Annotated in this window: 91 protein-coding genes and 3 pseudogenes (1 of these 94 cut by a window edge); 47 read left to right on the top strand and 47 right to left on the bottom strand. The window is 71.5% G+C overall.

Annotated elements, in window-relative coordinates; translation table 11 throughout:
• Nucleotides 1–138 precede the first annotated feature (138 nt).
• Together ACFY0K_RS23285 and ACFY0K_RS23290 are read right to left on the bottom strand one after the other, a co-directional pair.
• Nucleotides 139–1,848: a carbohydrate binding domain-containing protein gene (locus tag ACFY0K_RS23285; protein ID WP_390641462.1), complete on the bottom strand. Its 1,710-nt coding sequence runs from the start codon at nt 1,846–1,848 to the stop codon at nt 139–141.
• Between the two features lie 232 nt (nt 1,849–2,080).
• Nucleotides 2,081–2,272, bottom strand: a complete 192-nt coding sequence (locus ACFY0K_RS23290; RefSeq protein WP_390641463.1) for a hypothetical protein — start codon at nt 2,270–2,272, stop codon at nt 2,081–2,083.
• Nucleotides 2,273–2,903: 631 nt separating this feature from the next.
• Here ACFY0K_RS23290 and fusA point away from each other — a divergent pair.
• From fusA to ACFY0K_RS23325, 7 genes are all read left to right on the top strand, one after another.
• A complete protein-coding gene (gene fusA, locus ACFY0K_RS23295) occupies nt 2,904–4,973 on the top strand; it encodes an elongation factor G (protein ID WP_390641464.1) in 2,070 nt (689 codons plus the stop codon).
• A gap of 575 nt (nt 4,974–5,548) precedes the next feature.
• Nucleotides 5,549–6,865: an ABC transporter substrate-binding protein gene (locus ACFY0K_RS23300; RefSeq protein ID WP_390641465.1), complete on the top strand. Its 1,317-nt coding sequence runs from the start codon at nt 5,549–5,551 to the stop codon at nt 6,863–6,865.
• 5 nt (nt 6,866–6,870) lie between these two features.
• A complete protein-coding gene (locus ACFY0K_RS23305) occupies nt 6,871–7,863 on the top strand; it encodes a carbohydrate ABC transporter permease (protein ID WP_390641466.1) in 993 nt (330 codons plus the stop codon).
• Between the two features lie 7 nt (nt 7,864–7,870).
• Complete coding sequence (locus ACFY0K_RS23310) at nt 7,871–8,710, top strand: carbohydrate ABC transporter permease (protein ID WP_351959383.1); 840 nt, start codon at nt 7,871–7,873, stop codon at nt 8,708–8,710.
• Nucleotides 8,711–8,748: 38 nt separating this feature from the next.
• Nucleotides 8,749–10,107 carry a GH1 family beta-glucosidase gene (locus tag ACFY0K_RS23315; protein ID WP_390641467.1) on the top strand — a complete coding sequence of 453 codons (1,359 nt, stop codon included), beginning with the start codon at nt 8,749–8,751 and terminating at the stop codon, nt 10,105–10,107.
• 175 nt (nt 10,108–10,282) lie between these two features.
• Nucleotides 10,283–12,163 (top strand): discoidin domain-containing protein, encoded by a 1,881-nt coding sequence (locus tag ACFY0K_RS23320; RefSeq protein WP_390641468.1) that lies wholly within the window; start codon nt 10,283–10,285, stop codon nt 12,161–12,163.
• 537 nt (nt 12,164–12,700) lie between these two features.
• Nucleotides 12,701–14,506: an adenylyl cyclase gene (locus tag ACFY0K_RS23325; protein ID WP_390641469.1), complete on the top strand. Its 1,806-nt coding sequence runs from the start codon at nt 12,701–12,703 to the stop codon at nt 14,504–14,506.
• Here ACFY0K_RS23325 and ACFY0K_RS23330 read toward each other — a convergent pair.
• Nucleotides 14,479–14,670 (bottom strand): hypothetical protein, encoded by a 192-nt coding sequence (locus ACFY0K_RS23330; protein ID WP_390641470.1) that lies wholly within the window; start codon nt 14,668–14,670, stop codon nt 14,479–14,481. The genes ACFY0K_RS23325 and ACFY0K_RS23330 overlap by 28 nt on opposite strands.
• Nucleotides 14,671–14,727: 57 nt before the next feature.
• On the opposite strand from ACFY0K_RS23330, the gene ACFY0K_RS23335 reads away from it, so the two are divergent.
• Together ACFY0K_RS23335 and ACFY0K_RS23340 are read left to right on the top strand one after the other, a co-directional pair.
• Complete coding sequence (locus ACFY0K_RS23335; protein WP_390641471.1) at nt 14,728–15,399, top strand: hypothetical protein; 672 nt, start codon at nt 14,728–14,730, stop codon at nt 15,397–15,399.
• 51 nt (nt 15,400–15,450) lie between these two features.
• Nucleotides 15,451–16,191 carry a YcnI family protein gene (locus ACFY0K_RS23340; protein ID WP_390641472.1) on the top strand — a complete coding sequence of 247 codons (741 nt, stop codon included), beginning with the start codon at nt 15,451–15,453 and terminating at the stop codon, nt 16,189–16,191.
• Between the two features lie 73 nt (nt 16,192–16,264).
• Here the strand turns inward: ACFY0K_RS23340 and ACFY0K_RS23345 are convergent, their stop codons facing one another.
• Nucleotides 16,265–17,068 (bottom strand): CDP-alcohol phosphatidyltransferase family protein, encoded by an 804-nt coding sequence (locus ACFY0K_RS23345; RefSeq protein ID WP_390641473.1) that lies wholly within the window; start codon nt 17,066–17,068, stop codon nt 16,265–16,267.
• Nucleotides 17,069–17,189: 121 nt separating this feature from the next.
• Between ACFY0K_RS23345 and ACFY0K_RS23350 the strand changes: the two genes are divergently transcribed.
• The 5 genes and pseudogenes from ACFY0K_RS23350 to ACFY0K_RS23370 form a co-directional block, all read left to right on the top strand.
• Nucleotides 17,190–18,173, top strand: coding sequence for a dehydrogenase (locus tag ACFY0K_RS23350; RefSeq protein WP_390641474.1), 984 nt, complete (start codon nt 17,190–17,192; stop codon nt 18,171–18,173).
• A gap of 160 nt (nt 18,174–18,333) precedes the next feature.
• Nucleotides 18,334–18,732 carry a 6-carboxytetrahydropterin synthase gene (locus ACFY0K_RS23355; RefSeq protein WP_093497951.1) on the top strand — a complete coding sequence of 133 codons (399 nt, stop codon included), beginning with the start codon at nt 18,334–18,336 and terminating at the stop codon, nt 18,730–18,732.
• Between the two features lie 5 nt (nt 18,733–18,737).
• A complete protein-coding gene (locus tag ACFY0K_RS23360; protein WP_390641742.1) occupies nt 18,738–19,931 on the top strand; it encodes a glycosyltransferase family 4 protein in 1,194 nt (397 codons plus the stop codon).
• A complete protein-coding gene (locus ACFY0K_RS23365; RefSeq protein WP_390641475.1) occupies nt 19,928–20,950 on the top strand; it encodes a trans-aconitate methyltransferase in 1,023 nt (340 codons plus the stop codon). Before ACFY0K_RS23360 ends, ACFY0K_RS23365 begins: the two co-directional genes overlap by 4 nt.
• A pseudogene (locus ACFY0K_RS23370) lies at nt 20,947–21,876 on the top strand (YbhN family protein); the annotation flags it as partial. The gene ACFY0K_RS23365 and the pseudogene ACFY0K_RS23370, both read left to right, overlap by 4 nt.
• Nucleotides 21,877–21,926: 50 nt before the next feature.
• Here ACFY0K_RS23370 and ACFY0K_RS23375 read toward each other — a convergent pair.
• The gene (locus ACFY0K_RS23375) at nt 21,927–22,685 is read right to left on the bottom strand and encodes a creatininase family protein (RefSeq protein ID WP_390641476.1); all 759 of its coding nucleotides are present in this window, start codon (nt 22,683–22,685) and stop codon (nt 21,927–21,929) included.
• Between the two features lie 38 nt (nt 22,686–22,723).
• On the opposite strand from ACFY0K_RS23375, the gene ribA reads away from it, so the two are divergent.
• Nucleotides 22,724–23,380: a GTP cyclohydrolase II gene (gene ribA / locus ACFY0K_RS23380; protein ID WP_388598353.1), complete on the top strand. Its 657-nt coding sequence runs from the start codon at nt 22,724–22,726 to the stop codon at nt 23,378–23,380.
• 55 nt (nt 23,381–23,435) lie between these two features.
• The gene (locus tag ACFY0K_RS23385) at nt 23,436–24,581 is read left to right on the top strand and encodes an NAD(P)/FAD-dependent oxidoreductase (RefSeq protein WP_390641477.1); all 1,146 of its coding nucleotides are present in this window, start codon (nt 23,436–23,438) and stop codon (nt 24,579–24,581) included.
• 7 nt (nt 24,582–24,588) lie between these two features.
• Here the strand turns inward: ACFY0K_RS23385 and ACFY0K_RS23390 are convergent, their stop codons facing one another.
• The gene (locus ACFY0K_RS23390) at nt 24,589–25,812 is read right to left on the bottom strand and encodes a serine hydrolase domain-containing protein (protein WP_390641478.1); all 1,224 of its coding nucleotides are present in this window, start codon (nt 25,810–25,812) and stop codon (nt 24,589–24,591) included.
• A gap of 379 nt (nt 25,813–26,191) precedes the next feature.
• Here ACFY0K_RS23390 and ACFY0K_RS23395 point away from each other — a divergent pair, with 379 nt between their 5' ends.
• Nucleotides 26,192–26,617 carry a PPOX class F420-dependent oxidoreductase gene (locus ACFY0K_RS23395; protein WP_382719905.1) on the top strand — a complete coding sequence of 142 codons (426 nt, stop codon included), beginning with the start codon at nt 26,192–26,194 and terminating at the stop codon, nt 26,615–26,617.
• Between the two features lie 208 nt (nt 26,618–26,825).
• Nucleotides 26,826–27,167 carry a VOC family protein gene (locus ACFY0K_RS23400; RefSeq protein ID WP_390641479.1) on the top strand — a complete coding sequence of 114 codons (342 nt, stop codon included), beginning with the start codon at nt 26,826–26,828 and terminating at the stop codon, nt 27,165–27,167.
• Here the strand turns inward: ACFY0K_RS23400 and ACFY0K_RS23405 are convergent.
• The 3 genes from ACFY0K_RS23405 to ACFY0K_RS23415 all read right to left on the bottom strand — a co-directional run bounded on the left by ACFY0K_RS23405 (nt 27,064) and on the right by ACFY0K_RS23415 (nt 31,241).
• Nucleotides 27,064–28,278 carry a glycosyltransferase gene (locus ACFY0K_RS23405; protein WP_390641480.1) on the bottom strand — a complete coding sequence of 405 codons (1,215 nt, stop codon included), beginning with the start codon at nt 28,276–28,278 and terminating at the stop codon, nt 27,064–27,066. The genes ACFY0K_RS23400 and ACFY0K_RS23405 overlap by 104 nt on opposite strands.
• 75 nt (nt 28,279–28,353) lie before the next feature.
• Nucleotides 28,354–29,676 (bottom strand): nucleotide sugar dehydrogenase, encoded by a 1,323-nt coding sequence (locus tag ACFY0K_RS23410; RefSeq protein WP_390641481.1) that lies wholly within the window; start codon nt 29,674–29,676, stop codon nt 28,354–28,356.
• A gap of 89 nt (nt 29,677–29,765) precedes the next feature.
• Nucleotides 29,766–31,241: a glycosyltransferase family 4 protein gene (locus ACFY0K_RS23415; RefSeq protein WP_390641482.1), complete on the bottom strand. Its 1,476-nt coding sequence runs from the start codon at nt 31,239–31,241 to the stop codon at nt 29,766–29,768.
• 38 nt (nt 31,242–31,279) lie between these two features.
• On the opposite strand from ACFY0K_RS23415, the gene wecB reads away from it, so the two are divergent.
• The 4 genes from wecB to ACFY0K_RS23435 are packed head-to-tail and all read left to right on the top strand — an operon-like array spanning nt 31,280 to nt 37,071.
• Nucleotides 31,280–32,389: a non-hydrolyzing UDP-N-acetylglucosamine 2-epimerase gene (gene wecB / locus ACFY0K_RS23420; RefSeq protein ID WP_390641483.1), complete on the top strand. Its 1,110-nt coding sequence runs from the start codon at nt 31,280–31,282 to the stop codon at nt 32,387–32,389.
• Nucleotides 32,386–33,036: a class I SAM-dependent methyltransferase gene (locus ACFY0K_RS23425; RefSeq protein ID WP_390641484.1), complete on the top strand. Its 651-nt coding sequence runs from the start codon at nt 32,386–32,388 to the stop codon at nt 33,034–33,036. Before wecB ends, ACFY0K_RS23425 begins: the two co-directional genes overlap by 4 nt.
• A gap of 34 nt (nt 33,037–33,070) precedes the next feature.
• Entirely contained in the window at nt 33,071–34,888 is a 1,818-nt protein-coding gene (locus ACFY0K_RS23430) for a hypothetical protein (RefSeq protein WP_390641485.1), read from the top strand.
• Nucleotides 34,885–37,071: a glycosyltransferase family 1 protein gene (locus ACFY0K_RS23435; RefSeq protein ID WP_390641486.1), complete on the top strand. Its 2,187-nt coding sequence runs from the start codon at nt 34,885–34,887 to the stop codon at nt 37,069–37,071. The genes ACFY0K_RS23430 and ACFY0K_RS23435 overlap by 4 nt, the downstream gene beginning before the upstream one ends.
• A gap of 22 nt (nt 37,072–37,093) precedes the next feature.
• Here ACFY0K_RS23435 and ACFY0K_RS23440 read toward each other — a convergent pair whose 3' ends face one another.
• The 3 genes from ACFY0K_RS23440 to ACFY0K_RS23450 all read right to left on the bottom strand — a co-directional run bounded on the left by ACFY0K_RS23440 (nt 37,094) and on the right by ACFY0K_RS23450 (nt 40,554).
• Nucleotides 37,094–38,095 (bottom strand): acyl-CoA desaturase, encoded by a 1,002-nt coding sequence (locus tag ACFY0K_RS23440; protein ID WP_390641487.1) that lies wholly within the window; start codon nt 38,093–38,095, stop codon nt 37,094–37,096.
• A 199-nt stretch (nt 38,096–38,294) separates the two neighbouring features.
• Entirely contained in the window at nt 38,295–39,656 is a 1,362-nt protein-coding gene (locus ACFY0K_RS23445; protein WP_390641488.1) for an MFS transporter, read from the bottom strand.
• A gap of 232 nt (nt 39,657–39,888) precedes the next feature.
• Complete coding sequence (locus ACFY0K_RS23450; protein ID WP_390641489.1) at nt 39,889–40,554, bottom strand: TetR family transcriptional regulator; 666 nt, start codon at nt 40,552–40,554, stop codon at nt 39,889–39,891.
• Nucleotides 40,555–40,728: 174 nt separating this feature from the next.
• Here ACFY0K_RS23450 and ACFY0K_RS23455 point away from each other — a divergent pair, with 174 nt between their 5' ends.
• The 3 genes from ACFY0K_RS23455 (at nt 40,729) to ACFY0K_RS23465 (ending at nt 45,556) form a co-directional block, all read left to right on the top strand.
• Entirely contained in the window at nt 40,729–41,610 is an 882-nt protein-coding gene (locus ACFY0K_RS23455; RefSeq protein ID WP_390641490.1) for a shikimate dehydrogenase, read from the top strand.
• 81 nt (nt 41,611–41,691) lie between these two features.
• On the top strand, nt 41,692–43,509 hold the full coding sequence (locus ACFY0K_RS23460; RefSeq protein ID WP_390641491.1) for a bifunctional sugar phosphate isomerase/epimerase/4-hydroxyphenylpyruvate dioxygenase family protein: 1,818 nt from the start codon (nt 41,692–41,694) through the stop codon (nt 43,507–43,509).
• 175 nt (nt 43,510–43,684) lie between these two features.
• Complete coding sequence (locus tag ACFY0K_RS23465) at nt 43,685–45,556, top strand: ArnT family glycosyltransferase (protein WP_390641492.1); 1,872 nt, start codon at nt 43,685–43,687, stop codon at nt 45,554–45,556.
• Between the two features lie 12 nt (nt 45,557–45,568).
• Here the strand turns inward: ACFY0K_RS23465 and ACFY0K_RS23470 are convergent, their stop codons facing one another.
• The 13 genes from ACFY0K_RS23470 to tkt form a co-directional block, all read right to left on the bottom strand.
• Nucleotides 45,569–48,460, bottom strand: a complete 2,892-nt coding sequence (locus ACFY0K_RS23470; protein ID WP_390641493.1) for a glycoside hydrolase family 2 TIM barrel-domain containing protein — start codon at nt 48,458–48,460, stop codon at nt 45,569–45,571.
• 61 nt (nt 48,461–48,521) lie between these two features.
• The gene (locus tag ACFY0K_RS23475) at nt 48,522–49,388 is read right to left on the bottom strand and encodes a carbohydrate ABC transporter permease (protein ID WP_390641495.1); all 867 of its coding nucleotides are present in this window, start codon (nt 49,386–49,388) and stop codon (nt 48,522–48,524) included.
• Nucleotides 49,385–50,353 carry a carbohydrate ABC transporter permease gene (locus ACFY0K_RS23480; protein ID WP_390641496.1) on the bottom strand — a complete coding sequence of 323 codons (969 nt, stop codon included), beginning with the start codon at nt 50,351–50,353 and terminating at the stop codon, nt 49,385–49,387. Before ACFY0K_RS23480 ends, ACFY0K_RS23475 begins: the two co-directional genes overlap by 4 nt.
• Nucleotides 50,354–50,373: 20 nt before the next feature.
• Nucleotides 50,374–51,639 (bottom strand): ABC transporter substrate-binding protein, encoded by a 1,266-nt coding sequence (locus ACFY0K_RS23485; RefSeq protein WP_390641497.1) that lies wholly within the window; start codon nt 51,637–51,639, stop codon nt 50,374–50,376.
• A 250-nt stretch (nt 51,640–51,889) separates the two neighbouring features.
• Nucleotides 51,890–53,746, bottom strand: coding sequence for a glycoside hydrolase (locus ACFY0K_RS23490; RefSeq protein ID WP_390641498.1), 1,857 nt, complete (start codon nt 53,744–53,746; stop codon nt 51,890–51,892).
• 11 nt (nt 53,747–53,757) lie between these two features.
• A complete protein-coding gene (locus ACFY0K_RS23495; protein WP_390641499.1) occupies nt 53,758–55,005 on the bottom strand; it encodes an ROK family protein in 1,248 nt (415 codons plus the stop codon).
• A gap of 196 nt (nt 55,006–55,201) precedes the next feature.
• Nucleotides 55,202–55,795, bottom strand: a complete 594-nt coding sequence (locus ACFY0K_RS23500; protein ID WP_390641501.1) for a histidine phosphatase family protein — start codon at nt 55,793–55,795, stop codon at nt 55,202–55,204.
• A 7-nt stretch (nt 55,796–55,802) separates the two neighbouring features.
• Nucleotides 55,803–56,678, bottom strand: a complete 876-nt coding sequence (gnd, locus tag ACFY0K_RS23505; RefSeq protein WP_351959367.1) for a phosphogluconate dehydrogenase (NAD(+)-dependent, decarboxylating) — start codon at nt 56,676–56,678, stop codon at nt 55,803–55,805.
• A gap of 5 nt (nt 56,679–56,683) precedes the next feature.
• Nucleotides 56,684–58,324 (bottom strand): glucose-6-phosphate isomerase, encoded by a 1,641-nt coding sequence (gene pgi / locus ACFY0K_RS23510; protein ID WP_390641502.1) that lies wholly within the window; start codon nt 58,322–58,324, stop codon nt 56,684–56,686.
• On the bottom strand, nt 58,317–59,252 hold the full coding sequence (gene opcA / locus ACFY0K_RS23515; protein ID WP_390641503.1) for a glucose-6-phosphate dehydrogenase assembly protein OpcA: 936 nt from the start codon (nt 59,250–59,252) through the stop codon (nt 58,317–58,319). Before opcA ends, pgi begins: the two co-directional genes overlap by 8 nt.
• Nucleotides 59,249–60,817: a glucose-6-phosphate dehydrogenase gene (gene zwf / locus ACFY0K_RS23520; RefSeq protein WP_390641505.1), complete on the bottom strand. Its 1,569-nt coding sequence runs from the start codon at nt 60,815–60,817 to the stop codon at nt 59,249–59,251. Before zwf ends, opcA begins: the two co-directional genes overlap by 4 nt.
• Nucleotides 60,817–61,959, bottom strand: a complete 1,143-nt coding sequence (gene tal / locus ACFY0K_RS23525) for a transaldolase (RefSeq protein ID WP_390641506.1) — start codon at nt 61,957–61,959, stop codon at nt 60,817–60,819. Before tal ends, zwf begins: the two co-directional genes overlap by 1 nt.
• Nucleotides 61,960–61,991: 32 nt before the next feature.
• On the bottom strand, nt 61,992–64,085 hold the full coding sequence (gene tkt, locus ACFY0K_RS23530) for a transketolase (RefSeq protein WP_390641508.1): 2,094 nt from the start codon (nt 64,083–64,085) through the stop codon (nt 61,992–61,994).
• A 145-nt stretch (nt 64,086–64,230) separates the two neighbouring features.
• On the opposite strand from tkt, the gene ACFY0K_RS23535 reads away from it, so the two are divergent.
• Nucleotides 64,231–65,127, top strand: a complete 897-nt coding sequence (locus ACFY0K_RS23535) for an AraC family transcriptional regulator (protein ID WP_351959373.1) — start codon at nt 64,231–64,233, stop codon at nt 65,125–65,127.
• A 54-nt stretch (nt 65,128–65,181) separates the two neighbouring features.
• Here ACFY0K_RS23535 and ACFY0K_RS23540 read toward each other — a convergent pair whose 3' ends face one another.
• Nucleotides 65,182–66,591 (bottom strand): glycoside hydrolase family 16 protein, encoded by a 1,410-nt coding sequence (locus ACFY0K_RS23540; protein WP_390641509.1) that lies wholly within the window; start codon nt 66,589–66,591, stop codon nt 65,182–65,184.
• A gap of 188 nt (nt 66,592–66,779) precedes the next feature.
• Entirely contained in the window at nt 66,780–68,027 is a 1,248-nt protein-coding gene (locus ACFY0K_RS23545) for an Ig-like domain-containing protein (RefSeq protein ID WP_351959375.1), read from the bottom strand.
• A 319-nt stretch (nt 68,028–68,346) separates the two neighbouring features.
• On the opposite strand from ACFY0K_RS23545, the gene ACFY0K_RS23550 reads away from it, so the two are divergent.
• The 5 genes from ACFY0K_RS23550 to ACFY0K_RS23570 all read left to right on the top strand — a co-directional run bounded on the left by ACFY0K_RS23550 (nt 68,347) and on the right by ACFY0K_RS23570 (nt 74,559).
• Nucleotides 68,347–71,010, top strand: a complete 2,664-nt coding sequence (locus ACFY0K_RS23550; RefSeq protein WP_390641510.1) for an FAD/NAD(P)-binding protein — start codon at nt 68,347–68,349, stop codon at nt 71,008–71,010.
• 403 nt (nt 71,011–71,413) lie between these two features.
• Nucleotides 71,414–72,388: a zinc-dependent alcohol dehydrogenase family protein gene (locus tag ACFY0K_RS23555; RefSeq protein WP_390641511.1), complete on the top strand. Its 975-nt coding sequence runs from the start codon at nt 71,414–71,416 to the stop codon at nt 72,386–72,388.
• 12 nt (nt 72,389–72,400) lie between these two features.
• Nucleotides 72,401–73,126 (top strand): NADPH-dependent F420 reductase, encoded by a 726-nt coding sequence (locus ACFY0K_RS23560; protein ID WP_390641743.1) that lies wholly within the window; start codon nt 72,401–72,403, stop codon nt 73,124–73,126.
• Nucleotides 73,127–73,171: 45 nt separating this feature from the next.
• Nucleotides 73,172–74,176, top strand: a complete 1,005-nt coding sequence (locus ACFY0K_RS23565) for a zinc-binding dehydrogenase (RefSeq protein ID WP_390641512.1) — start codon at nt 73,172–73,174, stop codon at nt 74,174–74,176.
• Nucleotides 74,177–74,232: 56 nt separating this feature from the next.
• Nucleotides 74,233–74,559, top strand: a complete 327-nt coding sequence (locus tag ACFY0K_RS23570; RefSeq protein WP_390641513.1) for an MmcQ/YjbR family DNA-binding protein — start codon at nt 74,233–74,235, stop codon at nt 74,557–74,559.
• A gap of 209 nt (nt 74,560–74,768) precedes the next feature.
• Here the strand turns inward: ACFY0K_RS23570 and ACFY0K_RS23575 are convergent.
• From ACFY0K_RS23575 to ACFY0K_RS23585, 3 genes and pseudogenes are all read right to left on the bottom strand, one after another.
• Nucleotides 74,769–74,951: pseudogene (locus ACFY0K_RS23575) on the bottom strand (TetR family transcriptional regulator C-terminal domain-containing protein); the annotation flags it as partial.
• A gap of 300 nt (nt 74,952–75,251) precedes the next feature.
• Nucleotides 75,252–76,934: an FAD-dependent oxidoreductase gene (locus tag ACFY0K_RS23580; RefSeq protein WP_390641514.1), complete on the bottom strand. Its 1,683-nt coding sequence runs from the start codon at nt 76,932–76,934 to the stop codon at nt 75,252–75,254.
• A 100-nt stretch (nt 76,935–77,034) separates the two neighbouring features.
• A complete protein-coding gene (locus tag ACFY0K_RS23585; protein ID WP_390641515.1) occupies nt 77,035–77,637 on the bottom strand; it encodes an SDR family NAD(P)-dependent oxidoreductase in 603 nt (200 codons plus the stop codon).
• 787 nt (nt 77,638–78,424) lie between these two features.
• Between ACFY0K_RS23585 and ACFY0K_RS23590 the strand changes: the two are divergent.
• Nucleotides 78,425–78,772, top strand: a pseudogene (locus tag ACFY0K_RS23590) (sulfatase-like hydrolase/transferase); the annotation flags it as partial.
• 72 nt (nt 78,773–78,844) lie between these two features.
• On the opposite strand, the gene ACFY0K_RS23595 reads toward ACFY0K_RS23590, so the two are convergent.
• Both ACFY0K_RS23595 and ACFY0K_RS23600 read right to left on the bottom strand, forming a co-directional pair.
• Entirely contained in the window at nt 78,845–79,618 is a 774-nt protein-coding gene (locus ACFY0K_RS23595; protein ID WP_390641517.1) for an IclR family transcriptional regulator, read from the bottom strand.
• On the bottom strand, nt 79,615–80,034 hold the full coding sequence (locus ACFY0K_RS23600; protein ID WP_390641518.1) for a MarR family winged helix-turn-helix transcriptional regulator: 420 nt from the start codon (nt 80,032–80,034) through the stop codon (nt 79,615–79,617). The genes ACFY0K_RS23595 and ACFY0K_RS23600 overlap by 4 nt, the downstream gene beginning before the upstream one ends.
• A gap of 230 nt (nt 80,035–80,264) precedes the next feature.
• Here ACFY0K_RS23600 and ACFY0K_RS23605 point away from each other — a divergent pair, with 230 nt between their 5' ends.
• From ACFY0K_RS23605 to ACFY0K_RS23620, 4 genes are read left to right on the top strand one after another with little or no spacing between them, the layout of a single operon-like run.
• Nucleotides 80,265–81,182, top strand: coding sequence for an SDR family NAD(P)-dependent oxidoreductase (locus ACFY0K_RS23605; RefSeq protein WP_390641520.1), 918 nt, complete (start codon nt 80,265–80,267; stop codon nt 81,180–81,182).
• A complete protein-coding gene (locus tag ACFY0K_RS23610; RefSeq protein WP_390641521.1) occupies nt 81,182–82,057 on the top strand; it encodes an amidohydrolase family protein in 876 nt (291 codons plus the stop codon). The genes ACFY0K_RS23605 and ACFY0K_RS23610 overlap by 1 nt, the downstream gene beginning before the upstream one ends.
• A 10-nt stretch (nt 82,058–82,067) precedes the next feature.
• Nucleotides 82,068–83,594: a long-chain fatty acid--CoA ligase gene (locus ACFY0K_RS23615; protein WP_390641522.1), complete on the top strand. Its 1,527-nt coding sequence runs from the start codon at nt 82,068–82,070 to the stop codon at nt 83,592–83,594.
• Nucleotides 83,591–84,046 (top strand): MaoC family dehydratase, encoded by a 456-nt coding sequence (locus tag ACFY0K_RS23620; protein WP_390641523.1) that lies wholly within the window; start codon nt 83,591–83,593, stop codon nt 84,044–84,046. The genes ACFY0K_RS23615 and ACFY0K_RS23620 overlap by 4 nt, the downstream gene beginning before the upstream one ends.
• 107 nt (nt 84,047–84,153) lie before the next feature.
• On the opposite strand, the gene ACFY0K_RS23625 is transcribed toward ACFY0K_RS23620, so the two are convergent.
• The 8 genes from ACFY0K_RS23625 to ACFY0K_RS23660 form a co-directional block, all read right to left on the bottom strand.
• Entirely contained in the window at nt 84,154–85,830 is a 1,677-nt protein-coding gene (locus ACFY0K_RS23625; RefSeq protein ID WP_390641524.1) for a PHP domain-containing protein, read from the bottom strand.
• A 22-nt stretch (nt 85,831–85,852) separates the two neighbouring features.
• On the bottom strand, nt 85,853–87,688 hold the full coding sequence (locus ACFY0K_RS23630) for a LamG-like jellyroll fold domain-containing protein (RefSeq protein ID WP_390641525.1): 1,836 nt from the start codon (nt 87,686–87,688) through the stop codon (nt 85,853–85,855).
• Between the two features lie 93 nt (nt 87,689–87,781).
• Nucleotides 87,782–90,739, bottom strand: a complete 2,958-nt coding sequence (locus ACFY0K_RS23635; protein ID WP_390641526.1) for a glycoside hydrolase family 2 TIM barrel-domain containing protein — start codon at nt 90,737–90,739, stop codon at nt 87,782–87,784.
• Between the two features lie 11 nt (nt 90,740–90,750).
• Nucleotides 90,751–91,620, bottom strand: a complete 870-nt coding sequence (locus ACFY0K_RS23640) for an alkaline phosphatase family protein (RefSeq protein WP_390641744.1) — start codon at nt 91,618–91,620, stop codon at nt 90,751–90,753.
• Nucleotides 91,621–91,716: 96 nt separating this feature from the next.
• On the bottom strand, nt 91,717–92,502 hold the full coding sequence (locus ACFY0K_RS23645; RefSeq protein ID WP_256216188.1) for a carbohydrate ABC transporter permease: 786 nt from the start codon (nt 92,500–92,502) through the stop codon (nt 91,717–91,719).
• 104 nt (nt 92,503–92,606) lie between these two features.
• A complete protein-coding gene (locus ACFY0K_RS23650) occupies nt 92,607–93,584 on the bottom strand; it encodes a carbohydrate ABC transporter permease (RefSeq protein ID WP_390641745.1) in 978 nt (325 codons plus the stop codon).
• A 34-nt stretch (nt 93,585–93,618) separates the two neighbouring features.
• Nucleotides 93,619–94,896 (bottom strand): ABC transporter substrate-binding protein, encoded by a 1,278-nt coding sequence (locus ACFY0K_RS23655; protein WP_390641527.1) that lies wholly within the window; start codon nt 94,894–94,896, stop codon nt 93,619–93,621.
• A 114-nt stretch (nt 94,897–95,010) separates the two neighbouring features.
• A complete protein-coding gene (locus ACFY0K_RS23660) occupies nt 95,011–96,030 on the bottom strand; it encodes a carbohydrate kinase family protein (protein ID WP_390641528.1) in 1,020 nt (339 codons plus the stop codon).
• 128 nt (nt 96,031–96,158) lie between these two features.
• Between ACFY0K_RS23660 and ACFY0K_RS23665 the strand changes: the two genes are divergently transcribed.
• The 5 genes from ACFY0K_RS23665 to ACFY0K_RS23685 all read left to right on the top strand — a co-directional run bounded on the left by ACFY0K_RS23665 (nt 96,159) and on the right by ACFY0K_RS23685 (nt 103,663).
• The gene (locus tag ACFY0K_RS23665) at nt 96,159–96,923 is read left to right on the top strand and encodes a DeoR/GlpR family DNA-binding transcription regulator (protein ID WP_390641529.1); all 765 of its coding nucleotides are present in this window, start codon (nt 96,159–96,161) and stop codon (nt 96,921–96,923) included.
• A complete protein-coding gene (locus ACFY0K_RS23670; RefSeq protein WP_390641530.1) occupies nt 96,920–98,257 on the top strand; it encodes a 6-phospho-beta-glucosidase in 1,338 nt (445 codons plus the stop codon). The genes ACFY0K_RS23665 and ACFY0K_RS23670 overlap by 4 nt, the downstream gene beginning before the upstream one ends.
• 45 nt (nt 98,258–98,302) lie before the next feature.
• Nucleotides 98,303–101,347 carry an alpha-mannosidase gene (locus ACFY0K_RS23675; protein ID WP_390641531.1) on the top strand — a complete coding sequence of 1,015 codons (3,045 nt, stop codon included), beginning with the start codon at nt 98,303–98,305 and terminating at the stop codon, nt 101,345–101,347.
• Between the two features lie 4 nt (nt 101,348–101,351).
• On the top strand, nt 101,352–102,602 hold the full coding sequence (locus ACFY0K_RS23680; protein ID WP_390641532.1) for an alpha-L-fucosidase: 1,251 nt from the start codon (nt 101,352–101,354) through the stop codon (nt 102,600–102,602).
• A gap of 191 nt (nt 102,603–102,793) precedes the next feature.
• Entirely contained in the window at nt 102,794–103,663 is an 870-nt protein-coding gene (locus tag ACFY0K_RS23685; protein ID WP_390641533.1) for a sulfotransferase family protein, read from the top strand.
• A 28-nt stretch (nt 103,664–103,691) separates the two neighbouring features.
• Here ACFY0K_RS23685 and ACFY0K_RS23690 read toward each other — a convergent pair whose 3' ends face one another.
• Nucleotides 103,692–105,371, bottom strand: a complete 1,680-nt coding sequence (locus tag ACFY0K_RS23690; RefSeq protein ID WP_390641534.1) for a carbohydrate binding domain-containing protein — start codon at nt 105,369–105,371, stop codon at nt 103,692–103,694.
• Between the two features lie 197 nt (nt 105,372–105,568).
• On the bottom strand, nt 105,569–106,690 hold the full coding sequence (locus tag ACFY0K_RS23695) for an ATP-grasp domain-containing protein (RefSeq protein WP_390641535.1): 1,122 nt from the start codon (nt 106,688–106,690) through the stop codon (nt 105,569–105,571).
• Between the two features lie 333 nt (nt 106,691–107,023).
• On the opposite strand from ACFY0K_RS23695, the gene ACFY0K_RS23700 reads away from it, so the two are divergent.
• Nucleotides 107,024–107,929: a metallophosphoesterase family protein gene (locus ACFY0K_RS23700; RefSeq protein ID WP_390641536.1), complete on the top strand. Its 906-nt coding sequence runs from the start codon at nt 107,024–107,026 to the stop codon at nt 107,927–107,929.
• Nucleotides 107,877–108,557, top strand: a complete 681-nt coding sequence (locus tag ACFY0K_RS23705; RefSeq protein WP_390641537.1) for a 4'-phosphopantetheinyl transferase — start codon at nt 107,877–107,879, stop codon at nt 108,555–108,557. The genes ACFY0K_RS23700 and ACFY0K_RS23705 overlap by 53 nt, the downstream gene beginning before the upstream one ends.
• Before the next feature lie 12 nt (nt 108,558–108,569).
• Here the strand turns inward: ACFY0K_RS23705 and ACFY0K_RS23710 are convergent, their stop codons facing one another.
• The gene (locus ACFY0K_RS23710) at nt 108,570–108,797 is read right to left on the bottom strand and encodes a hypothetical protein (RefSeq protein ID WP_293995493.1); all 228 of its coding nucleotides are present in this window, start codon (nt 108,795–108,797) and stop codon (nt 108,570–108,572) included.
• A 243-nt stretch (nt 108,798–109,040) separates the two neighbouring features.
• Here ACFY0K_RS23710 and ACFY0K_RS23715 point away from each other — a divergent pair, with 243 nt between their 5' ends.
• Nucleotides 109,041–110,063 (top strand): alpha/beta fold hydrolase, encoded by a 1,023-nt coding sequence (locus ACFY0K_RS23715; RefSeq protein WP_390641538.1) that lies wholly within the window; start codon nt 109,041–109,043, stop codon nt 110,061–110,063.
• Between the two features lie 14 nt (nt 110,064–110,077).
• Here ACFY0K_RS23715 and ACFY0K_RS23720 read toward each other — a convergent pair whose 3' ends face one another.
• Nucleotides 110,078–110,641, bottom strand: a complete 564-nt coding sequence (locus ACFY0K_RS23720; protein ID WP_390641746.1) for a M48 family metalloprotease — start codon at nt 110,639–110,641, stop codon at nt 110,078–110,080.
• Nucleotides 110,642–110,715: 74 nt separating this feature from the next.
• Entirely contained in the window at nt 110,716–111,372 is a 657-nt protein-coding gene (locus ACFY0K_RS23725; protein WP_351955813.1) for a helix-turn-helix transcriptional regulator, read from the bottom strand.
• A 250-nt stretch (nt 111,373–111,622) separates the two neighbouring features.
• On the opposite strand from ACFY0K_RS23725, the gene ACFY0K_RS23730 reads away from it, so the two are divergent.
• Nucleotides 111,623–112,291: a hypothetical protein gene (locus ACFY0K_RS23730; protein WP_390641539.1), complete on the top strand. Its 669-nt coding sequence runs from the start codon at nt 111,623–111,625 to the stop codon at nt 112,289–112,291.
• 112 nt (nt 112,292–112,403) lie between these two features.
• On the opposite strand, the gene ACFY0K_RS23735 is transcribed toward ACFY0K_RS23730, so the two are convergent.
• Together ACFY0K_RS23735 and ACFY0K_RS23740 are read right to left on the bottom strand one after the other, a co-directional pair.
• Nucleotides 112,404–113,183, bottom strand: coding sequence for a cache domain-containing protein (locus ACFY0K_RS23735; RefSeq protein WP_390641540.1), 780 nt, complete (start codon nt 113,181–113,183; stop codon nt 112,404–112,406).
• Nucleotides 113,184–113,221: 38 nt separating this feature from the next.
• Nucleotides 113,222–113,962, bottom strand: coding sequence for a FadR/GntR family transcriptional regulator (locus tag ACFY0K_RS23740; RefSeq protein ID WP_390641541.1), 741 nt, complete (start codon nt 113,960–113,962; stop codon nt 113,222–113,224).
• 123 nt (nt 113,963–114,085) lie between these two features.
• Between ACFY0K_RS23740 and ACFY0K_RS23745 the strand changes: the two genes are divergently transcribed.
• Nucleotides 114,086–115,120 (top strand): ABC transporter ATP-binding protein, encoded by a 1,035-nt coding sequence (locus tag ACFY0K_RS23745; protein ID WP_390641542.1) that lies wholly within the window; start codon nt 114,086–114,088, stop codon nt 115,118–115,120.
• 51 nt (nt 115,121–115,171) lie between these two features.
• A protein-coding gene (locus ACFY0K_RS23750; protein WP_390641543.1) for an ABC transporter substrate-binding protein crosses the window boundary here: on the top strand, nt 115,172–115,343 show its start. Its footprint extends 1,019 nt past the window's final position; the window shows 172 of its 1,191 coding nt (coding positions 1–172); it begins with the start codon at nt 115,172–115,174; the stop codon falls past the right edge of the window.

Genomic DNA, 115,343 nt, shown 5'->3' on the forward strand with positions numbered 1-115,343 from the left:
GAGCCGGCCCCCCCCCCCCCCCCCCCTACTTTTCCTCCTTACCCTCTCCGCAGGGGGCCCCCCCCCCCCGCCCGCCGGCGGCCCCCGCCCCCCCCCCCCCCCCCGCGCCCCCCCCCCCCCCTCGTGGTGGTGCCGCGCTCAGCTCAGCGTGAAGTCGTCCGCGTCGACATTGGACTGGCCGTACCAGCCGTGCACGTAGACGGTGACCGCCCCGCTGCTGCCGGTGGTGAAGCTGACCGTGAGCTGGTTCCAGCTGCTGCTGTTGGACCAGGTGCTCGCGGTGGCGCCGCCGCTGACCCCGACGTAGGCGTACGGGCCCTGTACCCAGGCGGTCAGGGTGTAGGTGTGGTTGGCGGACAGGGTCACGCTCTGGTCGCACTCGCCGGTGCTGCTGGAGCTCGGCGTTACCTGCAGGCTGTGGCTGCCGCTGTGGACCGGGCTGGAGACCACCGCGCTGCCGGCCGTGCAGGTCCAGGGGCTCAGACTGCCGGATTCGAAGCCCGCGTTGGTCAGTGAGCCGCCACCGCCCCCGCCGCTGCCGGAGGAAGTGACCGTGAGCGAGTAGGTCGCGCTGTGGCTGCCGCTCGCGGCCGTGCCGGTGACGGTGATCGGGTAGGTGCCCGCGGCCACGGACGAGCCGACCGTCGCTGTCAGCGTCGAACTGCCGCCGGACGTCACGGAGGCGGGGCTGAAGGAGACGCTGACGCCGGACGGCGCGCCGGAGGCGGAGAGGCTGACGGACTCGGCACTGCCGGAGGTGACGGCCGTGCCGACGGTCGTGGTCGCCGAACCGCCCTGGGCGACCGAGGCCGAACCCGGCGACAGGGACAGCGAGAAGTCGGTGGTGGTGCCTCCGCCGCCACCGCCGGTGCTGCCCTCGTAGGGCACGAACGCGTCGGTGAAGGCGAGCGTGTTCTGGCTGATCTCGCTGCACGTGGAGAGCGAGTTGGCGGTGCCGCTGCACGGCTGGTCCCGGTTGGCCGACCAGAACGACAGCCGGCCGACGCCGTTCTGCGCGGCGAAGGACTCCACCGTCTGGGCGTCCGCGAGCGTGAAGGTGGAGCCGTCGTCGTTCTTGCCGATCATCGGCGTGATGCCGAGGTTGGCGTAGGTGTAACCGGAGTCGACGGACTGCATCTGCGCGAGCGTGGCCTTGGCCGCGGAGACCGCGCCCTGGCCCATCTCGGTGCCGGTGCCCGCGTAGTAGTCCATGGCCATGATGTTGACCACGTCGATCTTGATGCCCGCGGTCTTCGCGGCCTTGAGGATGTTGACGCCGTCGCCGGTCAGCCCGCTCGTCAGCACCGGCAGGGTCATGGAGAACTTCAGGTTCGGGTTGGACGCCTTGAGGTCCTTCATCGCCTGCATCTGGCGGGCCGCGGCCGCGGTGTCCGCGATGGCGGCGCCCTCGACGTCGAAGTCGAGCTGGGTGACGCCGTAGTCGTTGATGATGGCCTGGTACCCGGCGTCGATGCTGCTCTGGGTCGAGCACGTCCAGGCGAGCGGCTCACCGCTCGCCCCGCCGGAGGAGATGATGACGGAGGCGCCCTCGGACTTCGCCCTGGCGATCTCGGGGTCGGTGTAGGAGTCGTTGCCTATCGGGAGCGTGTCGCCCCAGATCTGGTTGCAGCCCTCGCCGAGGACGAAGGCCGCCGTGTAGGCCTTGAGCCCGTGTCCCGTGATGGCGGTGTCGAGCAGTCCTTCCTGACCGTTCGACATGTCGACATAGGGAGCCACGGAGTAGACGCTGCTCCCCGCGGCGCTGCCGGCCGGGGCCAGCGCGACGGTGACGCCGGTCGTCGCGAGTGCGAGCGCACAGGCGGAGGCCGCAAATCTTGCCAGGTGCATGACAGTGGCCCTTTCGGGATGCCCATCGAGGGCGGGGTGGTGGGGGGTGGGCCGGGATTTGGTACATACCAAACCGCCGCCGAGGCCCGTCAGTCAAGAGGACTAGACCAACTCCATACCATTCGCGAGCGGTATCGCCCCGACCCGCCTCCCCGTGCCGCCGCTCCGGCCGGGGGTGTCTCCCGCCTCCGGCGGACGGGCCGGAGACGGGAGACCCCGGCTCACCGCGCGGTCAGGAACTCGTCCGGGCCGGCGGGCGGTTCGCGATCCGGATGGCACCGACCCTGCCGTGGAACACCATGTCGACCGCGCCCGCGTACTCGTGACCGCCCGCCGGCCACGGCAGCCCGAGCGACGACGCCTCCTGCGGCGTCCGGTTGACGCTGTCCTGGCTGCCCCAGTGAAGGATCTGGGTGCCCGGCACGACCGCGAGGGTGAACAGGGGGCGTTCGGATCCGGTCTCCAGGCGCCGGTCTCGGCGCTGCCGGTGGCCTCCCCGGCGGACGTGGGCGTCGCGCCGAGCACGGCCGCGCCGGTTCCTCCGGCCGCCGCGCCCGCAGCGGCCGGCGCCGTGCTGCGGAGGAAACCACGCCGGCTCTGCCCGGCGCCCCCCTGTAAGCGGCTCCCGGGCGGCCGCGAGGTGACGGTCGAAGAGCAGGCGGCCGTCCGGGACTTGAAGGACCGGGACGGCCGGTCGAAAACCGGATGCCGCGCCCCGCACCCCCTGCCTACACTCATCCACTGTCACGCACCGTAGCCGCGACCCGCGTCCGCGGTGTCCTGCCGTGACGAGTCCGGACGAACGAGGGGAGAGGGCCATGCGGGACCGCACCGCCGTAACCCCCTCCCTTTCCCGGTACGACGTGATCCTGGTGTCCCCGTCCCTCCGGTGCCCGCCGCGCGGCCGGCACCGGACTCCGTGACGAGCGACAGCATCAGTCAACCACCGTCATATGCAGGTCTTCTGACATTCCGTCGCATGTGACGGGCGGGCTTCGCCGCACGGGAATTCGCGCTGCCCATTCCGGCAACCGTCATCCGAGAGGCACCGGGCCATGCGCACCGAACTCCGCACGAACTCCGCCAACCCCCTTGCCGCCGTCCGCAATCTGGGCATCCTCGCCCACGTCGACGCCGGCAAGACCACCGTCACCGAACGCATCCTCTTCGCCACCGGCACCATCCACAGACGCGGCGAGGTCCACGACGGCACCACCGTCACCGACTTCGACCCCCAGGAACGCGACCGCGGCATCACCATCTTCGCCGCGGCCGTCAGCTGCGCCTGGGACGGCCACCGCGTCAACCTCATCGACACCCCCGGCCACGTCGACTTCGCCGACGAGGTCGAACGCTCCCTGCGCGTCCTCGACGGCGCGATCGCCGTGTTCGACGCGGTCGCCGGCGTCGAGCCGCAGAGCGAGTCGGTGTGGCGGCAGGCCGACCGGCACGGCGTCCCCAGGATCGCCTTCGTCAACAAGCTGGACCGCGCCGGCGCCGACCTCGACCGGGCAGTCGAGTCGATCCGCACCCGCCTGCACCCGGCCCCGCTCGCCGTCCAGCTGCCCATCGGCACCGAGGACGGCTTCACCGGCGTCGTCGACCTCGTGCGCATGCGCGCGCTGGTCTGGGCGGACGACGGCGGTACGGCGACGGAGGGCCCCGTTCCGCGGGAACTGCGGGAGGCGGCGGACCGGCGCCGGCACGCGCTGGAGGAGGCGGTGGCCGCGCTGCACCCGGGCGCGCTGGACGAGTTCTGCGCGCCGCCCGGCCGGCTGTCCGACGCCACGCTGGCCGGCGCCCTGCGCGACCTCACCCTGAGCGGCGAGGGCGTCGTGGTGCTGTGCGGCTCCGCCTACCGCAACCGCGGCATCGAACCGCTCCTGGACGCGGCCGTGGCCTACCTGCCCGCGCCGTCCGACGTCCCCGCCGTGCGCGGTACCCACCAGGGCACCGAGCAGCGGCGGGCCGCCGACCCCGAGGGGCCGTTCGCGGCGCTCGCGTTCAAGGTGACCGCGACCGCCACCGGACGCCTCACCCACGTCCGGGTCTACTCCGGCACGATCGAGAAGGGAGACACCGTGTGGGACCCGGCGACGCGCCGCACCGAGCGCGTGGCGCGCATCCTCCGCGTCATGGCCGACCGGCACGAACCCCTCGACCGGGCGGTGGCCGGTGACATCGTCGCCGTCGTCGGGCTGCGGTCGACCCGCCCAGGCGCCACGCTGTGCGCTCCGGACGCCCCGCTGCTCCTGGAACCGCCGGCCGCCGCCGAACCGGTGGTCTCGGTCGCCGTCGAGGCCCGCCGCCGTACCGACACCGGCCGGCTGGCCCAGGCGCTGGCCCGGCTGGCCGAGGAGGACCCCTCCCTGGCGGTGCGCACCGACGCCGAGACCGGGCAGACCGTGCTGTCCGGGATGGGGGAACTGCACCTGGAGGTCGCGGTGGAGAAGATCCGCCGGGACGGCGGCCCCGAGGTGACGGTGGGCCGGCCGCGGGTCGCCCTGCGGGAGACCGTGACCCGCGGGGTGACCGGTTTCGTCCACCGGCACGTCCACCAGACCGGCGGGGCGGGCCAGTTCGCGCACGTCGTCCTGGACGTCGAAGCCCTCGGGCACGAAGGCGGGTACGGGGCGGGCTTCGAGTTCCGGTCGGCGGTCACCGGCGGCCGGGTGCCGCAGGAGTACGTCCGCGCGGTCGAGGCCGGCTGCCGGGACGCCCTCGCCGAGGGGCCGCTCGGCGGGCATCCGGTCACCGGGCTGCGGGTCACCCTGACCGACGGCTCGACGCACGTGAAGGACTCCTCCGACACGGCGTTCCGCACGGCGGGGCGGCTCGGCCTCCGGGAGGCCCTGCGGGCCTGCGCGATGACGCTCCTGGAGCCGGTCGCCGAGGTCACGGTCACCGTGCCCGAGGACGCGGTGGGCGGCGTCCTCGGGGACCTGGCCGCCCGGCGCGGCCGGGTCACCGGTTCCACGGCGCGGGGCGGCGCGGCGGTGCTCACCGCCACCGTGCCGCTGGCCGAACTCTTCGGCTACGCGACCCGGCTGCGCGGCCGCACCCAGGGCCGCGGCACCTTCACCGCCCGCCCGTCGGGCCACGCACCGGCCCCGCCGGCCCGGTGACACCGGGCGGGGACCGGGGAAGAACTCCCCGGCCCCCGCTCCCGGCGTCGTGCTCCGGCCCCGGCTCCCGGCGTCGTGCTCCGGCCCCGGCTCCCGGTGTCGTGCTCCGGCCCCGGCTCCCGGTGTCGTGCTCCGGCCCCGGCTCCCGGTGTCGTGCTCGCGCCTCCGCTCCCGGTGTCGTGCTCGGCCCCCGGCTCCCGGTGTCGTGCTCCGCCCTCCGCTCCCGGTGTCGTGCTCGGCCCCCGCCTCCGCCACCCGCAACCGCCGTCGAGACACAACCGTTGTGGAACGGCGTCCGGCCGCTCTCCGCGCAGGTCATCCGGCTTCGGCCCAGGTCACGCCGCCGGGGGTGGGCGTAGCATCGCTCCGGAACCGGCTGTTCCCCGGCCCGCCTGCACAGATGCCCGTGCCGGATGCCTTGACGAGCCAGCCTTCGGGGGATTAACTCACGTCCTAAATTAAGCCATGAGGGGCTTCGGAAGCCGAACGTCGGTCCAGGCGTCCGCACTAGCGGGCGCCGGCCTTCGCGAAGCCCTCTCGGGGTTCTCGTCTCCCGGAAAGGCACAGCTGGAGCCATGCGCAGCATCCGAGCCGCGGCCGTAGGCGCCGTCACCATGTCTCTCGCCCTCGCGGCCACGGCCTGCGGTGGCGGTTCGTCCACCGGCGGCGGGTCCAACGACTCCCCGAAGACGCTCACCTACTGGGCCTCCAACCAGGGTGCCAGCATCGAGGTCGACAAGAAGGTGCTCCAGCCGGAGCTCGACAAGTTCCAGAAGCAGACCGGCATCAAGGTCAAGCTGGAGGTCGTGCCCTGGTCGGACCTGCTCAACCGGATCCTGACCGCGACCACCTCGGGCCAGGGCCCCGACGTGCTGAACATCGGCAACACCTGGAGCGCCTCGCTGCAGGCGACCGGCGCGCTGCTGCCCTGGGACGCCAAGAACTTCGACAAGATCGGCGGCAAGGACCGCTTCGTCGACTCCGCGCTCGGCTCCACGGGCGCCGAGGGCAAGGACCCGGCGGCCGTACCGCTGTACTCGATGGCGTACGCGCTCTACTACAACAAGAAGATCTTCGCCGACGCCGGCATCGCCAAGCCTCCGGCCACCTGGGATGAGCTGATCGCCGACGGCAAGAAGATATCGGCGAAGGGCAAGTCGGTCCTCGGCGCCGAGGGCGGCAACGTCTCGGAGAACATCCACCACGTCTTCGTCTTCGCCAAGCAGCACGGCGCCGACTTCTTCACCTCCGACGGCAAGCCGGACTTCACGAACGACAACATCGTCGCCGCGGTCAAGCAGTACGTCGACCTGATGGCCAAGGACAAGGTCATCCCGACCGGTGACGCCGAGTACGCGCAGAACCAGTCGGTCAGCGACTTCGCCAAGGGCAAGCAGGCCATGCTGCTGTGGCAGTCGGCCTCCTCCAACCTCAAGTCGCAGGGCATGAGCGACAGCGACTACGGCATCGCCCCGGTGCCCGTCCAGTCCGGCACCCCCGGCACCGGCACCCAGGTCAACTCGATGGTCGCCGGCATCAACCTGGCGGTCTTCAAGAACACCAAGAACCTCGACGGCGCCACCAAGTTCGTGAAGTTCATGACCAGCGACGACGAGCAGAAGATCCTCAACACCGCCTACAGCTCCATCCCGCCGGTCAAGACGGCGCAGGAGGACGCGGCCTTCAACACCCCGGCCAACTCCGTCCTGAAGAACACCCTCGCCACCAGCGCCGCGGCGCTGCCCCAGGTGGCGGCGGAGTCGCAGTTCGAGACCACCGTCGGTACGGCCGTGAAGAACCTGTTCGCCGACGCCGCCGCCGGCCGCGCCATCACCACCGACTCCGTCAAGGCCGAGCTGGAGAAGGCCCAGCAGCAGATGCCGGCGGCCTGAGCACCATGACGACCACCACCACCGCCGTGCAAGAACCGGCGCGGGTGAACTCCCCCGGGGCGGCGGGCGGCTCGGGCCGCCGCCCCGGGCGGATCCGCCGCATCGGACTGCCCTACCTGCTGCTCCTGCCCGCCCTGCTCCTCGAACTCCTCGTCCACCTCGTCCCGATGGTCATCGGCGTCGTGATGAGCTTCAAGGAGCTCACCCAGTTCTACATCCGCGACTGGACCACCGCCCCCTGGGCCGGATTCGACAACTACAAGCTGTCGGTCGAGTTCAACGCCCCCATCGGCAAGGCCCTGCTGCACTCGTTCTTCGTCACCGTCGGCTTCACCCTGCTCTCCGTCGGCCTGTGCTGGCTGATCGGCACCGCGGCCGCGGTGTTCATGCAGGACACCTTCAGGGGCCGCGGCCTGCTGCGCGCCCTGTTCCTGGTGCCGTACGCGCTGCCCGTCTACGCGGCCGTCATCACCTGGGTGTTCATGTTCCAGCACGACAACGGCCTGGTGAACCACGTCCTGCACGACCAACTGCACCTCACCGACAAGCCGTCCTTCTGGCTGATCGGCGACAACAGCTTCTACGCCCTGCTGATCGTGTCGGTGTGGAAGGGCTGGCCGTTCGCCTTCCTGATCGTGATGGCCGGCCTCCAGAACATCCCCCGGGAGCTGTATGAGGCGGCCGCCCTGGACGGCGCCGGCATGTGGCAGCAGATCCGGCGCATCACCCTGCCGTCGCTGCGCCCGGTCAACCAGGTGCTGATCCTGGTCCTGTTCCTGTGGACGTTCAACGACTTCAACACGCCGTACGTGCTGTTCGGGAAGTCCGCACCGGAGGCCGCCGACCTCATCTCGGTCCACATCTACCAGGCCTCCTTCGTCACCTGGAACTTCGGCACCGGCTCGGCCATGTCCGTGCTCCTGCTGCTCTTCCTGCTGGTGGTGACCGGCGTGTACCTGGTGTTCACCTCGCGCGGACGGAGGACCTCGGATGTCTAGCTCGCCCATGGCCCCGCCGCGGTCCTTCCTCTGGTCCCGGCGGATCTTCCTCACGCTGCTCACCGGGTTCGTGCTGATCCCCGTGTACGTGATGATCTCCAGCTCGCTCAAGCCCCTCTCGGACGTCACCGGCAAGTTCCGCTGGCTGCCGAGCGGCCTCACGATCCGCCCGTACATCGACATCTGGTCGACGATCCCGCTCGCCCGGTACTTCGTGAACTCGCTGATCGTGTCGGTCGCGGCCACCGTCTGCTCGGTCGTCGTCGCGGTGTTCGCCGCCTACGCGGTGAGCCGCTACGAGTTCCGCGGCAAGCGCGTCTTCACGGTCACCGTGCTGTCCACGCAGATGTTCCCGGGCATCCTCTTCCTGCTGCCCCTGTTCCTCCTGTACGTCAACATCGGCAACGCCACCGGCATCGCCCTGTTCGGCTCCCGCGGCGGCCTGATCCTCACCTACCTGACGTTCTCGCTGCCGTTCTCGATCTGGATGCTGATCGGGTACTTCGACTCGGTCCCGCGGGACCTGGACGAGGCGGCGCTGGTGGACGGCTGCGGGCCGCTCGGCGCGCTGCTGCGGATCGTCGTACCCGCCGCGATCCCCGGCATCGTCGCGGTCGCCGTCTACGCCTTCATGACCGCCTGGGGCGAGGTGCTGTTCGCGTCGGTGATGACCAACGACACCACCCGCACCCTGGCCGTCGGCCTCCAGGGCTACTCCACGCTCAACAACGTGTACTGGAACCAGATCATGGCCGCCTCGCTCGTGGTCAGCGTTCCCGTCGTGGCCGGCTTCCTGCTCCTCCAGCGCTACCTCGTCGCCGGGCTGACCGCCGGCGCCGTCAAGTGAACCCGCTTCGCAACGAAGCCAGTTCCGAAGGGAATTTCGTGACCATCGACCTCGCCGCCCTCCCGCACGACTTCCTGTGGGGCACGGCAACCGCGGCGTACCAGATCGAGGGAGCCGTCGCCGAGGACGGCCGTGCACCCTCCATCTGGGACACCTTCTCGCACACCCCGGGGAAGATCGCAGGCGACGACAACGGCGACGTCGCGTGCGACCATTACCACCGCTGGCGCGAGGACATCGACCTGATGCGGCAACTGGGCGCCAACGCCTACCGGCTGTCGGTCGCCTGGCCGCGCGTGCGGCCCGGCGGGGACGGCCCGGTCAACGCCAAGGGGCTCGACTTCTACGACGAGCTGATCGACGCCCTGCTGGCGGCCGGCATCACCCCGTCGGTCACCCTCTACCACTGGGACCTGCCGCAGGCCCTCCAGGACCGTGGCGGCTGGCCCGAGCGGGCGACCGCCGAGCACTTCGGCGCGTACGCCTCCGTGGTCGCGGAGCGCCTCGGTGACCGGGTCAAGCACTGGACCACCCTCAACGAGCCGTCCTGCTCCGCCTGGATCGGCCACCTGGAGGGCAAGATGGCCCCCGGCTGGACCGACCTCACGGCCGCCGTCCGGGCCTCCTACCACCTGCTCCTCGGCCACGGCCTGGCCGCCCAGGCGATCCGCGCCGCCGCGCCCGGCGCCGAGGTCGGCATCGTCAACAACCTCTCCACCGTGTTCGCCGCCTCGGACCGCCCCGAGGACGCGGCCGCCGTCCGCCGCCACGACGGGCACGTCAACCGCTGGTGGCTGGACCCGGTGCACGGCCGCGGCTTCCCGGCCGACATGGTCGAGACCTACGGCGTCGAACTCCCCGAGCGCGCCGGCGACCTGGAGACCATCGCCACCCCGCTCGACTGGCTGGGCCTGAACTACTACTTCCCGGCCTACATCGAGAACGACCCGAGCGGCCCCGCGCCCTACGCCCGTTCGGTCTACCGCCCCGGCGTCCCGCGCACCGGCATGGACTGGGAGATCGACGCGAGCGGCATCGAGACGCTGCTGCTGCGCCTGACCGAGGAGTACGGCGCCCGCAAGATCTACGTCACCGAGAACGGCTCCGCCTACCCGGACGTGGTCCGCCCCGACGGCACCATCGACGACCCCGAGCGCCAGGAGTACCTGGTCAGCCACCTCGCGGCGTGCGCCTCGGCGGCCCGCAAGGGGGCCCCGCTGGCGGGTTACTTCGCCTGGTCGCTGCTGGACAACTTCGAGTGGGCGTACGGCTACGACAAGCGGTTCGGCCTGGTCCACGTCGACTACCGGACCCAGGTCCGCACGATCAAGGGCAGCGGCCACCGGTACGCGGACATCATCCGCGACCACCGGGGACAGGCCCGCCGGGCGGCCTGACACACACCGCGGTGGGCGCGGTCCAGGGGAGTACCGCGCCCACCGCACCTACGACCGTCCCGCGGCATCGCCGTACGTACGAGCACCAGGCACGGAGCTTGATCTGTCATGCCCACAACACAAACCGAACGGAACGCCAACGCTCAGACGGACCACTGAAGCTCAGGAGACCCGCATGCCATCCCCGTTCCGCATCCCCCGTACCGTCCTGGCCGCCGTGGCGGCGGCCGCCCTGCTGACCTCCGGCACCGTCCTGGCCGCCCCGGCATCCTCGGCCGCCACCGCCGCGACCTGGGACACCGACCGCGCGAACACCGCGTACGCGGCCAACCCGAACGCCGTCACCGCCTCCGGCTACGAGAACGCGGGCACCACCCCGGCCATGGCCTTCGACGGCAACGGCGCGACCCGCTGGTCCAGCAACTTCGCCGACAACGCGTGGATCGAGATCGACCTCGGCACCACGATCCGCATCGACAGCGTGGTCCTCGACTGGGAGGCCGCGTACGGCAAGAGGTACGTCCTGGAGGCCTCTAGGAACGGCACGGACTGGACGCCCTTCTACACCGAGACCGCGGGCACCGGCGGCTCGGTCACCGCGCACACCTACCCGCAGGAGGTCACCGGCCGCTACGTCCGGATGCGCGGCATCGAGCGCGCCACCCCCTACGGCTTTTCGCTCTGGAACTTCAAGGTCTACGGCGGCGAACCGGCCCCCGCCTCCTCGACCGTCACCAACCTCGCCCTGAACCACCCGGCGTACTCCAACTACTACCAGCACGCGGGCAACTCACCGGCGTTCGCCACCGACGGTGGCTGGCCGGCGGACCTCAAGGGCGACTCCACCCGCTGGTCGAGCGACTGGAACGCCGACCGCTGGATCTCGGTCGACCTCGGCGCCACCTCCACGATCTCCTCCGTGGACCTCTACTGGGAGTCGGCGTACGCCGTCGACTACCTGCTCCAGGTCTCCGACGACAACGTCAACTGGCGCACGGTGTACGAGCCGTCGGCCGCCGACATAGCCACCCGCCGCGCCAACGTCGTGTCCCCCTCGGACGCCTCAGGCCTGCACGACAAGGTCACCCTCTCCTCCCCGACGACCGGCCGCTACGTCCGCATGCTCGGCAAGGAGCGCCGCAGCTTCTACAACCCGGCCCCCGCCACCGCCCAGTTCGGCTACTCCCTCTACGAGTTCCAGGTCTGGGGCACCGGCGGCAGCGCCTCCGCCGCCTACCCCGCCCTCCCCGCCGACCAGTCCGGCACCTACCAGACGACGTTCTTCGACGACTTCACCGGCAGCTCGCTCGACCGCTCCAAGTGGCGGGTCGTGCGCACCGGCACCGAGATGGGCTCGGTCAACGGCGAGGCCCAGGCGTACGTCGACTCGCCCGACAACATCAAGACCCAGAACGGCGAGCTGATCCTCAAGGCGAAGTACTGCAAGGGCTGCACCCAGGCGGGCGGCGGCACCTACGACTTCACCTCGGGCCGCATCGACACCAACACCCACTTCGACTTCACCTACGGCAAGGTCAGCGCCCGCATGAAGCTCCCGGTGGGCGACGGCTTCTGGCCCGCCTTCTGGCTGCTCGGCAGCAACGTCGACGACCCGTCCGTCTCCTGGCCGGCCTCCGGCGAGACCGACATCATGGAGAACATCGGCTACCCGACCTGGACCAGCACCGCCCTGCACGGCCCCGGCTACTCCGCCGACGGCAACATCGGCGCCCGCCAGACCTTCCCCAACGGCGGCACCGCCGACCAGTGGCACACCTACGCGGTCGAGTGGACGCCGACGGCGATGCGCTTCTACGTCGACGACACCCTGGTCCAGGAGACGACCCGCAACGTCCTGGAGTCGACCCGCGGCCAGTGGGTCTACAACCACAACCAGTACGTCATCCTCAACCTCGCCCTCGGCGGCGCCTACCCCGCCGGCTGGAACCAGGCCACCACCCCCTACTGGGGCCTCCCGCAGTCCAGCGTGGACAAGATCGCGGCCGGGGGAGTGCAGGCGGAGGTGGACTGGGTGCGGGTGGAGCAGAAGAAATAGCCGGCCTTCAGGTGCGCTGCCGCCGAACCGTTGTCACCTGCGGCGCGGCGGCAGTCACCGGTTGTGGACATTGTGTGCGCGGGAGAACACCAGCAATTGGGGGACGGCATGGGCCTGTCGTCCAAGCCGCCAAGTGGGAGTACGAACCGAAGTCCAAGGCCGATGGGCGCCTCGTTGATCCGCGCTTCGACGTGCGTACGGAGGAGTCCGGCAATCCGAACTTCGGTGCATGGCCGCAGCGTCTGCCGCCAACCCCCGCGCGAGCAGCAGCATGCCGATGTCACGGCGCAGTTCGACGGCCTCCTCCCTCATGTCGCCGTCGGCGGACCGTACGACGTCGAGGACGCCGTGCGTCCGGCCAGCCCGGGGCACCGGCCTGCCGACGCGCCAACTCGTCACGCGGGACCCCTTGTTATTGGTGCAGACTTATTGACGCTGCTTACCGGCGATGATTCACTCCGTGGCTGAGAGCGCTCTCTCGCGGTTGGGGACCAGCCGCGTCCCGTTTGCCCACCACCTTCAGGGAGAGCCGTGTCCGTGATTCCCTCTCGCCGTGCCGTGCTCCGTGGGGCCGCGGCTGCTGCCGCAGCGGTGCCGCTGGCCGGTGCAACCCCAGGATCCGCCTTCGCGTCGTCCTCCGCCTCCGCCGGGGCGGCCGGCCACGGTACGGCCGGTCTGGGGCCCAACGTCCTGGTCTTCGACACATCGATGGGCGACGCGGCGATCCAGGCGCAGATCGACGCCGTGTTCGCCGTCCAGCAGTCCAACCAGTTCGGCACCGAGCGGTACGCCCTGGCGTTCCAGCCGGGCACGTACAACGTCGAGATCAACGTCGGCTTCTACACCCACGTACTGGGGCTCGGCGCCAGCCCCGAGGACGTCGTCATCAACGGCCATGTCACCGTCGACGCCCAGTGGTTCGGCGGCAACGGCACCCAGGACTTCTGGCGGGCCGCCGAGAACCTGACCGTCGTCCCGCCGGACGGGCTGGAGCGCTGGGCCGTCGCCCAGGCCGGCCCGATGCGCCGCGTCCACGTCAAGGGCAACATGATCCTCATGCCGAGCCCGCCCGGCAACGGCTGGTCCAGCGGCGGCTTCCTGGCCGACAGCGTGGTGGACGGGCAGATCAACTCCGGCTCGCAGCAGCAGTGGCTGTCCCGCAACGACACCATCGGCAGCTGGACCGGCGCCAACTGGAACATGGTCTTCGTCGGCGTCCAGGGCGCACCCGCCACGTCCTTCCCGACGCCGCCGTACACGACCGTCGACCGCACCCCGGTGGTCCGGGAGAAGCCGTTCCTGACCGTCGACCGACGCGGGGCCTACCACGTCTTCGTGCCCGCGCTGCGCCGCGACAGCACCGGCACCTCCTGGGCCGCCGGGCCGGCCGCCGGACACAGCATCCCGCTGACCGAGTTCCACGTCGCCCGGCCGGGAGACTCCGCCGCGAGCATCAACGCGGCGCTCGCCCACGGCAAGCACCTCCTGCTCACCCCGGGCATCTACCCGCTGTCCGCGCCGCTGCGGATCTCCCGGCCCGGCACCGTCGTGCTCGGCCTCGGCCTGCCCACCCTCCAGGCCGTCAAGGGCAACTCGCTCATCGAGGTCGCCGACATCGGTGACGTCTCCGTGGCCGGTGTGATCCTCGAGGCCGCCTCCGCCGATTCCCCCGTGCTGCTGCGCGTGGGCGACGGCCACAGCCGCAGGATCCACGCGCACCGCCCCACCGCCCTCTTCGACGTCTTCCCGCGCATCGGCGGCGCCGTCCCCGGCGGCACCCGGGTCAGCATCCAGATCGACAGCAACGACGTGATCGTCGACCACGTCTGGGCCTGGCGCGCCGACCACGGCCTCGACGGCACGGTCGGCTGGTCGGTCAACCCCGCGGGCGTCGGCTTCCTCGTCAACGGCGACCGGGTCACCACGTACGGCCTGTTCGTCGAGCACCACCAGAACTACGAGGTGCTCTGGAACGGCAACCACGGCCGCACCTACTTCTTCCAGAACGAGCACCCCTACGACGTCCCGACGCAGTCGGCCTGGAGACACGGCAACACCAACGGCTTCGCCGCCTACAAGGTCGGCGACCACGTCACCGAGCACCACGCCTGGGGCCTGGGCAGCTACGCCTACTTCGACCTCAACGCGAACATCTACACCGACCGCGCCTACGAGGTCCCGGACACCCCGGGCGTCGTCTTCACCTCGCTGATGACCGTCTGCCTCAACGGCGCGGGCGGCGGCGGCATCCTGCACTGCGTCAACAACGCCGGCGACCCCGTGGAGAACGGCTTCGGAACCTACAACATGAAGTCCTACTCGAACGGCGTCGGCATGGTCTGACCTGCCCCGAAGGCGGTGACGCTCACACGGCGCACGGCGTTGGCACACAGCTCGGCCGCGACGAGCGTGACGACGTCGTGCGCGTCGCTGCCGTACGGGATGCCCCAGGCGTCGAGCCCCCCGCACAGCAGGCCGCGGCCATCCCACAGCAAAATCCGGGCCACGAGTGAACGGGGCGTCCGTGCGCCCCGTACCACCCCACCGTGGGAGGATCGCTCACCATGAATGCGTCGCCGGCGGTACGGAGCCTGCGTGCCGCGGTGTTCGCCGCGGTGTGCGTGCTGCTGGCTGCCGCCGGGCACGGCCTGGCCATGGGCGACCTGCCGCCGCTGTGGGCGGACGCGGCCGCCTTCGTGGCCGTCTTCGCCCTCGGGCGGGCCCTCGCGGGGCGGGAGCGCGGACTGCCGGAGATCGGCGTCGGCATGCTGCTCACCCAGGCCGGTCTGCACTTCGGCTTCGACGCGGCCCGCGCGGTCACCCCGGCTGCTCCCGCGACCGCCACGGCCATGTCCCCCATGAGCATGCACGGTCACGCCATGGCAGGTATGGCCGGCATGGCGGGCATGACCGGTACGGCCGGTGCGCGCGGGATGGCGCAGCAGTATCCGCACGTCCACGTCCTGACCGCGCACGCCACCCTCGCCCACGTCGTCGCCGCGCTCATCGCCTCCTGGTGGCTGCGGCGCGGCGAGGCCGCGCTGTGGTCGCTGCCGCGGCGGACCGCCGCGCTCGTCCCCGGGCTGGCCGCCTGGTGGCTCGACGCCCCGCTGCCCGCCCCGGCCGGCGGCCCCCGCCTGGCCCCGGCCGCCCCGATACGGCCCCGCCCGCTGCTCGCGCTGCGGCACGCGGTGAGCCGGCGCGGGCCCCCGAACCCGATCCCGTACCCCGCCTGACACCCGCAGGACTCGCTCACAGACTTCACTCGTACGGAGATCGACTCACTCATGTCCACCACCCGACTCACCCTCCGCCGCGCCGCCACCGTCACCGCGCTGACCGCCGCGTCGGTCCTGGCCGCCGCCGGTATCGCCGCCGCGCACGTCATCGTCCACCCCGAGAGCTACGCCAAGGGCGCCACCGACGGCGTGCTGACCTTCCGCGTGCCCAACGAGGAGGACACCGCCGCCACCACCAAGGTCCAGGTCTACCTGCCCACCGACCACCCGGTCCTGGGCGTCCTCGTCACCCCGCACGACGGCTGGACCGCCAAGGTGACCACCACCAAGCTCAAGACGCCGGTGAAGACCGACGACGGCACCATCACCGAGGCCGCCTCCGAGATCACCTGGACCGGCGGCAAGATCGGCGCCGGCCAGTTCGAGGACTTCGACGTCGCCTTCGGGCAACTGCCCGAGGACACCGGCCAGCTGACCTTCAAGACCCTGCAGACCTACTCCGACGGCAAGGTCGTCCGCTGGATCGAGGAGGAGCAGAGCGGCGGCGACGAGCCGGAGAACCCGGCGCCGACGCTCAAGCTCACCGCGGCCGGCGACGACGCCGCGGGCGACGACTCCGCCGCGTCGGCCGCACCGGCCGCCAAGACCGGCGGCACGGCGACCACCACGGCCGCCGGCTCCAGCGACTCCACCGCCCGCGGCCTCGGCATCGCGGGCCTGATCGCCGGCGTCCTGGGCCTGGCGGCCGCCGCGTTCGCCGTCGTAAGGACCCGGGGCGCGAAGTCGTAGGCCGACGTCCGCAGGCGGACGCGGAAGGGGCCCGGACCGGTGAACGGTCCGGGCCCCTTCCGCGTGCCCGGGTTCAGCGCACCGCCAGTTCCAGGAGCTCCAGCTCCTCTGCGGAGTCCGGTACCCGCTCCGCCGAGGCCGCGGGCACCGCCGCCGGGGAAGCCGGCCGCGCGTTGCGCCACAGCCACCGCACGTCCCGGCCGAAGGACCACACCAGGGAGCCGAGCGCCAGCAGCACCACGCCCAGGTCGGCCAGGTAGGGCAGCAGGTCCGCGCCGGCCAGCAGCAGGCAGATGCCCTGCATCGCGGCGACCGTCTTGCGGGCCATGGAGTGCGGCAGCGGGGCGTTCAGCCAGGGCGCGATCTTCGCGGCCGCGACGAACGCGTAGCGCATCCCGCCGATCAGCAGCACCCAGGGCCCGAGCCGCGTGGACACGTACACGCTCAGCACCAGGATCAGGAACGCGTCGACCTCCATGTCGAAGCGGGCGCCCAGCGCGGTCGACGTACCCGTCTTCCGGGCCACCTTGCCGTCCACGCCGTCGAGGATCAGGGCCACGGCCGTCAGGCCGACCAGCAGGGTGACCGGCGGGGAGCTCTCGAAGGAGTCGGCGACCAGGGCCGTCACGCCGCCGACCAGGATCGCGCGGCCGAGGGTCACCCGGTTGGCGGGGCCGAAGGAGCGCGGCCGGGTGCGGTGCAGGGCCCGGGAGAGCACCGCCCAGGTGGCTATCGCGAACGCGAGACCCACAAGCCAGCCGGCCGGCCCCATGCCGATCGCCGTCCCGAGCAGGGCCAGCAACAGGATCTGTACGCCCGCTCCCACAGCGGTCTCCTGCTGTACCAGCCTGGCTTCGTAAGTGTTGTTCAGGGCCACCGCACGTCCTCCGGCCGAGTGACAGAGTCGATCAACGCCGCGTACTGTGCGCGGCCTGTGCACTTCTCGCTGTGCACAACTCCGTACGTGAACCACTTCCCGATCGTTCAGGAGGATGCCGATGAACTCCTCGGCCCGCGCGTTCTGGCTCCGCTCCCCGGGCCACGGAGAACTGCGTGACGTCGCCCTCGCGGAGCCCGGCGAGGGCGAGGTGCTGGTGCGCGCGCTGTACTCGGGGGTCAGCCGGGGCACGGAGACACTGGTGTTCCGGGGCGGGGTGCCGGAGAGCCAGCAGGACGTGATGCGGGCGCCGTTCCAGGAGGGCGACTTCCCCGGTCCGGTGAAGTACGGCTACCTCAGCGTCGGCGTCGTGGAGCAGGGCCCCGGGGAACTGGTCGGGCGTACGGTCTTCTGTCTGTATCCGCATCAGACGCGTTACGTCGTTCCGGTGAGTGCGGTGACGGTGGTACCGGAGCGGGTACCCCCGGCACGTGCGGTACTCGCGGGCACGGTCGAGACCGCCGTGAACGCCCTCTGGGACGCGGCGCCGCTGCTCGGTGACCGGATCGCGGTCATCGGCGGCGGCATGGTCGGCTGCTCGGTCGCCGCCCTGCTCGCCCGTTTCCCCGGCGTCCGGCTCCAGCTGGTCGACGCCGACCCGGCCCGGGCCAAGACCGCCGAGGCCCTCGGCGTGGACTTCGCGGCCCCCGGGGACGCCCTTGGGGAGTGCGACCTGGTCGTGCACGCCAGCGCCACCGAGCAGGGCCTCACCCGCGCGCTGGAACTCCTGGCGCCGGAGGGCACGGTCCTCGACCTGAGCTGGTACGGCGACCGGCGGATCGCCCTCCCGCTCGGCGAGGCCTTCCACTCCCGCCGGCTCACCGTGCGCAGCAGCCAGGTCGGCACCGTCTCCCCGGCCGCCCGGGCCGGCCGCACCTACGCCGACCGGCTCACCCTGGCCCTGGACCTGCTGGCCGATCCGGCGCTGGACGCCCTCATCACGGGGGAAAGCGCGTTCGAGGAGTTGCCGGAGGTGCTCCCGCGGCTCGCCTCCGGGGAGCTTCCGGCCCTCTGCCACCGGGTCCGCTACGGCGACAACGGCTGACGGAACGTCCAATGACGGCCGGTGCGAGCCGCCAAGAGGTCCTGACCTGAGAAAAGAGTGAGAGTGGACTGAACGCGGGGAAGCCGAGAACCGTATTAAGGGCATCCCCCGGCAGGGATCAGCCGGGGGACCAGACGCGCCGCACCTGGAGGGTCGTCCGTTGTTCAGCATCACCGTCCGCGATCACATCATGATCGCCCACAGCTTCCGCGGCGAGGTGTTCGGGCCCGCGCAGCGACTGCACGGCGCCACGTTCCTGGTGGACGCCACCTTCCGCCGTGAACAGCTGGACGACGACAACATCGTCGTCGACATCGGTCTTGCCACCCAGGAACTCGGCGCCGTGGTCAGCGAGCTGAACTACAGAAACCTGGACAACGAGCCCGACTTCGCCGGGATCAACACCTCCACGGAGTTCCTCGCGAAGGTCATCGCCGACCGGCTCGCCGAGCGCATCGAGAAGGGCGCGCTCGGCGAGGGCGCCCGGGGCCTCGCCGGACTGACCGTCACCCTCCACGAGTCCCACGTCGCCTGGGCGAGTTACGAGCGTGCCCTGTGACCGACATGGCCATCGGCCGCCCGTCGGCCCTCACCTACGTGCCCGCGCAGCGTGCGGCCACCACCGACAGCAAGGCTCCGGCGAGCATCGGGATCCTCCCCATGTCCCTGCGCAACGTGCACTTCGTCATGCCCGGCGGTGTCGACGACCCGGCAAGCCCGAGCGGCGGCAACGCCTACGACCGGCGGGTCTGCCTGGACCTGCCCGGCTTCGGCTGGCAGGTCACCAAGCACGCGATCGACGGCTCCTGGCCGCGCCCCGGCACCGCCGCCCGCGACGCCCTCGCCCGCACCCTGCGGGAACTGCCCGACGGCACGGTCGTCCTCCTCGACGGCCTGGTCGCCTGCGGGGTACCGGAGATCGTCGTACCGGAGACGGACCGACTGCGGCTCGCCGTCCTCGTGCACCTCCCGCTCGGCGCCGAGACCGGCCTCGACGCGGCCGTCGCCGCCGACCTGGACGCCCGCGAGCGGACGGTGCTGCGCGCCGTGCCGGCAGTGATCGCGACCAGCGACTGGGCGGTACGACGGCTGGTGTCGCATCACGGCCTGGCACCCGAACGGGTGCACGTGGCCGCGCCGGGTGCCGACATCGCCCCGCTGGCCGGCGGCACCGACGGCGTCTCGCACCTGCTGTGCGTCGCCGCCGTCACCCCGCGCAAGGGCCAGCACCGGCTCATCGAGGCGCTCGCCACCGTCCGGGACCTGCCGTGGACCTGCACCTGCGTCGGCGGTCTCGACACGGCTCCCGAGTACGTGGCCCACCTGCGGTCGCTGATCGCCGGGCACGGGCTGACGGACCGCCTGCACCTCGCGGGCCCGCGCGCCGGAGCCGACCTGGACGCCAGTTACGCGGCCGCCGACCTGATGGTGCTCACCTCGTACGCCGAGACCTACGGCATGGCCGTCACCGAGGCCCTCGCCCGTGGTATCCCGGTGCTCGCGACCGACGTCGGCGGCCTGCCGGAAGCGGTCGGCCGGGCCCCCGACGGCGGGGTACCCGGCATCCTCGTGCCGCCGGAGGACCCCGCCGCGCTCGCCGCCGAACTGCGCGGCTGGTTCGGCGAGGCGGACGTACGCCGCCGTCTCAAGGCCGCCGCACGCGGCCGCCGGGCGGCACTCGACGGCTGGGCGACCACCGCCCGCAGCCTCGCCGGAGTCCTGCTGCGGCTCCCTGACGAACCCCGGAGGGCGGCATGACCAGCGAGACCACGACCACTGCTCCGGTCGGCGCGATACCCGCGCAGCCGGGACCGACGGATGTTACGGATGCGGGTGTGGGACGAGAACACGAACAGGCACCCTCCGAGGTGATACCCGGGGCCGGTCCCGCCGTCCGGCCGGGCGAGCGGGCCACCGTACGGCTGCGCGAGACCGGGCCCGAGGAGCCGCCGCGGTACGCGCCCGAGTGGCTGGAGCTGCGGGAGAGCGCGGACGCGGCCGCCCGGGCGAACGACCTGCTGGACCCGCTGCGGATCCGGCTGGCGAACCTGCCCGGCAAGGCGGGCGGGATCGTCGTGCACGACCTGGGCTGCGGCACCGGCTCGATGGGCCGCTGGCTCGCCCCCCGCCTCGACGGCTCCCAGCACTGGATCCTGCACGACCGCGACCCCTACCTGCTGCACTTCGCCGCCGTCGCCTCGCCCCGCGCGGCCGCCGACGGCAGCCGGGTCACCGTGGAGACCCGGCGCGGCGACATCGCCCGGCTCACCCCCGACGCGCTGATCGGCGCCTCCCTGGTGACCGCGTCCGCGCTCCTCGACGTCCTCACCCGGGAGGAGGTCGACATCCTCGCCGAGGCCTGCACCGGGGCCGGCTGCCCCGCGCTGCTCACCCTCTCGGTCGCCGGGCGGGTCGAACTGACCCCCGCCCACCCGCTGGACGCCGAGCTCACCGACGCCTTCAACACCCACCAGCGGCGCGGCGGCCTGCTCGGCCCGGACGCGGTCACCGCCGCCTGCGAGGCGTTCTCCGACCGGGGCGCCACCGTGAAGCTGCACCCCAGCGCGTGGCGGCTCGGCCCCGACGAGAAGGCGCTCACCGAGCAGTGGCTGCGCGGCTGGGTCGGCGCCGCCGTCGAGGAACGCCCCGAACTGGCCGAGCGGGCCGACGCCTACCTGGCCGAGCGGCTCGCCGCCAACGCGGCCGGCGAACTGCGGGTCGTCGTGCACCACAGTGACCTGCTCGCGCTCGCCCGGCCGACCGGAGGCACCTCATGAGCACCCCGACCCTGGTCCGGGAGACCGCGCCGGTCGCCCCGCTCGCCGTGCCCAGGCGCCTCAACCTCCGCGCCGTCCGCACCCACCTGGGCACCGTCGCCGGAGCCGCCATCATCGCCGTGCTGCTGTGGCGGCTCGGCACCGGAGTCTTCCTCGACGGCCTGCGCCGGATCGACACCCCGACCCTGGTGGCCGGCCTGGTGATCGGCGCGGTCACGACCGTACTGAGCGCCTGGCGCTGGCAGTTGGTCGCCCGCAGCCTCGGCCTGAGGCTGCCGCTCGGGCCCGCCGTCGGCGACTACTACCGGGCCCTGTTCCTGAACGCGGCCCTGCCCGGCGGAGTCCTCGGCGACGTGCACCGGGCCGTCCGGCACGGGCAGAGCGAGGGCGACATCGGCCGCGGGGTCCGCGCCGTCGTCCTCGAACGCGCCGCCGGGCAGACAGCGTTGGCGGTGTTCGGGGCGGCCGCGCTGCTGATCCTGCCCTCGCCGGTCCGCGACGAGGTGCGCAGCTTCGCCCCGCTGGCGGCGGCCGGACTGGCCGGCGCGTGCGCGATCGTGGTCGCCGTCCGCATGAACAAGGCTCCGGGCAAGCGCGCCGGTGCCCTGCGCGCCACCCTCGGCGAGGCCCGCCGCGCGCTGCTGTCGCGGCGGAACGCGCCCGGTGTCGCGCTGTCCTCGGCGGTCATCCTCGCCGGGCACGTCGGGATGTTCGTGGTGGCCGCGCGGGTCGCGGGGTCGGCCGCGTCCGTGGCGGTCCTCGTCCCGATCTCCGTCCTCGCCCTGGTCGCGATGGGCCTGCCGCTGAACGTCGGCGGCTGGGGCCCCCGGGAGGGCGTCACCGCCTGGGCGTTCGCCGCGGCCGGCCTCGGCGCGGACAGCGGGCTCGCCACCGCCGTGGTCTACGGCGTCCTCAGCTTCGTGGCGGCCCTGCCCGGTCTGGTGGTCCTCGTCGTCCGCTGGTACGCCGGACTGCGCTACTCCCGCCCGGCGGTGAGCAGTTCGAAAAGCGCGCCGAAGGAATCCGCGAGGCTCGACAGGAGTTCCTTCCCCTTTTCCGCCGACCCCAGGGAAGGGCGGCCGATGACGCCCGACTCGGTATAGGCGGACATTCCCAGGGTGAGGAGATGACGACGGTCGTCAGCGGTGAAATCGGCAGACTCGTAACCAGGGCGGACCAATTCGGGATGAGCATGCAGCAGAATGGAGGTCTCGATTTCTCCGGCGTGCATGTCGGAGAGCGCCGAGGTCTCGACCCCCGCCCGCGTGAGCGCCGTCTCCCAGTCCTCCACGGCCGGGTACAGCGCCAGCCGCTCGCCCCGCGCGGACGCCTCCTGCACGACGTTGCCCAGCACGTAGTTGCCGCCGTGGCCGTTGACCACGACCAGCGCCTCGACACCCGAGCGGCGCAGCGAGCCGGCGATGTCGTTCACCACCGCGTGCAGGGTCACCGCGGAGATGCTGACGGTCCCCGGCCAGGCCGCGTGCTCGTGCGAGCAGGAGACCGTCACCGGAGGGAGCAGGTGCACCGGGTACGCGGCGGCGATCTCGCGGGCGACGGCACAGGCGACGAGGGTGTCGGTAGCGAGCGGAAGGTAGGGGCCGTGCTGTTCGAAGCTCCCCACGGGAAGGACGGCGACCTGTGTTGAAACGCCCGCCCCCCTGGTCCGTACCTCTTCCGTAGTGTCCGCCGGCAACAAGCCGTATGCCGCCGTACGCGCGCCCGAACCACTCATCTTTTCACGGCCTTTCGTCTCTGCTTAGGAATCAGATCATGACAGAAAACATCGGCGTACTCGGCAAGTCCCCACGGCGTTCGGGCGTGGAACGCGTCGTGAATGCACCGCTGCCCACCGTGTACGGCAAATTCCAGGCGATCGGCTACCTGGACCACGACCGCGGCGACGAGCAAGTCGCCCTGGTCTACGGGGACATCGACAGCGACCGGGTGCTGACCCGGCTGCACTCCGAGTGCCTGACCGGGGACGCGTTCGGCTCCCAGCACTGCGAGTGCGGCGACCAGCTGGCCGCCGCGCTGCGCGCGGTCGTCGCCGAAGGCAGCGGCATCGTCGTCTACCTGCGCGGCCACGAGGGCCGCGGCATCGGCCTGCTCGCCAAGCTCCGCGCGATGGCCCTGCAGGCGGAGGGCCTGGACACCGTCGAGGCCAACCTCGCGCTCGGCCTGCCCGTGGACGCCCGCGACTACGGGGTCGCCGCCGGCATCCTGAGCGACCTCGGGGTGCGCTCGGTACGTCTGATGTCCAACAACCCGCGCAAGCGCGAGTCCCTGGTACGGCACGGCATCGAGGTCGCCGAAACGGTCCCGCTGCTGATCGAGCCGTGCGAGAACAACATCACCTACCTGCGGACGAAGCGCGAGCGGCTCGACCACGTGCTGCCCCACCTGGACGCGGTGGCGCACTGGTCCTGAGGTACCGGGCGGCCTCCCGGGGAAGGATCGGGGGAGACCGACAGGAGGTACACGCGTGAATCTTCGGGCCCAGGTCGTGATCATCGGCGGCGGGGTGATGGGCACCAGCATCGCCTGCCATCTCGCGAGGGCGGGCGTCCGCGACGTCGTCCTCGTCGAACGCGACGAACTCGCCGCCGGATCCACCTCGAAGGCCGCGGGCGGGGTGCGCGCCCAGTTCTCCGACGAGCTCAACGTCCAGCTGGGCGCGCGCAGCTTAGAGGCCTTCGCCCGGTTCGGCGAGGAGACCGGGTACGACATCGGGCTGCGCCGCGTCGGCTACCTGTTCCTCCTCTCCACCCCCGAGGAGGTCGCCTCCTTCGAGGCAGGGGTCCGGCTGCAGAACCACCTCGGCGTGCCCAGCCGGATGCTGACCCCGAAGGAGGCGGCCCGGCTCTCCCCGCTGATCACCACCGACGGACTGCTGGCCGCCGCCTACTCCCCGGACGACGGCCACTGCACCCCCGAGTCCGTCGTGCACGGCTACGCGGCCGCCGCCCGCGCCCACGGCGCCCGCGTCCTGCGCCACACCGAGGTCACCGGCATCGAACGGGACGGCGCCTTTGTCACCGCCGTACACACCACCCTCGGCCGGATCGCCACCGACACGGTGATCTGCGCGGCCGGAGCCTGGTCGCGGGCGGTCGGCGCGATGGCCGGCGTCGACTTACCGGTGCAGCCGCTGCGCCGCCAGATCGCGGTCACCGAGCCGGTCCGGGGGCTGCCGCCCACGCTCCCCATGACGATCGACTTCACCACCAGCCTGTACTTCCACGCCGAGGGCCCGGGACTGCTGCTCGGCATGTCCGACCCCGACGAACGGCCGGGCTTCGCCACCGACACCCACGACCGCTGGATCCCGCGCCTGTACGCGGCGATGGAACGCCGGGCCCCGGCCCTGCTCGACCTGCGCCGCACCGGCGGCTGGGCGGGCCTGTACGAGAACACCCCGGACCACAACGCCCTGATCGGCGAGGCGCCCGCGGTCTCCCGGTTCCTGTACGCCACCGGGTTCTCCGGTCACGGCTTCCTCCAGGCACCGGCCGTCGGCGAGGTGGTCCGCGACCTGTACCTGGGCCGCGCGCCCTTCCTGGACGTCGGCCCGCTCGGCGCCGGCCGGTTCGCGGCCGACGCCCCGCGCCCGGAGTCGAACCTGGTGTGAGCGGCGCTCAGTCCTGGATCGCCTCGTGGACCAGCCGGCGCAGGTCCGGGAAGACCTTCAGCGTCTTCGGCCGGACCTGCGTGTGGAACTGCACGGTCAGGTCGTGGGCGGGGTCGACCCAGAACGCGGTGGTGGCCGCACCGGTCCAGCCGTAGGCGCCGGGGCTGCTCGGGGAGAGGGTGCGGTCCGGGTCGATCACCACGGAGACGCCGAGACCGAAGCCGAGCCCGTCGTTGCCGGGTTCCTGGTGGACCGGAGCCCCGTAGGCCCGCAGATCGGCCCCGCCCGGCAGGTGGTTGCGGGCGAGCAGCCCGACCGAGGCGGGGGAGAGCAGCCGGACGCCGTCCAGTTCGCCGCCCCGGCGCAGCATCTCCATGAAACGGTGGTAGTCGTACGCCGTCGCCGCGAGGCCGCCGCTGCCGGACAGGAAGCGGGGGCGGCCGCGCAACGGCAGTCCGGGGATCGCCTCGATGCCGCCGCCCTCGGTCTCGCCGTACAACTCCGAAAGCCGGTCGGCCTGTTCGGGCACGATGTGCAGGCCCGCGTCCGGCATGCCGAGCGGACGGAAGATCCGCTCCGCGAAGAAGTCGTCGAGCCGCTGTCCGGAGGCCACCTCGACGACCCTGCTGAGGACGTTGAAGCCGACGGAGTAGTTCCACTGGGTGCCCGGCTCGAACTGGAGCGGCATCCGGGCGTACACCGCCATCGCCTCGGCGAGGTCCGCGCCCGACGGCACCGAGAACTCCAGGCCCGCCTCGCGGTAGCAGGCGTCCACGGGGTGCGTGTGGTAGAAGGCGAAGGTCAACCCGGCGGTGTGGGTGAGCAGATGGCGGATCCGGATCGGCCCGTCGGCCGGCCGGGTCACCATGTCGTCGCCCGAACCCGAGACATGGACCCGCGGGGCGGCGAACTCCGGCAGGAAACGGTCGACCGGGTCGTCCAGCGAGAGCAGCCCGTCCTCCACAAGCAGCAGCACGGCGACCGCGGTGACCGGCTTGGTCATGGAGTAGATCCGCCAGATGGTGTCCGGCTCGACCGGCAGCCTGGCCGCGAGGTCGCGGTGGCCCTGGGTGGTGAGGTGGGCGACCCGGCCGCCGCGCGCCACGGCCACCAGGTAACCGGGCAGCCGCCCTTCGTCGACGTAGTGGGCGAAGTGCTGGTCGAGGCGGTCGAGCGCCTTCACGTCCAGCCCCACCTCACCGGGGTCGACTTCCTGTCGCAGCTGTGCCATCGCTCTCCTTGGGTCGTGTCGTCCGCGGTGCGGTCCGACCTCGGACCTCATCGTCGCGCAGGAAGAGGGGAACGGTCCCGCTCAAACGCGTGTGGTGTGACGGACGCTATAGAAGAGGCACCGGAAAACGGACGCGCCACCGCCACGCCCGACGTACGGCGGGTGATGACGGCTCGTCAGTTGGTACATGCCCGCGACGGCCCGATCCGACGCCGGGCGCACCCGGCCAGGCGCGGCGACTTGTACGCCCGGCGCGGCCGCACCGTGTCCGGGCGGCTACCCTCCGCGCACGCCCGGCCCGGCGAGCCCCGGCGCGCGACGGCCGGTGCGGAAGCAGCGGGCGGGAATGCGCGACGGACGCGGCGGGGTTCCCCCTGACATGACCCAGGACGCTCTTCTGAAGCTGCTCGCCGAAGGACACGACGGGGTGCTGGTCACCCTCAAGAGCGATGGACGTCCCCAGCTGTCCAACGTCAACCACGCCTACTACCCCGACGAGCGGACCGTGCGCGTGTCGATCACCGACGGCCGCGCCAAGACCCGCAACCTGCGCCGGGACCCTCGTGCCTCATACCACGTCACCAGCCCGGACCGCTGGGCCTACACGGTCGCCGAGGGCACCGCGGAGCTGTCGCCGGTGGCCGAGGACCCGTACGACGCGACCGTCGAGGAGCTGATCCGCCTCTACCGCGACGTCCGGGGCGAACACCCCGACTGGGACGACTACCGCGCCGCGATGGTCCGGGACAGGCGGCTGGTGCTGCGGCTGCGGGTGGAGCGGGCGTACGGCGTGCCGCGCGCCTGACGGGCCCAGGACCTGTGACGCAGCGCGATCGGCCGATGCCTGGAGGGCACAGCGGCCGGCGGGTGTCCTCGCCGAACCCGTACTGGAACCGGTGGGGGGCGGCGCCGAGGACCCGGACGGGTACCGGCTGGTGCTCTGCGAGCCGGAATGGTCCAACGCGTGACGGGAGGTCCTTGCCGCCCGGACCTCCCGGCGTTAGCCTCCGCGCGTGATCAATGGGGCACATGTGGTGATCTACACGCGGGACGCCGAGGCGGACCGGGCCTTCCTCCGGGACGTGCTGGGCTGGCCGCACGTCGACGCCGGCTACGGCTGGCTGCTCTTCCGGCTGCCGCCGGCCGAGGTGGCGTGCCATCCGGCCGACGGCGAACCGTCGCACGAACTGATGCTGATGTGCGACGACCTGGACGAGACGATCACCGAACTCACCGCCAAGGGTGTCGAGTTCAGCCGACCCGTCCAGGTCGCGGCCTGGGGCCGGGTGACGGGCTTCCGGTTGCCGGGCGGAGGCGAGGTCGCCTTGTACGAGCCGCGCCACCCGCGCGCCTAGCACCGGTCTCCTCCCGTACCCAGGTCTCCAGCCACTGCGTGAACTCGGCCGCCTTGTCGGGCCAGTTGAAGTGGGTGAGGGCCGCCTCGCGGCCACGCTGGGCCGCGGTGTGACGCAGGACCGCATCGGCGCCGAGCCGGTGGATCGCCTCCGCCGCCGCCCGCGGATCCTCGTACGGGACGACGATTCCGCAGCCGTGCCGCTCCACCATGTCCGCGGCCAGCGGGGTGGGCGTGGTGATGACGGGCACGCCGTGGGCCATGTACTCGACGATCTTGGTGGGCCGGGAATGGCGGTAGTTGGGCTGGTCGTGCAGGAGCGAGAGACCGGCCAGGGCGCCCGGGAACAGGGCGAGGGCGCGGTCGTTGGGCAGGAAGCCGTGCCAGCGCAGGACGCCGTCCCGGTCGGCGGCCGCGAGCGCGTCCCGGACGTCGGGGTCGGCCGCGCCGGCCACCTCGACGCGCAGGCCGGGGCCCAGGTGCCGGGCCGTGGCTATCAGGTCCAGCGCGCCGCGCGCCCGTGACAGGTGGCCGACGTAGACGACCCGTTCGGTGCCCGGCGGCTCCGGTGCCTCGACCGGGGCGGTGGTGAAGTTCGGCACCACCGGGTGGGTGCGGCGGAACCGCTCCTGGTAGGCGTCCTCGGCGAGCAGCAGCCGCAGATGACGCTCCGCCAGCCGTTCGGCCGCGCGGACGCCGAGCCGCAGCGGTGGCCGCAGCGCCCTCGGCACCCATCGTTTCATGGCGAGCGCGGCCGCGGTGTCCTCGTGCACGTCCCAGACGACCACCGGACCGGTGCCGGACCGCCGCCAGCGGCGCAGGGTGCCGGGGAGGGCCAGCAGCAGCTCCGGGTCGTGGAGCAGGATCAGGTCCGCCTCGTGGCCGCGCCGGGCCAGCAGGTTCCGCGCCGCGCCGACGGCCGTGCGGCGGCTGCGGCCCGCGGCCCGCGGCAGGTCGATGCCTTCGAGGTCCGGGCGGGGCCGTGCCTCGCGGGCCGAGAAGGGCGCCGCGTAGACGACATGGTGTCCGCGGTCCCGCAACGCGCTGATCTGCCGGTGCAGGATGCGCGCGTCCTCGGGGTGGTGGACGACGGTGACGACGAGTATCCGCATCTGAGCGCCTTTCGGCTCCGCGGCCCGGAGCCCTTCGACTCCGAGCCGCGGAAGGGGAGTTGCTACGCAGGTCGGCTACAGCACCTCGACACCGGGCCGGAAGATCCGCCCCCGGGTGTCGAAGAGCAGGCGGGCCTCGTCGCCGAGGGCCGGGAGGTCGTACGCGGAGTGGTCCTGGAGCAGGATCGTCAGGTCGTGCGAGCGCGCCGCGGCCATGACGTCGGCGACGCGCGGCACGGCCTCCCCGTCCACGAACCAGGCCGGTACGAACGGGTCGTGGAAGGCGATCTCGGCCTCCCGCTCCCGCAGCAGCCGGGCCACCGGCACCGCCGGCGCCTCGCGCTGGTCGGCCACGTCCGGCTTGTAGGTGACGCCGAGGAGCAGCACCCGGGAGCCGTGCAGGGCGCGGCCCTCGTGGTTGAGCAGGTCCTGGGCGCGCCGGACGACGTACTCCGGCATGCGCGCGTTGATCTCCCGGGCGAGTTCCACGAACCGGAACTCGTATCCGATGGAACGCACCTTGTAGGAAAGGTAGTTGGGGTCGATCGGAATGCAGTGGCCGCCCACCCCGGCGCTCGGCCGGAAGGGCTGGAAACCGAACGGCTTGGTGCCCGCGCAACGGATCGCGTCCCACACGTCGACATGCAACTCGCGGCAGAGCACGGCCAGTTCGTTGACCAGTGCGATGTTGACGTGCCGGTACGTGTTCTCGAGCAGCTTGGCCATCTCGGCCTCGCGGGTGCCCTTGGCCTGCACGACGGTGTCGACGAGCTTGCCGTAGAAGGCGGCGGCCTTCGCCGCGCACGCCGGGGTGCAGCCGCCGACCACCTTGGGTGTCTGGCGCAGCCCGTGGGTGGTGTTGCCGGGGTCGATGCGCTCCGGTGAGAAGGCCAGCGCGAAGTCCTCGCCGGCCCGCAGCCCGGACTCCTCCAGGAGCGGTTTGACGATCTCCTCGGTGGTGCCCGGATAGGTGGTCGACTCCAGGACGACGAGCCGCCCGCGGCGCAGCCGACCGGCCACCGCCCGTGCGGCGGAGGTCACCGCGCTCAGATCGGGGCCGCCGTCCTCGCTGAGCGGGGTCGGCACGCAGATCACCACGGTCTGCGCCCGGGCCAGGCACTTGTCGTCGGTGTACGCGGTGAACCCGGCCGCCCGCATCCGGGCGACGTCCTCGTCGGAGACGTCGTCCACATGGGAGTGGCCGGCGTTGAGGCCCTCCACGACCCGTGGGTCGAGGTCGAGCCCGGCCACTCGCAGGCCGACCAGCGACGCCTCCCGCGCGAGCGGGAGCCCGACGTAGCCGAGCCCGATGACGGCCAGTTCGAAACTGTCGGTCTGTTCCTCATCCCCGAGCGATGCGCTCGATTCCCCGAGCGGTACGGCCTTTTCGACCTGCATAGGGATTCACTCCGCCCTCGACGGCAGCAACGGCAGATGCCGTACGGATCCGAAGGGCCCGGACGGTGAGCGGTTCCGGGCGCGGGGCCTCAGACACATCCAAGAGCGCGATACGCCTCTCGGGTCGTGGCAGCGACCCTTTTCCAGGTGCGTTCACGCGCCACCAGCGCGCGGGCGGATGCTCCCCATTCATGCCGCCTTTTTCGACTGTAGAGCAATACTTCGAGAGCTTCTGCCCAAGCATGCGGAGATTCAGGTGGGATCAGCCGCCCGTTCACTCCGTCTTTCACCAGTTCTCGCAGGGCTGTGAGATCACTGGCCGCCACGGGAACACCGCTCGCCATCGCTTCGACCGGCTTGAGTGGGGTGACCAGATGGCAGACCCGTTCGTCGGTGCGCGGCACCGCGAAGACGTCCAGAACCGCGTGGTGGGCGCGCACTTGGCGGTGCGGCACGCGGCCGGTGAACAGGGCGGCGCCGTCGCCGAGACCGAGCCGTCCGGCCAGCGTCTCGAGCCTGCCGCGCTCCGGCCCGTCGCCGACGATCAGCAGCCGCAGCGGGACCCCCCGGCGGCGCAGTTCGGCACCCGCATGGAGCAATGTGCCGATTCCCTCGTGTGGAGTAAGGCTGCTCACGGTGCCCACCACGAAGTCGTCCGCCGCGATGCCGAGCCGGGCGCGCAGTTCCGCCCCGTCCGGCGGCGGGGCGAGGAAGGCGTCGTCCACCGCGTTGGGCACGATCAGGACCCGCTCCGCGGGCACCCCGCGGCCCACGATCTCGGCCTTCATCGCCGCGCCGAGGGTCAGCACCAGATCGGCCCCGCGCATGCAGTACGTCTCCAGGGCGCGCCGGGCCCGGTACGAGGGGTCGCCCGCACTGCGGCCGGGCGCCTGGGTGAGCCAGGTCTCCTCCAGGAAACCCCGCACCTCGTACACCACCGGCAGCCCGTAGGTCTCCCGCAGGGCCAGCGCCACCCGCCCGTTGCCGTGGTCGGTGGCCGCGTGCAGCACGGCGGGCCGCAGCCGCTCCACCAGCCGTCCGGCCAGCTCGGCGTTGCGGGTCAGCACCGCCCCCTGGCCGTAGGGCAGCCCGTAGGGCAGCAGCCGGTGCTGCGGCACCCCGTTCACGATCTGCAACGGACGGGCGTCCAGGACGCCCTGCGCCACCGGGAACCCGATCCGGGTCACCACGTGCGGGTCGAGTCCGGCGGCCCGCTGTGCCTCGGCGAGCGCCTGGGTGCGCACGGTGTAACCGGCGTGCTTGAACGGCAGCCCGTTGGTGACCAGATGGAGCACCCGGCCCGGCTCGGGCCGCACCGCCCGCCCGGCCGGCGCCGGCACCCGGGCGGCGGACGGGGCGGCGGTGGGCCCGGCCGTACGGGCCCGGCCGACGAGCCGCTTCTCGACCGGCCCGAGCCCGCGCCGCACCCGCCCCGGCAGCAGCCGCACACCGAGCAGCGCGGCCCGGACGGGGTCGTGCCGCAACTCGCCCCAGGCGACGGATGCGGCCAAGCTGAGTGCACGGGGGATACGACGCGGCTGGTGCCAGGACGGACGTCGGGCCATGTCGCCAAGGTAGGCCGACAGAGCGGAGAACGTACGACATGAACGGCCGCGTACTCCATGTCGTAGGGACCAGGCCGAACTTCGTGAAGGCCGCGCCCGTGGTCGCCGCCCTGCGCGCGACCGGGCACGACCAGGTCCTGGTGCACACCGGTCAGCACTACGACGAACGGATGTCGCACATCTTCTTCCGCGAGCTGGGCCTGCCCGCCCCGGACACCGACCTCGGCGTCGGCTCCGGCAGCCACGCCCGGCAGACCGCCGACCTGCTGGTGGCCCTGGAGGACGAGCTGCTGGCCCGCGCCCCGGCCCTGGTCGTCGTGTACGGCGACGTGAACTCCACCCTGGCCGCGGCCCTGGTCGCCGCCAAGCTGGGCATCCCGGTCGCCCATGTCGAGGCGGGGCTGCGCAGCTTCGACATGGCGATGCCGGAGGAGGTCAACCGGCGTCTGGTCGACCAGCTCGCCGAGCTGCTCTTCGTGACCAGCCCGGAGGCCGTCGGCCACCTCGCCCGCGAGGGCGTCGAACCGGGCCGGGTGCACTTCGTCGGGAACCCCATGATCGACACCCTGCTCACCCATCTGGAGCATTTCGACCCGGCCGCCGCCCGCGCCGCCCACGCGCTGCCCGAGCGGTACGGCGTGGTCACCCTGCACCGCCCGGCCAACGTCGACGACCCCGAGGCCGCCGCGGCCGCGGCCCGCGCCCTCACCGAGGCCGCCGGCCACCTCGACCTCGCCGTGCCCCTGCACCCGCGCGGCCGGGAGGCGCTGCGCAGGGCGGGCCTCGCCGACGCGCCCGGCATCCACCTCCTCGAACCGCTCGGCTACGTCGAGTTCATGGGCCTGGTCCGGGGTGCCGCCGTCGTGATCACCGACTCGGGCGGCGTCCAGGAGGAGACCACCGTGCTCGGCGTGCCCTGCCTGACGCTGCGCACCACGACCGAACGCCCGGTCACCGTCACCCACGGCACCAACCGCCTGGTCCGGCACGGCGAACTGGTGCCCGCCCTGCGCAAGGTCCTCGACGGGCAGACGGCGGCCGACCCCGAGGGACCACCGCTGTGGGACGGCAAGGCAGGACCCCGGATCGCCCGCGTGCTCACCGAATGGCTGGAACGCCATGACCACCGAGTGGCTGGAGCGCCATGAACGACGCCACCCGCACCTACACCGAAGCCCCCCTCACCTACTGGGACACCCGGCACCGCGAACGCGACGACCTCGCCTCCGGCGGCCACATCGGCCTCGACCGGCCCGGCAACGAGATCTTCTACGCGATCCGGCTCGGCCAGCTCCTCACCCTGATCGGCGACCTGTCCAGCCCCGCCTCCCCGCTGTTCGTCCTCGACGCGGGCTGCGGCAAGGGGCACTTCGCCCGCTCACTGGCCCGCTGCGGCCACCACGTAGACGCCTTCGACGCCAGCGAGGCGGCCGTCACCCACGCCCGGACCGAGGGCGGCGGCCCCCGCTACGCCGTGGCAGGCCTCGACGAGTGGCGCAGCCCCTGGCTCTACGACGTGGTGCTGTGCGTGGACGTCCTCTTCCACCTCCTGGACGACGCCCAGTGGGCGGCGAGCCTGCGCAACCTCGCCTCACTCGTCCGGATCACCGGCCGGCTGATCGTCACCGACGAGAACACCGACGAACCCGTCCCGCGCGGCGACTACATCCTGCACCGGCCGCTCGCCGCCTACCGCAAGGAACTCGAGCCCCTGGGCCTGAGCCACTCCCTCTTCCGGCCCTACGGCTTCCGCGAGAACCGGGTCGGCTTCCATGTCTTCACGAGGACCCGCTGATGCGCCCGACCGATGTCTTCCCAAGGACCCGCTGATGCGTCTGACCGATCTGCTCCACCCGCACCTGGACGACGTCACCTCGGTCGTGGACGCGACGAGCGGCGGCCTGCGTCTGGACCACTACCTGCACCTGCCGCCCGGCGTCGAGCTGCGGCGCCACCAGGAGCCCGTCGGCGAAGGGGAGCTGATGCTCCTCTGCTACGGCCCCGACCTCGCCCTGCACGGCGCCGAGGCGGACTGCCTCGCCGCACTGGAACGGATGCGGCCCGGCGGCCGCGGCCTGATCGTCTTCGGCCACCCCGGCACCGAGCTGCCCTACCACCGGCTCCTCGACTCCCTGGTGGCCCACCGCTGCCAGGTGCTGCACGCGGCCTCCCTCGGCTACACCCACCTGCACTCCGGTGCGGTGTTCGCCTGCACCGAGGAACTCCTGCCGCCGCACGACTGGTTCGGCCACCCGCTGCCGGCCGATGGCTTCGCCACCGCCCTCAGGATCGCCGACGAGTACGTCCTCGCCGACTTCGTCTCCCGCTCCCAGCGGGCCCGCCTGATCGACCTGGAGCGGGCCGCCGAGGAGACCGCCCGCGCCCTGGAGACCGCCCGCGCGGACGGCCTCGCCGAACGGCTCGCCGCCGCCCTCCGGGACAAGGACCAGCTCTCCACCGCGCTGCGCCGGGCCCGGGAGCGCACCGGCGTGCTGGAGGCGCGGGTGGCCATGCTGGAGGGCTCCACCTCGCTGCGGATCGGCAAGGCCCTGGTGTCGGCGGCCCGGTCGCCGAAGCGCCGTGCGGCCCGGCTGCCGGGCGAGCTGTACGGGCTCTGGCGGCAGCGGAAGGCCAAGGGCGGCCGCCCGGCCGGTCTCCGGACCTCGGCCACCGTTCCCGCGCCGGAGCCGCAGGCCGACGACCGCTTCCACCTCGCCCATCGCGCCCTGTCCGTGGCGCCCCGCGACCGGCTGGTGATCACCGGCGTGCTCACCGACGGCACCGCCCGGGACTTCGCGGCGGACGCCGTGGTCAGCAGGGTGCTGCCGCACGACGGACGGCTGCTGGTCGAGCGCACCGACCCGGACGTCTTCCTCGTCCAGCTGAGCGCCTGCGCGGCCCAGGAAGGGCCCTGGTCGCTCACCGGCACCGGACTCGCCCCCGACCTGGACCGGCGCCTCGCCGAACTGGTGTCCCAGGCAAGGGGGCTGGGCCGTACCGCGGTGCTGTGGCGGGACGGCCCGGCGTCCTCCGCCCCCGGCCTGACCCTGCTGCCCTGGGACACCGTCCTCGACGGCGACACCGGGACGGCGCTGTGCCGCCTCGACCCGGTCACCGACGGCCGCGACCGGCTCCGGGACGTCTTCCTCCAGGACAGCACCCGCGTCCGACTGGCCCGGCTCGCCGCCCTCACCGGCGGCCCCGACCCGCTCGCCGAACGCCGGATCGCCGTCCTCGCCGCGCCCCGGGACGCCACCGACGTGGCCCGGCTCGTCGCCCAGACGCTCGGCCAGCTGCACCGGCCGGCCGAGGTGATCGTCGCCGACCCGGCGGGCCTCGCCCTCGGCGAACTCACCGCCGCCTCGGTCGCCGTGCACGCCGGACCGCCCACCGCACCCTGGGTCGCGGACTGGACGGACCTGACCGAGGACCGCCCGGACACCCTCCTGCTCGACCTGCTCTGCGCCCAGGAGTTCTCGGGCGCCGACGCGGTGGGCCACACCCCCGCCGCCGACGACTACGCCTTCGTACCGGCCCTGAAACCGCTGCTCGTGCGCCGGTCCCTGCTGGACTCCGGCACCCCGCCGGACAGCTGGTCGCGCGCCGGGCACCGCCTGTTCGCCGTGCGTGGAAAGGAACCGTCATGACCCGCACCCCGAGGGCGCTCGTCTACGGCGACGTGGACCTCAACCTCATCGACGGCTCCGCCGTCTGGGCCCAGTCGACGGTCCAGGCGCTGTCCCGCGCGGGCTGCCGGACCCGCCTCGTCCTCAAGGCCCCGGTCGAGACGGGCCGGCTGACCGACCCCCTCGCGGGCCTGCCCGGGGTCACCGTGGTGCGGCCGTACGAGGAACACCTCGTCCCCGGCCAGGGCGCGCACCCGCTCTCGCCCTTCCAGGCATCGCAGCTGCTGGCCCGGCTGGACGCGGAGGAGCCCTGCGACCTGCTGGTGCTGCGCGGCCGCCGGCTGGTCAAGCAGATCGTCGGCGACGGCGCCTTCGACGGCCGGATCTGGGCCTACCTCACCGACATCCCGCAGTCCCCGGCCGACATGACCGAGGAGGCCCGCGCCGACCTCGCCCGCATCGCCGCCGCCTGCGCACAACTCCTATGCCAGACCGAGGAGTTGCGGTGCTTCCTGGAGGCCTGGGTGCCGGAGGCCTGCGGCCGGTCCGTGCTCTGCCCGCCCGCGGTCCCCGAGCCCGGCTTCCCGGTCCCGGCCCGGAGCAGCCTGCACGATCCCGTACGCCTCGTCTACACCGGCAAGTTCGCGCCCCGCTGGAACACCCTGCCCATGACGCGGCTGCCCGCGATGCTCGCCGAATGCGGCATCAGGACCGAACTGCACGCCGTCGGCGACAAGATCCACAAGGACGCGGCCCATCCCGGTTTCGACACCGCCATGGCCGAGGCCCTGCGCACCACCCCCGAGGTCGTCCACCACGGCGGCGTGCCGCGCGAGGAGGCCATGCGCCTGGCCGCCGACTGCGACCTCGGCCTCGGCTGGCGCGACGCCTCCCTCGACGCCAGCCTCGAACTCTCCACCAAGGTACTGGAGTTCGGCTCCCTCGGCCTGCCCGTCGTACTCAACCGCACCCCCGCCCACGAGGCCCTGCTCGGCGCCGACTACCCCCTGTTCGTACCGGGCACCGCCACCCTCGCGGACGCGGCGGACGCCGTCGGTCTCGCCGTACGCGACACCGCGGCCCGGCACCTCGCCGCCGACCGGTGCGCCGCGGCCGCCCGGGAGTACACCATGGAGGCCGCGGCGGCCCGCTGGCGCGGCCACCTCGACCGCGCCTTCCCCGCCGCACCCGCGGCCGTCGCCGGCCGGCCCCGCCCGCTGCGGGTCGGTGTCGCCGGCCACGACCTGAAGTTCCTCACCCGCCTCCTCGACCACCTCAACGCGCTGCCCGGCCTCGACGTGCGGATCGACGCCTGGCCCGCGCTCGCCCGGCACGACGCGGCCGCCAGCCGCGAACTCGCCGCCTGGGCCGACGTGGTGGTCGTCGAGTGGTGCGGCCCGGCGGCCATCTGGTACAGCCGCCACAAGCGGCGCGGCAGCCGGCTGATCGTGCGCCTGCACCGCTTCGAACTCGACGCCGGATACCCGCGCCAGGTCGACATCGACAACGTCGACCGGGTGGTGTGCGTCAGCCCCCACTACGCCCGCGCCACCCGGGAGCGCACCGGCTGGCCCGCCGCGAAGATCACCACGATCGGCAACTGGGTCGACGTCGACCAGCTCGACCGGCCCAAGGCGCCCGGCGCCCGCCACCGGCTCGGCATGATCGGCATCGCCCCCAGCCGCAAACGCCTCGACCTCGGCCTCGACGTCCTCGAAGCACTCCGCGCCCGCGACCGGCGCTGGCACCTCTCGGTCAAGTCCAAGCCGCCGTGGGAGTACTGGTGGATCTGGAACAAGCCCGAGGAACGCGCGCACTACGACGCGATCCTGCGCCGCATGCAGACCTCACCGCTCCTGGAAGGAGCCGTCGTCTTCGACCAGTTCGGCCCCGACGTCCCCAACTGGCTGCGCCGCGTCGGCCACGTCCTGTCCACCAGCGACGACGAGAGCTTCCACCTCTCACCGGCCGAGGGCATGGCCTCCGGCGCCGTACCCGCCCTGCTGCCGTGGCCGGGCGCGGACGAGATCTACGACCGCCGCTGGATCCACGACACCCCGCAGGCGATGGCCGACGCCATCGCGGCCCTCGCCAACCAGGACGACTGGCAGTCCGCCGGCGCGACGGCCCGCGAGCAGGTGCGCGAGGGTTTCTCACTGGAGCGGGTGGCGAAGGACTGGACGGAGCTGCTGGTGTCCGGGTGAGACACCCGCCGGCCGAGGGGCGTCAGGCCGCCGACCCCTGTCTGCCTGCCGGTTCGGGGAGGAGGCGGGCGGTGAGGCGGTCGGGGGCCGGCCAGCGGACGTCGTGGGCCCAGCCGAGCTTCTCGAAGATGCGGATCAGGCGTGCCGACGGGTCCAGCTGGCCCGGCAGCACACCGTGGCGTGCGCCGGTGGGGTCGGCGTGATGGGAGTTGTGCCAGCTCTCACCGAAGGACAGCAGGGCCAGCGGCCAGAAGTTGGTGGCCTTGTCCCGGGCGGCGAACGGGCGCTTGCCCGCGACGTGGCAGACCGAGTTCACCGACCAGGTGACGTGGTGCAGCAGGGCCATCCGCATCACACCGGCCCAGAAGAACCCGGTCAGCGCGCCGGTCCAGGTGCCGGTGACCAGCCCGCCGACCAGTGCGGGGGCCAGGAGCGAGACGACGGTCAGCGGGCCGAAGAGCCGCCCGATCAGGCGCAGGTCGCGGTCGGCGTCGATGTCGGGCGCGAACCTGGCCCGGTTGCTCAGCTCGCGCTTGAGCATCCAGCCGATGTGCGCGTGGAGCAGCCCCTTGAGCAGCGCGCGCGTGTCGGTTCCGAAGCGCCAGGGCGAGTGCGGGTCGCCCTCGCGGTCGGCGAAGGCGTGGTGACGGCGGTGGTTCGCCACCCACTGCACCGGCGAGCCCTCGACCCCCAGTGAACCCGCGACGGCCAGCGCGATGCGCAGCCCCCGCTTCGCCTTGAACGAGCGGTGCGTGAAGAGCCGGTGGTAGCCGACCGTGAGGCCGAAGCCGGACACCAGGTAGGCGGTCACGGCCATGGTGACGTCCAGCGCCGACAGGCCCCGCCCCCACAGCAGCGGCACCGCGACGACCAGGCAGATCAGCGGGCCGACCACGAAGATCCACATCGCGACGCCCGCCGCGGCGTTCTGCGGGGCGTCCAGGAGCGGCTTGACTCCGGCCGCGGTGTCGGCGTCGCCCTCGGCGACGGTCTGTTCGGGACGGTCAGCTGTGCTCGGGTTCATCGGTTCCCCGCCGTTGTTCAAGGATGTCGGACACGGTGCCGCCTACGCCCCACGGTCGCACCGAAGGGCATCCCCGCAGGTCATCGCTCATGTCCAGGGTGTGAACGGCATGGGACCAAATCTCCTTCGGGGGGACGGCGACGGTCCGCCCGGGCGCCGTCGGCCCGGGCGGACGCGTGCCGGCTGCCCGGCCGGGGGCTCAGGCCGTCACGGTCTCCGGCCGGGACGCCTCGCGGGGGGTGCGGGACCCGAGGTCCTCCGTGGCCACCCGGTGGGTCTCGCGGGCGGACAGCACGGCGATCACCGGCGGCACGCACAGTGCGGCCGTGAACAGCGCCACCGCCGACCAGTCGTCGCCGCCCGGACCCGCGATGCGCGCCGCGAAGGTCACCGCGAACCCGGCCACCGCGAACCCGATCTGGGTGCCGATCGCCATGCCCGACAGCCGTACCCGGGTCGAGAACATCTCGCCGTAGAAGGACGGCCAGACACCGTTCGCCGCGCTGTAGACGACACCGAAGGCGACGATCCCGAGGAGCATGATCAGCGGGTACGAGCCGGTGGAGACCGCCCACAGGTAGCCGAACATCGCCACCGCGCTGCCCACCGCGCCGACCAGGTACACGGGCCGCCGGCCGATCCGGTCCGACAGCGTCGCCCACGCCGGGATCGCGCCCAGCGCCACCAGGTTCGCCAGCGCACCCACCCACAGCATCGACGTCTTCGACATCCCGACCGAGTCGCCGGTCGCGTACGCCAGCGCCCACACCGTGAAGATCGTGCTCACCGAGGCGATCAGCGCGCCCCCGATGACCCGCAGCACGTCCGCCCAGTGGTACCGCATCAGCGTCACCAGCGGCAGCCGTACGACACCCTCGGTCGCCGCCTGCTCGGCGAAGGCCGGGGTCTCCTGGAGCCTGCGCCGGATGAACCAGCCGACCACGGCCACCAGGACACTCAGCCAGAACGGCACCCGCCAGCCCCACGACATCAGCTGGTCGTCGGGCAGCTGCGAGACCGCGATGAAGACCAGGGTGGCGATCAGCTGACCGCCCTGGGTGCCGCCGAGCGTGAAACTGGTGAAGAAGCCCCGCCGGTCCGGCGGCGCGTGCTCGAGGCTCATGGAACTGGCGCTGGCCTGCTCTCCGGCCGCCGATATGCCCTGCAGCACCCGGCACAGCACCAGCAGCACCGGTGCAAGCCCGCCCACCTGGGCGCGGGTCGGCAGGCAGCCGATCAGGAACGTCGACAGCCCCATCAGCAGCAGCGTGAAGACCATGACCTTCTTGCGGCCGATCCGGTCCCCGAAGTGCCCGAGGAACAGAGCGCCGACCGGGCGGGCCGCGTACGCCACCCCGAACGTGGCCAGCGACAGCAGGGTGGCGTTGGCCGGGTCGGACTCGTCGAAGAAGACCTTGGGGAAGATCAGCGCGGCCGCGCTGCCGTAGATGAAGAAGTCGTAGTACTCCAGGGCGCTGCCGATCCAGGCGGCCAGGGCGGCCTTCCTCGGCTGGCCACCGGGTGGAACGGCGGTGGCGGCGGTCTGGGCGGGGACGGACACGGCGGTGCTCCTTCGGGGAACTCCAACGTAGGCGGAGTGAGCGGCGGGGGAGAAGGCCGGTTCCCAGGGATGACGGGGTCGGCGAGCCAGGGGTCGGGTGCTAATTAACCCACTGGGTAGTTAGTCGCGATGGGTACGGATGTTGCGCTCGCGTTTCCCCGGTGTCAAGAGGTCGCGCCGGTCCCGTTCGCTCGTGCCCGGTCCCCGCAGGGTGTCCGCCGCCCGGGCGCGGTCAGTCCGCCGCGCGCTCCGCGGTGAGGTAGGCGATCACCATGTCGCCGAGCATGGTTCGGTAGTGCGCGCGCTGCGCCGGGTCCACCAGGTCGCGGCCGAAGAGGGCGCCGAAGGTCGCCCGGTTCGCCACCCGGAAGAAGCAGAACGAGCTGATCATCGCGTGCAGGTCGACGGCGTCCACGTCGGCCGTGAACAGGCCGGACTCCTGCCCGGCGGCCAGGATCCGGCGGATCACCTCCAGGGCCGGCGAGCCGATCCTGCCGAGCTTCTCGGAGGCCGCGATGTGCTCGGCACCGTGGATGTTCTCGATGCTGACCAGGCGGATGAAGTCCGGGTGCTGCTCGTGGTGGTCGAAGGTCAGCTCGGCGAGCCGGCGGATCGCCGCGACCGGGTCCAGGTGCTCGACGTCCAGTTGCTGCTCGGCCTCGCGGATCACGCCGTACGCGCGCTCCAGGACCGCCGTGAACAGCTGCTCCTTGCCGCCGAAGTAGTAGTAGATCATCCGCTTCGTGGTGCGGGTGCGGGCCGCGATCTCGTCGACGCGGGCCCCGTCGTAGCCGGCCCGGGCGAACTCCTGGGTGGCCACGTCGAGGATCTCGGCCCGGGTGCGGACGGCGTCACGGAGCCGCCCGTTGGTCTGTGCCGGTTCGTCGACGCTGGTCATCGGGTTCCTTCGGGTTCCTGTCGGGTTCCTTCGCGGGGGAGGCCGGTGCGGAGATTGTAGAAGCCCGGGACGGAGGTGTTGTCGGCCAGGTCTTCCCCCGCGGCGGCCTCTGGTGTTATAGCTAACGTACTAGTTCGTACATTAGCGTTTCGCGATGCCGCTCTGGAGGGCCACGTGGCCAAGGACTCGTATCTCGTCGGACTGATCGGTTCCGGCATCGGCCCGTCGCTCAGCCCCGCCCTGCACCAGCGCGAGGCGGACCGGCAGGGGCTGCGGTACCTGTACCGGCTGATCGACATCGACGTGGCCGGCGTTCCGCCGGAGGCCGTGGGACGGCTGGTGCGGGCGGCCCGTGATCTCGGCTTCGACGGGCTCAACATCACGCACCCGTGCAAGCAGCTGGTCATCGAGCACCTGGACGCGCTCGCCCCGCAGGCCGAGGCGCTCGGTGCCGTCAACACGGTGGTCTTCGAGGCCGGCGGGAGGGCCGTCGGCCACAACACGGACGTGACCGGGTTCGCGGCGTCGTTCGCGCGCGGCCTGCGGGACGCGCCGCTGGAGAGCGTCGTACAGCTCGGTGCCGGGGGCGCCGGGGCCGCCGTCGCGCATGCGACGCTCACGCTGGGGGCCGAGCGGGTGACCGTTGTGGACGCGCTGGGCGACCGGGCGGCCGGGTTGGCCGAGCAGCTGTGCGGGCAGTTCGGGGCGGGCCGCGCGGTGTCCGCGGGTCTGGAGCGGTTGCCGGAATTGCTGGCCGGTGCGGACGGGCTCGTCCATGCGACGCCCACCGGGATGGCCGCGCATCCGGGGATGCCGGTAGCCGCGGAGTTGCTGCATCCCGGGCTGTGGGTGGCTGAGGTGGTGTACCGGCCGTTGGAGACCGAACTGGTCCGTACCGCGCGGGCTTTGGGGTGTGCCGTGCTGGACGGGGGTGGGATGGCCGTGTTCCAGGCCGCGGATGCGTTCCGTTTGTTCACGGGGCGGGAGCCGGACAGCGGTCGGATGCTTGCCGACATCGCGGAGTTGGGTGAGAGGTCGGCGGGTCAGGTTGTGTGACGGGCGCCGGTCCGTTGTGGCTGGTCGCGCAGTTCCCCGCGCCCCCCACGGGGCGCTGCAGTGCACGTGAGGAAGAAGGTCATGCGTACTTCCATCGCCACCGTCTCGCTCAGCGGATCTCTCACCGAAAAGCTCACCGCCGCCTCCCGGGCCGGGTTCGACGGGGTCGAGATCTTTGAGAACGACCTGCTCGCCAGCCCGCTGGCTCCCGGCGAGATCCGCTCCCGCTGTGCCGATCTCGGGCTCAGTATCGATCTCTACCAGCCCATGCGGGACGTCGAAGCCGTTCCCGAGGACGAGTTCACCCGCAATCTGCGCCGCGCCCGGCACAAGTTCGAGCTGATGCAGGAACTGGGCGCCGACACCGTCCTGGTCTGTTCCTCCGTCTCCCCGCTCGCGCTGGACGACGATGACCTCGCCGCCTCTCAGCTGGCTCGACTTTCTTCCCTCGCCCAGGACTTCGGTATCCGCGTCGCCTACGAGGCGCTCGCCTGGGGGCGGCACGTCAGCACGTACGACCACGCCTGGCGGATCGTCGAGGCGGCCGGCCACCCCGCCCTGGGCACCTGTCTCGACAGCTTCCACATCCTCTCCCGGGGATCCGACCCCAAGGGCATCGAGGACATCCCCGCCGCGAAGATCTTCTTCCTGCAGCTGGCCGACGCCCCGATGCTCGCGATGGACGTGCTCCAGTGGAGCCGGCACTACCGGTGCTTCCCCGGGCAGGGCGGGTTCGACGTCGCCGGGCTCGTGCGGCACGTGCTGCGCGCCGGGTACGACGGGCCGCTCTCCCTCGAAGTCTTCAACGACGTCTTCCGGCAGGCCGAGGCCGGGCCGACCGCCGTCGACGCGCACCGTTCGCTGCTGGTGCTGCAAGAGGCCGTCGGGGTGCGGGAGTTGCCCGCGCCGGTCGTGCCGACGGGAGTCGCCTTCGCAGAACTCGTCACGCCGGACGCCGAACCCGTCTCGGCGCTGCTCGGGGCTCTCGGCTTCGCCCGGACCGCACGCCATCGGAGCAAGCCCGTCGACCTGTGGGAGCAGGGCGAGGCCCGGATCCTGGTCAACACCGGTCCCGCCGCCCTCCCCCACTCTCGGCTTCGCTCGAGCGGGGGGACCCCCATCGACGGCACCGGACTCGCCGCGATCGGCCTGGAGTCACCGGACCCGCGGGCGGCCGCCCGCCGGGCCGAGGCCCTGCTCGCCCCCGTGCTGCCCCGCCGCCGGGCTCCGCAGGACGCCCCGCTCGACGCGGTCGCCGCCCCCGACGGCACCGAACTGTTCTTCTGCGCCTCCGGCCGTGACCCGGAACTCCCCGACTGGCGCGCCGACTTCGCCGCGGTGCCGCACGAACCGGGCTCGGCCGGGGCGCGCATCGACCACCTCGCGCTCACCCAGCCCTGGCACCAGTACGACGAGGCGGCCCTCTTCCACCGCAGCGTCCTCGGCCTGCACCCCCAGGAGAGCGTCGACGTCGCCGGCCCCTACGGGCTGCTGCGCTCCCGCGCCGTCACCAACGGCGACGGCAGCGTCCGGATCGTCCTCGGGGTCGGCGCGGCCCCGGCCGACGACACCCTGCACGCCCAGCACATCGCCCTGGCCGTCCCGGACGTGGTCGCCGCCGCCCGTGCCTTCCGGGCGGCGGGCGGCGGTCTGCTGCCCATCCCCGCCAACTACCACGACGACCTCGCCGCCCGGCACGACCTCACCGACGGCGAGCTGGACACGTACCGCGACCTCGGCATCCTCTACGACCAGGACGCGGGCGGTGTCTTCCGGCACTGCTACACGCGGACGGTCGGCAGGGTGTTCTTCGAACTGGTCGAGCGGGATCCCGGATACCGCGGATACGGCGCCCAGAACGCCCCGGTGCGCCTCGCCGCCCAGCACGCCGGCCGGTGAGGCACAGGCGGGGTCCAGGACTCTTACAGGTTTCACGATCGGTACTCACGAACATCCTGAATGTTCCTTGACAACCGGGACGTGACGTTCGCCGGAATCCAGTCGTCCTACAGGCCGAAGCGCTCCGGGGCGCTCTGGAAGCCCCGGACACCGAGAGTCCTGGAGGCCGTCCGCGATGCCGAGCCCTGTCAGCGCCGAACCGCTCGTCCGTGCCGCGGGGCCGCCGCCCTCGCCGGCCCGGGCGCGGAGCCGCACCCGGCGCTACGAACGCCCGATCCTCGCCGGCATCGCCACCGTCGCCGCGCTGCTCGACTTCTGGGGCATCTGGCACAGCGCGTACCACACCTTCTACGCGAGCGCGGTCCGCAGCATGACCGACAACCCCGTCGCCTTCCTCTACGGCTCCTTCGACCCGGGCAACTCCATCACCCTGGACAAGCTGCCCGGCTTCCTGTGGCCGCAGGCCCTGTCGGCGCTGGTCCTCGGCTTCCATCCCTGGTCCCTGGTGGTCCCGCAGGCCCTGGAGGGCGTCGCCTCGGTGGTCCTGCTGCACGTCGTCGTACGGCGCTGGGCCGGCATACCTGCCGGGCTGCTGGCCGCCGCCTTCCTCACGCTCACCCCGGTGACCGTGGGCCTCGGCCGTTCGGTCACCGAGGACGCGCCGTTCGTCCTGCTGTTGCTGCTGGCCGCCGAGGCCACCCAGCGGGCCACCGCCCGCGCCCGGCTGCGCACCCTCGTCCTGGCCGGCTTCTGGGTAGGGGCCGCCTTCCAGTGCAAGATGCTGGAGGCGTGGGCGGTGCTGCCCGCGCTGGCCGTGACCTATCTGGTGGCCGCCCCGACCACGCTGCGCCGCCGGATCCGGGACCTCGCCGTGTCCGGGGCGGTCATGCTGGCGGTGTCCCTCTCCTGGATGCTGGCCGCCGGCCTCACCCCGGCCGCCGGCCGCCCCTACCTCGACGGCACCACCGACAACTCGCCGATCGCCCTGGTCGTCGGCTACAACTTCCTGACCCGCTTCCAGGCGCTGGGCGTCGACGCGGCCGGCACCGGGAGCATCGTCGTCGGCCGGGCGCACAGCAGGGCTTCCGTGGGGATGGGGGACAGCGTCTGGAAGATGTTCAGCCCCGGACTGGCCAGCCAGACGGGCTGGCTGTACCCGCTGGCGGCGCTGGGCCTGGCCGCCGGGCTGTACGGCCTGTGGCGCCGCCGCCCGCCGCGCACCGATCCCTTCCTGGCCGGGTTCCTGCTCTGGGGCATCTGGCTGGTGACGTTCTTCGTGATCTTCAGCTTCGGCAGCGTGACCGGTCACACCTACTACATGGGTGTGGTGGCGGTCGGCCTGTCGGCCCTGGCCGCCGTGGCCGTGACCCGGGTGCGGCGCCGGGGCATACTGTGCGCGGTCCTCGCAGTCAACGTCGGCTGGTGCGCGGCCCTCACCCTGCAGTACCCGCGCTTCTTCGCCTGGTCCGTCGGCGTCGCCGCGGTCCTCGCGCTGCCCGCGCTGGTCCTCTTCGCTCACGGCGGGTCACGTCCGCGCCGGACCGCCCTGGCCGTCGCCCTCGCCGCGGTCCTGGTCGTCCCCACGGTCTGGTCCGTGTCCGCGACCTCGCTGCGCTACAACCAGCCCGGCGGGTTCGGCCGGATCGGCCCCGGCAGCATCGCCACCCGCAACGGCGCCGCCGCCCTGAACCCGGCCCAGCGGCGCGTCCTCGCCTACCTCACCGCCCACCGCGACGGCGCCCGCTACCTGGCCGCGGTGCCCCGCTGGCAGATGGCGGCGCCGTACATCCTCTCGGACAACGCCGCCATCCTCCCGCTCGGCGGCTTCACCTCCCATGTGCCCTACCCCGCGCCCGGCACCTTCCACCACCTGATCGACACCGGACGGCTCCACTACGTCCTGCTCTCCGCGGCCGACCTCGGCCACCGCGCCCGGGGCGCGCGGACCCCGGGCCGGGCCCTGGTCCGCTGGGCCATCGGCCACTGCGCGCCGGTGCGCGTCGCGGCCTACACCCTGTACCGCTGCGGACCGGGCCACGGAGGGTGAGCTTGCGCCGGATCAGCCGATGTCCGAGAACACGAAGGAGAACTCGGCCGGTGCGGCATGGAGCTGGTACTGCGGCAGGACACCCGGCCCGCAGGACTGCGAGCCGATGCCGTGCTGGCCGTGGTCGAGGTTGACCCACACACCCGCGGCGGAGCCGCTGTCGGATGCAGTGCCGGGGGTGAGGTCGCTGCGGTGCGCGGCCGCGTCCAGCTGTTCGGTGGTCCAGCGGCGGGCCGTGAACCAGAACTCCGGGTCGCCCTCGATGCGCAGTCCGCCGAGCTCCGCCCAACGGACGTCCGCGCGGGCCCCGTTCTCCTGCGGACGGAGATACGGCGTCTGCATCTCGTCCACCGTCGACTGCCAACGGCCCACCAGCGAGGCCGCCCTGGTGTCCGGATACGCCTCGCCCGGCCCGCCGCCGAACCACTGCACCCGGTCCGCCGCCGCCAGTCCGAAGCGGACGCCGAGCCGGGGCAGCGGCACCGTCCAGTCGCCGTCCGGGGTCACGGAGACGGTGAGTCGGAGGCGGCTGCCGTCCGTGGTCCAGCGGTACTCGGTGGCCAGCCCGAACTCCCAGGCGGCGGGCGCCACCCGGGTGCGCACGGTCAGGGCGTCGGCGGACGGCTCCACCGCGTCCAGGCGGTGCCGCATCCGGTGCAGGCCGAACTTCCGCCACAGCGTGCCGTAGCGGATGTCGCTCTGCCAGGCGGCACCGTCGTCGTTGTCGGTCGTCGCCCGCCACACGTCCAGCCGCAGTCCGGTCACCGCCACCGATCCGATGCTCCGCAGCGCCCCGCTGCGGGCGTCGAATACGGCGGGGCCGAGGCTGATCGACCCGTCGCCGGACACCACGGGTCCCGCGGACGCGGCGAAGGACGGCAACTGCCGCCCCGAGACCGGGCACCGACCCCAGGCGACCACGTGTCCCCGCGGCCCCCAGCCGGTGTCCGCCGCCAGCACCGCCCGCACCGTCCACTGCGTCTCGCCGCCGCCGACGGCGACCGGCGGCTCCGGCAGCTTGACCTCCGCCGACTCACCGGCCGCCAGCGGCGGTACGGCCAACGACCCCGACGCCACACTCTCCCCGGCGACCTGGTACGACCACTCGAAGTCCAGCGCGGACAGATCGGCGAAGTCGTACCTGTTGGTGACGCGTAGGGTGCTGTCCGCGCCGTCGCCGTCGAGGCGGACGGGCTCGATCACCTTCTTGTACTCCACCAGCCCGGGAGAGGGCTCGCGGTCCGGGAAGACCAGTCCGTCGCAGACGAAGTTCCCGTCATGCAACTCCTCGCCGAAGTCACCGCCGTACGCGTAGCCGTACCGCTCGTCCTCGATGCCGTGGTCGATCCACTCCCAGATGAAGCCGCCCTGCAGCCGGTCGTGCGACTCGAAGATCCGCTGGTAGTCGGCGAGGCCACCGGGGCCGTTGCCCATCGCGTGCCCGTACTCGCAGAGGATGAAGGGCAGTTGACGACGCCGATGGGTGCCGCCGTCCAGCCTCCGGCCGATCCGCTCGACCTCGGCGTGGTCGGCGTACATCCGTGAGTAGACGTCCGTGTCACGGCAGTCGATGTCACCCTCGTAGTGCACGAGCCGCGACGCGTCCCGGCCGTGGATCCACTCGGCCATCGCGGTCAGGCCCCGCCCGGTGCCGGCCTCGTTGCCCAGGGACCAGATCACCACCGAGGGGTGGTTCTTGTCGCGCTCGACCATCCGGGCCGCCCGGTCCAGCAGTGCCGGGGTCCAGCGGTCGTCGTCGACGGGGTTGTCCCGCCAGGCCTGCTCGGTGAAGCCGTGGGTCTCCAGGTCGCACTCGTCGATCACCCACAGGCCGTACTCGTCGCACAGGCCGAGGAACGCGGGGTGCGGCGGGTAGTGGGAGGTGCGGACGGCGTTGATGTTGTGCCGCTTCATCAGCAGCACGTCCGCGCGCATGGTCTCCAGGTCGAGGGCGCGGCCCTTTCGGGGATGCCACTCGTGCCGGTTGACGCCCTTGAAGAGGACCGGCCTGCCGTTGACCTTGATCAGCCCGTCCGCGAGCTCGACCGTCCGGAACCCGATCCGCAGCGGCACCCGCTCGCCCTCGGTGGCCAGCACCCCGTCGTACAGCCGCGGGGTCTCCGCCGTCCACGCCTCGACCGGGACGGTGACCGGCTCGCCGGTGGCGACGTCGACGCCCAGCTCCGGGACGGTGACCCTGCCGGGCACGTCGGAGTCGACGCGCAGCGTGCCCACGCCGCCGACGTGGTCGTAGGAGGCGTGCACGAAGAAGTCACGGACGCTGCCGGGCGGGCGGTGCAGGAGGGTCACGTCCCGGAAGATGCCGGGCAGCCACCACTGGTCCTGGTCCTCCAGGTAGGAGCCCGCCGACCACTGGTGCACGCGGACGGCCAGCACGTTGCCGGCCGGCCTGAGCAGATGCCCGACCGCGAACTCGTGCGGCAGCCGCGAGCCCTTGAACTCGCCGACGTCCGTGCCGTTCACCCACACCCGGGCGCAGGACTCGACGCCGTCGAAGCGCAGCACGATCCCGCCGTCGGCCGGGTCCCACCCGTCCGGCAGGTCGAAGAACCGCAGGTGGTCACCGGTGGGGTTCTCGGTCGGGACCCTCGGCGGATCGACCGGGAACGGGTAGAGGTGGTTCGTGTAGATCGGCGCGCCGTGCCCCTGGAGCACCCAGTGACCCGGGACCGACACCTCCGCCCAGCCGCCGGCGTCGTACCCCGGCGCGGCGAACGAGTCGTCCTCCGCGTCCGCCGTCGGCGACAGCCGGAAACGCCAACCGCCGTTCAGGGAGAGGGACGCGGCGTCCGACGCGGGGTACCAGGCGCGGGGCGGCAGGGCCCCGGAGCCCGGCGAGACGTCCTCGACGTAGCCGACAGCCGTGGCAGAGCGGAAAGACATCGGTCTCCAGGTCTTTCGAGGGTGTGTGCGAGGTGTGGTTCCAGGGGTGGTTCGAGGCGGCTCAGCCCTTGATCCCGGTCTGCGCGATCCCCTGCACCAGCCAGCGCTGGAGGAAGAGGAACACGAACACCAGGGGGAGGATGGAGATGGCGGTGGCCATGAAGATCAGGTGGAAGTTGACGGTCTGGTTGGTCATGAAGGAGGAGAGCGCGATCTGTACGGTCCAGGAGCTCGGGTCCTGGCCGATGACCAGCGGCCACAGGAAGGAGTTCCACGCGCTGATGAACGTGATCGTGGCGATCGCCGCGAAGAAGTTCAGCGAGTTGGGTACGACGATCCGCCAGTACGCGCCCCAGTAGCCGAGCCCGTCCACGCGTGCCGCCTCCTCCAGCTCCTTCGGGAATCCGAGGAAGTACTGCCGGAAAAGGAAGCAGGTGAAACCACTGAACAGCCCCGGGATGATCAGACCGCGGTAGGTGTCCACCCAGCCGAGGGACGAGACCAGCACGAAGCTGGGCACGAAGGTGACGGCGGTGGGGACCATCAGGGTCGCCAGGACGGCGTAGAAGACCTTGTTGGCGTGCCTGTACGGGATACGGGCCAGGCCGTAGCCCGCCAGCGAGCACACCAGGAGCGTGCCGACCGTGGTCAGGACGGCCACGACCAGCGAGTTCACCATGGAACGGCCGAAGTCGACCGTGGGGTCGTCGAAGAGCTCGGAGATGTTGCCCCACTGGAAGGAGGGCAGCAGCTTCCAGTTCTCGCCCGTGATCTCCAGGTCCGTGGAGAGCGCGTTGCGGACGATCAGGTAGAAGGGGATCAGGAAGAGCAGGGCGGCGACGCCGACGGCGACGTACAGCCCCGTGTTGCCGAGGACGCCCCGGCCCTTGCCGCGTCGCTTATCGGCCTGCGGTGCGGTGGTGGTCACTTGGACTCCTCACCCCTTCCGAACCCCATGAACTTGCCCTGGACCAGAGTGACGAGGCAGATGAGCAGCGACAGGACGACCGCGCCGGCGCTGCCCGCGCCGTAGTCCTGGCTGGTGCCCAGGGCCGTCTTGTAGAGCACCATGAGCGGTGTCTGGGCCCAGGTCGCCTTCTGTCCGACGATGTTGAAGAACTCGTCGAACGCCTGGTAGGCGGCGATCAGCAGGAGCAGGATCACCGCGGTCGAGGTGGCGCGCAGCTGGGGCAGCGTGATGTGCCGGAAGGTCTGCCAGCCCGGCTTGGCACCGTCGATGGCGGCGGCCTCGTACAGCTCGGCCGGGATGTTCTGCAGCGCCGCCAGGAACAGGATCATGTAGAAGCCCGACTGGATCCACAGCCGCAGGGTCACGATGACCAGCCAGTACCAGGGCGGAGTGGGGTTGGACATCCATGCGATGGTGTCGGCACCGAACCAGCCGATGACCGTGTTCGCGAGTCCGAAGCGGACGCCGCTGAAGATGGACATCTTCCAGATCAGCGCGGCGGCGACGTAGGAGACGGCGGTCGGCAGGAAGAACACCGAGCGGAAGAACGCCCGCATGAACCGCAGCCGGTTGACCAGCAGCGCCAGCCCCAGCGACAGTGCCCAGGTGGTCGGCACGATGAACGCGGCGAACACGGTGAACGTCAGCAGCGAGTCGGGGAAGCCGCTGTTGGTCAGGATCTGCCTGTAGTTGTCGAGGCCGATGAAATGGCTCGGCGTGACGGTGTAGCGGGCGTCGAAGAAGCTGAGCCAGAAGCTCCAGCCGATCGGCACGACGACGAAGATCGCCAGGCCGACGAGGAAGGGCCCGGTGAAGAGCCAGAAGTTCACGGTCGGGTTGCCCCGCAGGCCCCGCCGCGGCCGGGCCGCGGAGGCCTCGGCCGGGGCGGGCTGGGCGACCCCGCGTGTGGTGGTGGTCGACATGTCGTGGTCTTCCCGGCGGCCTATCCGAACAGCTTCTTGAGCTCGACGTCGACCTTCTTGTCGCAGGTGTCGAGCGCCGCCTCGGGGCTGCCGTTCTTGCGGACGGAGGACGCGATCACCTCGGCGAACGCGGTCTGCATGGTCTGGTCGTAGGCGATGTTGTCGAAGTGGCCGTAGTCGGTGAAGAGCTTCACTCCCTCGGCCGCCAGGCCGGACTTGAGCTTGGTGGCCCCGCCGGCGATCGAGGTGCGCGGCGGGATGTGGAAGCCGTACGAGGTGGCCCAGTCCTCCTGGTACTGCTTCTGGTCGATCCACAGCCACTTGACGTACTCCTTGGCCGCGTCGACGTTCTTGCCCTTGGCGTTGACGAAGATCGACCAGCCGCCGTTGTAGACGGACAGCTTGCCCGCGCTGCCGATCTTCGGGAACGGGAAGATGCCGAGGTCGTCGCCGAGGGCCTGCTGCATGGCCGGCATGGACCACATGCCGCCCCACTGGATGGCGCACAGGCCCTGGTTGAGCGAGGACGGGTCCCAGAAGTCGGTCGGGGCGTCGAGCAGTACGTTGCCGCTGGTGAACAGCTTCCGGAGGGTCTTCAGCCCCTCGACGACGCCGTCCGTGTGGTAGGCGATCTGGTTCTTGTCGTTGATGGTGTCGGCGCCGGCGGACCAGATGATGGGGTTCTGGATCGCGCTGAAGTCGTTGCCGAGGAAGACGCCCTTGACCTTGCTGGTGGTGAGCTTGGCGGCGGCCTCCACCAACTCGTCGAGCGTGGTGGGCACCTCGACCTTGGCCTTCTCCAGCATCGACTTGCGGTAGTAGAAGAACTGCGGGTCGTCGATCATCCGGATCCCGTAGATCTTCCCGTCGACCGTGTGGGAGTTGATGTCGTTCGGGTTGAAGTCGTCCTTGACCGGGTCGATGAGGTCGCTCAGGTCCGCCACCTGGCCGCTCTTGACGAGCTGGAGCTGCGGGTGGAACTCGAAGACGTCGGGCGCCTTCTCGGTGAGCAGGGCCGCGAAGAGCGCGGACTCGAAGTTGTTGCCGGTGATCCAGTTGGTGTTCACGTCGGCCTTCTTGTACGCCGCCGCGTAGCGCTTGAGGGCCTGCTCGGTCCCCGCCTCGCCGTAGGCGTGGAAGTACTGGGTGAGCTGCGTCCCCGAGCCGCTCCCCCCGCCTCTCCCGTTGTTGCTGCCGCACGCGGCCAGCGTGCCGGCCGCGGCCATGCCCGCTGCCGCGCGGAAGAGGGACCGGCGGGACCAGTTGTTGTTGCTGAGTGCCGACATGCTGACGTCCTTGTCTGTCGAGTGCGGCGGTGTCTCTACGGCCCGTGGGACCTCGGAAACCAGATGGCTGAAAATGCGTCGCGGAGCGGGACGTTAACCTTCGGCTAATGCTTCGGCAAGAGGTTGGACGAAGTCTGCGTGAAACGTTGCACCCGGTTCGGGATGACGAACAGAGCGGAAGGCAGGGCGAGTTGAGGGCCGCCGGGTCAGGGAGTGGCCGGCGGCCCTCGGTCCGCGCCGAGGCGGACGGTTACTGCCTGGTCCAGGCCTCGTTGGAGCCGCCGTTGCAGCTGTAGAGGATCACCTTGCTGCCGTCGGCGGTGGCCTGCCCGCTCACGTCCAGGCACTTGCCGGACGCCTCGCTGAGGATCTGCCCGTTGGCGTTCAGGAGCCAGCGCTGGCTCGCGTCACCCGTGGGGTCGGGGACGGCGGTGAGGCCGGAACCGGAGGCCGTCAGATAGCCGTTCGGGCCCTTCAGGGTGCCCTTCGCGTCGTACGACCAGGACTGGTCCGCCGCGCCCGTGCAGGTGGCGATCGCGGCCCCGGAGGCGCCCGCCGTCAGGCACTTGCCGGACTGCCTGCCCGCCAGCGCGCCGGTGACGGCCGAAGTGTCGTGGCCCTTCTGGTCGAAGACGTAGGTCGTGACCGAGCGGGCGGCGAGGGTGGCCGAGGCCGTCCCCGCCGTCACCGACGGTTTCGCGACGCCGGCCCAGTCCTCGGTGGCCGACGTGCGCACCGCCTGCCTGGCCCTCACCGGTGCCGCGTTGTTGAAGTGCAGGCTCAACGGGGTGTCGGTGGTGTTGTGGTTGTTGACCACGACCACCCACGTCCCGCCGCTGTCGTACGCCGACACCTCGACGCCGTCCGGCGCCCCGGTCACGTTGTGCGCGACCGAGCCCGGTCTGACGAACTTGCTGTACTGGCCGAGCGCGTAGTACCGCTTGGTGAAGTACAGCGTCTGGTTGCCGTTCGCCGCGAAGTCGGGGTCGTAGTAGACCAGGCCGTCGTTCCAGCCGTCGTCGTTCTTCGCGTACGGGTCGGTGCCGTAGCCGCTGGCCAGCGCCACCCACCACTGGAAGGCGGAGTCGTGGGCGCTCGCGAAGTCCTTGTAGATGATCCGGGACATCAGCAGGGCGTTGTCGATGGAAGGGTCGTACTCCTGGTTCCAGCCCGTCGAGCCCTTGCCGAAGCAGCAGATCTCGCTGGCCCAGGACTTCTGGCCGACCGCCCTCGACGTCTCGTAGACATTGGCGAGCTGCCCGTCGCCGGGGTTGTCGTAGGTGTGGTGGGCGAGCGCCGACACGTACTGCGCGGTGCCGGGCTGCGAGATCCACTGCGGGAGTTCGGAGACGAACTGGGTGGTCCGGCTCGACTCGTCCGCGATGACCGACGTCTTCTGGTGCCGGGCCCGCTGCTCGGCACCGAGCGCCCGCACGATGTCGTCGCGCTGGTCGACGGTGACCTGCATGCCCTCCTGGCCGCACGAACCGAAGTCGTTGTCCGGCTCGTTGAAGGGGCTGATGTAGTCCAGTCCCACGCCCTGGCGGGCGAAGTGGTCGGTGACGTCGGCGATGTAGTCCGCGTAGGCGCCCTCGTCCTCGGCCTTCAACCGGCCACCACAGCTCTGCCCGTTGGTGGTCCACCGGGCCGGCGCGCTGTTGACGAAGCCGATCAGGTCCTCGACGCCGTACTTCGCGGCGTACGTGAGGAAGGTCCGGCCGCCCTTGTCCTTGCTCCAGTCGTAGGAGCCGTCGGCGTTCAGGAAGTCCTCGGCGGCCCGGGCCGGGGTGGTGACGGCGACCCCGCCGCCGCCGATGTTGTAGCGGTACGAGCTGAGGTCCAGGCCCTGCTTGGAGAAGAGCAGCTTCGCCACCCGGGCCTGGACCTTGGGGGAGAAGTTCTGCAGGTCGTTGACCCACCACGCGCCCGAGGCGCCGATGTCGTCGATGGTCTGGGCGGCGTGCGCGGAGACCTCGGCAGCGGGCGCGGCGGCGGTGGCGGTGGCCGCCGAGGTGGGCGGGGCGGATATCAGGGGTCCGGCGACGGCCAGTGCGGCCGCGGCCGTCAGGAAGACCGATCTCTTGCGGTTCGGGTGTGACATGTGCATCCCTTCCGTCGTCATGAAGGTGGTGCGGTACGGCTCCTTGCGGGACCGGTGGTGCGCTTCGGGCCCCGCCGGCCGACCGCCTGCAGGGCGCCCTCCAGGGCGAAGGTGGCCGCGCCCAGGCAGACCGGGTCGGTGGGGATGGGGGAGAGGGCGATCTCGGTGGCGGCGAACGGCCGCCCGAGCGCGTGCCGCCGGACCGCCTCGCGCACTTCCGCCAGCAGCGGCTCGCCGAGCTTGCGGGCCACCCAGCTGCTGAGCACGACCAGTTCGGGGTTGAGCAGGTTGACCAGGTTGGCGATGCCGGCACCGATGTAACGGGCCGTGTCCCGGACGACCGCGACCGCCACCGGGTCGCCGTCCGCCAGACCCCGGGCCAGCGCGCCCACGGTGGCCGTCTGGTCCTCCGGGTGCAACAGTGCGGAGCGGGGGCTCAGTTCGCGCAGGTTGAGCATGATCCCGGGGGCGCCGACATAGGTCTCCACGCAGCCGCGGTTGCCGCAGTGGCACAGCCGCCCGTCGAGCACGAGCGTCGTGTGACCCCACTCGCCGGCGCTGTTGCTCACGCCCCGGTACAGCCCGCCGCCGAGCACCAGCCCGGCCCCGACCCCCGTGCCGAGGTTCACCACCACGGCGTCCTCACGCCCGCGCGCGGCCCCGAACCACAACTCGGCCACCGCGCTCGCCCGCAGCGGGTTGTCCAGGTGGAGCGGGTAGGCGATGTGCTCGGCGAGCAGGCCGAGCAACGGCACGTCGTGCCAGTCCCAGTTGGGCGCGTACTCGGCGATGCCGGTGGCCCGGTCCACCTGCCCCGGCACGCTCACCCCGACGCCCAGCACCCGCGCGCCCTCGACGCCGGCCTGGGCGACCACCGAGCCGACGGCCGCGGCCACCTGGCCGACCGCCTGCTCGGGCCGGCTCTCCCCGGGGCGCGTCTCCTCCACGGCGCGGGCCAGCACGTTCAGCCCCAGGTCGAACAGTTCCACCCGGACGTACGTCTCCGCCATGTCGACGCCGATCAGCGCGCCGCCCGCGGAGTTGACGGCGACGAGTCCCCGGGGGCGACCGCCGGCCGAGTCCTCGAAGCCGTCCTCGGTGATCATTCGGAGGTCGAGCAGTTCACCGACGAGGGTGGCGACCGTGGCGACGCTCAGTCCGGTGGCGGCCGCCAGCGTCTGCCGGGAGGTGGGGGAGCGGGCGATGATCTGGCGCAGCACCTCGTAGCGGTTCGCGGTGCGGATGTCACGCGATGTGCGCTTCACGCGGCTGCCCCTCCCATCCCGTCACGGCCGGGCCGGGGCGTACGACGGCACCGGCGCGGCGTCAGGCTATGGGCTTCGCGGGACTTTCGACAAGGGGTTAGGAAATGGGCCGTAGAAACATCTGCGTGGCGGTCACCGATGGCCAATACGCCGAAACGGCCCGTCAGTTGTCACTGACGGGCCGTCGTGGGGTGTCCTACGGCTGCTTGTTCCACTCGGCGATCACGGGCCACCCGTGCTCGGTGGAGAGCCGGCTGACCGTCCCGGTCGCCAGCTGGAACAGCCGGCCCTCGGCGGGCGGCAACCCCAGGCGGCGGGCGGTCAGCACCCGCAGGAAGTGGGCGTGGGCCACCACGATCACGTCACCCGTGCCGCCGTTGAGCGCCGTCTCGACCTTCCTGAGCACCCGGTCGGCCCGCGCGCGGATCTGCTCCGGCGACTCGCCGGGATGGCCCTCCGGGCCCGGGGGCACGCCGTCGGTCCACAGGTACCAGTCGGGGCGGGTGCGGTGGATCTCCGCGGTGGTGATGCCCTCGTAGCCGCCGTAGTCCCATTCGTGCAGGTCGGGGTCTGGCACGACCCCGGTCAGACCGGCCAGTTCGGCCGTGCGTATCGCGCGGTCCAGCGGGCTGGCCAGCGCCAGTGCGTAGGTCCGGTCGGTGAGGAGCGGGGCGAGGGACTTGGCCTGTTCCTCGCCGTGCTGGGTGAGGGGCAGGTCGGTCCAGCTGGTGTGCTGGCCCGACACGCTCCACTCCGTCTCACCGTGGCGGACCAGGAGGAGGTCCCCCACGGCACACCTACTTCGACTCGACGGCGTGGCCGCCGAACTGGTTGCGCAGCGCCGCGATCATCTTCATCTGCGGGGAGTCGTCCTGGCGGGACGCGAACCGCGCGAAGAGGGAGGCCGTGATCGCCGGCAGCGGCACCGCGTTGTCGATCGCCGCCTCGACGGTCCAGCGGCCCTCGCCGGAGTCCTGCGCGAAGCCCTTCAGCTTGTCCAGGTGCTCGTCGTCGTCCAGCGCGTTGACCGCGAGGTCGAGCAGCCAGGAGCGGATGACGGTGCCCTCCTGCCAGGAGCGGAAGACCTCGCGGACGTTGTCGACCGACTTGACCTTCTCCAGGAGCTCCCAGCCCTCGGCGTAGGCCTGCATCATGGCGTACTCGATGCCGTTGTGGACCATCTTGGAGAAGTGCCCGGCGCCGACCTTGCCGGCGTGGACGTAGCCGTACGGGCCCTCCGGCTTGAGCGCCTCGAAGATCGGGTGGAGCCGCTCGACGTGCTGCTTGTCGCCGCCGACCATCAGGGCGTAGCCGTTCTGCAGGCCCCACACACCGCCGGAGACTCCGGCGTCGACGAAGCCGATGCCCTTGATGCCGAGTTCGGCGGCGTGCTTCTCGTCGTCCGTCCAGCGGGAGTTGCCGCCGTCGACGACCGTGTCGCCCTCGGACAGCAGGTCCTTGAGCTCGTCGACGACGGACTGGGTGGCGTGGCCGGCCGGGACCATCACCCACACCGTGCGCGGGGCGTCGAGCTTCTCGACCAGTTCCTCGAGGGACTTGACGTCGGAGACGTCGGCGTTGCGGTCGTAGCCGATGACGGTGTGCCCTGCGCGGCGGATCCGCTCGCGCATGTTGCCGCCCATCTTGCCGAGGCCGATCAGTCCGAGCTGCATGTCATTCACTTCCTAAGCGTTCGGTACGTCGAGACGAGGGCGGTGGTGGACGGGTCGAGGCCGGGCACGTCGGCGCCGTCGGTGAGGGCGGGTTCGATGCGCTTGGCGAGCACCTTGCCCAGCTCCACGCCCCACTGGTCGAAGGAGTCGATGTTCCAGACCGCGCCCTGCACGAAGACCTTGTGCTCGTAGAGGGCGACGAGCTGGCCGAGGACCGACGGGGTCAGCTCGCGGGCGAGGATCGTGGTGGTGGGGTGGTTGCCCTTGAAGGTGCGGTGCGCCACCTGCTCCTCGGCCACGCCCTCCGCGCGGACCTCGTCGGCCGTCTTGCCGAAGGCCAGCGCCTGGGTCTGGGCGAAGAAGTTCGCCATCAGCAGGTCGTGCTGGGCCTTGAGTTCACCGCTCAGCTCGGCGACGGGTTCGGCGAAGCCGATGAAGTCCGCCGGGATCAGCTTGGTGCCCTGGTGGATCAGCTGGTAGTACGCGTGCTGCCCGTTGGTGCCCGGCGTGCCCCACACCACCGGACCGGTCTGCCACTGCACCGGCCGGCCCTCCCGGTCCACCGACTTGCCGTTGGACTCCATGTCCAGCTGCTGCAGGTAGGCGGTGAACTTGGACAGGTAGTGGCTGTACGGCAGCACCGCGTGCGACTGGGCGTCGAAGAAGTTGCCGTACCAGACGCCCAGCAGGCCGAGGAGCAGCGGCGCGTTGGACTCGGCGGGGGCGGTGCGGAAGTGCTCGTCGACCAGGTGGAAGCCGTCCAGCATCTCGCGGAAGCGGTCCGGGCCGATCGCGATCATCAGGGAGAGGCCGATGGCCGAGTCGTAGGAGTAGCGGCCGCCGACCCAGTCCCAGAACTCGAACATGTTGTCCGGGTCGATGCCGAACTCGGTGACCTTGCCGGCGTTCGTCGACAGGGCCACGAAGTGCTTGGCCACGGCCTTCTCGTCGCCTCCGAGCCCGTCGAGGAGCCAGGTGCGGGCCGAGGTCGCGTTGGTGATCGTCTCGATCGTGGTGAACGTCTTCGACGCGACGATGAACAGCGTCTCCGCCGGGTCCAGGTCGCGGGTCGCCTCGTGCAGGTCGGCGCCGTCCACGTTGGACACGAACCGGAACGTCAAGTCCCGTGCGGTGAAGGCCCGCAGGGCCTCGTAGGCCATCGCGGGGCCGAGATCCGAGCCGCCGATGCCGATGTTGACCACGTTGCGGATGCGCTTGCCGGTGTGGCCGGTCCACTCGCCCGAGCGGACCCGCTCGGCGAAGGCGCTCATTTTGTCGAGCACGGCGTGCACGCCCGGGACGACGTTCACCCCGTCCACCTCGACCACCGCGTCGCGCGGGGCGCGCAGCGCGGTGTGCAGCACCGCCCGCCGCTCGGTGATGTTGATCCTCTCGCCGTGGAACATGGCGTCCCGCAGCCCGAACACGTCGGTGGCGGCGGCCAGTTCCCGGAGCAGGGCGAGGGTCTCGTCCGTGATCAGGTGCTTGCTGTAGTCGATGTACAGGTCGCCGACCCGTACGACGTACCGCTCGGCGCGCGCCGGGTCGGCCGCGAACAGCTCACGCAGGACGGGCTGTCCCTCGGCCCGGTGGTCCTCCAGGGCGGCCCACTCGGGCCGCCGGGTGAGCTCGGGGGTGTCAGGCATGGGAGACGGTCTCCTTGGTGCCCTCGCCCCGCAGGGCGACGGCGTACATCTCGTCCGCGTCGAGGCGGCGGAGCTCCTCGGCGATCAGTTCGGAGGTGGAGCGGACCTTCAGGGCGAGGGTGCGCGGCGGCTGGCCCGGCAGGGTCAGGCTGGCCAGCGGGCCCTCGGGGCGGTCGATGCGGATCTCGCCGTTGGCGGTGCCGAGCCGTACGGCCGTGACGACCGGGCCGGGGGAGACCACGCGGTCCACCTTGACCTTCAGGCGCGCCTCCAGCCAGCGGGCGAGGAGTTCGGCGCTGGGGTTGTCCGCCTCGGCCTCCACGGCCGCCGAGGTCACGTCGATCCGGGCCTGGTCCAGGGCGGCGGCCAGCATGGACCGCCACAGGGTGAGCCGGGTCCAGGCGAGATCGGTGTCGCCGGGCGCGTAGTTGCGGGCGCGGGTCTCCAGGACCTCCATCGGCCGGTCGACCGCGTACAGGTCGGTGATCCGGCGCTGGGCGAGCGCGCCCAGCGGGTCCTTGGACGGCGTCTCCGGGGCCTCCACCGGCCACCACACCACCACCGGGGCGTCCGGCAGCAGCAGCGGCAGCACCACCGAGTCGGCGTGGTCGGAGACCTCGCCGTAGGTGCGCAGCACGACCGTCTCGCCGGTACCGGCCTCGGAGCCGACCCGGACCTCGGCGTCCAGCCGGGACGCGGTGCGGTCGCGCAGGGTGCGGGCGTGCCGCTTGATGACGACCAGGGTGCGCGAGGGATGCTCGTGCGAGGCCTCCTCGGCCGCCTTGATCGAGTCGTAGGCGTTCTCCTCGTCCGTGACGATCACCATCGTCAGGACCATGCCCACGGCGGGCGTGCCGATGGCGCGGCGGCCCTGCACCAGCGCCTTGTTGATCTTGCTTGCCGTTGTGTCGGTCAGGTCGATCTTCATGGCCTGCGCCAGCTCCGTCCGTCTCGTGCGAGCATCTCGTCGGCTTCCTGCGGTCCCCAGCTGCCCGACGGGTACTGTGCGGGCTTACCATGCTTTGCCCAGTACGTCTCGATCGGGTCGAGGATCTTCCAGGACTCTTCCACTTCCTGGTGACGAGGGAACAAATTGGCGTCGCCGAGCAGCACGTCCAGGATGAGCCGCTCGTACGCCTCCGGGCTGGACTCCGTGAACGACTCGCCGTAGGCGAAGTCCATCGTCACGTCCCGGATCTCCATCGAGGTGCCGGGCACCTTGGAGCCGAACCGGACGGTCATGCCCTCGTCGGGCTGGACGCGGATGACGATCGCGTTCGCGCCGAGCTCCTCGGTGGCCGTGGAGTCGAAGGGGGAGTGCGGGGCCCGCTTGAAGACCACCGCGATCTCGGTGACCCGGCGGCCGAGCCGCTTGCCGGTGCGCAGGTAGAAGGGGACGCCCGCCCAGCGGCGGTTGTCGATGCCCAGCTTGACGGCCGCGTAGGTGTCGGTCTTCGACTTCGGGTCGATCCCCTCCTCCTGCAGGTAGCCGATCACCTTCTCGCCGCCCTGCCAGCCCTCGGCGTACTGCCCGCGCACGGTGTGCCGCCCCAGGTCCTCCGGCAGCCGCACCGACTTCAGGACCTTCAGCTTCTCGGTGAGCAGCGCGTCCGCGTCGAACGCGATCGGCTCCTCCATCGCGGTGAGGGCCATCAGCTGGAGCAGGTGGTTCTGGATCACGTCACGCGCCGCGCCGATGCCGTCGTAGTACCCCGCGCGGCCGCCGATGCCGATGTCCTCGGCCATGGTGATCTGCACGTGGTCGACGTACGACCGGTTCCAGACCGGCTCGTACATCTGGTTGGCGAAGCGCAGCGCCAGGATGTTCTGGACGGTCTCCTTGCCCAGGTAGTGGTCGATGCGGAACACCTGGTCCGGATCGAACACGTCGTGGACGATCGCGTTCAGGTCCTGTGCCGACGCCAGGTCGTGGCCGAACGGCTTCTCGATGACCGCCCGCCGCCAGGAACCCGCCGGCGGGGTCGCCAGGCCGACCTTCTTCAGCTGCCGTACGACCTTCGGGAAGAACTTCGGCGGCACGGAGAGGTAGAACGCGAAGTTGCCGCCGGTGCCCCGGGACCCGTCCAGCTCGTCGACGGCCGCCTTCAGCTGCTTGAACGCCGTGTCGTCGTCGAAGTCACCGGGGATGAACCGCATGCCCTCGGCCAGCTGCTGCCAGACCTCCTCCTGGAACGGGGTCCGGGCGTGCTCGCGCACCGCGTCGTGGACGACCTGCGCGAAGTCCTGGTCCTCCCAGTCCCGGCGGGCGAAGCCGACGAGCGAGAAGCCCGGCGGCAGCAGTCCGCGGTTGGCCAGGTCGTAGACGGCCGGCATCAGCTTCTTGCGGGACAGGTCGCCCGTCACCCCGAAGATGACCAGGCCCGACGGGCCCGCGACCCTGGGCAGTCGCCGGTCGCGCGGGTCGCGCAACGGGTTGTCCCAGTCGGCGGCGGGCACCACCGGCACCCGCACCTCCTTGGCGGTCTCGCTCATTACGCCTCAACTCCCTTGCTGTCCAAGGACTTCGTGACGGCGTCCAGCAGCTCCTGCCAGGCCACCTCGAACTTGGCGACGCCCTCGTCCTCCAGCTTGCCCACCACCTCGTCGTAGGAGATGCCGAGCCGCTCCACCGCTTCCAGGTCGGCACGGGCCTGCGCATAGCCGCCGGTCACCGTGTCGCCGTGGATGTCACCGTGGTCGGCGGTCGCGTTCAGCGTCGCCTCCGGCATGGTGTTGACGGTGCCGGGGGCCACCAGCTCGTCGACGTAGAGGGTGTCCTTGTACGCCGGGTCCTTCACGCCGGTGGAGGCCCACAGGGGGCGCTGCTTGTTGGCACCCGCCGCGGACAGAGCCGCCCACCGCTCGCCGGCGAAGACCTGCTCGTACGCCTCGTAGGCGAGCCGCGCGTTGGCCAGCGCCGCCTTGCCCTTCAGCGCGAGCGCCTCGTCCGTGCCGATGACCGTCAGCCGCTTGTCGATCTCGCTGTCGACGCGGGAGACGAAGAAGGAGGCCACGGAGTGGATCGTGGAGAGGTCCAGGCCCTTGGCCGCGGCCTGCTCCAGGCCGGCCAGGTAGGCGGCCATGACCTCGCGGTAGCGCTCCAGGGAGAAGATCAGCGTGACGTTGACGCTGATGCCCTCCGCGACGACCGCGGTGATCGCCGGGAGACCGGCCTTCGTCGCCGGGATCTTGATCATCACGTTGGGGCGGTCGACGAGCCAGAAGAGCTGCTTGGCCTCGGCGACGGTGGCGGCGGTGTGGTGGGCGAGGCGGGGGTCGACCTCGATGGAGACCCGGCCGTCGGCGCCATGTGACACATCGTATACAGAATGCAGGATATCGGCCGCGGCCCGCACGTCCTGCGTCGTCATCATCCGCACGGCCTCCTCGACCGTGACGCCCCGCACGGCCAGGTCGGCGAGCTGCTCCTCGTACCCCTCGCCTGAGCCGATGGCGGCCTGGAAGATCGACGGGTTCGTGGTCACGCCCACGACGTTCTTCTCCGCGACGAGCGCGGCGAGGTTGCCGGTGCTGATCCGCTTGCGCGACAGGTCGTCCAGCCAGATCGAGACGCCCTCGTCGGTCAGGCGCTTCAGTGCTCCCGCGGTGGCGGTTGCTTCGGTCACAGTGATCATCTTCCTCTACTGAACAGTTTCTGGCTGGCGAATCAGGCGGTACGGGCGGCGGCGAGCGACTCGCGGGCCGCGGCCGCCACGTTCTCGGGCGTGAAGCCGAACTCGGCGAACAGGGTCCTGGCGTCGGCGGAGGCACCGAAGTGCTCCAGGGAGACGATCCGGCCGGCGTCGCCCACGAAGCGGTACCAGGTCAGGCCGATCCCGGCCTCCACGGCGACCCGCGCCTTCACGGCCGGCGGCAGGACGCTCTCGCGGTACTCGCGGGGCTGCTCCTCGAACCACTCCACGGACGGCATCGACACCACGCGGGTGCCGGTCCCCTCGGCCTCCAGGAGGTCGCGGGCCTCGACGGCGAGGTGCACCTCGGAACCGGTGGCGATCAGGACCACCTCCGGGGTCTCGGTCGACGACTCGCGCAGCACGTAGCCGCCCTTGGCCGCGTCCGGGTTCGGCGCGTACGTCGGCACGCCCTGGCGGGTCAGCGCGAGCCCGTGCGGGGCCGGGTGCGTGGCGTGCCTCTTCAGGATCTCGGCCCAGGCCGCCGCGGTCTCGTTGGCGTCGGCCGGGCGGACGACGTTCAGGCCCGGGATGGCGCGCAGCGCGGCCAGGTGCTCGACCGGCTGGTGGGTCGGGCCGTCCTCGCCGAGGCCGATGGAGTCGTGCGTCCAGACGTACGTCACCGGGAGCTGCATGAGCGCCGACATGCGGACGGCGTTGCGCATGTAGTCGGAGAACACCAGGAAGGTGCCGCCGTAGATGCGGGTGTTGCCGTGCAGGGCGATGCCGTTCATCTCGGCGGCCATCGAGAACTCGCGGATGCCGAAGTGGACGGTACGGCCGTACGGGTCCGCCTCGGGCAACGGGTTGCCCCTCGGCAGGAAGGAGGACGTCTTGTCGATGGTGGTGTTGTTCGAGCCGGCGAGGTCGGCCGAGCCGCCCCACAGCTCGGGCAGCACCGGGCCGAGCGCCTGGAGGACCTTGCCGGAGGCGGCGCGGGTGGCGACCGCCTTGCCCTCCTCGAAGACGGGGATCTCGGACTCCCAGCCCTCGGGGAGCCGGCCGGCCACGACCCGGTCGAAGAGCCGCGCGTGCTCCGCGTTGCCCGACCGCCACTCGGCGATCCGCTTGTCCCAGGCCGCGTGGGCCTCGGCGCCCCGGTCCAGGGCGCGGTGGGTGTGGGCCAGGACGTCGGCGTCGACCTGGAAGCTCCGCTCCGGGTCGAAGCCGAGGACGCGCTTGGTGGCGGCGACCTCGTCGGCGCCGAGCGCGGAGCCGTGGGAGGCCTCGGTGTTCCGGGCGTTCGGGGCCGGCCAGGCGATGATCGTGCGCATGGCGATGATGGACGGCCGCCCGGTCTCGGCCTGGGCCGCCTTCAGGGCCGCGTACAGGGCGTGCACGTCGACGTCGCCCTCGGCGGTCGGCTCGATGCGCTGGGTGTGCCAGCCGTAGGCCTCGTACCGCTTGAGGACGTCCTCGGAGAACGCGGTCGCGGTGTCGCCCTCGATGGAGATGTGGTTGTCGTCGTAGACGAGGACCAGGTTGCCGAGCTTCTGGTGGCCGGCCATCGAGGAGGCCTCGGCGGAGACGCCCTCCTCCAGGTCGCCGTCGGAGACGATCGCCCAGATGGTGTGGTCGAAGGGGGAGGTGCCCTCGGCGGCCTCGGGATCGAAGAGACCGCGCTCGTAGCGGGCGGCCATCGCCATTCCGACGGCGTTGGCGACGCCCTGGCCGAGCGGCCCGGTGGTGGTCTCGACACCGGCGGTGTGGCCGTACTCCGGGTGGCCCGGCGTCTTCGACCCGTGCGTCCGGAAGGCCTTGAGGTCGTCCAGCTCCAGCTCGTACCCGGCGAGGAAGAGCTGGGTGTAGAGGGTGAGCGAGGTGTGCCCGGGGGAGAGGACGAAACGGTCCCGGCCGGTCCACTCGGGGTCGGCCGGGTCGTGGCGCATCACCTTCTGAAAGATCGTGTACGCGGCCGGGGCCAGGCTCATCGCGGTGCCGGGGTGCCCGTTGCCGACCTGCTGTACCGCGTCGGCCGCGAGGAGGCGGGCCGTGTCCACGGCGCGCCGGTCGAGGTCGGTCCACTCGAAGCCGTCGTCGGCGACGCCCACCGATGTCTGCGTGCTCATCTTCAAGAAGTCCTCGTTCGAAGCGTTCTGGCTGACCTGACGCGTTCAAAAGTAAAAGTCTGACTTTTGGGAGGGAAGGTCGGGGTGTGTCAGCCTGTGGTGAAAGTGGGACACGGATCTTCGACAGGGACGGCACGAGAAGGACATGGCGGACAGAACGCCCAACGGGGCAGGCGACGGTGACGGAATCAGAACCTTCCCCTTCCCGGTGGATCTGAGCGTCGGCGGCGTCGGCATCCAGGTCGGCCCGATGGGGACCGAACGCCTGTGGCACGCCGACGCCCCGCTGGAGCGAGTCCACCGCATCGACTTCCACGTGGTCATGCTCTTCACCGAGGGCCCGGTCCGCCACATGATCGACTTCGCCGCGTACGAGGCCCGGGCCGGCGACCTGCTCTGGATCCGCCCCGGGCAGGTGCACCGCTTCTCGCGGACCTGCGAGTACCGCGGAACCGTCCTGACCATGCAGCCCGGATTCCTCCCGCGGGCCACGGTCGAGGCGACCGGCCTGTACCGCTACGACCTGCCGCCCCTGCTCCGCCCCGACGCCCCGCAGCTCGCCGCGCTCCAGGCGTCGCTCGCCCACCTGCAGCGCGAGTACGAGGACACCGAGACCCTCCCCCTGAGCCTGCACACCTCGGTGCTACGGCACTCCCTGACGGCGTTTCTCCTGCGCCTCGCCCATCTCGCGGCCACCTCGGCGGAGGCGGCACGCAGTCAGGCCGACACGACCTTCACCCTTTTCAGGGACGCGGTGGAGAAGGACTTCGCCACCAACCACAGCGTCAGCGCCTACGCCGACGGCCTCGGTTACTCCCGCCGCACCCTGGTCCGCGCGGTCCGCGCCGCGACCGGGGAGACCCCCAAGGGCTTCATCGACAAGCGGGTCGTCCTGGAGGCCAAGCGCCTCCTCGCCCACACCGACCTCCCGATCGGCCGGGTCGGCGCGGCGGTCGGCTTCCCGGACGCGGCGAACTTCTCCAAGTTCTTCCACCTGCACACCGGGCAGACACCGGTGGCGTTCCGGGCGGAGCTGCGCTGACACGGCGACGGCGCCGGAGGGAGACCCCTCCGGCGCCATGCGACCACTCGGTCGTCAGTGACCGAAGTCGAACCAGTTCACGTTCACGAAGTCCGCCGGCTGGCCGCTGCTGAAGGTCAGATAGACGTCGTGGGTGCCCGTCACCGAGCTGATGTTGGCCGGGACCGTCGTCCAGGTCTGCCAGCCGCCGGTGTTGGCGACCGAGAAGCTGCCGACGGGGGAGCTGGAGGGGCTGTCGAGCCGGACCTGGACCTGGCCGCTCACTCCGGAGGCCGCGCCGCTCGCCACCCTCGCGTAGAACTGGGTGGCCGCCGTGGAGCCGAAGTTCACCCCCTTGTAGAGCGCCCAGTCGCCGTTGGCGACGTAGCCGATGTCCTGGCCGCCGCCGGTGTCGGTGGTGGTCTCGGCGGTGACGCCGGACTGGCTGTCGTACGACTCGGCCTGGATCGCGCTGTACGCGTCACGGTTGCCGGTCGGCGGGGTCGTGGTGCCGCTCCCACTGGCCGACAGCACCTGGACGTAGTCGACGACCATCGGGTGGCCGGACTCGGTGGCGCTGGTCGGGCCGCCGCCGAACGCGGCGGGGAAGCCACCGCCCATCGCCACGTTCAGGATGACGAAGAAGCCGTGGTTGGTGGCGTTGGCCCAGGTGGTGGCGTCGACCTGGTTCGCCGTCACGGTCTGGTAGTTGACGCCGTCGACGTAGAAGCGGATCGCCTCGGGGCTGACCGAGCGGTCCCACTCCATCGTGTAGGTGTGGAAGCCGGCCTGGCAGGTGGTGTTGGGGCAGGCGGTCGAATTGCCGAGCCCCGTCGTCTCGTTGCACGGGCCGCCCGAGGCCGTGCCGCAGTGCATGGTCGCCCACGTCTTGTTGATGCCGTTGACGTTCTCCATGATGTCCAGCTCGCCGACGCTCGGCCAGTTCTGGTAGTTGCCCCGGTAGGGGGCGCCCAGCATCCAGAAGGCCGGCCAGTAGCCGAGGGCCGCGTTGCCCGTGACGTTCGGCATCTGGATGCGGGCCTCGACGCGCAGCTTGCCGCCCGCCGGGGGCTGGAAGTCGGTGCGGGTGGTCTCGATCCGGCCCGACGTCCAGTTGCCGGACGAGTCCCGCACCGGGGTGATCTTCAGGTTGCCGCTGCCGTCCAGGGCGACGTTGGAGGTGGACGACGTCATCGTCTCGACCTCGCCGGTGCCCCAGTTGGCGGCGCCTCCGGGATAGGAGGTCCCGGTGTCGTACTGCCAGTTGGAGGTGTTGACGCCGGTGCCGGCCGAGCCGTTGAAGTCGTCGAGGAAGACCTGGCTCCAGCCGGACGGGACGGAGGGGGCCGAGGCGTTGGCGGGCAGGGTGGCGGTCGTGGCGGCCGCGACCGCCAGGCCCATGGTGGCGAGCGCGGCGAGCAGGGCACGGCGCAGCGGGCGCCGCCGTCTGTGGTCCGCAGGGGGTATACCGGAGGTTTCACTCATGGGGGTGCCTCTCGGGTACGGAGGGGGGTGCGCGGGTGTGCCTCCGAGAGCGCCGGGAGTTGCCGAGACCGTTTGAGAGCGCTCTCAAAGTGCGCCCAATGTGCTCTCCGTGTCTGTGGCCGTCAAGAGTTAAAACAAAGAATCTCCTCGTTTCTCACGGGAGTTCACGCTGTGAAGTCGGCCGCTCGTCAGACCGCGCTGCCCGCCTTCCAGTCGGCCCAGGACAGGTTCCAGCCGTTCAGGCCGTTGGAGGCCTCGACGGTCTTCTCGCCGGAGTTCTTGACGATCACGACGTCGCCGAGCATCGAGCTCTCGTAGAACTTGTAGCCCGCCACCGAGGAGTCGCTCGCGCCCTTGGCGTCGTGCAGGCCGACACAGCCGTGGCTGGTGTTCTCGTGGCCGAAGACCGCGGTGGACGCCCAGTAGTTGCCGTGCACGAAGGTCCCGGAAGTGGTCAGGCGCTGGGCGTGCGGGACGTCGGAGATGTCGTACTCGTCGCCGAGGCCGACCGTGGAGGACTCCATCCGGGTCTGCTTGAACCGCTCGCTGATCACCATGATCCCGGACCAGGTGGTGTGCTGGGCGTTGCCGCCGGAGACGGGGTAGGTGGCCAGGGTGGCGCCGTCCCGCCTCACGACCATCTCCTTGGCGGACAGGTCGACGGTGCTGATCTGCGCGCGGCCGATGTGGAAGGTGACGTCCTTGGACTGCACGCCGTAGACACCGTCCGAGCCCTCCACGTCCTTCAGGTCCAGGCTCAGCGTGATCTTGGTGCCGGACGCCCAGTAGGTCTCCGGGCGGAAGTCGAGCCGGGTGTCGCTGAACCAGTGCCCGACGACCTCGACCTCCGGCTCGGCGGTCACGGTGATCGCCTTCTGCACGGTCGCGCGGTCCGCGACCGCGTGCGTGAAGTTGATCGACACCGGCATGCCGACGCCGGACGTGGAGTCGGCCTCCGGCGTGAAGTAGCCGATGAACGTCTCGCCGGGGGACTTGGTGGTGAAGGTGGCCACCGTCTCGTCGGCCGCGCCCTGCGCCTTCGCCGTCACCGTGTACTTCGTGCCGGAGTACGGGTTCTTCGCCGACGTCCACTTCGTCTTCGCGTCGTTGAAGGTCCCCGACAGCGTCGACCCGTCGTTGCCCGCGACGGTCACGGAGGCCAGCGTGCCGTCGGCGACCGTGACCACGACCGGGGTGGTGAACTCGGCCTTCTTCGTGCCGGAGACGGGCGTGACCGTGATCGTCGCCTTCTTGGCCGCGGACTTCACGGAGGCCGTGGCACCCTTGCCGTCGGTGGCGGCCGAGGCGTCCGCGGAGGAACTGCATCCGGCCAGCGCCGCTCCCGCGGGCACCGCGCCGAGAGCGGTGAGGATCCCGCGCCGGGACCACGTCCCCGACTGTCGTCCGGACCCGTTCGATATGTGCTGGACGCCCACGACACGCCTTCCTGACTTGCCCACCTGTGTCAGGGCATCCTGCGTCGTCTGTATGGGTGGTTCCTTTGAATCACGGGCGTGCACGCTGAGATTCCGATGAGGAGTGGTGACGTCACCCTCCGCAGTCGCGGCCGAACCGCCGCGGACCGGGGGCGAGTCGGCCGGAACCCGGGTTGTCCCGCCCTCCGATCGTGAACAGAGTATGAACGCCCGACCGGCGGACTGAGATTCCGGTGAGATCACCTGCCCGGCCTGGCTTCCCCACCTACCCGATCGGAATAGTGAAGAAGCAGCAAGCCGACCCCGCCGGAGGTATTCCGTGACCGACGTCCGCAAGCGGCACACCGTGGCCATCGTGGGAGCAGGCGCGGCGGGCACCCTCACCGCCGTCCAGCTCTGCGAGACGGCGCACCGCCGCCGGACTCCGCTCGACCTCGTCCTGATCGACCCGGCCCCGGAGGCGGGCCGCGGCACCGCCTACGCCACCCGCGACCCCCGGCACCGGCTCAACGTGCCCGCAGGCAACATGAGCGCCTACCCCGACGACCCCGGACACTTCGTCCGCTGGCTCTGCCGGCACGGCGAACCCACCGTCACCGGCGCCGACTTCGCCACCCGCTACCGCTACGGCGCCTACCTGGCCGACACCCTCGGCCAGGCCGTCGTCCGCGCCCACGGCACGGTCGCCGTACGCCGGCTGCGCACCCTCGCGGAGAGCTGTACCGGCACCCCCGACGGCCGGGTGGAACTCCACCTCGCCGACGGGGGACCCCTGGCGGTGGACAGCGCGGTCCTGGCCACCGGCCCCGCCGGGGCGGGCGCCGGCTGGGCCCCGCCCGCGCTGCGCACCTCGCCCCGCTTCGTCGGCACCCCTTGGGCGCCGGACGTCCTGGACCCCGTACGGGACAGCCTCGACGACGTCCTCCTGGTGGGCACCGGCCTGACCGCCGTCGACCTCGCCCTCGACCGCCCCGGCCGCACCGTGCACGCCCTCTCCCGCAGCGGGCTGCTGCCCCAGCCGCACGCCCTCGGCCCGGCCGGCACCATGACCGCCCCCGACGGCCTCGACGACACCTCGCTCGGCCGGCTCCGGCGCGCCGTCTACCGCCATGTGAGCCGCTCGGTGCGCACCCACGGCGACTGGCGCCCCGGCCTTGACAGCCTCCGCCCGCACACCGCCCGGCTGTGGCGAAGCCTCACCCCGGAGGAGCGCGAGGAGTTCCTGGCCCGCGAGGGCGCCCTGTGGAACACGCACCGCCACCGCATGGCCCCCGCCACCGCCGAACACGTCTCCCGCGCCCGCACCGCGCGGCGCCTGCACGTCCACACCGGCACGGTGCTGCGCGCCACGGACACCGAAGACGGCTCCCTCGCGGTCGAGTTGTCCAACGGACAGGTGCTGCACGTCGGTTGGGTGCTCGACTGCACCGGCCCGGGGCGCCGTCCCGACACCCCGGTGTGGCAGGCCCTGTTCGCCGCAGGGCTGGCCGTCCCCGGCCCGCTGGGCATGGGCGTGGCCACCCACGACGGACAGCTCGCCGACGCCCGAGGCCGCCTCACCGGGCCCCTGTTCACCCTGGGTGCCCCGCGCCGGGGCGAGTTGTGGGAGACCACGGCGATCCCCGAGATCCGCGTCCAGGCGGCCGAGCTGGCCCAGCGGCTGCTGCCCCTCCCGGCGCGCCGGCGGGGTTCGCGGCGGCCGGTCGACGGGCAGGGGCTGCCGCTGTCCACGCACGCCGACGCGGCCGCCGCCTACCGCAGCGGCCTGGACCGGGTCCTCAAGGTGCGCTCGGGCGCCGAGGACGCCTTCGCCCGCGCGGTCGCCCTCGACCCCGGCTTCGCGCTCGGCCACGCGGCCCTCGCCCTGCTCGGCCACGAGTGCGCCGCCGCCGTCGACGTGCCGCGCGCCCTCGCCGACGCCCAGCGCAGCGCCCGTGAACGCGCGGACGAACGCGAGCGGTCCTTCGTGGACGTGATCACCCGCCGGGTGACCGGTGACGACGGCGACGAGGCGCTCGTACGGCATCTGCGCGCGCACCGGGGCGACGCGCTGGCGCTCGCGGCGGCCGTGCCGACCATCGCGTTCTCCGGGGTCAGCGACCTGCAGGACGACGACGCCCTCCGGCTGCTCGACCTGACCTCGCCCGCGTACGACGGGCACTGGTTCCACACCTCGCTGCTGGCCTTCCTGCGCCAGGAGCAGGGGCGGCTGCACGAGGCGGGCGAACTGGCCCACCGTGCGCTGGCCGCCGAGCCGGCCTCCGGGCACGCGGTGCACGCCCTGGCGCACGTCCACTACGAGTCCGGGGCGCACGAGGCGGGCCGGGACTGGCTCGACGGCTGGGTGTCCGGGCGCGGCCGCGGGGCGGTGCACCGGGCGCACTTCTCCTGGCACATCGCGCTGCACGAACTCGCCCTCGACGACCCGGACGCCGTCCGCAGACGCTGGTTCGCCCAGCTCGCGCCGGGCCGGGTGGTGAGCGGCGTACGGGCTCTCGTCGACTCCGGGTCGCTGCTGTGGCGGGCCAGGGTGAGCGACAGCTGGCAGGGCGACTTCCCGGTGGCGGGGGTGCTGGAGGCGGTGCAGCGCGACGTGCTGGAGCGGCCGCAGACCGCGTTCACCGCCCTGCACGCGGCCGTCGCCCTCACCGCCGCCGGGGACCTGGCCGCGCTGCGCCGGCTGCGGGATCACGCCGCCGGCGCCGACGAGGTGCAGCGAGAGGTGGTCGCCCCACTGTGCGAGGCGTTCGCGGCGCTCGTCGAGGAACGTTTCCGGGAGGCGGCCCGGGGGCTCGACGCGCTGCTGCCGGTGCTGCGCCGGGTCGGCGGCAGCGCGGCCCAGCGGGAGGTGGTGGAGGAGACCCTGCTGTACGCCCTGGTGTCGGACGGACGTTGCGAGGCGGCGCGGCGGCTCCTGGACGCCCGCCTCGACCGCACCCATGCCCCGCGCGACCGGCGGCTGCGGGCGGGACTGGCCTCCTGAACGGCCACCCTGAGCTCGGCTCCCTGCGTCTCCCGCGGCCGGTCGGCGAGCTTGAGCCACGCTGCCCGCCCTCTGGAGGCTCGTCCGGGAGACGATCTGTTCAGCCGGCTGCGAGACCGGGCAGGGTAAGTGGCTCTCCGGTTGCAATGCCCCCGTCCGGGTTCTTTACTGGTAGGTACAAATCCATCCGAACCATGCGGCCCGTGAGGTGGCGTGGCGGATTGCCGGCGTGCTGTGCTCGTCGCGGGTCTCCGGGTGAGCCACATCGAGGGAGAAGCGGACATCTCACGGGCAGCGGCATTACCGAGCTGGATACAGCCGTGGAATTCCTCAGGGACGGGGCCGTCGGCATCCGAGGCGATGCCTCACATTTCGGCGAAGCGACGAAGCGAGGAGCCGTCCCATGCTCGCCATTCACCTCAAGCAGTTCGGGGAGCCGGAGCAGAGCCTGAAGGTGGTGGACGTGCCCGAGCCCCCGGCTCCCACCGCCGGACAGGCGCTGGTCCAGGTCGAGTACGCCCCGCTCGACCACCACGACCTTCTCCTGGCGCAAGGTGTCTATCCCGTACGCCCTGAGCTGCCGACAGCCATCGGAAACGAGGGCGTCGGGACGGTCGCGTCCGTAGGGCCCGGCGTCATCGAGGTCCGCCCCGGCGAGAGGGTCCTGCTTCCCTTCGGCGTCTTTTCCTGGTCCGAGCGGGTCGTGGCCGAGGCAGCAGACCTGACCGTGGTGGACAAGTCCATCAGTCTTGAACAGGCAGCGATGCTCACCATCAATCCCGTCAGTGCGGGGCTCCTGGTCGGCCTGCGGGACCTCCCGGCCGGTTCCTGGGTGGTGCAGAACGCGGCCAACAGCGGGGTGGGCCGGTCGGTCATTCTGTTCGCCAAGGAACGAGGGCTGCGCACGATCAACATCGTGCGCCGCGCGGAACTCGTGAGCGAACTCCATGACCTCGGAGCAGACATCGTGGTTGTCGACTCGGCGGACGCCGGCGCGCGCGTGCGGGAAGCCATCGGATCCGATCCGGTGCTGCTCGGCCTCGACGGTGTCAGCGGTGCGGCGACCGCACTATTGCTGGACGTACTGACCGACGGCGCGCTGCTGGCGATCTACGGGTATCTGAGCGGCCGGCCGTTCACACCCGATCCCGACGTACTGGGGACGAAGAACATCACCACGACGGAATTCTGGATGTACCAGGACGAGTTCCTTCCCCGGCTTCCGGCTCTGAACGCGGAGTCCGCGCGGCTGGTCTCGGAGGGAAGACTCGTCCTGCCCTCCGCGCCCGTCTACAAGGCGGCGGACTTTCCCGAGGCACTCGCGTATTTCCGGGAGAACGGCAAGGTCCTCCTGGACTTCAACCCCCATCGCGCGTAGGCGCCGGCGGACCTGCCGACGAGGCCGGGACCACCCCGGCAGGAAGCGACCGGAGCCGATCACACAGCCACTGCCGGGGCGCCGGCCCGACCCCCCGACACACGATCAAGGAGGGGCAGCATGGCCGCACAGAGCACCATCGGCATTCTCGGCGCGGGAGAGATCGGCCGGGCCGTCGCCGACAAGGCCGTCCGTCACGGACACGAGGTACTCATCGGGAACAGTCGGGGCCCGGAGACACTCAAGGCAGTCGTGGAGCAGCTGGGGCCGAAGGCCCACGCGGTGTCGGCCGAGGAGGCGGCGCAGCCGGAGCTCGTCATCCTCGCGGTGCCGTTCTCCGCGGTGCCGGACCTGACCGGCCTTGCCGACTGGACCGGGAAGATCGTCGTCGACACGACGAATCAGTTCGCCGCGGCCAACCCCTGGCGGGGCCGCTACGACGTCGGCGACCTCACGGGCAGCGAGTGGATCGCCCAGCGCCTGCCCGGCGCGCGGATCGTGAAGGCGTTCAACAGCCTGTTCGCCGCGTTCATCGCCGCGGACCCCCAGCACGAGGAAGGCCGCCAGGTGGTCTTCTACGCGGGCGACGACGCCGACGCGAAGGCGGCCGTGGCCGGCCTGCTCGACGAATTCGGATTCGCCGCCCTGGATCTCGGCGCCCTGGGGGAAGGCGGGCGGCTGATGCAGCTCGGCGGCCCGCTCAGCGCGAAGCACCTGCTGCTCATGGACGTCGGCTGACGCCCCGGCCAAGCCCTATACGCACCAGCGCACAGGAGGAGAACCATGAACCGCCGTGTCGTCTGGACCCGCAGCGGGACACCCGCCGAGGTCCTGACCGTCATCGAGGAGCCCGAACCGGAAGCACCCGCGCACGGCCAGGTCCTCATCCGCACCACGGCCTTCCCGGTCCACCCCGGTGATCTCCTGGGCCTCGACGCCTTCCCCACGGCAGCCGCGGAGCCGGTGCCGGTCGGCGTGGAAGCGACCGGCCTGGTGGAGACTGTCGGCCCGGACACACGCGTGGCTCCGGGCGTCGAGGTCGGCGGCCGGGTGACAGTCTTTCCCCTGCCGGGGGGATGGTCACAATGGATCCTGGCGGACGCCGAGACGGTCGTCCCCGTGCCCGACGAGCTGTCGGACGAGGTCGCCGCGCAGATGCTGACGAACCCGCTCACCGCGGTGATGCTGCGCCGTGAGGCGGAGCAGCACCCGGCCTTGGGATACGACGGTTATCTGGTGCAGGCCGCCGCCGGCTCGTCGGTCGGGCGGCTGGTGACCGGCGTGATGCGGTACCACAACGTGGGCCTGGTCAACGTCGTCCGCAGTGACCGCGGTGCCGCCGAGCTGAGCAAGCGGTTCCCGGACGTCCCGGTCGTGGCCACGGAGAATCCGGGCTGGGCCGACGTAGTCCGCAAGGCGGCCGGCGGACGCCCGCTCAGTGTGGCCTTCGACCCCGTCGGCGGAAAACTGACGGAGAGCCTTCTGGACCTGTTGGCGCCCGGAGGCCGGCTGGTCATTTACGGGGAACTCGCCGACGAGCCGATCTCGGTGCATGCTTCGACGGTGCTCCACCGGGCGCTGACAGTGCGCGGCGCGACCCTCGGCCGGTGGCTGCTGGAGGCATCCGCCGAGAGGCGGGCATCGGACGCGGTCGCCGCGACGCTGATCGCGCTGGCGTTCCAGGACCAGTTCGACGTGGCCGCCACGTACGACCTTGGCGAGCTGGCCACCGCCGTGAAGCACGCGGTGCAGCCCGGCAAGGTCGGCACCGTCCTCGTCCGCCCTTAGCAGCCGCTGCTGCAAGGAAGGAATCCTGCAACGTCAGTTATGGAAGCGAGATTGCCATGAACGTGGACGACGTCCGGGAGCTGGCGCTCTCCTTCGCCGGAGTAAGCGAGTCGCGTCCGTTCGCCCCGGACCGCGTGGTGTTCAAGACAGTGGCGAACAACAAGGTGTTTGCCATCCTCAGTGGCCATGAGTTCCCGGACGACCAGGTGACAGTCAAGGCCGATCCTGAGCGGGTCACCGAGTTGCGGCACCGCTTCGAGGCAGTGCACCCGGCGTACAAGCTGAACAAACGGTACTGGGTCAACGTTTCGTTGGCCGGCGATGTCCCGGACGAACTGATTCGGGAGCTGATAGAGGACAGCCACGACCTGGTGGCACCTTGAGTCCCTGGCACGGAACAGGATCGGGTCACGGTGCCGAACGTGCTGGACGGTCCTCCGGCCGGCCCGGTGCCAGCTCGTTCGTGGACACGCGGGGGAAGAAGGGCCAGGGCCTGCTCGGCAGCGCCGGTGACAACTTCCGCTGCGGCTCCCGCCCTGCCCAGGGCCTCCAGTCCCCGCAGCACAGAAAGGAGAAGGCTTGCGAGCCCGTCCGTGTCCGCCGCGGCATCCAGCGAGCCCTCCTCCTGGGGCCGGGCAAGGCAGTCCGACAGCTCGCTGTGCATTCCGCGGACAGTCGCGGCAATCCGCTTGGCCACGGCTTTGTCGACCGCGGCGAGTTCCGTGGCGCTCCTGGCCATTATGCAGCCGCGCCGCGCCACGTCCCTGCTGATCACTTCGGAGACGCCGCGTACGAAGCGTTCCAGCTGCGGGAGGGCCGGTCCGGGGCCGCGCAGAGCCGAACGCAAGGTTCCGATCGCGTCGCTGTTGTAGCTGTCCAGAGCCCGCAGGAAAAGGGCGTGCTTGTCTCCGAAGGCCCCGACAGGCTTCCGCGTCCCAAGCCTGTGACGGCGCTCAGATCGTCGACCGAGGTTCGGTCTTAACCGTGGGACCAGAACTGGTAGCGAGCAGCCCGGACAACTTCCTCGTCGTCAAACTGTCGAGGCCGGGCCATGAGAGAACTGTACGCCCCGCCCTCAGAAGGGCACCCCGGGAACCTCTATGACCCGGTGAACGGAAGAAACGGCAGAGGCCCCTTCGCCGACTGCGGCGGCGACACGCTTGATCGACCCATGTCGTACATCGCCGGCAGCAAAGACGCGGGGAATGCTCGTTTCAAAGGGGAGTGGGGAACGTTGCAGTTCCTGCCAGGACGGCCCCAGATTTTCCTCAGCAATGTGCACATCGGTATATATGAATCCGTCCTTGTCGGCCGCGCAGGCTGCATTCAGCCAATCAGTTGCCGGTGTTGCACCTATGAAGCAGAAAAGCCCGCTGCATTCGAGGAGACGCTCGACGCCGGAAGCGGAATTTCGGATCCTGACGGCCTCCAGGGAGTCTTCCCCTTCGAGTGCGGTCACTTCGCTCGACGTATGCACGGTGACGCGCGGATCCGCAAGGATGCGGCGAGCAAGATAGGAGGACATGCGGGTCGTGATGGTGTCGCGTCGCAGGATGATGTCGACTGCAATTGATTTACCGGCCAGGAACAGGGCCGCCTGCCCTGCAGAGTTCGCACCTCCCAGCACGGACACCGATCTGCCCGCGCACGAGCGGACTTCCAGCTCGGTGGCAGCGTAATAGATTCCCGCCCCTTCGAAGTGTTTCCAGCGGGCGATCGGAAGGGATCGGTAGCGGGCGCCGGTAGCGATTATAGCGGCGCGTGCGTGAACATCCGTGCCGTCGGACAGGGAAATCCGAATCCGGTCGGCGAGGGGCTGGAGGCTTACGGCACGCGAAGGTGAGTAGAGGCGAGATCCGAATTTCAGGGCCTGTACGGCGGCGAGGCGGGTCAGCTCGGCGCCACTGATTCCGTTGGGGAATCCCAGGTAGTTCTCGATGCGGGAACTCGCTGCTGCCTGACCTCCAGGGCCCACGGCATCAAGCAGGACAGTTCCGAGCCCTTCTGAAGATCCATAGACCGCGGCACCCAGCCCGGCAGGACCACCCCCGATGACGGCCAGATCTATCTCCTCATCCTTGATTCCTTCATGTGAAAGTCCCAGATTCATCGCCAGGCTTCCGGGCGTAGCGTTGTGCAGTGAGTGCCCCGGAAGGAGGACGGCGGGCAAATCACCTGCGGTGAGCGAGGCGAGCCTCATCAGCAGCGACCCGTCTGGCGTCGCATCGTCCGCCCAGCGATACGGAAGTGCCATGTGCTCAAGGTACGAGCGCAGCGCCAGGCACTCGGCGGAGGAAGCGCTTCCGATGACCTCAATGGTGTGCGAGGCGGACTCCATCAAAATCTCACGCCGAGCCCTGAAAGCGGTGAGCAGGATGTCGGACAGTGCGGTCTCGGTTTCCATCAGCAACCGGAAGCGGTCGGGTGGAATTCGATAGATACGGCCATCCGTGGCAGCACGGGCAGGGAGATACACGAACTGTCCCGTGAGAATACTGAGCTCACCGACAAATTCTCCGGGTCCGAAGGTGACAATCACCTCCTGGGGATAACCAGGCCCTGCCTCCCTGAGGATTTCAAGCTGACCTTCTTCGATTACCACCAGGTCGTATCTGTCATCTCCCAGACGGAATACAAACTGCCCTGCGGAGATGTTCTGCGGAACGCCGAACTCGAAAAGCCGGGCCAGCTGGTCGCCCGCAAGGTGAGGATAGGCTCTGTCGCCCCAGATTCGTCGGCCTGGTTGTCGCGAGGGCATGATCCGCTCCCCTGGGTCGAGGCATCGCACCAGCGGCCGGCCCCACACTGTGCTGACGCGCCGGTCGTCCCATGGGGGGTCGCCGGCCTGACGGTCGCTGTCAGACCTGGACAAGGCCCCCGTCCACGAAGAGCTCGGCTCCCGTGGTGAAGGAGCTCTGGTCGGAGCCGAGAAAGACGGCCGTGGCGGCGACTTCGTCGGGGCGTCCTATCCTGCCAAGGAGAATCTCGTCGGCGAGACGGTCCGCCAGTTGCTGTTCGCCCTTTGCCGGGCTGCCCAGACCGCGGATGGTGGACGAGAGCACGATGACCGAGGCGCCGTCCGGCAGCAACGGGAGTGCCTTCTGGACCGTGAAGATCGTCCCCTTGGCGTTGATGTCGAAGGTCGAGCGGTACTGCTCCTCGGTGATCTCCTCCAGCCGCGCCAACTCGGCACCGCCGGCGTTGGCGACGACGACGTCCAGCCGTCCGCTGCCGCTTTGGATGATCGCGAACAGCTCGTCCAGAGCGTCGAGATCCGAGACATCGCTTTGTACGGCGATGGCCCGTCCCCCGAGGGTCTCCACTACCGCGTCAAGTTCGGGTTTGCGCCGGCCTGTCAGGTACACGGTGGCGCCTTCGGCGACGAACCGGCGGGCTATGGCCAGACCGATCCCGGTCGAGCCGCCGGTCACCAGGCTGATCTTGCCATCAAGCTGTCCCATGATGTCCCCATCTCCCTTGCGGCAACCCGACCAGAGACCGACCGAGGGCCCAGCGCACCGGCGTGCGCTGCATGGTTTAGATTGATTTGTACCTATTAGTAAAAAAGCTCTGCGTGGCGCGCTGCAACCGGAGGGAGACGCGCCGGCGCAGTGCCGAACCCTGGATCAGTCTTAACGGGAGGGCTCTGGCGGCGGCTTCACCGCGCTCGGCACCGGCCGGATCCTCTACCGGGGCGCCCGAACCGGCACCCGTGCGACCGCGTCCCGGGCCCGTCTGTGATCATTCTGACGTCGTGGAGCGAAAACCTCCGGGCCCGGAATTCCCTCTCACGCGTCGAAACAGAGCGTTCACAGCGTGTGCATGGTCCTGGACCGACGGCTGCGACCACCATCGGTCCAGGACCTGTGCCGTCGTCACACCGGGGGACCCGTATGTCCAGTCGCCGCCGCTTCCTCGCCGGTGCCGCCGCGCCCGTCGCGCTCGCCGCGGTCGCCGGGTGCGAGGACGGGGGCGCGGCACAGCCGGCCGCCGAGCAGACCCGGCACACCGTCAAGCCCGCCGTGGCGGCACCGGCCGCGCAGCACCCGTCCGGCCGGCTCGACTTCGTCGTGATCCTCGCCGACGACCTGGGCTACGGCGAACTCGGCTCCTACGGCCGGCAGTTGATGTACACACCGCGCCTGGACCCCTCGCCGCCGAGGGCCTGCGCTTCACCCAGGCCGACGCCCCCGCCCCGGTGTGCGCGCCCTCGCGCTGCTCACCGGCCTGCACGGCGGACACGCGACCGTGCGCACCAACCCCTGGGGCCCCGGCGGGCAAGGCGCCCTCACCGACCAGGACTTCACGTTCGCGGAGGCGCTCCGGGCGCTCGGCTACCGCACCGGACTGATCGGCAAGTGGGGCTTCGGGCCCAACACCCCGGGCGTCACACCGAGTCACCCCAACGCCCGTGGCTTCGAGGAGTTCTACGGCTACCTCACCCACCACCACGCCCACGACTACTTCCCCGATTACCTGTGGCACAACGGCACCCGCGAGGAGATCCCGGCGAACAGGGACGGCGCCCAGCGGGTCTACGCCCCCGACCTGATCACCGAGCGCGCCCTGGGCTTCCTGCGCACCCACCGCGACGAGCCGTTCCTGCTCTGCCTCGCCCCGACCGTGCCGCACGCCCCCAGCAACCTCGCTCGTCGTCCCCGGGTCGCGCTACACGGCCGGGCCCGTCGTCCGGTCCGGATGCCAGCCCAGCGCCCGGGAGATCCCGCGGGCCGCCAGCCGCACCGCCGGGACCAGCACCGGCACCTGGGCATCGGCCTCGGGGACCACCACCGAGACGGCCGCGGCCACCTGTCCCGTCGCCCCGCGCACCGGAGCCGCCACCGACAGCGCGTCGTCGGTGACCTGCCGGCTGCTCACCGCGGCACCCGTACGCCGGACCTCGGCCAGCGAGCGGCGCAATCGGTCCGGATCGGTGACGGTGTACGGCGTGAAGGACGTCAACGGGCCCGCGCAGTAGTCCTGCTGGAAGCCGGGCGTCTCGTGCGCGAGCAGGGCGAGCCCCACCCCGGTCGCGTGCAGCGGCCAGCGGGCGCCCACCCGGATGTGCACGCCCACCGCCGAACGCCCCGACAGCCACTCGATGTAGACGACGTCCGACCCGTCCCGCACCGCCAGCTGCACGTTTTCGTGGGTCGCTTCGTACAGGTCCTCCAGGTAGGGCAGCGCGACCTGCCGCAGCGCGAGGCCACGCGGCGCCAGCGCGGCCAGTTCCCACAGCCGCAGCCCCACGTGGTAGAAGCCGTCCGTGTCCCGTTCCAGCGCACCCCACGCGGTGAGCGCGCCGACCAGGCGGTGCGCGGTGGTGAGGGTGAGCCCGGCCCGGCGGCTGATGTCCGTCAGGCTGAGCGCCGGATGCCCGTGGTCGAAGGCGGCCAGCACCGCGAGCAGCCGGTCGGGCGCGGAGCGGGCGGCCGCGGTCATGGCCGGTCGGCGACGCGCAGCAGCAGGGCGTGGAGCGTCGCCCGCTCGGCGGGGTCCAGCGGACTCAGCAGCTCGTTCGTCACCCGCTGGCCGGCCTCGTCGGTGTCCCGCAGGAACGCCCGGCCGGCCCCGGTGAGCACCACGATCCGGCTGCGCCGGTCGTCGGGGGAGGGGCGCCGCTCGGCGAAGCCCAGCCTCTCCAGGTCGTCGACGAGGCCGACGATCGCGCTCGGGTCGTAGCCGAGCCGGGCGCTCAGCTCCCGCTGGAGCGAGCCCTCCGAACCGGCTAGGAAACGCAGCACCGCGTAGTGGCGCAGCCTGAGCCCCGACTCCTGCAGGAAGGTGTTGAAGACCTGCCCGGAGCGAAGTCCCAGGCGGTACAGCAGGTAGCCCGTGTCCGCGTGCAGCCCCCGCATCCACGGCTCGTCCGCGTCGATCGAGGTCGGGTTCTCGGTGTGCTGACGGGTGATGGCGGTCTCCCTGGTCCGGGCCCCGGCGGCGGGGCGGTCTGTCGCTCAGATTCCAGCATGGGGCACCCATGGGTCGGCAACAACTATTGACGACAACAATTATTGCTCTTAGCTTCGATCTCGAAAGCCGCAGGTGGCCCCCGGGGCCACCGTCGTCGTCTGCGAAGGGACCGACCGTGCCCACCATCGATCTCACCGGCAAGGCCGCCGTCGTCACCGGCAGCGGCCGGGGCCTCGGCCTCGCCTATGCCCACGCCCTCGCCGCCCACGGCGCCTCGGTGGTCGTCAACGACGTGGACGAGACCGTCGCCGAGCAGGCCGTGAAGTCCATCGCGGAGGCCGGCGGCACCGCCGTCGCCGAGGTGGTCCCGGTCGGCACCGCCGAGGCCGCGGACCGTCTCGTGAGCCGGGCGGTCCACGAGTTCGGCCGCCTCGACGTCCTGGTCACCAACGCGGGCATCCTGCGCGACAAGGTGCTGTGGAAGATGACCGACGACGACTTCGACGCGGTCCTCACCACCCACCTCAAGGGCACCTTCACCTGCGCCCGCGCCGCCGCCGTCCGGATGCGCGAGCAGGGCGACGGCGGCACCCTCATCCTGGTCGGCTCCCCGGCCGGGCAGCGCGGCAACTTCGGCCAGACCAACTACTCCGCCGCCAAGGCCGGCATCGCCGCCATGGCCCGCACCTGGTCGATGGAGCTGGGCCGGGCCGGCATCACCGTCAACGCGATCGTCCCGGTGGCCGCCACCGCGATGACCGAGACCATCCCCGCCTTCGCGCCGTACATCGAGGCCATGCGCAACGGCGAGCCGCTCCCGGGCTTCCTGCGCAAGGGCGAGGGCTTCGGCACCCCCGAGGACTGCGCGGCCCTCGTCCCCTTCCTGGCCTCCGAGGCCGCCCGCTCGATCACCGGCCAGGCCATCGGCATCGGCGGCGACAAGGTGGCACTCTGGTCGCATCCGCAGGAGATCAGGGCGGCCTACGCCGACGGCGGCTGGACCCCGGAAACCCTGGCCGACGCCTTCCCCACCTCGGTCGGCGCCGAACTCCAGACGGTCGGCATCCCGGCGCCCAAGCTCCCGGAGGCGTGATGGACCTGGAATCCCTCACCGCGATCGACGTCCACACGCACGCCGAGGTCTCCTCCCGGGGGCACTCCTCCCTCGACGACGACCTGCACGACGCGTCCGCCGCCTACTTCAGGACCGAGGGGAAGCGGAAGCCGACGATCGAGGAGACCGCGGCCTACTACCGGGAACGGAACATGGCCGCCGTGATCTTCACGGTGGACGCCGAGTCCGCCACCGGCACCGCGCCGGTACCGAACGAGGAGGTGGCGGAAGGTGCCGCGGCCAACGCCGACGTGCTGATCCCGTTCGCCTCCGTCGACCCCTTCCGGGGGAAGGCCGGCATCAGGCAGGCCCGCCGCCTAGTCGAGGAGTACGGGGTCAGGGGCTTCAAGTTCCACCCCAGCATCCAGGGTTTCTTCCCGAACGACCGCGCGGTGGCCTACGGGCTCTACGAGGTGATCGAGGAGACCGGCACCATCGCCCTCTTCCACACGGGCCAGACCGGCATCGGCGCCGGCGTCCCGGGCGGCGGCGGGATCCGGCTGAAGTACAGCAACCCGCTGCACGTGGACGACGTGGCGGCCGACTTCCCGCACCTGAAGATCATCCTGGCGCACCCGTCCTTCCCCTGGCAGGACGAGGCCCTCGCCGTCGCCACCCACAAGCCGGGCGTGCACATCGACCTGTCCGGCTGGTCGCCCAAGTACTTCCCGCCGCAGCTCGTCCACTACGCCAACACGCTGCTCAGGGACAAGGTGCTGTTCGGCTCCGACTTCCCCGTCCTCACCCCCGACCGGTGGCTCGCCGACTTCGAGAAGCTGCCGATCAAGGACGAGGTCCGGCCGAAGATCCTCAAGGAGAACGCCGCCCGCCTGCTCGGGCTGACCACGTCGTAAGGGGCCGTAGATGCGCAACGAGGGACTGGGGTCATGGCCCGCACGCCGGGCCCGCAAGACCCCGCACCGCACGGCACTGGTGTTCGGCGGGCAGCCGACCGACTACCGCACCCTGCACGAACGCACCACCCGGCTGGCCCACGCCCTGCGCGCCCGGGGCGTCCGCCGCGGCGACCGCATCGCGTACCTCGGCCCCAACCACCCCGCATACCTGGAGACCCTGTTCGCGGCCGGCGTGCTCGGCGCGGTCTTCGTCCCCCTCAACACCCGCCTGGTCGGCCCCGAGATCGCCTACCAGCTCGGCGACTCCGGCGCCAAGGCTCTCCTCTACGGCCCCACGCACGCCGGCCTCGTCGCGGGCCTGCCCGGCACCACCGACGTCCGGACGTACGTCGAAGTCGGCCCGGAGTACGAGGAACTGCTGGCGGCCGCGGCCGACGACCCGATCGACGAACCGGTCGCCCCCGACGATACCTGCATCATCATGTACACCTCGGGGACGACCGGCCGTCCCAAGGGTGCGATGCTCACGCACGCCAACCTGACCTGGAACGCGTTCAACGTCCTCGTCGACACCGACCTGATCGCCGACGAACGCGCCCTGGTCTCGGCCCCGTTGTTCCACACCGGGGGCCTCAACATGCTGGCCCTGCCGGTCCTCCTCAAGGGCGGCACCTGCGTCCTGGTGGAGTCCTTCGACCCGGACGCCACCTTCGACCTGATCGAACAGCACCGGATCACCTTCATGTTCGGGGTCCCGACCATGTTCGACCAGGTGGCCCGCCATCCCCGCTGGCCGGACGCCGACCTCTCCTCGCTCCGCATCCTCACCTGCGGCGGTTCCCCGGTCCCGACCCCGATGATCGCCGTCTACCAGGAACGGGGGCTGACCTTCCTGCAGGGCTACGGCATGACCGAGGCCGCACCCGGCGTCCTCTTCCTCGACGCCGAGCACGCGATCAGCAAGGCGGGCTCGGCCGGAGTGCCGCACTTCTTCAGCGACGTACGGGTCGTACGGCCCGACCTGACCCCGGTCGACGTCGGCGAGCCCGGCGAGATCATGGTCCGCGGACCCCACGTCATGCCCGGCTACTGGGGCCTGCCGGAGGAGACCGCGGGCTCCTTCGCCGACGGCTGGTTCCGCAGCGGGGACGCGGCCACGGTCGACGAGGACGGCTACGTCTTCGTCGTCGACCGCCTCAAGGACATGATCATCTCCGGGGGCGAGAACGTCTACCCGGCCGAGATCGAGGACCTGCTCCTCGGCCATCCCGGCATCGCCGAGTGCGCGGTGATCGGCGTACCGGACGACAAGTGGGGCGAGGTGCCGCGCGCGGTGGTCGTGCCCCGCGAGGGCACCGTCCTCGACCCCGACGAGGTGCTCGCCTCGCTGGCCGGGCGGCTCGCCAAGTACAAGCTCCCCAAATCGGTGGTGCTCGCCGACGAACTCCCGCGCACCGCCTCCGGAAAGCTCCTCAAGGCCCGCGTGCGCAAGCGCTACGGCTCTCCCGACTCCCAGCCAAGGAACGCCACATGACCGTCACCGTCAACGGCCTCGCCGAACTGAAGAAGCTCGCGGGCAGCGACCTGGGCAGCAGCGACTGGATCGAGGTCACCCAGGACCGCATCGACACCTTCGCCGACGCCACCGGCGACCACCAGTGGATCCACGTCGACCCGGAGCGGGCGGCCGCGGGCCCCTTCGGCGCCACGATCGCCCACGGCTACCTCACCCTGTCGCTGTTCATCCCCCTGTTCACCGAGCTGCTGGACGTCCGGGGCGTCACCACGAAGGTCAACTACGGCCTGAACAAGGTGCGTTTCCCCGCGCCGGTGAAGGTGGGCTCGCGGATCCGGCTGGCCGCGAGGCTGACGGAGGTCGAGGACGTGCCGGGCGGTGTGCAGATCGCCGTCGACGGGACGATCGAGATCGAGGGCGGAGCCAAGCCCGCCGCGGTGCTGCAGAGTCTGTCGCGGTTCTACGCGTAGGGCTTCGCCCGGGAACCGATTTCCCGGGCTGCTGCGGTGGGGAACTGCGGGCCGGTGGGGGCTGGTCGCGCAGTTCCCCGCGCCCCTGACGGGGCGCTCCTCTCAGCTCAGTTCATCACGTCCACGAAGATCGGGTTCGAGTAGAACCACGTGTCCGCCCACGGGTCGCCGTCGCCCGGCTCGTGCGGGACCGGGCCGTGCGGGTCGATCGCCGCGCCCAGGTAGCCCGTGCCGTTGCGCTTGCCGTCGCTGCCGCGCAGCCGGACGTAGAACGACTCGTCGCCGGCGGTGACCGGGATCCGCAGCGTGTAGGTGCCCTTGCGGCCGGACACGTCCTTCGACTGCACGACCTTGGTGTCCGGCGCCTGCCAGGTGTCGCGGTCGGCGACCGGGCCGCGCACGGCGCCCCGGATGACGTCGACGTGCGCCAACTGGGGCAGGATACCCTGGGCGTTGACCCGGGACGCGGTCGTCACCGTCACGTTCAGGGTGATCCGCTCGCCCTTGCGGACGCGCAGCCGGCCACCCAGCGTGACGCCGGTGCCGTGGTCGCAGTCCCGCTTCAGCCGGACGTCGAGGCCGTCCAGCAGGTGCCCGTGGTCCAGCCAGACCCGGCCCGCGCGCAGGCCCGCCATCACCGCGCGGTAGCCGTACCGGGTGACGCCGACGTGGGTCCGGCTGAACTCGCCGGGCCAGAAGTCGCTTCCGGGCTGCGGGGTGTCGGTGTTCACCGGGTCGGGCAGCTTGCCGGTGTTGTCGAAGTTCTGCCCCGCCGGCCAGTCGCCGTTCTTCCAGGTGTCGAAGACCGTGCGGTGGTTGTCGGAGTTGGTGGTGATGGTGAACAGGCGGCCCTCGGACAGCATCGCGTCCCAGAGGCCGCCGACCGTCGCCGTCGCCCAGTCGAAACCGCCGTAGGTGAGGTAGGCGTCCGCCGGGTAGCCCGCCCAGGACTGGGCGGAGGGCTTGTTCTCGTACTCACCGCGGATCGAAGTGGCCCCGCGCCAGCCGGGGATCGCGGCACCCTGGGCGCCGGGCGCGCCCTCCATGCCGATCATGATCTCGGGAGCCGCGTCCCGCCAGTTGCGCATCTCGTGCGGGGAGTCGATGCCGAGCCGCAGCGGGTGGTTGGCGAGGACCAGGACGTCGTCGACGTACCCGGTGCGGCGCTGGTCGGCCAGCCACTGGATGGCCTTGACGGCGTGCGCCTCGTTGCGGGCGGTGTCGGCCGCACCCGCCGACCCCTCGGTGTAGCCGAGCAGCTTGCCGTCGTAGGCCAGTTCGAACTGGGTGAGCAGGTCGGTCTCGTGCGGTCCTGGCGCGGCGAACACCGTGCAGTGCTCGGCGGCCGGGATGTACCACTCCAGGCCCTGGAAGATCAGCTGGCGCGGGTTCTCGGCACGGGCCTTGAGGATCTCGGCGTGCTCCATTTTCGCGCCGTAGTAGGCGTGCCCGAAGTTGGAGTGCTCGTTGAACACCATCCAGTCCAGGCCGTACTTGGCGGCGGCCTGGGCCTGCTGGGAGAACGTGTACTTGGCGTCGTGGCTGTACACGGAGTGCACGTGGTGGTCGCCCACCAGGTAGGCGAGGCGCGGGTCCTCGCCACCGAGTCCGCGGCCGGACGCGGCGGACGCGGCGAGTGCGGGGGTCGCCGCCGATCCCAGCGCGAACGCGGCGCCGAACAGGCCTGCGCGGCGCAGGAGTCCGCGTCTCGACATCCCCTGGACGTCGAGGTCGGCGGGAGGGACGGAGGGATCGGCCCAGGCGGGTAGCTGCTGCTCGGTCATGATGGTGATCCTCGTAACGGGGTCAGTGGGTCATGAAGGAGGAGACGGGCAGGGCCCGGGAGACGATCCTGACGTCGCCGAGGCGGCCGTGCAGGATCTGGTCGATCCTGTCGGCGTACTCGTAGCCGCCGAGCAGCCAGGGCCTTCCGGACGAGGCGATGCCGACCGCGGCGGCGTGCGGGTTGCGGGCCACCGGGCAGCCCTGCACGTACATCGTGGTGTGCTTGCCGTCGTTGACGACGGCGAGGTGCCACCAGGTCTCGCGGGCCGTCTCGTCGCCCCAGTTGGTGGCCAGCTGCTGCTGGTTGAGCGGGTGCGCGGCCCATTGCGTGCCCGGCCCGTCGGAGATGGACAGGGTCGCGAGGGGCTCGTCCGGATCGTCGGTGACCGTGCCGACGGAGCCGTTGCGGCCGGTGCGGCTGACCAGACCGGACCAGGCGTTGTGCGAGGCGTCCCAGTCCGCGGGCAGCCAGTAGAACGCCTCGATGGTGTAACCGTCTTTGAAAGTCGCCGAGTTGAGCGGGGCGCCGTCGACGGTCCGCAGGTACGCGCCCTTCAGCGGCGACTTGTAGCCGGTGAACTCCAGGCTGCCATGGCCCGGCTGGTCCGGGTGGTGGTCCGCCGACCAGCCGAGGGTGCCGCCGCCCACCGAGACCACGGTGAGGTCGTTGCCGTTGCCGGACAGGTCGCGGACCGTGCCGGAGACCGCCGAGTCGAACCGCCAGTAGGCGGCCGTGCCCCGCACCAGCAGCTGCGACGCGGGCCGCGCCGGGCGGACCGGCACCGGGTCGAAGCCCTCGAAGCGGGCCGCGAAGTCGATGCCGACGGAGAAGCGGTCCCCGTCGCCGCTCAGCTCCATCTCCTGCCGCTCCAGCTCGTTGAGGCCCTTCTCGGCCCGGCCGAGGATCCACGGCGAGACCGTCTCCACGTCGATGACGTCGCGGTCCAGGTCGAAGTGGTAGAGGCGGATCATCGCCGCGCCGCCGAAGTACCGGTTCTGGTAGTTCGTCAGGTGCAGATGCACGTCGTTGCCGGCCGCGTTCTTGCGGGTCGCGCGGCGGGCCGGCCAGTAGTGGCCGTTGAGGGTGAGGAAGATCTGGTCGTGCTCGTCGATCAGCTGGTCCCACAGCTGCTGCCCGTACGACGACAGCTCGTCGTCGTCCACGACCAGTTCGTGGGTGGTGAGGACGACCGGCGCCTTCGGGTGCGCGGCGATGACGTCCTTCGCCCAGGCGTACCCCTTGGCCGACAGCCGCCAGTCCAGGGCCAGGACGAGCCACTCGCGTCCGGCCGCCCGGAACACGTGGTAGGTGTTGTAGCCGTCCGCGGAGGCCCCGCCGAAGGTCGGCTTGTCCTTGAAGCGCTGCGGGCCGAAGGCGTCCAGGTACGGCGTGGCGCCGCGCTGGTCGTCCGTGGACGACCTGATGTCGTGGTTGCCGGCCAGCACGCTGTAGCCGACCCCGCGCCGGTCGAGGATCTCGAACGCCTTGCCGATCGCGGCGAACTCCTCAGCCGCCCCGTTCTGGGTGAGGTCGCCGAGGTGGGACAGGAAGACGATGTTGTCGTCGGACTCGCCGCCGTGCTCGAGGAGGTAGCGCAGCGAGGCCTCGATGGGCGCCGGGTTGATGCTCGGCCCGTCGAAGAGGTACTGGGTGTCGGGCATCACCGCGAGGGTGAAGCGCCGGCTCTCCGGGTCGGGCCGCCGGCCGGAACCGGCGGACGACGCCTCGGCGACGGCCGGCAGTGCGACCCCGGCGGTGGCGGCGGCGCCGAGCAGCGCGGTGGCCCGCAGGAAGTTGCGGCGGCCGGCTCCGGCCTGCGCGGCCTCGCCCTGAGGGTGGTCATGCGAAGTACACACGTGTGCTCCGTGGGTAAGCGGAAGTGACGGCGAAGGGCGTGGGGGGATCTCGGCAGACAGGTCTCGGCAGTACGGATCTCAGCGGTACGGATCTCAGAGGACGCGCAGGGTCCAGCTCCAGCGGTGCAGGCCCGGTGCGACGAGGTACGAGGGGAAGGTGTCGGGGCCGCACGACGCCGTACCGAGGCCCCGGTGCGCGGCGTCGATGTGGACCACGCAGCCGGCCCGCGGCACGAGTTCGTCGTGGTGCGCGACGGCGGTGAGGTCCTCGGCGCGGTAGCGGCCGACGGATACCTGGCGGGGCCCGTCCAGCTCGACCGCGAGTCCGGTGGCGTCCGGCGCCGACAGCGTGAACCGCCGTACGCCGTGCCGGCCGCCGCTCTCCTGGGGCCGCAGATACGGGGTGAACAACTCGTCCACCGGGAGGGAGTGGTGGCCGACCGGGGCTCCGGCGGCGCGGTCGGGGTACGACTCCCAGGGACCCTGGCCGAACCACTCCAGCAGGTCGAGCCCGGCCGCCGTCTCGAAGACCGAGCCGACCCGGGCCACGTCCGCGAACGCCTCGGGCAGCTCGGCCGACTCGTCGATCCGGACCCCGCCCTCGACCGGCGTGAACTCCTGCCGGTGCCGTACGACACCGACCGCGCCGGCGTACTCCGCGAGCACGGTCACCCGGGGGCCGTCACGGCGTACCGAGACCACCTTGCGCACCAGCCGGTCCAGGCCCCAGGCGCGCCAGCGCGGCGCCATGCCGCCCAGCTCGTCGTTGTCGGTGGGCGCCCGCCACAGCGACAGCGCCGGTGCGGTGGTCAGCAGCGGGTGCACCAGCAGCCCTTCGCCGTCCACCTCGACGGCCGGGCCCGACGGCACCGGCGGCCCGAGCGGGTCCGCCGCCCGGAGCCGGATCTGCGGCGCGCAGACCTCCGTACCGGCCGGTGCCCACGCCTGGTCCTCGGCGACCGTCACCCGCAGCGTCAGCCACGCCTCCCCGCCGTCCGCCGGCACCTCGAACGGCAGCGGTACTGCTGCCGTCTCGCCGGGGCACAGCTCCGGCAGCTCGGCCGGGCCGGTCAGGGTCCGGCCGTCGGCCAGTGCCAGTTCCCAGGTGCCGGTCAGCCAGTCGAAGCCACGGAAGTGCTGGTGGTTGGCGAGCACGATGCCCTCGTGCCGGAAACACCGGATGCGGACCGGGGCCGCGATCTCCCGGTGCTCGTACATGGCGGGCTTGGGGGTGCGGTCGGGGAAGACAATGCCGTCCGCGACGAACGCCCCGTCGTGCAGGGCCTCGCCGAAGTCGCCGCCGTACGCCCAGCGGTGGCCGGGCGCGGCGACACCGTTGTCGTACAGTCCGGCGCCCGCGCGCCCGACCGGTCTTCCGTCGCTCACCCGCTGGAGAATTCCGTGGTCCCAGAACTCCCAGATGAACCCGCCCTGAAGCCCCGGAGTGGACTCGATGGCGGCCCAGTGGTCGGCCAGCGTGCCGTTGCTGTTGCCCATGGCGTGCGAGTACTCGCACTGGATCAGGGGCTTGGTCTGCTCCCCGGACAGGGCGTGGGCGACGCAGTCCTCCAGCGGCGCGTACATCGGGCAGGCGATGTCGGAGGCCACGTCCGGGTCGGCCCAGCCGCGTTTGGCGGCCCCCTCGTACTGGATCGGCCGGGTCGGGTCGTGCCGGCGCACCCAGCCGGCCGCGGCGTCGTGGTTGGCGCCGTAGTCGGACTCGTTGCCCAGCGACCAGATGATGATCGACGGGTGGTTCTTGTCGCGGAGCACCATCCGGGAGACCCGGTCCACGAAGGCGTTCAGGTAGCGCGGGTCGTCGGCGATCTCGTGGGCGTGGTCGTGGGCCTCGACGTCCGCCTCGTCGACGACGTAGAAGCCGAGTTCGTCGGCCAGGTCGTACAGGGCCGGATCGTTCGGGTAGTGCGAGGTGCGGATCGCGTTGAACCCGAACCGCTTCAGCACCACCAGGTCGGCGCGCATGTCCTCGTACGACACCGTCCGCCCGGTGAGCGCGTGGAAGTCGTGCCGGTTGACGCCCCGGACGAAGACCCGCTCGCCGTTGACGAGGAGGTCCCGGCCGACGATCTCGACGTCCCGGAAGCCGACGCGGTGGTACGAGGTGTCGGCGACCGTGCCGTCGGCGCGGTGCAGCCGGACGGTCAGCCCGTACAGCTCGGGCTGCTCCGCGTTCCAGGTGCGCACCTCGGGCACGGTGGCGCGGATGCGGGCCTCGCCGAGGAAGTCGGAGACCCGGTCGTCCTCGGTGTTGAGCCGGTCGAACTCGGCCTCCTGCGCGAGGGGTTCACCGTCCAGGTCCCCGGTGACGTACCAGCCGGCGGGCAGCGCCCGGTCGCCCGCGGCGTTGCGCACCTGGCAGTCCACGCGCAGCTCGCCGTCCCGTCGCGCCCGGACGGTCACGTCCGCGAGCCGGAACGGGTCGGTCGCGTAGAGCAGTACGGGGCGGGTGATCCCGCCGTGCCACCAGTGGTCCTGGTCCTCGACGTGCGTGGCGTCGGACCACTTGACGACGGTGAGCCGGAGGACCGACCGCTCGCCGGGGCGCACGACGCCCGTCAGGTCGAACTCGGCCGCCAGGTGCGAGTCCTTGGAGACGCCCACCGGCCGCCCGTCGACGTGCACGAGGAGCACGCTCTCCGCGGCGCCGACCTGGAGCACGATCCGGCGCCCCGCCCACTCGGCGGGCACCTCCAGCTCACGCTCGTAGACGCCCGTCGGGTTGGCGGCGGGGGAGTTTGGCGGGAACTCGCGGAACGGTATGGCGACGTTCGTGTACTGCGGCAGGTCGCCGGTGTCCTGCACGGTCCAGGCGCCGGGGACGTGTGCCGTGGACCAAAAGCCGCCGACCGGCACGTCCGGAGCTGGCAGCAACTGGAAGGACCAGTCGCCGTCCAGGGGGAGTGCTCCGGTGCGCCGGTCGACGGCGCTCATGGGGAGGCGTCCCCAGGAGGTCACCTCGGGTGCCTCCCAGGGGCGGAGGGCGATCAGGGGATCGGCGGGCCGGGGCCCGGGGACCGACGGATCGTTCATCGGCGGATGGCTCACTTCTCTGGTGGCGTGGGTGGCGTGGCGGGCCCGGGCAGGACGCGTCCTGCCCAGCCCCAGGCGGGGTCGACGGGGATGCCGAGCCGGTCCAGGACGGTGGGCGCGATGTCGATGAGGCGGGGCGAGTCGAGCAGGGTGCCGCCGGGCGTCCCGGGCTCGGCGAGGATCACGAAGACCTCCCGTTCGGCACGCGTGTCGCCGCCGTGGCCGCCGGTGTCGAGGTGCCCGTGGTCGGTGGTGACGAGCACGGTCCACCGCTCGCCGGAGCGCCGGGCGTCGATCGCCGCGAGCAGCCGCCCGAGGTGGGTGTCCTGGGCGAGCAGGGCGTGGTCGTAGGCGGGGGAGAGCGGGCCGGTGGCGTGGCCGGCCTCGTCGGTGGCGCCGAAGTACACGAACACCAGGTGTGGGGCGTGGTCGGTGAGCCAGCGGACCGCGGTGCGGGCGACCAGGCCGTCCGCGGTCGCGTAGCCGTCGCTCTCGCCGTCGAAATGGACCCGGCGGCCGACGGCGGGGCCGAGGGTGCCGCGGTGGACCAGCTCCGGCCAGGACACCGCGGCGGCGGTGCGCAGGCCGGGGCGGGCGGTGGCCGCGCGGCTGAGGAAGTCGGGGTGGCGGGTGTAGTCGGCGCCGGCGAAGTCGTTGCCGGTGACCCCGTGCCGGTCCGGCCACACCCCGGTCAGGACGCTCGACCAGCCGGGGCCGGAGTCGGTGTAGGCCATGCTGGTCGTCGGCCCGTCCGCCGCCTGGCCGTCCGCCTCGCCGTACGGCAGCAGGCTGGTGCCGTGGGCGCCCGCCGCCATGAGGCCGTGCAGGACGGGCGCGCGGGCGCCGGGCCGGGTCAGCCGGTCGTGGCGCAGCCCGTCCATGCCCACCACGAGCACCCTGCCGTGCCGGCCGATGTCGCTCACCGGGTCCCTCCTCTGTCTCGCGCGTGCCGCGCGGGCCGGGGCGGCCCGCGCGGGTCAGGTGCCCTGCACCGCGCCCTCGGTGGCGCCCGCGATGAAACCGCGGGCGAAGACGGCGAAGACCAGCACGAGCGGCAGGGAGGCCATCAGCACCCCGGCCATGACCATGCTGTAGTCGGTGGTGTGGCCGACGTTGAGCTGGGCCAGCTCCACCTGGAGGGTCACGTGGTCGGGGTTGGTGAGCACGATGAGCGGCCACACGTAGTCGTTCCAGGCGCCGACGAAGGCGTAGATGGCGAGGAAGGACAGCGCGGGCCTGATCATCGGCAGCGCGATGTTCCAGTACTGGCGGAAGAACCCGGCGCCGTCGATGCGCGCGGCGTCGAGGAGTTCGTCGGGCACGCCGTTCTCGATGTACTGGCGCAGCCAGAAGATGCCGAAGGCGTTGGCCAGGGCGGGCGGGATCAGCGCCTTGAGCATGCCGACCCAGCCGATGTTCGACATGAGGATGAACTGCGGCAGGATCGCCAGCTGCAGCGGCAGCATCATGAACAGCAGCAGCGTGCCGAAGAGCACCTTGCGGCCGGGGAAGTCGAACTTGGCGAAGGTGAAGGCCGCCAGCGAGTCGATGAACAGCACCAGGACGGTGGTGACGGTCGCGACGACGATGGTGTTGAGCATCGACCCGAAGAAGTCGATGGTGTTGAGCACGTGCCGGATGTTCTCCAGCAGGTGGGAGCCGAAGGTGAACTTCGGCGGGCTCTTGTAGATGTCCTGGGTGGTGTTGGTCGCCATGACGATCGTCCACAGGAACGGGAAGACCGAGATCAGGACGGCCGCCATGAGGACGATGTGCGCGGTCAGGCCCTTGGGGCGGCGCAGCCGCCGCGCGCGCGGGGCCGGCCGCGTCGGGTCGGCGGTCGGGTCGGCGGTCGGGTCGGCTGCGGTCACGGCTTCCTCCCGCGTTGGGTGATGCGCCAGTTGACGGCGACGAGGACGATGATCAGCAGGAAGAAGGCCCACACGATGGCGGCGCCGTAGCCGTAGTCGTTGTTGAGGAAGGCCGACTGGTAGAAGTACAGGAGCGTGGTCAGACCGGCCTGTCCCGGGCCGCCGAGGTTCGCGTTGGCGGCGTTGCTGGCGAACAGGACCTGGGGTTCGCTGAAGCTCTGCAGGCCGTTGATGGTCGAGATGATGACGGTGAACAGGATGATCGGCCGCATGATCGGGATGGTGATCTGGAAGAACGTGCGGATCGGGCCGGCGCCGTCGACCTTCGCCGCCTCGTAGATCGAGGCCGGGATCGCCTGGAGACCGGCCAGGTAGATGATCATGTTGTAGCCGGTCCACATCCAGGTCATCAGCAGTGAGATGACCACCTTGATCAGCCAGGGGTTGCTCAGCCACGGGACCGGCGAGATGCCGACCGTGCCCAGGATCGCGTTGACCAGGCCGAAGTTGTTGCTGAACACCGCGCCGAAGAAGATCGCCACCGCGACGATCGAGGTGACGTTCGGCAGGTAGAGCGCGATCCGGTAGAAGCCCTTGAAACGGCGCACCGAGTGCAGCAGCGTCGCCAGCACCAGGGCGCCCAGCAGGGTGGGCACGGTGGACAGCACCCAGATCACCAGGGTGTTGCGGATCGACAGCCAGAAGACCGGGTCCGACCACAGGAACGTGAACTGCTGCAGGCCCACGAACTGCATGTCGCCGAGGCCGTCCCAGCGCTGGAAGGCCAGGTACAGCGAGTAGAAGACCGGGAAGAAGGAGAACGCGGCGAAGATCAGGTAGAAGGGCGAGATCGCCAGGTACTGCCGCCAGTACGACAGCGGCCCGCGCCGCCTGGGCCGTGCGGTGGTGCCCGCGGGCGTGGCGCGCCGCGGGCGGAACCGGGCCGGGCCCGGCCCGCCGCGGTGCTCGGGCACCGCGGCGGGACCGGTGACCGGAGGTGACGTCACCTCAGTTCACCCCCTGCCGCCGGGCGATCTGCTTGGCCTGGCTGACTGCGTCGTTCCAGGCGTCGTCGGGCTTCTTGCCCTTGGCCTCGATGTTGGTCAGCTCCGTCATGTACGGGGCCATGACGGCGGCGTCGGCCGGCGCCTCGTAGCTGTCCGGTATGGCCTTGGCGGCCGGGCCGAAGACCTCGATGATCTTCTGCCCGCCGAAGAAGGCGTCCGGGCCCGTCATGGCCGGCATGGCGTACGCGGCCGGGGCGGCCGGGAAGATGGCGGCGTCGGTGAAGCCGCGCGCGTCGTTCGTGGGACTGAGGATCCAGCTGATGATCTTGAAGGCTTCCTCGGGGTTCCGGCACTGCCTGGGCAGCGCCAGGTAGGAGCCGCCCTGGTTGGCCGGTCCGACCGGGTTCGCGCAGACCCGCCACTTGCCCTTGGTCTGTGGCGCGGCCTGCTCGATGTCCAGCGCGTGCCAGGCCGCGCCCAGCTCGGTGAGGAGGTTCTTGCCGACGGCGGCGTTCCAGGAGTTGTCGTTGATCTTGGCGTCGATGCCCAGGGTGTAGGGGCGGACGGCCGTGGTCCACGCGCTGCGGATGTGGTCCTGGTCGCCGATGAAGTGGTTGTTCTTGTCGATGAACCGCTGGGTGCCCTGGCCGACCGCGATGTTGAAGACGGAGCTGATGTTGTTGACCAGGAAGGTGCCCGGGTTCTTCGTCTGCAGCTCGGTGCCGAGCGTGAAGTAGTCGTCCCAGGTCTTGACCAGGTCGGCGACCTTGTCGGGGTCGGTGGCCACGCCGGCCTTGGCGAACAGGTCCTCGCGGTAGAAGAGCGCGGTCGGGCCGATGTCGATCGGGAAGCCGATCTGCTTGCCGTCGGAGGTCTGGGCGAGCTTGCTCTTCCAGCCCAGGTACTGCGAGGAGAGCTTCTTGAAGCCCAGGTCGTTGAGGTCGAGGAAGCGGGAGGCGTTGGGCAGGAAGGACGCCATGTCCTCACCCTTGATGCCGGTGATGTCGGGCACGGAGGAGCCGCCCGCGGCGAGGGTTGTGGTGAGCTTCTGCTTGAAGTCGCCGCCGATGGACGAGGCGGTCAGTTCGACCGTGCTGCCGAAGTGGGTCTTCGCCTCCGCGACCACCTTGTCGCTGAGTGCACCGCCCCAGTACCACAGGGTGAGGTTCTTGCCGTTCTTGGTACCGCCCGATCCGGAGCCGCCGCATGCGACGGTCAGGCCGGACGCGGCCGCGGTGAGTGCGGCGGCCTGGAGGAAGCCTCTACGTGAAAGGTCCACGGGTCACTCCTGTTGTTCCTGTTCGTGGTACTGAGGGGCGTTGGTGCTGTGGATCGTGGGGGCTGTGGGGCGTCGGGCTGGGGGGCCGGGCGGTGGAGCGGGTGCGGGTGCGGGTCAGAGGTGCAGGGCGGGCGGGGTGACCGGGGCGTGGTGCACCGGGGGTCCCGCGTCCGCCGGCAGCCGGTCGGCGAGGAAGCCGTAGGTCTTCTTCAGATCGGGGTCGGTCAGCGAGCGCCACCAGCGGTCGACGCCGTACCAGCCGGGGGCCGCGAGCGCGCCGCCGTGGTGCCGTACGGAGAGACCGGCCGCGAGGACGGCGAACCGCAGCCGCTCGGCCAGCGGCCAGCCGCCGAGGGAGGCCGCGACGAAGCTCGCGCCGAACACGTCCCCGGCGCCCGTGGCGTCCAGGACGTCGACGGCGAGGGCCGGGACCTCGGCGTACTCGCCGGTGGTCTGGTCGACGGCGACCGCGCCGTCCCCGCCCCGGGTGACGACCGCCACCGGCACCAGCTCCGCGAGCGTGCCGAGGGCCGCGACCGCGCTGTCGGTGCGGGTGTAGGCCATCGCCTCGGTCTCGTTCGGGAGGAAGGCGTGGCACAGGGCGAGCTGGTCGAGAAGGTCGCGGGACCACACCTGGGTGGGGTCCCAGCCGACGTCGGCGTAGACGCGGGTGCCGTTCGCCGCCGCCTTGGCGATCCACTCGCGCGGCTCGGCCTCGATGTGCACGAGCGCGGTGCGCGCCCCCGGCGGGTCGCCCATCAGGGCGTCCTGTGAGTACGGGGGTTCCTGGCCGTGGGTGACGAGGGCCCGGTCGTGGCCGGCGGCGAGCGAGACGGTGACGGGGGTGGGCCAGCCGTCCGCGGTGCGGGAGAGCGAGAGGTCGATGTCCTCCTGGTCGCACAGCACGTCCCGGCAGTACTCGCCGTAGAAGTCGTCCCCGAAGACCGTGGCCAGCGAGGTGCGCAGGCCGAAGCGGGACGCGGCCACCGCGAGGTTCGCGATGCCGCCGGGGCCGCAGCCCATGCCGGCCGTCCAGATCTCCTCGCCCGGTGTCGGCGGCTTGCCGAGCCCCGTGAGGACCAGGTCGTAGAAGAGCAGCCCGGTCAGCAGCACGTCGGGCCTGTCGTCGTCCACGTGCGCAGCCTCTCGTCAAAACTCGTCATTTTCGATGACGGGAATCGTGCGCCGCTCGGAGAGATTGGTCAATACCCGAGCAGAACTGAGCATGGATTTGATTGAAGATGACGAGTAGTGTTCGCCGCGTGCTGGCAGAACGACGACACCAACTCATCCTGCGGGCCCTGCGCGCCGGTGGCCCCGCCTCTGTGACCGACCTCTCCGAGCAGCTGAGCGTGAGTCCGGCCACCATCCGGCGCGACCTGGTCAAGCTGGAGGAGGACGGGCTGCTCACACGTGTCCACGGCGGCGCCGTCGTCGACGAGGGCGACCAGCCCTTCGCCGAGGTCGCCGAGGTGCGGGTGGCCGAGAAGGACGCGATAGCCGCGCGCGCGGCGGCACTGGTCGAGGACGGCCAGTCGGTGCTGCTCGACATCGGCACCACCGCATTCCGGCTCGCCCGCCAACTGCACGGCCGCCGCCTCACCGTCATCACCAGCAACCTTGTGGTCTACGAGGAGCTCGCCGACGACGAGGGCATCGAGCTGGTGCTGCTCGGCGGCATGCTGCGCCGTGAGTACCGCTCCCTGGTGGGGTTCCTCACCGAGGACAACCTGCGCCAGCTGCACGCCGACTGGCTGTTCCTCGGTACCAGCGGGGTGCGGCCGGGCGGGCAGGTGATGGACACGACGGTCGTGGAGGTGCCGGTCAAGCGCGCCATGATCGCGGCGAGCGACAGGGTCGTGCTGCTCGCCGACGCCGCCAAGTTCCCGGGCACGGGCATGGCGAAGGTCTGCGGTCCCGGGGACCTGGACATGGTGGTGACCAACGCACCGGTGGACCCGGCGACCCGAGCCGCCCTGGAGGAGGCCGGTGTCGAGGTGGTCCTGGCAGGAAAGGCTGAAGCGTGAAACTGACGATTCTGGGCGGCGGCGGGTTCCGCGTGCCGCTCGTGTACGGCGCACTGCTCACGGACCGTGCCGAGGGGCGGGTCACCGAGGTCGTGCTGCACGATCTCGACGCCGGCCGGCTCTCCGCGGTCGCCCGGGTCCTGGCCGAACAGGCGGCCGGTGTCCCGGGCGCCCCCGCCGTGACTGCCACGACCGACCTGGACGAGGCCCTCACCGGCGCCGACTTCGTCTTCTCGGCGATCCGTGTCGGCGGCCTGGAGGGCAGGGCGAACGACGAGCGGGTGGCCCTCGCCGAGGGCGTCCTCGGCCAGGAGACGGTCGGCGCCGGCGGCATCGCCTACGGCCTGCGGACCGTGCCCGTCGCCGTCGACATCGCCCGGCGGGTCGCCGGGCTCGCCCCCGACGCCTGGGTCATCAACTTCACCAACCCCGCGGGCCTGGTCACCGAGGCCATGTCCCGGCACCTCGGCGACCGCGTCATCGGCATCTGCGACTCCCCGGTGGGGCTCGGCCGCCGGATCGCCCGGGTGCTCGGCGGGAACCCGAAGGAGGCCTGGATCGACTACGTCGGCCTCAACCACCTCGGCTGGGTGCGGGGCCTGCACATCGCGGGCCGCGACGAACTCCCGCGCCTGCTCGCCGACCCCGACCTGCTCGGCTCCTTCGAGGAGGGCAAGCTCTTCGGCGTCGACTGGCTGCAGTCCCTCGGCGCCATCCCCAACGAGTACCTGCACTACTACTACTTCAACCGCGAGGCCGTCCGCGCCTACCAGCAGGCCGAGAGGACCCGCGGCGCCTTCCTGCGCGACCAGCAGGCGCACTTCTACGAGGCGGTCGCCGAGCCGGGCGCGAAGGCCCTGGAGACCTGGGACCGCACCCGCGCCGAGCGCGAGGCCACCTACATGTCGGAGAACCGGGAGACGGCCGGCGCCGGCGAACGCGACGCCGACGACCTCTCCGGCGGCTACGAGAAGGTCGCCCTGGCCCTGATGCGGGCCATCGCCCGCGACGAGCGCACCACCCTGATCCTCAACGTCCGCAACCGCTCCACCCTCTCGGTCCTCGACGGCGAGGCCGTCATCGAGGTGCCCTGCCTGGTCGACGCCAACGGCGCCCACCCGGTCGCCGTCGCCCCGCTGCCCGACCACGCCACCGGCCTCGTCTGCGCGGTCAAGGCGGTCGAGCGCGAGGTGCTCGCCGCCGCCGAGTCCGGCTCCCGTACGACGGCCGTGAAGGCGTTCGCGCTGCACCCGCTGGTCGACTCGGTCAACGTCGCCCGCCGGCTGCTGGAGGGGTACACCGAGGTCCACCCGGGCCTCGCGTATCTTAAGTAGTCAGCCGCTCGGTAAGCGCTTTCCATCCTTCTTCTGGAGACTTCCATGCACGACGAACGCCGCCGGATCGAGGAGCGCGTAGAGCGCCTCCACAACCAGCGCATCAAGCCCGCGATCTACGCGGCGACTGTCCCGTTCGAGGTGTCCGCCTGGCAGGCCCCCGGCGAGCCGGTGCCCTTCGAGGAGGCCGCGGCCGCCGCCTACGAGCCGTTCGCGATGGACACCCCCTGGGGCCCGCCCTGGGGGACCACCTGGTTCCGGATGCACGGGCAGGTGCCCGAGGCGTTCGCGGGCCGCCGTGTCGAGGCCGTCATCGACCTCGGCTTCGTCGGCGACTGGCCGGGCAACCAGGCCGAGGCCCTGGTGCACCTCGCCGACGGGACCCCGCTGAAGGCGGTCAACCCGCTCAACCAGTACGTCCGGATCGCGAACCCGGCGACCGGCGGCGAGGTGATCGACTACCTGGTCGAGGCGGCCTCCAACCCCGACATCCTCGCCAACGACTTCGCGGCCCCGACCCCGCTCGGCGACGTGCTGACCGCCGGCGACAAGCCGCTCTACACCTTCCGGCGGGCCGACATCGCCGTCCTCGACGAGGAGGTCTGGCACCTCGACCTCGACGTCCAGGTGCTGAAGGAGCTGATGCTGGAGCTCGGCGAGCACGACCCGCGCCGGCACGAGATCGCGCACGCCCTCGACCATGCGATGGACCTGCTCGACCTGGACGACGTCTCCGGCTCGGCCGCCGCCGTCCGCGAGGCCCTGAAGCCCGCCCTCGCCAAGCCCGCGCACGCCAGCGCCCACCGCATCTCCGGCGTCGGCCACGCGCACATCGACTCGGCCTGGCTCTGGCCGATCCGCGAGACCAAGCGCAAGACCTCCCGCACCTTCTCCAACGTCACCTCCCTCGCCGAGGAGTACGAGGAGTTCGTCTTCGCCTGCTCGCAGGCCCAGCAGTACGAGTGGGTGCGCGACAACTACCCGCAGGTCTGGGCCCGGATCCAGGAGTCGGTCAAGAAGGGCCAGTGGGCGCCGGTCGGCGGCATGTGGGTGGAGTCCGACGGCAACCTGCCGGGCGGCGAGGCGGTCGCCCGCCAGTTCGTGCACGGCAAGCGGTTCTTCATGGAGCACTTCGGGGTCGAGACCAAGGGGGTCTGGCTGCCGGACTCCTTCGGCTACAACGCGGCCTACCCGCAGATCGCCAAGCTCGCCGGCAACGAGTGGTTCCTGACCCAGAAGATCTCCTGGAACCAGACCAACAAGTTCCCCCACCACACCTTCTGGTGGGAGGGCATCGACGGCACCCGCATCTTCACGCACTTCCCGCCCGTCGACACTTACAACGCCCGCTTCAGCGGCGAGGAGATGTCCCGCGCGGTCCGCAACTACGCCGAGAAGGGCGGCGCCACGCGCTCCCTCGCCCCCTTCGGCTGGGGCGACGGCGGTGGCGGCCCCACCCGCGAGATCATGGAGCGGGCCCGCCGCCTGAAGGACCTGGAGGGCTCCCCGCGCGTCGAGGTAGAACACCCGGACGCGTTCTTCGCCAAGGCCCGCGCCGAGTACGAGGACGCCCCGGTCTGGGTCGGCGAGCTCTACCTGGAGCTGCACCGCGCCACCTACACCTCGCAGGCCCGCACCAAGCAGGGCAACCGGCGCAGCGAGCACAGGCTCCGCGAGGCCGAGCTGTGGGCGACGACGGCCGCGCTGCACGCGCCGGGCTACGCCTACCCGCACGAGAAGCTCGACCGGCTCTGGAAGACGGTCCTGCTCCACCAGTTCCACGACATCCTGCCGGGCTCCTCGATCGCCTGGGTGCACCGCGAGGCCGAGGCCGAGTACGCCCGCGTCGCCGCGGAGCTGGAGGCGCTCACCGCCGAGGCGGTCACCGCCCTGGGCGGCGGCACGGCCCGCGTCTTCAACACCAGCCCCTACGCCCGGGCGGAGGTCGTCCGGGACGCCGCGGGCACCCCGGTCTACGTCGAGGTCCCCGCGGGCGGCAGCGCGCCGCTCACGGCCGCCGCCGAGGCCCCCCGGCCGGTGACGGTCGAGGGCCGGATCCTCGACAACGGACTAGTCCGGGTGGAGATCGCCGAGGACGGCACCCTGTCGTCCGTGTACGACCACCGGGCGCACCGCGAGGTCCTCGCCGGCCAGGGCAACCTCCTGCGCCTGCACACCGACCTCCCCAACTACTGGGACGCCTGGGACGTCGACAAGCACTACAAGAACCGCTACACGGACCTCCTGGACCCCTCGGAGATCACGGTCGTCGACGCGGACCCGCTGCTCGGCTCGATCCGGATCACGCGCCCCTTCGGCAACGGCTCGACGATCACCCAGACGGTCACCGTCCGCGCCGGCAGCCCCCGGATCGACTTCGAGACGGACATCGACTGGCACGAGGCCGAGAAGTTCCTCAAGGCCGGCTTCCCGGTGGACGTCCGCGCCGCGCACTCCTCCGCCGAGATCCAGTTCGGCCACGTCCAGCGGCCCACCCACACCAACACCAGCTGGGAGGCGGCCCGTTTCGAGGTCTCCGGCCACCGCTGGGTGCACGTCGCGGAGCCCGGCTACGGCGTCGCGGTCGTCAACGACTCGACGTACGGCCACGACGTCTCCCGCACGGTCCGCGAGGACGGCGGCACGACCACCACGGTCCGCCTCTCCCTGGTGCGCGCCCCGCGCGTCCCGGACCCGGGCGCCGACCAGGGCCGGCACCGCATCACCTACTCCCTGCTCCCCGGCGCCACCATCGGGGACGCCGTCGCCGAGGGCTATGCCCTCAACCTCCCGCTGCGGGTGGCCGACGCGGCGGGCGAGCCGCAGCCGGTCGTCTCGGTGGACGGCGAGGGCGTCACCGTCGAGGCCGTCAAGCTCGCCGACGACTCCTCCGGCGATGTCGTGGTCCGCCTCTACGAGTCCCGCGGCGGCCGTGCCGAGGGCGTCCTGCGCACCGGCTTCCCGCTGGCCGGCGCCCAGGTGACGGACCTCCTGGAGCGCCCCCTGGAGGACGCCGACGTGGACGGCGACACCGTCTCCGTCGCGCTGCGCCCCTTCCAGATCCTCACCCTCCGCCTCCGCAGGAGCTGACCGGATGGCCATGCAACCCTGGTTCACCGACGCCAAACTGGGGATCTTCGTGCACTGGGGCATCTACGCCGTGGACGGGGTCCAGGAGTCCTGGTCCTTCTACGACGACATCGTGCCGCACGACCAGTACATGTCCCAGCTGGACCGCTTCACCGGCGCCCACTACGACCCGAAGGCGTGGGCGGACCTGTTCGCCCGCGCCGGCGCCAGGTACGCCGTACTCACCAGCCGTCACCACGACGGCGTGGCCCTCTGGGACACCGCGTACGGCGACCTCAACCTCGGCCGGGACTACGTCGGCCCCTATGCCGAGGCCCTGCGCGAGCACGGCCTCAAGGTCGGCCTCTACTACTCGCACTCCGACTGGAACCACCCCGACTACGCCTCCACGCGCAAGCCGGGCCGGCCGCCGGAGCTGGAGGACAACCGGTACTCGGAGGTGGCGGCCGAGGACGAGGACCTGGCTGCCTGGGAACGCTTCCTCGCCTACCGTGACGGCCAGATACGGGAGCTGGCCTCCCGGTTCCGGCCGGACCTGATGTGGTTCGACGGGGAGTGGGACCGCAGCGAGGAGCAGTGGCGCATCCCCGAACTCGCCGCACTCGTCCGGTCGTACGTCCCGCACGTCGTCTTCAACGCGCGGATGCTCAGCGAGGGCGACTACGCCACCCCCGAGCAGGGCGCCCCCGTCGTGCCGCCGGACGGGCCGTGGGAGCTGTGCCTGACGATCAACGACTCGTGGGGGTACCAGCACCACGACCACAACCACAAGTCCCTCGCCCAGCTGATCCGCTACTTCACCGAGACCATCGGGGGCGGCGGCAACCTGCTGCTCGACGTCGGCCCCATGGAGGACGGCACCATCCCGCAGCCGCAGGTGGAACGCCTCGAAGGGCTGGGGGAGTGGATCCGCAGGCACGCGGAGGCGGTGTACGGGACCGGGCGCGGCCTGCCGGCCGGGCACCACTACGGCCCGAGCACCCTCTCCGCCGACCGGCGCACCCTCTACCTCACCCTGTTCGACGTGCCGCGCGCCGAGATCGGCGTCCGGGGCCTGGCGAGCGAGGTGAACAGGATCACCGTCCTCGGTACCGGCACCGAACTCGGCCACCGGGTGACCGGCGGCCTGCACGAGGCGGTCGGCGTGCTGTGGATCGATCCGCCGGCCGCGGCCGACCTCGACCCGTACGCGACCGTCCTCGCCGTCGAACTGGACGGGGAGCTGGAGCTGTACCGCGGGTCCGGACGGTTCTGACCCCATTCGGACCAGAGGCCGGTATTTCTTATATGAAGAATTAAGAGAACGGTAAGTAGGCCGGTCAGGGCGGCTTTTCGGGTCGCCCTGACCCTGTCGGTTCTCCTCTTGGACACCTTGAGTTCGCCTGACACCCCTGGGATGCGGGACGGCAGGGACGACAGAGAGGCATCACCGTGCGAGACCCGCGAATGTCAGCGATCGCCAAGGGGCTGAAGCGCCGGGGCCGGCTCATGGCGCAGGCGGTGAGCCCGCCGCGCAAGACCCTGGACGCCATCCCGGCCCAGCCCACGGTCAAGCCGGTCACCGAGGCCGCCTATGCGGCTCCCCGTGCGCCGCGCCTGGTGGAGAAGCCGGTCTTCGTGCTGTCCTCGGTGCGCTCCGGCTCCACGCTGCTGCGGGTCCTGCTCAACAGCCACAGCCGTATCCGTGCCCCGCACGAGATGCACCTGCGCACAGTCCACGTCCGTATGTCGCGGGACTTCACGGCCGACGCCATGGCGGAACTCGCCCTGGACAAGGACGAGCTCGAGCACGTCCTGTGGGACCGGGTGCTGCACCTCGAACTCAGCCGCAGCGGCAAGGACGTCATCGTCGACAAGACCCCGCCGAACACCCTCATCTGGCCCCGGCTGCACCGATGTTGGCCCGACGCCCGGTTCGTCCTGCTGCTGCGCCACCCCGGCGCGGTCGTCCAGTCCCTGATCAGCCGCCGCACCGAACCCGATCTCGACCAGATCTACGGCGAGGTCCTCGGCTACGCCGAGAAGCTGGAGGAGGCCCGGCAGCAGCTCCCCGACGCCCACGTGATCACGTACGAGGACCTGACCGCCGAGCCGGAACGGGTCACCCGCGGCCTGTGCGAGTACCTCGGCGTCCCTTGGGAGAGCACCATGCTCGACTACGGCGCCCAGGACCACGGCACCTTCCGGCCCAAGCTCGGCGACTGGAGCAACGAGATCAAGTCCGGCCGCATCCAGGCCGCCCGCCAGGCCGACCCCGCCGCCGAGCTCCCGCCCAGGCTCGCGGAGATGGCGAAGGCGTGGGGATACCCGGTCTAGGGCATCCCCACGCCACCGCCTGCGGTGCTCAGCCGGTGAAGCCGGCCGTGATCGAGGTGAACTGCCAGTCGCTCTGGCTGATCCCGGAGCAGTTGCTCACCACGCCGCCGCCGGCGCAGCCGCGGTCCCGGTTCGCCGCCCAGAAGGCGAGCCGGGCGATGTGGTGCGAGTTCCCCCAGTCGCGGATCTGCGTCCAGATCGCCGGGGTGGTGTTCTCCTGCTGGTCGGACAGCCCGTTCATGCCGGAGATCCCGATGTGCGCGTAGGCCGTCGCGTCGTCCCAGCCGAACGTGGACTTCAGCTTGGTCTTCAGTCCCTCGGCCGCGGCCACGGTGTTGCCGTACATGTCGGAGCCGCCGCCGAAGTCGAACGGCATGATCGTGAAGACGTCGATGTCGGCGCCGATCGACTGGGCCTGCTCGATGAGCCGGTTGCCGTAGTACGTCGGACCGGTGGTGGACGTGCCGAAGGTGACGATCGTCTTCAGGCCGGCGTTGTTCGCCTTCACCGTCTTCAGGGCGGTCAGGATCTTCGCCTGCACGGCCTCGTTCTCGAACTCGTCCGTGTTCTCGATGTCCATGTCGACGGACTTGAGACCGTAGGCGTCGATCACCTTCTGGATCGCCCCGGCCAGCGCGCTCGCGGACGAGCAGTTGGCGCCGAGCTTGCTGCCCTGCCAGCCGCCGAACGACGGGGTGACGTCACCACCGGCCGCCCGGATCTGGTTGATCGCGGTCTGGTCGGCGCCGCCGGTGAGTGCCCGGCTGCCGTCCCAGGCCGGGGTGCAGCCGCCCGAGTCGAGCACGAAGGCCATGGTGAAGTTCTTGATGCCGGTCGCGTTCATCACGGTCGTCGGGTTCGGCGGGTCGCCCCAGCCCTCGTAGAGATAGGGCGCGGCCTGCTTGAAGCCGGTCCCGCCGCCGCTGCCCGCGCTCGTCGTCACCGACACGGAGTTGGAGGCCGCCGACACGTTCCCGGCCGCGTCCCGCGCCTTGACCGTGAACGTGTACGCCGTACTGGCGGAAAGGCCGCTCACCGTGGCGGAGGTCCCGGAGACGCTCGTGGCCAGGGTCGACCCGCGGTAGACGTCGTACGCCGCCACCCCGACGTTGTCCGTCGCGGCCGACCACGACAGGGACACGCTCGACGAGGTCTTCCCGGTGGAGGTGAGGTTCGTGGGCGCGGTGGGCGCCTGGGTGTCCGAGCTGCCGCCGGGCCCGTCGAGGCTGATGTCGTCGGCGTAGTACGTCCCCTGGGCGTACCACCCGTGGAGGTAGATCTGGGCGCTGGTCTGCGAGGCCCCGGTGGTGAAGGAGACCGTCAGCTGGCTGTACTGGGACGTCGAGGTGGTCCAGGTCGAGGCCCCGCCGGTCACCCCGAGGTAGACGTACGAGCCGCGGACCCAGCCGCTGAGCGAGTACGTCGTGTTGGGCTGCACGGCGACGGTCTGCGTGCACTGGGCGTTGTCACTGGCGCTCGCGGCGCCCGCGAGCGCCTTCGAGCCGCCGTGCACGGGCGAGGACACGACGGAGCCGAGGTTCCCGGAGCAGGACCACGGCGACAGACTTCCCGACTCGAAGCCGGGGTTGGACAGCACGTTGGCCGCCTGCGCGGTACCGGGCAGCGCGATGGCCCCGGCGAGCGCGAGAGCGGCGGACCCGAGCAGGGCGAGTATCCGACGTCTGGAACGTCTGAGCGAGTTGCGCACGCGATCTCCCTGGAGGAATGGGGGTGTTCGGGAGTTGCACGAAGGTGCAGGGCTGTGCGCAAACAAATTTGGTCTGGACCAATCCACCTGTCAAGAAGACGAACGTGAATTGGTCCGTACCGGTGAGGCGAGGCGCCCCATCAGGGGCGCGGGGAACTGCGCGACCAGCCACGGCGGCGCCGCACCCGGCCGACAACCTAGAGCGGCAGCACCGCAGCCGTAGCGTCAACCGACTCCACTTCCACAGGCAACGCCGGCGCCAACACCACGTCGGCCTCCTCACGCTGCACGGGGACCGACGGCAGAACAGGCTTCGGCCCGGACACCACCGCGTAGTCCTGCCCCAGGAACGGCGGCTCGATCACCCCGGGGTCCTCGCCCAGCGCCAGCTGCACGGCCGCCCACGGGGCGTTGACCCCGCAGAGCGACAGCTGGTGCAGCCCGCCCGCCGGCCGCGTGTTGACGTCGAGCAGCACCGGCTGGTCGCCGTACATCCGGAACTGGATGTTGGACAGGTAGTGCAGCCCGAAGCCCTCGGCGATGATCCGCGCCGGCTTCAGCCACTGCTCGTCGAGGGTGAACCCGCGCCGGCGCCCCCTCTTGGTGCGGCCCACGGCCAGCCGGACCCGGTTGTCGGGCCCGGTGAGGCAGTCGACGGACACCTCGGGCTCCTCCAGGCGCGGCATCACCAGCCAGTCCACCGGCTCGTCCGCACGCCGCAGCGCGTCCACGACCATGTCGAGCTGGACGTACGGGCCGGGAAAGCCATTGAGGTGAAAGAGCGAGAAGGGGGCGCGCGTGATCACCCGGAAACCCACGCCACCCGCACCGGCGGCCGGCTTGAAGCACGCCTTGTGCCCACCGGCCTCCAGCTCCACGACCGCGGCGACCAGTTCGTCCGCCGTGCGGACCCGCGACCACGGCGGCACCGGGACGCCCACCGAGCTCATTGCCTCGTACGCGGTCGCCTTGTCCTCGAAGACGGCGGTCGCCTGCGGCGTCGGCGCCAGCAGGGCCGTGCCGATCGCCTCGAAGTCGGCCCGGTGGGCGACGATCGCCGACTGGTGCAGCCGGGGCACGAAGACATCGATGCCACGGCGCTGGCACTGGTCGAGGGCGTACTCGACGTAGCCGGCCGGGGACAGGCCCTCCGGCTCCAGGTCGGCGGTGTCGGCGGCGGCCAGCACGGGGGAGTCGGCGTCGCCGTGCGTCGCATGGATGTCGACCGCCCGGTCGCTGGGATTTCTCCGCAGCTGATCCATGAAGAACACGTTCTCCGCGTACGTGCGGTTGAGCCAGACGCGTACGCGAGAGCGCATTAAAGCCGCCTTTCGGGGTTTTCGGGCAGGGGTCAGCGGGCCCGTGCCCGGGCAGGGTGGTTGGAGGGACACCAAACCGCCCTGGGCGAAGGGAAGTTCGTGGCGGTGGTGTTGGGGGGATCATACGGCTTTCGAGGGGCCCCGCGTGCAACGCGAGTGTTACGGATTTCCCCGTACTGTCCACGCGCGTTTTCCTGCACCGTCCGCGCCGGTTTCCTTGACGGCCCCGACCGCCGCCCCGATCCCTGCCCCGCGCCCGGCGGGGTGCCCTTGTTCCCGGCCCCGGAAGTGTGTTGTGGTGGGTGCCGACGACATGATCGGAAGGGGTACGGGGTGGAGTCCACGGCCGGTTCCGGGCAGCTGCTGGCCATCAGCGACCTGCACATCTCCTACCCGGAGAACCGCGAGCTCGTCGAGAAGATGCGGCCGGAGTCGGACGAGGACTGGCTGATCGTGGCCGGTGACGTCGCGGAGACCGTCGCGGACATCCGCTGGGTCCTCGAGACCTTCGCCGGCCGCTTCCGCAAGGTGCTGTGGGCGCCCGGCAACCACGACCTGTGGACCCACCCCAAGGACCCGGTCACGCTGCGCGGAGTCGCCCGCTACGAGCACCTCGTCGGCCTCTGCCGGGAGCTGGGCGTGCTCACCCCCGAGGACCCGTACCCCATCTGGGAGGGCCCCGGCGGCCCGGCCGCCGTGGCACCGCTCTTCCTGCTGTACGACTACTCCTTCCTGCCGGCCGGCTGCGCCACCAAGGAGGAGGGCCTCGCCTACGCGCACGGCACCGGCATCGTCTGCAACGACGAGTACCTGCTGCACCCCGACCCCTACCCGACCCGCGAGGACTGGTGCCGGGCCCGGGTCGAGGAGACCGAACGCCGGCTCGCCGAACTGCCTCAGGACCTGCCGACCGTGCTGGCCGGGCACTATCCGCTGGACCGGCACCCCACCGACGTGCTCTGGTACCCGGAGTTCGCCATGTGGTGCGGCACCACCCGCACCGCCGACTGGCACCGCCGGTTCCGTGTCGCCACCATGGTCTACGGTCATCTGCACATCCCCCGGACCAGCTGGCTCGACGGGGTCCGCTTCGAAGAGGTCTCCGTGGGATACCCCCGCGAGTGGCGCAAGCGTTCCGGAGACCCGGGCCGGCTGCGCCGCATTCTGCCGATGGAGGTCGGAACCGGTGATCGAGGAGCTGCTCCCGGAGTCGGTGGTGGCCGTGGAGATGCTCGGTGACGAGGCGATCCGAGAGGCCCCGCTCTACCCCGAGGAGGCGGCGCTGGTCGCCCGGGCCGTGCCCAAGCGCCGCCGCGAGTTCGCCGCCGTGCGCGCCTGCGCCCGCGACGCCATGGAGAAGCTGGGAGTCCCGCCGCAGCCCGTCGTGAGCGGCGAGCGGGGCGCCCCGCGCTGGCCGGACGGGCTGGTCGGCAGCATGACCCACTGCGAGGGGTACTGCGCCGCCGCGCTGGTCCGCGACACCGACCTGGCCTCGCTCGGCATCGACGCCGAACCGCACGCGGCGCTCCCCGAGGGCGTCGCCGAGGCCGTGCTGCTGCCCGCCGAGCGGCAGCGGCTCGCCGTGCTCGCGGCCGAGCGGCCCGGCGTGCACTGGGACCGGCTGCTGTTCAGCGCCAAGGAATCCGTCTACAAGGCGTGGTTCCCCCTCACCGGGAAGTGGCTGGACTTCCTTGAGGCCGACATAGCGCTCGTCCCCGAGCCCGGTGAACGGCCGCACGGCGTCCTGCGCGCCCGCCTCCTGGTCCCCGGTCCGGAGGTCGGCGGGCGGCGGCTGGAGATCTTCGAGGGCCGCTGGAGCGTGGGGCACGGCATGCTGACCTCGGCCGTGGTCGTGCCGCACCCCTGACGCGCCGTCGAATCAGGTGGGTGGGCACCAGTCGTGCAGCAGCCGGAAGAACGCCTCCTCGTTGCCCGCCAGTCCGGCACCGGCCAGGGCATCCTCGGCCTCGGCGAGCACGGCGGGCGGCACCACGAAAGGGCGCGGGGCGTCGGGCGGTCCGTCGAAGGCCGCGCGCACGGTGTGCAGCAGCCGCAGATAGGCCTGGACGGCGGCGCGTTCACGGTCGGTCAGTACGGCGGTGTGCATCGGTCGGCTCTCCCCGTCGGTCGTCGCGGTCACGCGCCCGGACGGCGCGGGCACACCGGGTGTGCGGTGCGCACCCCCCAGCTTGCCGGTCGCCACTGACAACGCCCCCGTGCCGGGCCTCGGTTCGCTCGCTTAGCCGAGGTGAAACCTCACCGAAACCCCCTGGGGAAAAGTCTTCCTACCCTGGAAGGAGACGCATCCGGCCGGGTCGCAGCGGGCCCGGGACAGCGGGGGAGGCCGACCGTGTCAGAAGCGGTGCCCAGCCGTCCGCAGCGCAGCGCGCACCTGCGCCCGGTGGGCGACGGCGAACTGGAGACCCGTCACCGGGTCGTGCACGGCTACCGGCGCGCCTACCGCGTCGCCGGGGACGGTCCCGCCCTGGTCCTCGTCCACGGCATCGGGGACTCCTCGGCGACCTGGGCACGGCTCATCCCCGACCTCGCCCGCACCCACACCGTGATCGCCCCCGACCTGCTCGGCCACGGCGAGTCGGACAAACCGCGGGCCGACTACTCGGTCGCCGCCTACGCCAACGGGGTGCGGGACCTGCTGACCACCCTGGGCATCGAGTCCGCGACCCTCGTCGGGCACTCGCTCGGCGGGGGAGTCGCGATGCAGTTCGCCTACCAGTTCCCCGAGCGCACGGAGCGGCTCATCCTGGTCAGCTCGGGCGGGGTGGGACGCGAGGTCAACCCGGCGCTACGGCTCGTCTCGCTCCCCGGCGCACACCTGCTGCTGTCGGCGCTCCGGCTGCCCGGCATGCGCCTCCAAGTGGGCCTGGCCGTACGCCTGCTGAGGCTCCTGGACACCGGCCTCGGCCAGGACGCCCCGGAACTGCTCACCCTGGTCGACGCGCTCCCCGACGAGACCTCCCGCAACGCCTTCGTCCGCACCCTGCGCGCGGTCGTCGACTGGCGCGGCCAGGTCGTCACCATGCTGGACCGCTGCTATCTCACCGAGGGCATGCCGACCATGCTCCTGTGGGGCGACCGCGACAGCGTGGTCCCGGTCCGGCACGCCCACCGCGCCCGCGAGGCGATGCCCGGCGCCCGGCTGGAGATCTTCGAGGGCGCCGGGCACTTCCCGTTCCACACCGACCCGGCCCGGTTCGTCGCCCTGGTCCAGGATTTCACCGCCACCACCGCCCCGGCGGACTGGAGCCGCGAGCACTGGCGCAGCCTGCTCCTCGACGGCCGCCCCGACCCCGGTCCCGGCCCGGCCGCGCAGCGAGACCTGCGCGAGGCCAGCGAACGCAGCGCCACCTGAGCGCGCGCCGCGGGTCACTTCCCCAGGTAGCCCAGCGACGCCGCGATGCGGCCCGCCACGTCGTGCCGCCGTACCGGCCCGCGCAGCGCCGAACCCGCGAGCCGGCTGCGGCACTTGCTGGCCAGCAGCAGCCCGAAGGTCTCCGCGTCCCGTTCCTCGGCGCGGTCGAAGCGGGTGCGGGCGGCCACCCGCTGGACGGCGGCCTGGAGCGCGGCCTGCTCCGTCTCGGTGCCCCCGTCGGAGACGGTGCCGGTGGCGGCGCCGAGAAGCCGCGCGGCCACCCCGACCCCCGCCACGTCATGGCCGCAGTGCTCGGCGTGCATGTGCCACAGCTCGTGGCCGAGGATCACCAACTGGTGGTCGGGAACGGTGCGTTCCTCGACCACGACCAGGTCGCGGTCGGCCAGGTCCAGCCACAGCCCGCTGGCCGTGCCGGGCGGGAAGACGGCCGTACGGAACTGGACGGGGCGGCCGCGGCGGCGGCCCAGCGCGTCGCACAGCGCCCGGTACAGCTCCTGCGGGGGCGCGGGCGTGGGCAGGGTGAGTCCCCCGACCAGCTCACCGCTCAGCCGGCGCATGTCCCTGCCGATGCCCACTTTCCTCCCTCGGGTCACGACTGACGGCTCACGACTGACGGCTCACGACTTACGGCTCACGACTCGGGCCGCTTGACGCTCTCCAGGAGCATGTCCAGCCACTCCGCGACCTTGTCCCGGTGCTGGTCGGTGGGGAGCTGGGCGGCCCGCCAGGCGATGCCGCGCACTCCGTGGTCCTGCAGCAGCCGCTCCAGCGGATCCTCGGCCGTCTCGGCCGCGGCCCGCTCACGGTCGGCCAGCTTCTGCAACAGCTCCTGCTCGACCCGCTGCAGGGCGCCGGCGAGGGCCTCGGGATCCTCGGCCGTGAGGAACCCCGCGTGCACGCGGAAGTAGCGCTGCAGGGCGTCGCAGTGCTCCATGGTCGGCCGCCGGTCACCGTTGATGAGGGCGCCCGCCTGCTGCCGGGACATGCCCGCGCCGTCGGCGATCTCCTGCTGGGTGTGCTTGCGGCCGTTCGGCTTGAGCCGGGTGCGGCGCAGCAGGTCCAGGCGTTGCAGGAAGCGGGCCTGGACGTCGGGCTCGCCCGCCGGGCGGCCGGTCAGCAGGGCCCGGACCACGGGCTCGGGGACACCGCAGGCGTGCGAGAGCCGTCCGACGTGGAAGACCTCGGCGTGCGCGACGCCGAGCCGGTCGGCGAGCGCGGAGACGCGGGAGACGGCGGCCGGCAGCTGGGCGGTCGCCGTGGCGCCCGGATCCTCGTAGCCATCCGTCACCGACTGAACTCCTACGTCTCTCAGGGGAATCAGGGGCTTCTCACAAGCTGCGCCGGTTATGTGCCGGCACCCGCGCGACCCCCCGGAGATTAGCGGGTCGTTCGAACTCACATCCAGGTCTCGCCACAACTGTGGCCAATTTCGGACGTCAACCGGCATGAAATGCCACGATAGTTGACATGACTCTGGGTGGGGCAGCAGGATCACATCGCCGCGAGAAGGCCGCATAGGCAAGAGGGGTGACCTCCCGATGGCATATCAGGCAGGTGGGCGGCGGCCGGCGCCGCGGCCCGTCCCCGAAAGCCCTGAGGCCCAGGCGTACCTCCAGGACTACGCGCTACTGCTGGACGCCGTCCCCTTCCCGTCCCTCGTGGTGGACCACCGCTGGGACGTGGTGCTGGCCAACGGCGCGTTCGAGACACTTTTCCGGGCGGTCGCCCCGCATCCCACCGCGATGCCCGGCGACAACTTCCTGCGTTTCGTCCTGTTCCACCCGGATGCCGGAACGGTTCTCGGCGCCCACGAGGCGGGCTGGTGCCTGCCGCTCCTTGCGCAGTTCAAGACCGCCCTTGAGCGGTACGGCCACGACCACGAACTCCAGGCGATCCGCCGGGAGATCGCCCAGGACCCCATCATGGAGGCCGCCTTCCGGCAGGGCCTGCCGCACTGGCTGCGCGCGGTCGGCGAGGACGGCGCGCAGCTCGACGGAGCCGTCCGGCAGCTACTGCACCCGGACCCGTTGCTGGGCGCCACCGAGTGCCGGGTCGTCGGCGAAATCCCCAAGACCCTCCAGGACATGGGCTACGCGCGTTACACCCTGGTGCTGCGCGCCGTCCCCCGCCCCCCCGCCCCGCGCCGCTCCCGGCGGCCCGGCGGGCTTGGTGCCCATCTCACCGTCGTCCCGGCCCCCGAAGGCTGACCCGGCACCGTCGGCGTTCAGGTCGCCGACGGCGCCGGGCCGGACGTTGCCGCAGGGCCGGACGATGCCGTCGGGCCGGACGCCGCCGCCGGGCCCCCGCCTCGACTCCGTCTCATCCGCCCGCCACCACCAGGACCAGCGGCACGCCCCGGCACGGCACCAGCCGCAGCCCGCCGAACGCGCCCGGCCGTCCGCTCTCCAGGACCGCCGCGAAGTCCGGCCCCCTGTCCAGCGAACCGGCCAGCTGGGCCGGGTCCGCCGAAGCCGCCACCCGGCCGCGGGCGTTGACCAGCCGCGCGGGTCCGGGCAGCTCGCGCAGCAGCGGCAGCGCGGCCGCCTCGAAGTGCCGCAGGTAGACGTCGGCGGCGGCCACACCCAGGAACCGGCCGCCCACCTCCACCGGCGCCGACAGCGTGAGGCTGTACTCGTCCGAGCAGAGGTAGTCCACGTACGGCCCGGCCACCGCCCGCCGCCCGGTCTCCCGGGGCAGCGCGAACCAGTCCCAGTGCGTGTAGTCGGAGTAGGCCGAGGTGCGCGGGTCCAGGTCGAGGAGGAGCGGCCGTACGTCCCCGGAGGCGTCGCTCTGCCACCACTCCAGCCACGCCGGGACGTCGGCCAGCACCCCGGGCGCGGCCACGAACCCGACACCGGAGACCAGCTCCTGCCGGGCGAGGCGCAGATGGAGCCCGGGGCGGAGCGCGGCCAGGTCCGCGGTGACCGGCCGGCGGCCCTCGGCGGCCACCCGGGCCAGCAGCGCGGTCGTGTCGGCGCGGGTGGCCGCGACGGCGTCGAACACCGCCTCCAGGGCGTGGCCGACCCGCGCGGCCACGTACTCCTCGGCGGCGTCGAGCGTGGCCGCCGCCGGACCGGAGGGGACGGTGGAGCGGCTCATGGTGCCCTCCGGCGGACGGGGGAGCGGGCGCGGCGCGGCTACAGGGCCAGCCGCAGGGCGATCAGCCGTGCCGTCGAGTCCCGTACGCACCGCTCGGCCAGCTCCCTGGCCGATGTGTGCGCCCCATCCTGCACGGCCGAGATTACGGACCGGTGACGGTCCGCCACCTCTTCACGATATTCGTCGTCCCCGAGCACAAGGCAGAGCAGTGCCCCGATCTCCGTCTGCAGCGCCACCTGTTCGCGGGTGAGCCGGGCCGACTGGGCGGCGGCGGCCAGCTCCACGTGGAAGCGGCCGTACACCCGGCTGCGCGCCGCCGCGTCCGGCGCCCCGCGCAGCTCCTCGGTGGTCCGGCGGAGCTGGTCGAGGTCGTGGTCCTCGGTGCGCTGCGCGGCGAGCTCGGCGGCGGTGCCGGACAGGGCCGCCCAGTGGTCGCCGAGGTCGCGCAGCTCCTCGGGGCTCCAGCCGCGCAGCCGCGCCGTGAGCCGCTCCCGGTCGGGCACCTCGGGGGAGGACACGAAGCTGCCGCCGCCGCGCCCCCGGCGGGTGACCACCAGACCCTGCTGGCGCAGCGCCATGAGCGCCTCCCGCAGGGTCACCGTGGACACCCCGAGCCGTCCGGCCAGTTCGGTCTCGCCGGGCAGCTGCTCCCCGTCACAGAGCAGGCCGAGCTCGATGGCGTCGCCGATCCGGCGGACCACGGCGTCGACCCGGGCGCCGCCGTCCACGGGGGCGAAAACGGCCTTTCGGGCGCCGCCCGCCGTCTGGTGCTGTCTCACGGCCCACCACCCTATGCGTTGACCCAACCTTTACCTTGGAAGGGTCTTTCGCTGTGAACTATGACTTCATATCTTTCCGACCACCAGGTGCAACGCACGAGAACGGCAGAGAGGTTCCCGCCCATGGAGGCCAGCGCGATCCGGTTGCGGGATCTGCGGAAGTCGTTCGGCGAGACCAGCGCCGTCGCCGGGGTCGACCTGGAGATCCGGGACGGCGAGTTCTTCTCCATGCTCGGCCCCTCCGGCTCCGGCAAGACCACCGTGCTGCGCCTGATCGCCGGCTTCGAGACCCCCACCTCGGGCACGATCGAACTCGCCGGGCAGGACGTCACCCGCCGCGCCCCCTTCGAACGCGACGTGCACACCGTCTTCCAGGACTACGCCCTGTTCCCGCACATGAGCGTCGAGCAGAACGTCGCCTACTCCCTCAAGGTCCGCGGGGTCCCCAAGGCCGAACGCCTGGTCCGCGCCCGCAAGGCCCTCGCCGAGGTCCGCCTCGACGGCTACGGCACCCGCCGCCCCTCCCAGCTCTCCGGCGGCCAGCGCCAGCGCGTCGCCCTCGCCCGCGCCCTCGTCGGGCGCCCCCGCGTCCTGCTCCTGGACGAACCCCTCGGCGCCCTCGACCTCAAGCTGCGCGAGCAGATGCAGATCGAACTCAAGGCCCTGCAACGCGAGGTCGGCATCACCTTCGTCTTCGTCACCCACGACCAGGAGGAAGCCCTGACGATGAGCGACCGCGTCGCCGTCTTCCACCAGGGCCGCATCGAACAGGTCGGCACCCCCGCCGAGATCTACGAACGCCCCGAGACCCCCTTCGTCGCCTCCTTCGTCGGCACCTCCAACCTGCTCACCGGGGATACCGCCCTGCGCGTGCTCGGCGAGCACGGCACCCACAGCGTCCGCCCGGAGAAGATCCGGGTCCTCGACGAAAACGCCGCCGACCCGGACACGGAAGGGCACGTCACCGCCCTCGGCACCGTCGCCGAAGTCGTCTACCTCGGCGACGCCACCCGCTTCCTGGTCGACCTGGACGGCGGCGGCCGGCTCACCGCCCTCCAGCAGAACCTCGACACCTCCGCCGAGGACGTCACCGCCTACCGCGGCACCCGCGTCCGGCTCCGCTGGCAGCGCCGGCACACCGTCCACGTCCCCGACTGACCCGCCGTCCCTCACGTCCGGATCCGCCGTCCCTCACCTCTGGAGTACGCCGTGCGCCTCCCCCGTCCCCTCACCGCGGCCGCCCTCGCCGCGCTGCTGCTGGCCGCCACCGCCTGCGGCTCCTCCGGCTCCGGCTCCTCGACCGGACTCAACCCGCCCGACCTCAAACCCCTCGCGAAACTCGGCAAGTCCGAGGGCGAGGTCAACCTGATCGCCTGGGCCG

This window comes from Streptomyces sp. NPDC001507 (assembly GCF_042894765.1).
GTDB lineage: Bacteria > Actinomycetota > Actinomycetes > Streptomycetales > Streptomycetaceae > Streptomyces.

Excerpts from the sequence above, each read along its gene's own strand:
- ACFY0K_RS23285 (WP_390641462.1), bottom strand. The coding sequence starts at position 1,848 with ATGCACCTGGCAAGATTTGCGGCCTCCGCCTGTGCGCTCGCACTCGCG.
- fusA (WP_390641464.1), top strand. The coding sequence starts at position 2,904 with ATGCGCACCGAACTCCGCACGAACTCCGCCAACCCCCTTGCCGCCGTC.
- ACFY0K_RS23300 (WP_390641465.1), top strand. The coding sequence starts at position 5,549 with ATGCGCAGCATCCGAGCCGCGGCCGTAGGCGCCGTCACCATGTCTCTC.
- ACFY0K_RS23305 (WP_390641466.1), top strand. The coding sequence starts at position 6,871 with ATGACGACCACCACCACCGCCGTGCAAGAACCGGCGCGGGTGAACTCC.
- ACFY0K_RS23310 (WP_351959383.1), top strand. The coding sequence starts at position 7,871 with ATGGCCCCGCCGCGGTCCTTCCTCTGGTCCCGGCGGATCTTCCTCACG.
- ACFY0K_RS23320 (WP_390641468.1), top strand. The coding sequence starts at position 10,283 with ATGCCATCCCCGTTCCGCATCCCCCGTACCGTCCTGGCCGCCGTGGCG.
- ACFY0K_RS23335 (WP_390641471.1), top strand. The coding sequence starts at position 14,728 with ATGAATGCGTCGCCGGCGGTACGGAGCCTGCGTGCCGCGGTGTTCGCC.
- ACFY0K_RS23340 (WP_390641472.1), top strand. The coding sequence starts at position 15,451 with ATGTCCACCACCCGACTCACCCTCCGCCGCGCCGCCACCGTCACCGCG.
- ACFY0K_RS23350 (WP_390641474.1), top strand. The coding sequence starts at position 17,190 with ATGAACTCCTCGGCCCGCGCGTTCTGGCTCCGCTCCCCGGGCCACGGA.
- ACFY0K_RS23360 (WP_390641742.1), top strand. The coding sequence starts at position 18,738 with ATGGCCATCGGCCGCCCGTCGGCCCTCACCTACGTGCCCGCGCAGCGT.
- ACFY0K_RS23365 (WP_390641475.1), top strand. The coding sequence starts at position 19,928 with ATGACCAGCGAGACCACGACCACTGCTCCGGTCGGCGCGATACCCGCG.
- ACFY0K_RS23375 (WP_390641476.1), bottom strand. The coding sequence starts at position 22,685 with ATGAGTGGTTCGGGCGCGCGTACGGCGGCATACGGCTTGTTGCCGGCG.
- ribA (WP_388598353.1), top strand. The coding sequence starts at position 22,724 with ATGACAGAAAACATCGGCGTACTCGGCAAGTCCCCACGGCGTTCGGGC.
- ACFY0K_RS23390 (WP_390641478.1), bottom strand. The coding sequence starts at position 25,812 with ATGGCACAGCTGCGACAGGAAGTCGACCCCGGTGAGGTGGGGCTGGAC.
- ACFY0K_RS23395 (WP_382719905.1), top strand. The coding sequence starts at position 26,192 with ATGACCCAGGACGCTCTTCTGAAGCTGCTCGCCGAAGGACACGACGGG.
- ACFY0K_RS23405 (WP_390641480.1), bottom strand. The coding sequence starts at position 28,278 with ATGCGGATACTCGTCGTCACCGTCGTCCACCACCCCGAGGACGCGCGC.
- ACFY0K_RS23410 (WP_390641481.1), bottom strand. The coding sequence starts at position 29,676 with ATGCAGGTCGAAAAGGCCGTACCGCTCGGGGAATCGAGCGCATCGCTC.
- ACFY0K_RS23415 (WP_390641482.1), bottom strand. The coding sequence starts at position 31,241 with ATGGCCCGACGTCCGTCCTGGCACCAGCCGCGTCGTATCCCCCGTGCA.
- wecB (WP_390641483.1), top strand. The coding sequence starts at position 31,280 with ATGAACGGCCGCGTACTCCATGTCGTAGGGACCAGGCCGAACTTCGTG.
- ACFY0K_RS23425 (WP_390641484.1), top strand. The coding sequence starts at position 32,386 with ATGAACGACGCCACCCGCACCTACACCGAAGCCCCCCTCACCTACTGG.
- ACFY0K_RS23430 (WP_390641485.1), top strand. The coding sequence starts at position 33,071 with ATGCGTCTGACCGATCTGCTCCACCCGCACCTGGACGACGTCACCTCG.
- ACFY0K_RS23435 (WP_390641486.1), top strand. The coding sequence starts at position 34,885 with ATGACCCGCACCCCGAGGGCGCTCGTCTACGGCGACGTGGACCTCAAC.
- ACFY0K_RS23440 (WP_390641487.1), bottom strand. The coding sequence starts at position 38,095 with ATGAACCCGAGCACAGCTGACCGTCCCGAACAGACCGTCGCCGAGGGC.
- ACFY0K_RS23450 (WP_390641489.1), bottom strand. The coding sequence starts at position 40,554 with ATGACCAGCGTCGACGAACCGGCACAGACCAACGGGCGGCTCCGTGAC.
- ACFY0K_RS23460 (WP_390641491.1), top strand. The coding sequence starts at position 41,692 with ATGCGTACTTCCATCGCCACCGTCTCGCTCAGCGGATCTCTCACCGAA.
- ACFY0K_RS23465 (WP_390641492.1), top strand. The coding sequence starts at position 43,685 with ATGCCGAGCCCTGTCAGCGCCGAACCGCTCGTCCGTGCCGCGGGGCCG.
- ACFY0K_RS23470 (WP_390641493.1), bottom strand. The coding sequence starts at position 48,460 with ATGTCTTTCCGCTCTGCCACGGCTGTCGGCTACGTCGAGGACGTCTCG.
- ACFY0K_RS23480 (WP_390641496.1), bottom strand. The coding sequence starts at position 50,353 with ATGTCGACCACCACCACACGCGGGGTCGCCCAGCCCGCCCCGGCCGAG.
- ACFY0K_RS23485 (WP_390641497.1), bottom strand. The coding sequence starts at position 51,639 with ATGTCGGCACTCAGCAACAACAACTGGTCCCGCCGGTCCCTCTTCCGC.
- ACFY0K_RS23490 (WP_390641498.1), bottom strand. The coding sequence starts at position 53,746 with ATGCACATGTCACACCCGAACCGCAAGAGATCGGTCTTCCTGACGGCC.
- gnd (WP_351959367.1), bottom strand. The coding sequence starts at position 56,678 with ATGCAGCTCGGACTGATCGGCCTCGGCAAGATGGGCGGCAACATGCGC.
- pgi (WP_390641502.1), bottom strand. The coding sequence starts at position 58,324 with ATGCCTGACACCCCCGAGCTCACCCGGCGGCCCGAGTGGGCCGCCCTG.
- opcA (WP_390641503.1), bottom strand. The coding sequence starts at position 59,252 with ATGAAGATCGACCTGACCGACACAACGGCAAGCAAGATCAACAAGGCG.
- zwf (WP_390641505.1), bottom strand. The coding sequence starts at position 60,817 with ATGAGCGAGACCGCCAAGGAGGTGCGGGTGCCGGTGGTGCCCGCCGCC.
- tal (WP_390641506.1), bottom strand. The coding sequence starts at position 61,959 with ATGATCACTGTGACCGAAGCAACCGCCACCGCGGGAGCACTGAAGCGC.
- tkt (WP_390641508.1), bottom strand. The coding sequence starts at position 64,085 with ATGAGCACGCAGACATCGGTGGGCGTCGCCGACGACGGCTTCGAGTGG.
- ACFY0K_RS23535 (WP_351959373.1), top strand. The coding sequence starts at position 64,231 with ATGGCGGACAGAACGCCCAACGGGGCAGGCGACGGTGACGGAATCAGA.
- ACFY0K_RS23540 (WP_390641509.1), bottom strand. The coding sequence starts at position 66,591 with ATGAGTGAAACCTCCGGTATACCCCCTGCGGACCACAGACGGCGGCGC.
- ACFY0K_RS23555 (WP_390641511.1), top strand. The coding sequence starts at position 71,414 with ATGCTCGCCATTCACCTCAAGCAGTTCGGGGAGCCGGAGCAGAGCCTG.
- ACFY0K_RS23565 (WP_390641512.1), top strand. The coding sequence starts at position 73,172 with ATGAACCGCCGTGTCGTCTGGACCCGCAGCGGGACACCCGCCGAGGTC.
- ACFY0K_RS23570 (WP_390641513.1), top strand. The coding sequence starts at position 74,233 with ATGAACGTGGACGACGTCCGGGAGCTGGCGCTCTCCTTCGCCGGAGTA.
- ACFY0K_RS23580 (WP_390641514.1), bottom strand. The coding sequence starts at position 76,934 with ATGCCCTCGCGACAACCAGGCCGACGAATCTGGGGCGACAGAGCCTAT.
- ACFY0K_RS23585 (WP_390641515.1), bottom strand. The coding sequence starts at position 77,637 with ATGGGACAGCTTGATGGCAAGATCAGCCTGGTGACCGGCGGCTCGACC.
- ACFY0K_RS23595 (WP_390641517.1), bottom strand. The coding sequence starts at position 79,618 with ATGACCGCGGCCGCCCGCTCCGCGCCCGACCGGCTGCTCGCGGTGCTG.
- ACFY0K_RS23600 (WP_390641518.1), bottom strand. The coding sequence starts at position 80,034 with ATGCGGGGGCTGCACGCGGACACGGGCTACCTGCTGTACCGCCTGGGA.
- ACFY0K_RS23610 (WP_390641521.1), top strand. The coding sequence starts at position 81,182 with ATGGACCTGGAATCCCTCACCGCGATCGACGTCCACACGCACGCCGAG.
- ACFY0K_RS23615 (WP_390641522.1), top strand. The coding sequence starts at position 82,068 with ATGCGCAACGAGGGACTGGGGTCATGGCCCGCACGCCGGGCCCGCAAG.
- ACFY0K_RS23620 (WP_390641523.1), top strand. The coding sequence starts at position 83,591 with ATGACCGTCACCGTCAACGGCCTCGCCGAACTGAAGAAGCTCGCGGGC.
- ACFY0K_RS23625 (WP_390641524.1), bottom strand. The coding sequence starts at position 85,830 with ATGACCGAGCAGCAGCTACCCGCCTGGGCCGATCCCTCCGTCCCTCCC.
- ACFY0K_RS23635 (WP_390641526.1), bottom strand. The coding sequence starts at position 90,739 with ATGAACGATCCGTCGGTCCCCGGGCCCCGGCCCGCCGATCCCCTGATC.
- ACFY0K_RS23640 (WP_390641744.1), bottom strand. The coding sequence starts at position 91,620 with ATGGACGGGCTGCGCCACGACCGGCTGACCCGGCCCGGCGCCCGCGCG.
- ACFY0K_RS23645 (WP_256216188.1), bottom strand. The coding sequence starts at position 92,502 with ATGGCGGCCGTCCTGATCTCGGTCTTCCCGTTCCTGTGGACGATCGTC.
- ACFY0K_RS23675 (WP_390641531.1), top strand. The coding sequence starts at position 98,303 with ATGCACGACGAACGCCGCCGGATCGAGGAGCGCGTAGAGCGCCTCCAC.
- ACFY0K_RS23680 (WP_390641532.1), top strand. The coding sequence starts at position 101,352 with ATGGCCATGCAACCCTGGTTCACCGACGCCAAACTGGGGATCTTCGTG.
- ACFY0K_RS23685 (WP_390641533.1), top strand. The coding sequence starts at position 102,794 with ATGTCAGCGATCGCCAAGGGGCTGAAGCGCCGGGGCCGGCTCATGGCG.
- ACFY0K_RS23695 (WP_390641535.1), bottom strand. The coding sequence starts at position 106,690 with ATGCGCTCTCGCGTACGCGTCTGGCTCAACCGCACGTACGCGGAGAAC.
- ACFY0K_RS23710 (WP_293995493.1), bottom strand. The coding sequence starts at position 108,797 with ATGCACACCGCCGTACTGACCGACCGTGAACGCGCCGCCGTCCAGGCC.
- ACFY0K_RS23720 (WP_390641746.1), bottom strand. The coding sequence starts at position 110,641 with ATGCGCCGGCTGAGCGGTGAGCTGGTCGGGGGACTCACCCTGCCCACG.
- ACFY0K_RS23730 (WP_390641539.1), top strand. The coding sequence starts at position 111,623 with ATGGCATATCAGGCAGGTGGGCGGCGGCCGGCGCCGCGGCCCGTCCCC.
- ACFY0K_RS23735 (WP_390641540.1), bottom strand. The coding sequence starts at position 113,183 with ATGAGCCGCTCCACCGTCCCCTCCGGTCCGGCGGCGGCCACGCTCGAC.
- ACFY0K_RS23745 (WP_390641542.1), top strand. The coding sequence starts at position 114,086 with ATGGAGGCCAGCGCGATCCGGTTGCGGGATCTGCGGAAGTCGTTCGGC.